Raw genomic sequence first — 112,812 nt, 5'->3', positions numbered from 1 at the left:
GACCTCCGAACCGTCCATCAGGTGATCATCCTCCCCGATCCCGCCCGGGAATGTCATGTTCATTCTCCCTGCGGGAGCATCCTGCCGTGGTCGCGGCCCTGCCTGAGCTGGAATCGCGTTGCCCGGCACGAAGTCCTGCGTGGTGGGCCGGCCGGGTTGTGCACCACCACCGCAGCGAGTACAGCGAAGGTATGAGTCGGTGGTGGCCGTTGGCGGCCGCGGCGGTACTGGTCGTCGTGCTCGCGCTGGGCAGGGTGGTTCCCGTGTGGCCGGGACTGTTGCATCTCGTCGCGTTGCCGCCGCTCGATCAGTTCGCGGACCTGAGACTTCTGCTGGTACGCACCGATTCGTGGCCGCAGTTCCTGGTGTTGCTTGCCGTCGTGTCGGCCGTGCGGATTCTGCTGATGGCCTGGATGCTCGGTGGCCTCGACTCGAGGCGTATCCGTTTCGCGACGGCGTTCTATGCGACTGCGTTCGGTCCGGTCCTCCTGGCGTCGTGCGCCGATGCGACCGCCTACGCGATGCTGTACTCGCGGGCGTTCTGGCCGGCGGTGGCGCTCGTCGCGGTGGTGGTGTGGATACTCGGGCCGGTGCCGTGGCAGGGCGGTGCCGGCCTGCGCGCGGCGATGGGGCGGGCGTGGCGCAGGGGCCTGCGAATCGAGGTGATGGTGCCGTACTGCGCGGCGATCCTCGCACTGGGCGCCCTGGCGGACCGCGTCCCCGCCCTGACCGTGCTACTCGTGCCGGTATCTGCAGCGGCGACGGGACTGACGGTGTGGGCGATGGACCGTGCGCCGCTGCGGCGGCCCGTAGCGGCACTCGCCGCCGTGCTCGTCGCGTCGACGGTCGTGTCGGTGGCCTTCGTTCCGACCCGCGCATACGACTATCCGGAACCCGGACCACGACAGGCTGGTTCGCTGCTCGTCATGTCCGGCATCGACTCGCGTTCGGGGGAGGGGACGATGTACCGGGCCGACGTGCAGCGGCTGGGGTACGAATGCGAACAGGTGTACTACTTTTCCTACGCCGGAACCGGTGGCGGGCAGCCCCGGCGAAACGCCGGCTGCCCGATCCGGACAGGCGCCCCGTACGAACCGGCCGACACCCAGCGGCCCGTCGGGGAACAGGTCGCCCTGTTCGCGGAGCAGGCGGCGAACCTGCAGCGGCCGTTGACCGTTGCCGCACATTCGCATGCCGGCTGGATTGCGTGGGAAGCGGTCGCCGCGGGTCGGGCACGGGTGGACGTGCTGATCCTGGTGGGTGTGTTCCCGGAGACCCCGCTCGGGTTTCCGCCGCCGGACGTCGAACGACCGGGCAGGGTGTTCGGCGACCTGTTGCGCTGGGCGGTGCCCGCGATCGAGGTCGCCTTCTTCCCCTTCGACCCCGACACGCCCGCGGCGCGGCAACTGCTCGGGGAGGCGGGCAGCGCACAGGCCGTTCTCGGCGAGACCCTGCCCGAAGAAGTGCGTGTTCTGAGTGTCGCGTCGGTTGCCGATCTTCCACTGATGCCGCACGGCTGGCGGCTGGACGTCGAACGCAACGGCTGCCCGGTCCGCGCCGCGCACTCGTCTCTGCCCGTCTCCGCCGCCTTCGACGACGAGGTGATCCGGTTCCTCAACCACCGGGACCCGTTGCCCTGCCCGGCATGGCGGGACTGGGGCGCGGTCGTGATGCGCGCCTTGGGGGTGCCTCCGAGTGGACGGTGACAGACCCTCCGGGCGTGCCCACGAAAATGTGTGGGGACGATTTCACGGACGCCGGAGCATCCGCCGGAGTTAAATGGAATGACGCAGGCGTAAAGGATTTCGGCACAGGGTAAGCCCAACTCAAGGTCCGTCGCCGCCCGCTCCGGTCTCGTTCCACGGCGCGGGCGGCAGAGCGTCGGGGTGCGCGATGATCGAAGCGATGACAGGGCTCCTCACGAGGAGAAACGAACCCGCCGATGCTCGATCCGAACCGCCCGAACACCCCCATCCTGCCGCCCCTGTCAACGGTGTCGCACTCTCAAGACTCCTCGCGGCGGCGATACTGTCACCGGCACAGGCGTCGCTGCTCGTTGCCGATGCGCTGGATCAGCTCGAACCGGCGCGGAGCGAAGGGCCGGACCGCATCCGTTTTCATAACGTGACAGTGTCTGACAGCGGGCATCTCATGATCGAGTACGGACGCGGTGCGGTGTCCGGGCAGGACGTGAACGAGGCGGTTGCCGGGCTGTTCCGAAGCATCGCGTCGAACTGTCGCGGTTCGGCCCTGCCCGACCGGTTGCACGAATCGCTCGTCGAAACAACAGATCTCGATGCGTTGCTGCAATCTGTTCGTCTGGCGATCGCACCCGACCTCGATCCCGCCGAGGAGGAGCGGAAACGCTGCCAACTCGCCAGGCTGGTCGCGGCGACCAAGGGACGGCCACGCCCTGACGGCCCGACCGTGGAGGAGCGGGCGGCCGGTGAGAAGCCGCCGCCTGTGGCCGCTGGTTCCACTCTCGCATCACCGGGCTGGTTCCCGCCGGTCCGGAATCCGTGGCATCGCAGGAGGAGACGGCCGTCGCGCCGGCAGGGCGCTCTCGGTGTCGTGGCGATCCTGATCCTGTTCGCGGCGGTGGTGGCGGCGCCGCGGGCGTGGTCGGAGCTGCGCCGAGGCTGGGATGCCGTCCTGAATCCGGTGAATGCCGAGGAGCAGAATCAGATTCGGCCCGTGTCGCCGCCGCCACCGGAACCTCCGGTCGGCCTGCCCACGCCGGCCATGTCCGACGCGGGACGTGTGCCGCCACCGGTCGACGTCGGCGCTCCCGGCAGCGCCGGGCCGATCACGCTCGTCACGGCCACCCGCGCCAACGGTGAGTGCGGTCCCGGGCAGGCGTGCGCGATCCGCGTGGACGTCCATCTCGATCCGGCGGCGACTGTCGATGCCGTGACCTGGAGGGTGAACGTGTACGACCGCTGTTCGGGTGAGGTGCGGGCGGGCGGAGACGTGTCGGAGCGTGTTCAGCCCGGGTCGCAGCAGGTGTACGGCGTCGTCCGGACCGATCTGCCGGCCGGGGCCGCGCTGGCCGTCGCGGCGATCACGAGCGCCCCGGCGACGGCCGCGTCCGAGCCGCTGTTGATGCCCGCCGAGAACGCACGCTGCTGAGTGCCGGGGGCGGGCCATGCAGGACGGCAAGCACGAATCCGATCCGTGGATCGTCGGGGCGGCGATCGTCCTCGTCGTGCTCGGTCTCCTGAATCTGACGGCGACTGGGATGACGGGGCACGCCGTTCGCCATCTGCTCTTCGCGGCGGCCGGGCTCGCGATCATGTGGGTGGTGTCCCGCCTGCGGGTGAGTGACCTCCGGACCTTCGGCTGGGCGGTGTTCGGGGTGGCGACGCTGTTGCTCGCGGCCGTTCCCCTCGCGGGGGTCGCGACGAAGGGCGCGCAGCGCTGGCTGAACTTCGGGGTGTTCACCGTTCAGCCGTCCGAGTTGGCCAAACTCGCGCTGATCCTGGTGCCCGCGAGCATGCTCGCGGGTGGGTTCACCCTCGCGCGTTTTCTCGCGACCCTGGGGATTGCAGCGGTGCCGGTGACGCTCGTCGCGGTCCAACCCGACCTGTCGACGGCCGTCGTGCTCGTCGCGACGGCGGGATTCATGCTCATCCTCGCGCGGGTTCCGCTGCTCCCGCTGGTCCCGTTGTTCGTGGTGGGGATCGCGTCGCTGCCGCTCGCGGTGTTGTTCCTCCGGCCGTATCAGCTCGAACGGGTGCACGTGTTCCTGTCGAGCAACGCCGACCCGGCAGGCGCGGGGTGGGCCGAGTTGCAGGCGAACATCGCGATCGGCAGCGGCGGCCTGTGGGGTTTGGCGCGTGACCCGCTGTACGACGTGCGGGCGCAGTTTCTTCCCGAATCGGAGCATGATCTGGCGTTTGCCAGCCTGGTGTACGGGTGGGGTCTGATCGCCGGCCTGGCGGTGGTGGTGGCGACGTCGGTGATCGTGTGGCGGGCCGCACTCGCTGCGCGCACGGCACGAACCCGGGAGGCGGCACTCGTCGCGGCCGGAATAGGTGGGCTGTTCGGCATCCACGCGCTGGTGTCGATCGGACAGAGTCTGTCGCTGCTGCCCCACACCGGGATGCCGATTCCCCTCTTCAGCTACGGCGGGACGGCCGCGATCGTCGGATTCGCCGCCATCGGTCTGGTGCTCGCGGTGCGCCGAGACGGCGTCGCGCGGCCGCTGTGGGCCCCCGACCCGGGGCGGCGGCGTCGACCACGCGGAATGTCGGCGGGGACGATGACGATGATCGCCGCGCTCGTCGCGATGTCGGTGTTCGCCTGGCAGGTGCAGCACGACCGGGGCGCGGAGTATCGGGCGATGAGCGATGCGCAGATGATGCGGTGCATCCGCCTGCCTGCCGAACGCGGACTGATCGTCGACCGCAACGGTGTCCCCCTCGTGGTGAACGTGGCCGAGTACGCCGTTGCCGTGGTCGCCCGGATGTTCGAGGACAGCGACGACGACGCCCGCAACCGGCTCGCCGCGCTGCTCGTGAAGTCACCCAACGAGCTGTCGGACCTGATCGACGCCGGCGGCGAGGGCGAAACCCAGGTGGCCGTGGGCAGGGTCGCGCCCGACCAGGCGCGGCGCATCGTGGACGCGCGGATTCCCGGTGTCCTCGTGGTGCCGTCCGGTCGTAGGCAGTACCCGTACGGCGCCGTACTCGCGTCCATCCTCGGTCACGTCGGAGTCGCCGACGCCGACGACATGGAACGGTGGCCACACCTTGCACTCGGGTCACGCGTCGGCAAGGCGGGACTCGAGAAGCAATACGACGCTCTGCTCCGCGGCAGTGACGGCAAACAGTGCATGTACGTCGATCCGTCCGGCAATCCGGTGGCCACCGGCGAGCGTGTCGACCCGGTACGGGGCCACGATCTGCGCCTGCACCTCGACATCGGCGTGCAGACCCTGGCCACCGACGCACTCACGGAAGCGATGCGAACCAGCAAGGGCGACCTCGGCGCCGCCGTCGTGATGGACGCGCGAACCGGAGCAGTACTGGCGCTCGCGAGCGTCCCGGGCGCCGACAACAATGTCTACGGACCCCCGGCCGATCTCGTCGCCCTCACGGCGCAGAGCCAGACCCCGGGTCCGAGTCCGTTGGTCAACCACGCCACCCAGACCGCGGTGCCGCCCGGTTCGACATTCAAGATCGTGGTCGCGTCGGCGGACATGCAGTACCCGGTGCTCTCGCCGGACGCGGTCATCGAGACCGGCGCGGCGTACACGTACGGCGGCCACACCTTCCGCAACTGGCAGCCGATGGGCCCGAACAATCTGCTCGGGGCGATCCAGTGGTCCGACAACGTCTACTTCTACAAGCTCGGTGAGCTTCTGGGGCCGGAGAAGATGGCCGACGTCGCGAGCCAACTCGGCGCGGGACGGCGGTCCGGGATCGACCTGCCCGGTGAGTCGGAGGGATTTCTCGGCACCCCGGAGAACGTCGGAAGCATCGGGGCCACGTGGTATCCCGGGTCGACGCTGTTGATGGGTATCGGGCAGGGCACGGTCAGCGCGACCCCGATCCAGGTGGCGCGCTGGACGTCGGGGATCGCCACCGGCGCGATGGTGACACCTCAGCTGGCCGCGGCATACGGGCCGGAACTGATCTCCATCCCCACCGCGGCACCGCAGCGGCTCGCGTTCGCGGACCGTCTCGATCCCGTCCGGGCAGGGATGCGCGCCTCCGCCGCCGCCGGGACCGCCGGGCAACTCGCGAACCTGCCGGTACCGGCAGGCGCGAAGACCGGAACCGCGGAGGATCCGTCGGCGCCGGGGGAGGGGCTCAACGCCTGGTTCTCCGCGGTGGCGCCGTTCGACGCCCCCGAAATCGTGGTGTCGGTGCTGGTCCGTGGAGGTGGTTTCGGGTCGGCGACTTCCGGCCCCGTGGTCAAGAAGATCCTCGAGCACTACTTCCCGCGACCACCGGCACCGGCGCCGGCGCCGGGGCGGTGATCAGCTGCTGTAGGCGGCGACCACCTCGGGATGCACGAGACACGCGGTGGCACCTTCCGCGACACACGTGAGTGGGCGTTCGGCCGTCTTCACCGGGAATCCGAACGCCTCCTCGAGCAGCTGCGAGAGGCCACGCAGCAACGCCCCGCCGCCGATGACGAGCAACCCCTCCGACATCACGTCGCCGATCGCCTGGGGCGGAAGGTCTTCGAGGCACTCGGTCAGGGTGTGAACGATTCCGGTTGTGGTCGGCCGCAACGCATCCACGATCTCCTCGGTTTCGAGGGTGACGAAGCGTGCTCGGCCGGTGACGGCGTCGCGGCCCTCGACGACGAGTGACTGACCTTCGTCGGTGTCCGGCGCGCCCAGCTTCGCCCGTTCGGCGGTGAGTTCGCCGACGACGATGTTGTGCTCCGCCCGCAGGTACTGGTACAGCGCGTTGGTCAGTTCGTCGCCCGCGAGTCGGCAACTGCGGTGGGAGAGAATGCCGCCGAAACATATGGCGGTGATTTCCGAAGTGCCGCCGCCGATGTCGACGACGAGATGGGCGCGGGGTTCGAGCGGGTTGATTCCGCAGCCGAGGGCGCCCGCGACCGGCTCGGGCACCAGCCCCACCTTCCGCAGGCCGGCCTCGTGACCGACCTCGAGCAGGGCCCTGCGCTCGAGCGGAGTGGCGCCGGCAGGCACCGAGATGACGGCCTTGGGCCGCACCCCGTAACGCCGGGCCGGCGACACCCGTTTGACGATCGCCGTCACGAAGGCCCGCGCCGACTCGAGGTCCACGATCACCCCGTCCCGCAGCGGCCGCACCGGAGTTATTCCGATGGGCGTCCGGCCGACGAGACTGCGCGCCTCGCTGCCGATGGCGAGAGCGCGGTGCGGTTCCTTCGTCCGAACCAGCATGAAGGAAGGCTCGTTCAGTACGATGCCGTCGTCGGGGGTTCCGACGACAGTGTTGGCAGTTCCGAGATCGATACCAAGTCCACCCACGTCGGCCTCCAGAGGGATTCCAGCGAGATGTGCTTGATGTTACGCAGCGGCAGCGTCATTCGGAAGGTATCGCGCTCATTGGAAGAATCCCGGTAATCGGTCGCGGCCCGCGGTCGTCAGGTGAAGTCGAATATCGGCGGAAGTACACCGACCATCAACGCCGCCCACACACCGAAGACGGGGAGGTAACGGGTCTGCCAATTTTCGGTGGACCCGAATTCGCGGCGGCCCCGGAGGAACCCGAGGATGAGAACCGCCGACCAGGTCAGGTTGACGAGCAGGACCAGGTTCATTCCGAGTGCGGCCACCTTGTTCGGGGTGAAGCCGAATTCCGCGATTCGAGTGAGCATGGCGAACAGCATCAGCAGGTCGACCGCGAGGGCGCTGACGACGAGGACGAATTGGAGGCGGTCGAAAAGGTCGGGCGGCAGGTAGGGGTCGCGGGCGGAAATCGCGTACAACAGCAGGCCCAGGACGACGACCAGGATGAGGTCCATCAGGATCAGCAGGTTCCGGTCGACGTCGACCACGCTGCCGGTCGTCGCGAATGCGATCAGCAGCACCAGCAGCATGAGAGTCGTCAGTGGTGTGAACACACGCGTGAGGACGGGGGCGATGTTCTCCACGACGTTCTGTTTCGCCTCGACGAGCCATGCGGCGACGATGACCGCACCGGCCGCTCCGAACGGCAGCACCCAGTCCTCGACGACCCACTCGACGCTCAGGCCGAGGGCGTCGAAAGCATTGACCGTCAGGCCGATGAGCACGCCGCCGCCGAGGGCGAGGAGGGTCAGGTAGACCACCCACTCTCCGGTGAATCGAATGAAGTCCATTCGCCGCCGGTCCGACCGCCACTGGCCGCCGATATACGCGACACCGACGGCGAACCACAACGCGATGGGTGCATGGATCGCCGCGATCACCTCGGTGGAGCCGTTCGAGACGAACGGGAAGACGTTCAACAGCACCGCCGCCAGGACGAACGGCACCACCAGCGCCGCGGCCAGTCGAAGCGTCACCTTCCGTTTCCACGCGAAGTATCCGGCGAGGAAGGGAAGAATGAACAGGCTGAGGTTGCGGGCGAGGTCCTGCTCGTCGAGTGTCGCCAACCCTGCCTCGAGGGCGAGTGCTGCGCCGACCGCGAACCCGAGAACGACGAACAGTTCACGGGTGGGACGAGTGCGATCGCCGTCCGGCGCGGCCGGTATCAGCACGAGTTGCTTCCACAGCCGATCGGAGTGCTCCCGCGCGAACTCGCGGGAGATGTCGTCCACGTTGCCCATCCGTTTTACCGCGACGAGAAAAGCCTCGTCGGTCTCCAGGCCGGCCGCGGACAGATCCGAAATCTGATCGCGCAGATGGTCTTCCATCTCATCAGTGTCGGCAGCGGATATCGCGTGACGGCGCTCGACGTACCCTCGCCACTGACCGATCTGCGATTCCAGTTCCTTGTCGGTATCCATCACGACCATCCTTCCGCGGGCGCCGGGGGCAATTGGACGGAGCGCCACACCTGGCTCAGGGCGTCCGCGACCACGTCCCACTGGGCGCGCCGTTCCGCCAGCATTTCCCGGCCCTTGGCGGTGATCGTGTAGTGCTTGCGCCGGCGCCCGCTGTCGGAGGCGCCCCACGACGCCGACACCAGTCCGAGCCGTTCGAGTCGGTGCAGCAGCGGGTACAACATGCCGTCGGTCCACTGGATCCGCCCGCCGGACAGGTCGTTGACTCGCTTCAGGATGGCGTACCCGTAGGACTCGCCCTCGGCGAGAATTCCGAGCACCAGGGGAGTGGCGGACGCGGCCACCAGGTCTTTCTCGATATGCATAGAACACCTATCCCTAGATCTGCTAGCCATCAAGGTAGCAGACTGCCCGCCGCGCAGTGCCTCTCTCCGCGGATCGACGCGACAACCTTCGGTCGACAACCCAGGGTTGACGCTGGATGATCGTCAACTTAGAGTTGACGCATGGAGAATTCAACGCCCGTCACCCCGCCCATCCGCCTCGACGATCTCATCGAAGCGATCAAGAAGGGGCATGCTGAGGCGCCGCTCGAGCAACTCACCGACGCGGTTCTCGCCGCCGAACACCTCGGCGACCTCGCAGACCACCTCATCGGCCACTTCGTCGACCAGGCCCGCCGCTCGGGGGCGTCGTGGACCGAGATCGGTAAGAGCATGGGAGTCACCAAGCAGGCCGCACAGAAGCGGTTCGTCCCCAAGGACCCCGGGCAGGCCTCCGACCTCGATCCGAATCAGGGATTCAGCCGATTCACTCCCCGCGCACGACAGGTTGTGGTCGTCGCGCAGAACGAAGCCAGGGCCGCAAGCAACTCCGAGATCCTGCCCCAGCATCTCGTCCTCGGACTCCTGACCGACCCCGACGGACTCGGTGCCCGCGCCATCGCAGCACAGGGCGTGGATCTGGACACGGTCCGGCACGCGGCGACCGCGACGCTGCCGCCCGCCGTCGAGGAGATCCCCGCTCTCATCCCCTTCGACGCTCAGTCGCGCAAAGCGCTCGAACTCACGTTCCGTGAAGCACTTCGGCTGGGACACAACTACATCGGAACCGAGCACATTCTGCTTGCCCTGCTCGAGGTCGAGGACGGCGTCGGTGTGCTCGCCGGACTGGGTGTCGACAAAGCCGCGGTCGAGGAGAACATTGCCGCCAACCTCGCCGCTATCGTCGCCGCACGCACCGAGGAGTGAGCTCGCACCGTGTGCGGTCGCACACCGGACGCGGTGCTCACGTGAACGGAATACCCCCGGTGACGCCGAGCACTTCTCCGGTGACGTAACTGGATTCGTTCGACGCGAGGAAAACGTACGCGGGAGCCAGTTCGGCCGGCTGGCCAGGCCGGCCCAGGGGCACGTCCTCTCCGAACTTCCGGTAGCCGTCGGCGGGCATGGTCGCCGGAATCAGCGGCGTCCAGATGGGCCCCGGCGCCACCGCGTTCACTCGTATTCCCCGCTTCGCCACATCGGCCGCCAGTCCCTTGGTGAAGTTGATGATCGCCGCCTTGGTGGTGGCGTAGTCGAGCAGCCCGGGGGAGGGATTCATGCCCTGGATCGACGACGTGTTCACGATGGTCGATCCGGGTTCCATGACCGCGACGGACTTCTTGCACAGCCAGAACAGCGCATAGAGGTTCGTCCGCAGGACGCGGTCGAACTGCTCGGTGGTGATGTCGGCGATGCCACCCGTCTGCACCATCTGAAACGCCGCGTTGTTCACGAGTATGTCGAGACCGCCGAATTCGCGGACCGTCAGGTCCACCAGAGTCTGGCAGTGGTCCTCCGACGTGATGTCCCCGGTCGCGACGACGGCTCGCCGTCCGGCGCCGTTCACCAGTCGCACGGTCTCCCGGGCGTCAGGCTCCTCGGCGTCGAGGCAGCTGACCACCACGTCCGCGCCCTCGCGGGCGAACGCGACCGCCACTGCTCGTCCGATGCCCGAATCCGCCCCGGTGATCAGGGCGCGACGGCCGTCGAGGCGGCCGCTGCCCCGATAGGTCTTCTCGCCGTGGTCCGGGGTGGTCACCATGTCGGCGGTCAGTCCCGGGTGCGGTATCTCCGGTTGGTGCTCACGGTCGGGATCGGGGTACTGCGTGGTGGGATCCTGACAGGCGTACTGGTCGGCCATCCTGGTGTCCCTTCCGTCATTGCCGCTCGAATGACCAAGTAAGGGTGCGTAATCCGTCGCAACAGCGAACGCGTCCCATCACGCTTACCCTTTCACGGGCCCACGGAAACCGGCGGAGTAGACAGCCGTAGACATCGCCCGCTACCGGCGAGCCGGCACGAAGCGCCGAACCGCGCGGATCGTGGCGGCCGGTCGCGCCGGATGCCACACCTCGCGATCGGTGTACGACCAGGCATAGGTGGGGCTGCCGTCGCGGATGCAGCCGAGCAGCCGCGGTTCGTCGAGTTCGGCGGCCGACCATTCGTACAGCTGCTGCAGGCGCGGTCCGATCAGGCCGTAGTCCAGCAGCTCGCCGAGGTTGTGCTCGGCGGCGACGTACGCCGCGACGTCGTCTCCGAGTGGATATCGATCGGGGAGTACGCGCGAGAGCGAGAGGAAGATGCCCGTCATCGACAGTCGCGGATCGCCGAGTAGGGGGCCAGCCGGCGCGAGCCGCCCGAGCGCCAGACGTGGCGCTGCGACCAAGGCGTGTGCGAAGAGGACGCGGAGCAGCACGACGTTGAGAAAGAACCGCTCGGGACGGCTCTCGGATTCGGCGAGGCCGCGATGGTCGAGGTAGGCGGAGACAATGCTCGCATTGTGAGCCCGGTACCAGGTGCGTGCGGTCGGATCGGCAACGAACAGCATCCACAGGTCGACCGCCTGCGATGACGGCGTCCCGCCCATCCCGCCGCTCCGGGCGACCGCCTCGCACCCGTCGCGCAGCAGGCGCTCGTTGACTGCCCGCCACCACGGACTCCCGGGCGGCGACGCGTCGAGCGCGGCCAGCACACCGCGGCCGACCTGCCAGCGCATGAACGACAGCGCCGCCCGGCGAAACGGCAGGTGCCGCGGTGCGTTGCCCACCGGACCGTGATACGTGCGGGCGCTCAGCTCGAGGCGGGCATCAGGATCGTCACGCACGGCGTGGACCTGGCCGGACGCCCACTCTGCGGCGGAACCTCGGGAACTCACCGTCCCATTGTCGAACCCGGGCGGGACGGCAGGAAAGGGCAGACGAGCAAAACGCGTCACCGGAAGGTCCTCGAGGCGCCGCTGAAGTTCCGCGCACCTGGCGTGACGGTGCCCCTCGGACTGGGGATCGGGGATCGGCCGGCTCGTATTCCGGGCGCTCAATGTCGCCGAGATGGTGTGGGCGGCGCTGCTCGTCGCCGTACTCCTCATCGAGGGGCCGCCTGCCCGGGTTGTGGTCGCGGGGGCGACCGCGGTCGGCGTGCTCGTGGTCCAGTTGGCCGGGGTCCGGCCCCGGTTGACGCGTCGGTCCGACCGCGTCCTCGCCGGCGAGGACGTCCCGCGTTCTCACGCGCACTACGTCTACATCGGCCTGGAAGTGGCGAAGGTCGTTGCTCTGCTCGTGACGGGAGTTCTGCTACTCGGTGTTTGACGGGGTGCGTCCCGTCTCGGTCCGGCGACCACCCCCTTCGGTGCACACTGGACTCAGCCATGCCGCCCGGATCGGTGCTCCACCGGAACCGCGGGGGCGGTGCAGGAGGGCCGGATGTTCCACCGCGGCGATCACGTCGCCATAGAAACCCCGACGCTCGACGAGGGCCTGCTCGTCGAGCCCGAAGGCCGCCGACCGTGGGTCGAATTCCTCACGTCGACGCCCGGACGGCTGACCGTGCTGGGGGTCGCGCTCATCGCCGTCGTCATCGCCGCCGGCGTGATCACCTCGGCGGCGGTCGGCGCGCGGCAACAGCGGGTCGAGGTATTGCGGACCCACACCGAGCCACTGGCGAATGCCGCCCAGGCCCTCTACAGCTCGCTGTCGATCGCCGATGCCGCCGCGACTACGTCCTTCATCTCCGGTGGCGGGGCGAGTACCGGCGCGGAGCAGTTCACCCAGGCGGTGGGGGACGCGTCGAACGCCCTGGTCACGGCGACCAACGGGGTGTCCTCACAGGATGCCGAATCGCTGGCACTGTTGTCGGACGTCGTGCGCAACCTCGCCGAGTACTTCAACCTCGTCGCCACTGCTCAGGCGAACGATCGGGCCGGAAACCCGGTCGGGGTGGCATATCTGTCCGATGCCTCCGCGCTCATGCAGGACACCATCCTCCCGCTGGCGGAGCAGCTCTACGTCCGTCAGGCCGAGGCGGTCGCCGAGACCCAGACGCACACGGCCCAACTGCCCGCGGCCGCGTTCACGGTGACCGCAGCCGCCCTCGTCGCGCTCGTTCTCGCCCAGTTGTATCTCGTCCGGAAGAGCAAGCGCCGGTTCAACCCCGGCCTCGCGGTAGCGTCGCTCCTCATGGCGGGACTCCTGATCTGGCTGATCGCCGGAAGCCTGGTGTCGACGTCGGCGAGCGAACACGCGAGAACCGAAGGAACGCAACCCATCAACACTGTTGCCCGTGCTCGTATCCTGGCGCAGCAGGCCCGCGCCGACGAGACCCTCGCCCTGCTGCAACGTGGGGCCGACACCCAATCGGAGGTCGACTACACGCGGCACTCCCAGGCGTTGTCCGACGAGCTGACCCGGCAGCTCGACAGCGCACACGGTGACGTGGCCGCGGACGACCTCCGGGACGCCGAGACGGCGCGCGAGGGCTGGCTGGCCGCGCACCGGGACATCGAGATCGCCCTCGAGCGCGGTGACTACCCGACCGCCGCGGCGATCGCCGCCGGGTCCGGCTCCGGTACGTCGGCGGCGAAGTTCGCGGTCATGGACGCGGCCCTCCGGGACGCGATCGACCGACTACGCGACGACGAGGCAGCCGCTGTGACCGACGCCTACCGGTCGATGTCGTCCCTGGCGATCGGTAGCATGATTATTGGCGTGTCCTGCGGATTCGCCGTCGGCGGGGGTATCTGGCCGCGACTGAACGAGTACCACTGATGACACAAGTGCGGAAATCGAGACAGGGGGCGAGGCCCTGGATTCGGTACCTCGTCGGGATTGTCGCTGTCGTCGTCCTCGCCGGCTGCGCGGCACCCGACCCTCTCACCCCGACGGTCTCAGGCACCTACACCACCCGGCCGATGACGAACGGCGCACAGATCATTCCGCCCACGAACAATCCGCCGCCTGAAGGACCGTCCCCCGAGTCGTGCGGAGCGCTTGCGAGCCTACGGCCCGGCCCGCAGCCGCCGCCGGGGCAGATGCCACCCGGTGGGGCACTTGCCGAGATCGCGTCGCGCGGACGGTTGATCGTCGGTGTCGACCAGAACACGAACCCGTTCAGCTTCCGCGACCCGACCACGGGCACCCTGCAGGGCTTCGACATCGACGTGGCGAAGGAGATCACCAAGGACATCTTCGGCGACCCGGCAAAAGTCGAATTCCGGCTGCTCACCTCGGCCGGCCGGTTCTCGGCACTCGAGCAGAACGACGTCGACGTCGTCGTTCACGCCACGGCGATCACGTGCGAACGCGCCCGACGCGTCGGCTTCTCCACCGAGTACTTTCGCGCATTTCAGCGAATTCTGGTCCCGCGGGGTTCCGACATCACGGGGCCGGCGGACCTGGCCGGAAAGCGGGTCTGCACCTTCGTCGACACCACGTCTCTCCCCACGGTCCAACGAGTCGCGCCGGAGGCCACGATCGTCGCCGTCCCCGATTGGGACGACTGCCTCGTCACCATGCAGAAACGGCAGGCCGACGCGACCAGCACCTCCGACGCGCTCCTGGCCGGCCTCGTGTCCCAGGACCCGCATTTTCAGATCGTGGGACCACCGATGGAGGGCGAGGAGCACTGGGGGCTCGCCGTCAACAAGTACAAGGACGACCTGATCAGGTTCGTCAACGGCACTCTCGACCGCATGCGGTCGGACGGAACGTGGATGCGCCTCTACGACCGGTGGATCGCCGGTTCGCTCGGGCCGATCGCAGGCCCACCTCCGGCTACCTATCGAGATTGACGGGACGGTTCCGCTCGCACACCCAACCGAAACAGCTGGATTCCCGTAGTTGCGGGCGGAGTGGGGACGTGCGGAGCGCTACCCTGCATGTGTGGCCGACGCTAGTCTTCGAATCACACGCCTGCGAACTCTGATCGAGCATCCGCGTACCGGTGACACCGAACGGGCAGCGGCGCAGCGAATGCTCGACCGGATCCTGAGTAAGTCGCGTAGCCGGTACGACACAAGTGACCGTACGTACGGCGCGAGGCACGACCGTGTCGGTCGCCATGCGGGTCTGTCGCGCATCGCGGACGAGATCCGCGACGACATCGCGCTCGCGCGGGTGGTGTTCTCGACACCCACTCTGCCCGGGCAGCTCGCGGCGCCCGATCCGATCGGCGATGCCCCTCCGGGAATCACCTATACCGTCGAGACACCGCACGATGCCGGGATCGTCATCACAATCAACGACGTCCCGGCGGATTGGGGATGGATATCGGCAGGCGGCGTCGAGGCCGTCAGCCCGGCACTTCGAGCCCTGGCCGGCGAGCTGGCGAAACTCATGGACGGATACAACCACTACGGCGCACATATCGGACGACGGTTCTTCGGACGCATCCGCGTGGGCGGCGAAACGTTGATCTGGTGAGGTAATTTCAAGCACCTCCTACGAGCAGTGGCCGGCGAAGTCATCGGGGAGTGGGGCCGTTCGCGTCATCCGGCGTGCCGGTTCGGTCAGGTCAGCACAGCGGCGGGTGCGCCGTCCAGTGCGCCGGTGACTGCATACATCGCGCCGTCGTTGTAGTCGGTGACGTACAGCGTGTCGCTCGAGATCGACACCGTCCGCAACGGACCGTAGGGCCCGGTGACCGCGCCCTCCCCGTCGGTTACGAACGTCCCGACGACGGTGTTCGTGGCGGTGTCGATCACCGCAATGGTGCGCCCGTCACCGGCGGTGACGAACGCCCGGCCGCCGTCGGGGCTCAGCGCCAGGTCCTGCGCGTCACCGGTCAGTCGCACGGTATCCAACGTGCTGCCGTAGGTGGCACTCGCCGGATCGATGTCGATCACGCTGACGAGTCCGTATCCGCCCGTCACGCGCCACAGGCGGCCCTGGCTGTCGGTGATGAACTGTCCGTTGGAGAAGCTGCCGGTGGCGCGTTCCACGGTGCTGACGTGGTGGGTGACGTACAGCCGGTTCCCGTTCACGACGGTGACGCTGTGCGAAACGTCGGCGAATTCGCTGCTCGTCCTGGTGAGGTCCCATTCGGGACCGACGGTGATCTCCGCGGTCCTGGTCAGGGAGGCGGTGTCGATGACACTGACGGTGGCGCCGCTCGTGCCGTACAGGTAGCGGCCGTCCGCACTGACTTCCAGGCTGCTGTAGGAGCCGAGCAGCTGGGAGGCGATCACGGTGTTCGTGGCGGTGTCGATGACCGACACCGTGCCGTCCTCACCGCTGGCGTAGAGGCGTGTCCCGTCGGGACTGACGGCCAACTCCTGAGCCAGGGAATAGCCCTGGTAATCGGGGGCGGGGTCAACCCAGATCGTGTCGACGACGGTGCCGGTGCTCGTGTCGATCACCGAGATGGCGCCGGTATAGGGGCTGTTGACGTACACCGACGTCGAGGTGGCCGCGATGTTCGACGACGCCCAGTCGACCTCGATCGGCGCACCGACGACCGTGTTGGTCTCGGGATCGATCACCCGGACGAAGCCCTCGTCGCTGACGACGTAGATGCGGTCCTCGGCCGTCACCACGCCGGTCGGACCGCTTCCGACCGCAATGGTGGTCGACTCGACCTCGAGGATATCCGGGACCTCGGTCGGCGAGATGGCAACGGTGACAACGATGTTCGTCACGGCCTGGCCGTCGGCAAGGGCGATGGTGAAATGGTCGGCGTCCTCTCCCGGTGTTTGCAAGGCGAGGTCGCGGGCGGCGGCGGTCGGGGTGTAGGTGAATGTCATGCCGTCGGAGACGACCGATCCGGACCCGGGTGCGGTGTTCGTGAAGGTCAGCGGGTCCCCGTCGGGGTCTCTGGGGTCGACGAGGGTGACGACGACGGCGCCGTCGGACGGCCGAGGTGCGTCGGCTGTCCAGCTCATTGTGGGTTCGGAGTTCACGTGGGTGAGCGTCACGGCCCGCACCCGCCCGTCCGTCGCATCGGTGACGAGCATTCGGGAACCATCGGCACTCAGCGCGATGGAGTGGTCGCCGGACTCGGTAGGCGAGTCGATGGAGAGTGTGGACACAACGGTGTTGGTGCGTGCGTCGATGACGGTCAGCCTGTCCGGATTGGAGACGACATAGGCCGCGCTTCCGTCGGGGGAGACGCGTACGGCGGTCGGCTGGGAACCGACGGCGACGGTGGTTACGACGCTGTTGGTGGCAGTGTCGATGACCGAGACGGTGTTGTTGGCGCGGTTGGTGACGTACGCGCGGGTGCCGGTGGGGTTGACCGCGACGGCGTTGGGTGTGGTGCCGGTTCTGATGGTGGCGACGACGGTGTTGGTGGCGGTGTTGATCACCGACACCGTGTTGCTGCTGCGGTTGGTGACATATACACGGGTGCCGTCGGGGCTCACGGCGACAGCATTCGGTGTGATGCCGACCTTGATGGGGGATCCGACGACGGTGTTGGTGGCGGTGTTGATCACCGACACGGTGCCGCTGCCGCTGTTGGTGACATACGCGCGGGTGCCGGCGGGATTGACGGCGACGGCGCTGGGTGTGGTGCCGGTCTTGACGGTGGCGACGACGGTGTTGGTGGCGGTGTCGATCACCGACACGTTTCCGCTGCCGCTGTTGGTCACATACACCCGGGTCCCGGCCGGGTTGGCCGCGACGCCGGTCGGCGAGGTGCCGACGGTCACCGTGCCGACGACGGTGTCGTTTGTGTCGAGCACGGAGACGCTCTTCGAACCCTGGTTTGCCACATAGGTTCTGGTGCCGGTGAACACCGCACCGGACGGGTTGGACCCGACGGTGGTGGACTGCGCGACCTGCATCCGGGCCGCCGACACCGGCACCTGCACGGTCACCGGGGTGCTGGTCTGCCCGGAGGTCGGGGTGACGGTGAACGAGTCGAACGAGGTGTAATCGGCGCTCGGGTCCAGGGCGGCCACCTGGCGCGCTGCCTGGGTGGGGGTGTACCTGAAGCCGCCGGTCTCGTCGACGGTGACCGTTCCGCGGCTCGGCTGTCCGGTGACCGTGTAGCCGAGTTGGTCTCCGGACGTGTTGATCGAGCCGAGAACCACGCCGGTACTGCGGTCGGGCGCACCGACGGTCGGCCCAGCAGTCGATGTGGAGCTGGTGCCGGTGGATGCGGTGCTCGTGAGTGTGGATGCGGTGCTTGTGACGGCGACCGATTCGATCGGCTCGCTGGTCGTAACGGGGGCGGCAGCCAGCGTCGGGTTCGCGTCGGCGGTGAACACCTTCTCCTGTCGACGGCACCATGCCGCGGCCAGCGCCCAGAACGTCGGCGACTCGATCGGTACCTGTGGGTCATTCGACAGGAACGGACGCAGCCCGAGGGCGCCGAGCACCTTCGACACGACACTCGATGCGACGTCCACCGCCGCAGTGGGGAGGGACGGGGCCAATGCCTGCGTCACGACCTGCGACGCATCGGCTTTGGTGTCGGACGCTATGCCTGTCAGGGCCGTCGCCCCGTCGATCGTGGTGATTTCGGGAGCCGACGCCGTCGCTGGAACTGCGTCCTGAATCGCTGCCGGCGCGTTCGGGACGGGTCCGCGGGCTGCCGGGTCCTCCGCCATGATGGGGTCGAGTGCCGCGCCGGAGCTGCCCGTTACCGGGGTGGTCGGGGGGGTCGGCGCAGGGTCGCTGCCCTGGGGTGCGCTGTCGTGACCCTGGACGGGGGCCGGTGACGCGGGCGAATCCGACAGTTCGGTGTCCGCTCGTTCCTGGGGCCGGTCGGCCGGCGCGATCGCGGCACCGGACGCGTCGATCGCTGTCGGTGCCGTGGCATCAGAACTCGATCCGGCCTGCTCGGACTCGCCTGCTGTCGTGCCCGAGTCCGGCATGCTTCCGTCGTTCACAGTCGACGAGATGTCGGGTGTCGTCGCGCCGGACCCGTTCACGTCGTCGCTCGAGGTGGCTGATGTGGATTCGGTGTCCGTTGTGGATTGGGTATCGGTGCCGGACGTGGATTGCGAATCCGTGCCGGACGTGGATTGCGAATCCGTGGTCGAGTCGCCGGTCGTCGACGACCGCGATCCGTCGCTCGACGAATCCGAGTCCGTACGCGATGTGCCGGATGACGTCCTGTCCGAAGAGGCCCCGTCCGTGGATCGATCCGCGGCTCTCCCGTCGGACGATGTTTGGTCGGAGGAGTCGGAACTCGACGACGTGGACGAGTCGCCGACGGACGGTGCTGCTACCGCCGTGCCGGCAGGCGCGACCGCAAGCCCTATGCCCACTGCCACCGCCAGCTCGCCGAGGTGCTTGAGGTGCTTGTCGCTGTTCATGGTTACTCCTCCATGAGGACGCTTCGAACTGCAGTCCGGACGCACCATCCGGGGGCTGGGCCGGCCCATCGCCTCGAAGCGCTTCTCGAGTTGCATGGGACAGCGATCATCATCACGCTCAGTAGCGGATCTGAACCGCGTAGTCGACTACGCGATTTTTCTGGTTGCTGCGGCGACGCGCGATCAGCGCAGTCTGGCGTGGTAACGGTGGCCTTCGACTGTGCGGATGGAGACTCCGAGGCGTTCGGCGATCTCTTTGTTGGTGAAGCCCTGGGAGACGAGGGCGACGACTTCGCGTTGCCGCCTCGTGAGTGGTTTGGTTTCTGTCGCCCGGCGCAGTGCGGGAGTGTCGAGTCCGCGGTGGGTGCCTGCCAGCGTCCTGGCACGTTCGATGGCTGTCAATGCGGAACCGTGATGTTGCTGTTCGCGGAAGAGAGTTCCGGCTTGGGCGGAGGCATCGGTCGCTGCGACGAGGTCACCGATTTCTTCGTACCGTCGTGACGCTTCGGCGAGCGTTTCGCCGTTGACGCTGTTCAGGCCGTTGGCATGCAGTGCAGCGGCGTGGACACGTGGTCCGTCGACGAGGGCGGTGAGCTCGTTCAGCCGGTGCGCTGTGGTGCGATCGCCGAATTGCGATCCGGCTTGCAGGCACATGAGTTCTTGGCCGAAGTGGCCGCGATCGGCCGCGATCGCGGCCGCCTTCCGGGCGAGGCGGATTGCATCGGCGATCATGTCCTGGGCCGCCGCCGCCCATGCTTTGGCGAGGGTGCACGCTGATCGGAGGAAGCCGTAAGGATTCAGCGTGTCGAGATCGCGCACCAGCTCCGCTGCGCGTTTTCCGTCCCCGCGATGCGACAACGCGAGAATCAGGTAGATCCGGCAGCTGACGACAGCCGATCTGTCGTACGTGGTGGTACGGAATTCGCGATCCGCCCTGTTCAGAACCTCCAGCGCAGCGCTCAGGCGACCTCGGGACAGGTCGACGTAGCTGTGGAGCAATGAGACAAACAATCCGATTGTGCCGGGAGTGTTCGCGGCATACTCGACAAACTGGGTCATGACTTGTTCCGCGGCCTGAAGGTACCCCGCGATGAACATCGCTTCGATGTGGAAGTAGACGATCCCGTACTCCAGCGCGGAAGCATCACTGGATGTGGCGACCAAAGCGGAGGCCCGCTCGGTCAACGGAAAAACGTTGGCTGCATTTCCCGAGTAACCGTGGGCAATGACCAGGGCGCAGGAGGTGAGCACGAACGCCATATCGCTCGGTGCAGCCTGATACAGCACGTTTCCTGCGGCGATCGCGTGTTCGGGTCGGCCTTGCACCGACTCGAGGAGTACTTCGAACGCGGCTAGCTCGGGTGACTCGTGGCTCTCGGGCGCTTGCTTGGCGATTGCCAGTTCTCGCCTCGCCTGTTCGGGATCGCCGAGGCTCCAGCAGAGAGTGCCGACTCGCATGACGGACAGTCGCTGTCGCTCCTCGATCGTCAGCGTGTTCTGATCGAGCGCCTCGAGCAGGGCAAATGCATCCTGGGCCCGACCGACATTGGTGAGCACCCAGTAGTGCAGCATCGCGGCTTGAAAGCCGCTGTCGGATATATGTCCGGCGTCCGCGAAACGAAGGGCGAGGGGAGCATCGTGGAGCCGTAGTGCGGTGGCAGTGGCGACGAGGTAAAGCTCCAGGTCGGACGGCAGTTCGGATTCGAGCGTCAGCGATGCCCGTCGCAACAATGCTGCTGGGGTCGGATCAGCGCGGGTGGAAAGAGCGGTTGCGAGACGACCGCGCAGGCGGCGAAGTTGTAGGAGGTTGCCAGTGCTGCGACGGACTTCACCGTAGAGGGGGTGGCTGAGGCGGACGGCGATATCGCCGTTGTCGCTGGTCATGTCGATGAGGCCGCGGGAATGCACTTCCTTGACGGCATGCGGGCTGGTGAGCATCTCCAACACCGTGCCGTCAACGGGTTCGCCGATCGCGAGGTAGTCGAGAACTTCTGCCGTGTCATCGGTCAGTGAACCAAGCTGGCCGGTAATGAGTTTGGCGAGGGTGGGTGAGACGACGGGTTCACCGCTCCACCGCCAGGTGCCGACGTCACTCACGAGCCGTCCTGCGTCTCGTTCCTGACAAACGAGATGCCGCAGGAACAGCACATTGCCCCGGGTCAGGTTCCACAGTTCCGCCGCCGTTGCGGGGGCGACGGGCCCAGCGAGAACTGTCGAAAGCAAGCGTTCAGTGTCGTTCTCGCGCAAGGGATCCAAATCGAGCCGATTGAGGAACCCGTCTTTCCAGAGGGTGGTGATCGTGTCGGGGGCAGGTTCTGTGCTGCGGAGAGTGAGCACGACCCTGGCGAGGCCGCGCTGCACGAGTTGCTGGATGACGACGACCGACAGGTCGTCGAGCAGGTGAACGTCGTCGACGGCCACGACTACGGGTTTGTCGCCGGCAGTGAGCGCCTCGATGACCGTATGGAGGACTTTCATCGGGTCGGCCTGCGAGATCGGTGCCCATTGCGCAAACGCTCCCAAGGGAAGTGTTCGGGTCGAGGCCGTGGCGGTGACCCACCGGACGGCGTGCCGTTTGGCAAGTATGGCGACGGCGGCACTTGCCAAGCGAGTCTTGCCGACACCGACCCCGCCCGCCACAAGAACCCCGGAGTCATCACCGGAGCCTTCGATCGTCGCCCAGATGCGCCGCAGTTCCTGATCCCTGCCAATAAGTGGCCAGACACTGTCCACGGTGCAATCTTACTGGTTGGTTTCATGAGTGCGGCTCGGCACGGAACGACTACGGGCTCGGGCGCGGTACCCCTGGCATGACACGTCGGGCACGCGCTCACCGATCGACATTCGGTACTCCCATTGGTCGGGCACGCGACGGATCTCCGCTCCGGTCGACGTGATAGCTGGCGGGAGTGCATCATCGACAGACGTGGCCGTGGCCGCTGAGCGCGCTGGTGTGCGGCCGTCATCGGCTCGGGCTCATTTCGGCTGGTTTGCAATGTCATTCACGCAGCTGACAGTGAACCGGGGAAGGTTGCCGTCCCGCCGACGCCGTGGGTGTCCGCGGCGACATGATGTTTGCCAGGTGGTGTCCGTGGGCGAAACGAACCGATTAGTATGCGCAGTTGATGCGACGGACATCGGTTGTCGGCACGGGTGGTGTCCGGCCGACAGGTCGTTGCGGTTCCGGATCGAACGAAGGTGGTTCTGGTGGAGTTTCCGATGCTGTCCAAGGGGCAGAACCTGTCCCTGCCTGCTGATGTGGAGCAGATCGACGTGGTGCTGGGGTGGACCGAGTCGGACGTCGAGGTCGACGCGTCGGCATTGCTGCTGAACGTGGACGGGAAGGTACGCTCCGACGCCGATTTCGTGTTCTACAACCAGCCGGAGTCGACCGACGGATCGGTTCGGTTCCTGGGTGCGAGCGGCACCGAGGAGGGTGCGCAGGCGAGGATCGCGATCGACCTGTCCACCGTGCCGGAGGATGTGCACACCGTTGCCCTGGGAGGCAGTGTCGCTGCCGGCGGGTTCGGTGACCTCGGAAAACTCGCCCTCCGAGTCGTCGACGGTGCCGGGCACACGCTGGCGGAGTACGTCACCGCCGACGCCACCACCGAGTCGGCGTTCGTATTCGGCGAGGTGTACCGCCGCAACGGCGACTGGAAGGTCCGGGCGGTCGGGCAGGGCTGGGAGTCCGGGTTGGCGGGGTTGGCCACGGACTTCGGAGTCGACATCGCCGACGACCCGGACCCCGAACTCACCGAGTCCGCCGACGCCCCGTCCGATCGTGAGAATTCCGACGGAGCGGTGCCGACCGGCTCCACCGGCGACGCCCCGCAATTGGTGCCCGAATTGCCCACCACACCGGCCGCACCACGGAAAACGGCGACCCGGGGTGTTCGCACCACCAAGCGCGTGGTGAAGAAGTCGAAGCCGCTCGTATTCGGCCTCGCCGAACAGGACACCTGGCAGCCGGCCCGGTTGTTCTCGGTCATCGGCGTCGGCGCGGGTGAGGAGCAGGAGCGGCGTGCCACGTCCGCGCTGATCGCGACGATGCAGGCGGTGCGTCCGTTCGCCCGTGCGGTGTGTGCCCGAGTGGGGGCTCCCGCGGGCACCTTCGAGGGGTACGTGGAGGTGGCGTACGCGCGGGGCGAGACGAAGGTCATTCCCGACGCCGTGTTGAAGGTCGCCCGCGGCAGCAGGGTGTGGACCGGTCTGCTCGAGGTCAAGACCGGCAGCGGCAAGCTGAAGAAGGAGCAACTCGAGAACTATCTCGACGTGGCTCGGAAGAAGAAGTACGACGTGGTGGTCAGTCTGTCGAACGACGTTCCGGCCAGCGCGGGGGAATTGCCGGTGGAGGTCGATCGGCGCAAGCTCGCCAAGGTCGCCCTACGGCACCTGTCGTGGGCGGAGGTGGCGCACGAGGCGCGGATGTTGCTGTCCCATGGCGGAATCGACGATGATCTCCAGTCGTGGGTCCTTGCCGAGTTCCTGCGTTATCTCGACCATCCGCGTTCCGGGGCGGTCGAGTTCGTCGACATGGGAAGGCACTGGGTCACGGTCCGCGACGCGGTCACCGCCGGCACTCTGCGCGCCGGCGACGAGAAGGCCCTCACCGTGGCCGACACCTGGGTGTCCCTGTCCCGGCATCTCGCGCTGCGCCTGACCGCCGAGTTGGGGGTCACCGTCAAACACGTCCTGCCGCGCCGGCACAGCACCGATCCGGCGGCCCGCAACGCCGCCGTCGCCGAGCGGTTGGCGGGCGACGGCGTATTCGAGGCCGTCCTGCGGATCCCGGAGACTGCCGGGGACCTGGTGGTGATCGCGGATGTGCGGACCAACAAGATCCGCTGCCGGACCACCGTGGAGGCACCGAACGAGGGGACCTCCGGTCGCCGGGTGTCGTGGCTGCTCAAGCAGCTCAGGGACGTTCCGGGCGACGTCCAGGTCGAAGCCGTGTTCTCCGAGCGGGGGAACGAGGCTTGCGAGCACATCGAGGCGGTGCGGGTCGATCCGAAGGTGCTCACCGTCGGCCGGTCCGGGGACATTGTGTCCTTCTGCCTCGAACAGTCGTTCCCGATGGGCGGCCGGAGGTCGGGAACGGCGGCGAGTTTCATCAGCAGCGTGACGTCCTCGGCGGACGGTTTCTACGGAACAGTGGTGCAGCAACTGCGGGAATGGGTGCCTGCTGCTCCCAAGCAGACCGAGCAGCCGAGGGCTGCGGCACCCGAAGGCGAATAGTGGTCGGCCGACGTGCGGTGGGCCTCGACCTCACAGCGTCGGCCGGTCCAGCGGTCGTGCGAGCGGTGCGAGCGCACCCGCGTCCCGCAGCCGCTCGTACACGCGAACCACCGTGTCGATCTCACCCGACGCGGCGATGTGCAGAAGCACGCCGCCGTCCGGAACAGCCGGACCGCTCGCCTCCAGGCCGTCGGGTATCAACACTGCGCGGGCAGAGCACAGGTAGCCGAACCGGCCGACGACCGGATCGCCGACGACGAATCCGGCATCGTCTTCGAGAGCGTCGAGGATGTCGTCGTCGGTCACGTCGCCGAAGTCCGGTTCCCACACCGCCGCGAGCATCGCGAGCAGTTCGGATTCGGGGACGACGGCATCTTCGGGCGCCTCGACCGTCATCACCAGTGACTGCAGCAGAAATTGCGGGGTGCCTCCGGCCACGCCGGAGAGTTCGACCGCCCACCCGGCCTCACCGGTACACACCAACCGCAACCCGGTCCCCGTCCGATCCGACCACGCCTCGGTATCCTGCGCGACCAGAAGAACCGCCGTCAGCTCATCCGGCGCACATGCGGTATCCGGTTCCGACGCGTGCACCTGCCGCCACTCGCCTCCTACCGGTAGCAGCTGCGAGACTCGTTCCAACGTAAGCCGCCATCGCCCCGCCAGCGCTTCGACCGGTTCCGGCCGCGGCCCCCAGAAGGCCCGCACGACGCGTCGCATCCGAATGCGTCCTCCTTCTCCCGCGAGTATCCGCCGAGATCGGCGGGTGGCCATGCGAGCACAGTCTATTCGCGCCCGGTTGTCGCACGGCCGAGCGCCGATTCCGAGGCGTGTCTACTCAGCGTGCACCGAAGTTCGGTCTCGCCGTTGGTCCTGCGCTGATGGCTGCGAGCAGAGAGTCGGCTCGTCTCACCTGACGATGCATCCCGAACGCACCGACGAGTGACAAGGCGGCCGACCCCACGAACACCCACGTCAGGAGTGTGCCGCCCTCGCCGACGGCATGGGCGAGTGTGACGAATGACATGAGGAGACCGGCGGCAAGCATCACCCAGCGACCGCGGGCGACCGTCTGTCGGCTCTCCACCAGCCGTGGTCGCCATGACCAGATGTCTGCGTCCGGTGGCAGCGCGCCGGTGTCGATCGCCGTCGACACCTCTCGTTTCGCGGCCAGCCGCGGACCGCGGCCGCTTCTGATCAGCCAGAGCGGCAGGACGTATGCGGTGAGGGCGCCTGTCGCGCCACCGACGATCACGAAGGTCGGATCCATGCATGCCTCGTTGGGTAGACGTTGTGTGCAAGAACAGGATCCGCCGGACCTCCCGCGGTCGAAACACACCCTGGGGCTCGAAACTCGCCCCCCAGCGGCTGAGCCGAATCCTGTGGACCCTCAGAAGTCGCTGGGAGCAGCCGCGTCGAGGACGCCATTGGTGAGGGCGAGAGTGACGAGTCGCGAACGTTTCTGATTCTGAGGGAGGTCCTCGATGTGGAATGTGCTGAAGAGAGCACGGAGATGGGTCTTGACGGTTTCAGTACTCAAATGCAGGGCATCGGCAATCTGGCGATTCGAGGCCGGGATGGGGTGGTCGGTGCCGTCGTGGAACGGCCGGCACAGCTCCGTGAGGACGGTGTGCTGGGCAGGTGTGAGAACGATGTCCGGATCCACGGTGTCCCCGATGTGGGTGATGCCGCAGTCCGTGCCCGGCTCCCCGTGGTAGGTGAGGAGGCTCTCGCCGACCTGGATGACGTCTCCGGGGTGAAGGGTCTGACGCCCTTGCAGGCGGGTGCCGTTCACGAAGGTGCCGTTGCGGGAGAGGCCGTCGTCGGTGATGGTCCAGTGGATGCCGATGCGTTCGATGGTGGCGTGCAGGCGCGAGATGTCCGGGTCGGTGGGCAGTGACAGGTCGGCGTAAGCGGAGCGGCCGATGACGATCGGGGAGCGGTCCGGGATGAGGGTCATCTCGTCGGTCCGCCCGTGGTCGGTGTACGACAGGACGGAGTCCGTCACCGGGAGTTCCCCTTTCAGAGCGTCGGCGGGACCGGTGCGATGCCGAGATCCGTCGTTCGGCGGGGCGCTGTAGTTGCTCGACGTCATGGTGTGCTTTCTGGCGGTCGGTGCGGATGTTGTCGATTCCGGTTCCTCCATCGTGGCGCGCAGGGGCCGGTCCTGTTAGACCCCCTGGGGTGGTTTCCGGCCACCCCGCCGGTTCCGGGTCGGCGAGCGGTGGGGCCTCGACCGATCGCGGCGTCGGCCGGAGGTCTTGCGCTCGAGGCATTCGCGTGCCACGCTCAGACACTATGACTATCGGAAAGGCGAACTCCGCCACAAACGCGTGAGCGCCACGCCACGTCGCTCGAAGGCTCGACACCGAGCGACATTCATCGATAACACCGATCACTCCGCCGAATACATGTTCGGTGTCGGAGCTGTGCGTGACGCATGGCTCGGGCACGGATTGTGTGCACGCCCGTCAGACCGCGCCGCGGCCGAATCGGCCGTCGAAACACTCTATCGGCGAGCAGGATTCCGAGATCCGGAGTTCGTGTGGGTGCCGTCGCCCCCGGCCGGATCGGACCTGATCGCCGCCGAGGGGTTGGCGACGACGCTGTCGTTCGCCGGCGACGGAGCCGACTGCGTATCCGCCCGAATGGCAACCATGCTCTCGGAATCGCGCAAACGTATGGATGCCCTGATCGCCCGGGGGAGATCCGACTGGCCGAACGAACGCCGGGCGATCGAAATCGCACGTGCCCAGCCGCCCGACCACTCTGCCCGCGTCGGCATCAGCCCCAACGCCATCATCCGAGCCGCTGTCTGGGACTCTTTGCGCACGACCCTTTTCGACGGCGTCGCGGCTGCGATACGAACGCTGATGCCCGCCGCCGTCGGCGGCGTGAGCTGGTACGGACAGCAAGAAGCGCATCGGGTCGCGTACTACGACACGTACCGTCGGTTCGGGCTCGCCAGGTTCCACTCCGTCGATGCCGAGCTGCTCGACGTCCATACGGCGCTGACCGGCGCGACCGGGTGGTGGTGGGCGTTCGACAGCACCTGCGTCATGGCGGAGCGTCCCATCGCCCTTCATGCCGAGCCCATACCGGGCCGTGTCCACAACGAGCACCGGTTGCATCACCTGGATGCGCCTGCGCTCGAATTCGGGGACGGTCGATCGCTTTTCGTGCAGAACGGGACGATCGTCCCCGACTGGGTCGTCCTCGAGCCGACCGTCGAACGCATCGCCGGCGAACGTAACGTGGAGGTCCGCCGATGCGCGATCGAGCGCATCGGATGGGACACCTACATCGACTCGGCCGGACTCGCGTTGATCGGCCGCGTCGACGATCCCGGCAACATCGGTCACACGCTGCAGCTGTACGCAACTTCGGACGGCCGGGGCCGCATCGAGCATATCCTGCTCGCCGTCAACGGTTCTCCCGAACGCGACGGCCGTCGGCGACGATACGGAATCTATGTGCCCACGCGGATTTCGTCCGCGTTGGACGCCGCAGCGTGGACCTACGGCCTCGACGGCGCCGACTACGCCCGTCTCGTTCGCCGAACCTGAAATCCCGAAACCCGGACTCCAGAGGTGATTCGCATGAACTCGATCATGACCCTGTCCGATCTCACGGCCCTCACCGGCCTCGACGTCTTCGACTATCTCGACCAGGAGGTGTTGGTACCCGTCGTCGACGGTATGCAGGCCCAGGGTGATCTCATCGTGATCCCGTATTCGATTGTCGCCGAGCTCGTCACGCCCAATCACTGGACGCGGTCGGAGAACGTACCGCTGTCGGGAGTGGAGCTGCTGCGCAGCGCGGCCGGTGGAAATCCGCACAGTCTCGTCGCCGACGAGGGGATGTGCACGTGGTCGACACCCGTCGACGACCCGCGGCGCCTCGCGCTCGGCATCCTCGACACCCGCGTTACCGCCTACCTCATTCACCCCGAGCACGGAGCCACCGGCATCGCCCCCGGTCGATACGTCGTCGGACGACAGCGGGAACGGAGCGTGGGGCGGTCCTTCGAGCGGACACAGTTCGTCGTCGATTGACGTTCGGGATGTCGCCTGATTCGGCTCCGCTGACAGAAGTTGCACTCGTCGTCGACCGGTAACAGCCGACAGCATGAGACTCCGTACGGAAGCGTCGCGGATGGTGAGCACTTAGGGTGATGAGATGGGAACCGGTGGGCGGGCGGCACGGGTCGAGGACGTGCACGAATCGGCTCTCGGCATGCCTCACGTCACCGTCACCTACGGCCCCGCCGACAACCCCGTCTACCAGGTCGGCGGTAAGTCGTTCGTATTCTTCCGCACGCCCCGGCCCGATGCGACGGACCCCGACACCGGGGAACGCTATGACGACGTGATCGTGTTCTGGGTGCCGTCCGATGCCGACAAGCAGGCTCTCGTTCGAGATCACACGACACCGTTCTTCACCACCTCGCACTTCGACGGCCACCTGTCGGTGCTGTTGCGGGGGAGCCGCGTCGGCGAGTTGTCCCGGCACGAATTGGTGGAACTCGTTCAGGACGCGTGGCTCTCTCGCGCATCCGCGCGTAGAGCAGCGACCTGGCTCAGCGCGCACCCACCAGCCTGACCCGGAATCCGGTGTCGATCGGACTCGGCAAGTGGTTCCGCCGCGTGGGTCGGGCGCAATAGTGTGGAATCCGGAGCGATGGGCCGTTCAGGCACCCGAAGCCGTGTTCGGAACAGGTGAGAGGCTGACCATGACGGGTCGGACTGCGAATGCCAGACGGATGTCGTTGCGGACATTGCTGTGGCTGGCGATCGGGATCCTCGTGGCCCTGTTCGCTGTTTCCGCCGCGTTCTCCGTGTACGGGAGGCTGGTGGTTCGGGCATCCGAGGACGTGCTCTCCGAGCGTCTCCTGCCCGCGCAGCGTGCCGTGTCGGATCTGACGACCGCCTATGTGGACCAGGAGACCGGGCAGCGTGGATACGTGCTGACCGGTGATCCGAGGTTCCTCGAACCGTACGACGCAGGCCGGTCCGCTGCTGCCGCGTCCCTGTCGGACCTGACCGCGCTGCTCGGCGGCGACGCCGAGGCTTCCGCGACGCTGGACGCGGTCGTCGAGGCGGCGAACACGTGGACCAGTCAGGCCAGCGAGCCGGAGATCACCGCTCGTCGGAACGACGCGATAGCGCAAGATCAGGTCGTGGCGATGACCGCCACGGGCAAGGAACTGTTCGACGGGCTGCGCTCGGAGCTCCAGGAACTCAACTCCCTGACGGATGAACGGGTGACCGAACAGGTGGATCGGGTCCGCTCGGCGCAGATCCTGGCGAACGTCGCGACCGCCGTCGCGTTCGTTCTCGCCGTCGGCACGGCGATTATTTCCGGGTACCTGACGCGACGGTTGCTGACCCAGCCGATCGAACGCCTCGTCGCCGATATCAGTGCGGTGGCCGAAGGCGACTACGAACGAAAGATCGGCACCGACGGGCCGAGGGAAGTGTCGATGATCGGCGGGGCCGTCGACACGATGAGGAACAGTCTGCTGACCCAGAATCGGCTACTCGTGCAGGCCGAACACGAACGAACCCGCCACGACGAACAGACCCGGATGGCGGCAGATCTGCATGACCTGACGATTCAGCGCGTGTTCGGGCTCGGCCTGGCATTGACCTCCGTGGCCCGACGGCATCCCCGTCTCACCGCGGATCTCGATCCGCTGATCGACGAAACCGACAGCATCGTTCGCGGTTTGCGGGCGGTCATCTTCGACCTTCAGATGGGCTCTGCCTCGTTGACGAACGGCACCGCGAGTTTGAGTGCGGCGGTCGGTGAGATCGTCGAGAGCAGCACCGCCGCGCTCGGTTTCACTCCCGACGTGTGCCTGGACGGGCCGGTCGACCTGTTCTCCGGACACGACGCCGGCCCGGAACTTCAGGCAGTGCTCCGCGAGGCACTGAGCAACGTCGCCCGGCACGCCCACGCGACATCGTGCCGCGTCATGGTTGCCGCTGATGACGACCGTCTGACGCTGAGCGTGACCGACGACGGTACCGGTATCGGCGAGGACGCCGTCCGAGGGCACGGGCTGGCAAATATCTGCAACCGGGCCGCGCAACTCGGCGGTCGTGCCGTCATCCGGGACGGCGCTCCGGGGACGGTCGTCGAGTGGGAAGTGCCCGCGTCCTGATCCGTCCGCATTGTCGATCGCGCTCGGTGCAGCGATGGGACGGGCAGCGGGAAGCCGGGCCGATTGGGTTGGCTAGGCAGACCACTCGACCAACGGCGGACGCACCGCAGCGCACAGGGGATTGCCCCGGGCATCGGTGAGTCCGAGTCGCGCGGTGATGCGCCCGGCCGACGCCGCCGCATTCGCGGTGGCCGGATCCACCGCGTCCCACATCAACTTCGCCCGGCGGAACATGTCGAATCCACCGTCTCCGTCGACTGTTCCCCACGACAGGTAGACGAACCGCGCACCGGGACGGCCCTGGATGTACGGCCCGGTGATGTCGAGACCCGTCGGCGTCGGGGTCGTCCCGCATTCGAGAACCCAGCGGGCGGTGGTCGCGTCGCCCGGATGCAGGTCGAGCAGATCGCCGGGAGTGCCGCGGCGCTGCACAGCCACATGGATGTTGTCGTAGCCGGGGAAATTGGCTCCTGGCGGGCACGACGATCCGGGAAGGTCGGTCGCTTCGATCACGAGCTTCACCAGCCCATCCAACCACCTGCCGAGACTTTCGCGCGGGCGGTCGAAGAGCGCGTTGCCATCACGTTCAGCGCGCCGCGGTGAGTTTTCCCGTCGCCTCCGGTCTGTACTGGTGTGAGGACCCACGAAGCGTGCTGGAGCGGACGATGTGCGCTCTCCACCGATGGCAGATGTGTCAGGCCGGCGGTGCCCAGCTTCCTGAACGACAAGGAGAAGTCCCATGACCTCGACACCTCCCGCCACCGGCGCATTCGACGCGACACCCGCGCCCACGGACGGAACGACGAAGAAGGCCCGAGTCGCAGGGCTCGTCGTCAGCGCACTCGCGGTGCTGTTTCTCCTGTTCGACTCGCTCATCCACATCGCGAACACCCAGATGGTGCGTGAAGCGATGGCCGAACTGGGCTTCGCCGAGAACCTCAACCGCGTCATCGGGGTGGTACTGCTGGTGTGCCTGATTCTCTACATCGTGCCCGCCACCTCGATCCTGGGTGCGGTGCTGCTCACCGGATACCTCGGTGGAGCGGTCGCCACCAACCTGCTCACCGAGCAGCCGATTGTCAGCACCACACTGTTCCCGATCTACGTCGGCGTCTTCGTGTGGGGTGGGCTGTACCTCCGCGACCCGATGGTGCGCTCGATCATGCCCGTTCGACGCACCTGAAGCATCCGCGCGCCGACTCGTGACGACGGATTGCCGCCCCTATCCTGATCCTGGTGCGACGTCGTACGTTCGAAGCGAAAGGACGCCCCATGGGTGGTGTGCGGTTCCGGTCCCCGTCGACGGGACGCAGTATTCGTGCCGTGTTGTTCGATACATTCGGCACCGTCGTCGACTGGCGGACCGGTATCGCCTCCGCTGTGGCAGGCTACGCGGAAAGGCATTCGCTCACGCTGGACGCAGCCGCGTTCGCCGATCGGTGGCGGGATCGCTATCAGCCGTCCATGGAACCCATCCGGTCCGGTGCCCGTGAGTTCGTCACTCTCGATATCCTGCACCGCGAAAACCTCGACGTCGCGCTCCGCGAGTTGGGTGTCGACCCCACGGAACACGACTCCGGAGAGTTGGACGAACTCTCGCGCGCATGGCACGAGCTCACTCCGTGGCCCGACAGCGTGCCCGGTCTCACCGCGCTCCGGTCCGATTACATCATCGGTCCGCTGTCGAACGGCAACACCTCGCTGCTGCTCGACATGGCCAAGAATGCCGGAATTCCGTGGGATGTCATCATCGGCTCCGATATCAACCGGATCTACAAGCCGCATCCCCGGGCCTACCTGCACACCGCACGACTTCTCGGCCTCGACCCGGGCGAAGTCATGCTTGCGGCTGCGCACAACGACGACCTCGATGCCGCACGCGCGGCGGGACTGGCGACAGCGTTCATTCTCCGGCCCCTCGAACACGGATCCCACCAAACCAGCGATCTCGCGCCCACCGGCAGCTGGGACATCTCGGCGACCGATATCCCTGACCTCGCCGCGCAGCTCCGCGCGGCTTCGCGCGGGTAGGTCGGCGCGTGTCAGGTAAACCTTGACGCCAACCTCGCCTTCTGTCAGGCTGGTCCTGACAGAAACGGAGGTTGTCATGGAACTTGTCGAACGTGCCGTCAGTGCCGACATCGACGCCGCTGCGCGCGCGGTGATCACGGCCGCGGCAGCCGAAGCGAGCCGTCATGCCGACGAAATCATCGGCACCGGGCCGCTTCCCGGCACTGCGGAATGGGATGCCGAGCAGGGCACGGACATTCCTAACCAGCGCACCCTGGCCTGGCATCTGCTGAGCCTTCGCATCCAGCTGGCCGCCGGCCTGGACGGTATCGAAACCGTTCTCGGGCTGCGCTTTCAGGGCGCCACCTGGGCAACGATCGGAAAGGCCGCCGGAATGACCCGGCAGTCGGCGCACGAGCGGTGGGGTGCCCGCACGACCGCCCTGCTCGACCCGATGGGGACCGGCCTTCCGCAGACCGTTGCCGACGATGATCCCGAGGTCGCCCGGTAATTGCGGCGACTCGAGGTGATCAGTCCCGGTAGTCCGGGGACGGCGGCGCGGGTGCCGGGCCGAGCGGCGACAGCCAGCGATCGTAGAGGGCAGTCCAGGTTCCGTCGGTGCGCAGTCGCTCCAAGGTGCCGTTGACGAAACGGACGAGGTCGTCACGGCCGGGCGCGAGGGCGATGGCGTACCGGGCGGAATCGGAGTCGGGACCGACGATGTCGAGATTCGGATCCTGGGCGACGAGTCCGGCGAGGAGAGCCGCACCCACGACCGCGTCGACCTGCCGTTGCTGGATGGCCATGAGGCAATCGTCCCAGTCGGGTACCGCAACGATCGTGGCTTTCGGGGCGATGCGCGACAGCGCCGACACCGACGCCGGATCGTCGTGCGTGCAGACCCGTCGCCGCGCCAGGTCCGCGGGCTCGGATATGCCGGACCCGACTCGCACGACGAGCCGACGGGGTGTCTCGAGATACACCGTGGAGAAGGCCACATCCTGCGGACTCTCGCAGGGCAGTGCCACCGGTCGCACGATCATGTCCGCGTCCCGGTGCGCGAGCATCTCGGCGCCGTCGCCGGAACCGAGTGGCCGGAATTCGACCTTGGCGGGGTCGCCGAGCAGGTCGCGGGCGACCTCCCTCGCGAGGTCGACGCCGAAGCCGGTGAGGGTGCCGGTGGTCGGATCGCGGAAGCTGAACAGGTTGGTGTTCTGATCGACTGCGACGACCAGGCTTCCGCGGGCCCGGATCTCGCCGAGAGCGCCGCCGGCGCCGGCGATCCCCGGACGGAGGCTCACCGTGGGTGCGCAGGACGACGGCTGCCCGTCGGGCGGCGGCGATTCGGACGGTTCGATGATGCGCGCGCCGACCGACGCGGGAAACTCCGTGAAGTCTCCGGAGAACATCGGGGTGGGTGCGTCGGGTGACCCGCAGCCGGCGATCAGCACAGTTCCGAACGCGAGGCCGCCGAGCAGCCGAGTGATCCCCGGTCGCCGTGCGCGGAAAGGTCGCACCATCAGTGATACTCACTCACTCTGGGTTCGATACCCGCGATCACGGCCAGCGCCGCGGAAACGGCGAGCACGACGGCGCCCACGGCGAGCGCCGCCATCGTCCGGTACGACTCACGCATCGCGTCGAGTTCGTCGGCACGCAGCGCGATGATGGCGTCTTCGAGCGATTCGTCGAGAGTCCGGAACTGGGCCGTCGACGCCGTCGATCCCGGGCCGACCGCGATGTCCGCCGCGCCCTGGAAGTCGCCGTCGGCAAGCCTGCGCTGCAGTTCCCGATGCGCACTCCGCCATCCCTCGAAGGCAGCGGAAGCATCGTCGATGGCCGGCACGTCGACGGCGTCCGGTGATGCGTCCGAGTTCAGAATCGCGGCAAGGGCGTCCGTGTGCCGGGTGTAGTCGCTGCCCGTCGGATCGAAACCCGGCCGGAGCAGGCCGAGCGTCTCGTCAGCGCGCGCCTGCTGCGCAAGGATCCGCGCCTTCGTAACCGCCGCGAGAGGTTCGGCGCCGTCGAGGCGCGCGCGTTCGCTCGCCGACGTCGACAACAGTCCCGCGACCACGATCCACACGACCAGCGCAGCGAGCAGGACCGTCGCGCACGCCAGGCCCGGATTCACCCGACGGCGACTCCGATGCGCCACATACGCGTGCGCGACCGCGAGGACGACTACCCCTGCCGAGGCAACCACGATGGCGGTGACGGGCAGTCGCGCGGTGTGGGACTGGGTGTCGGCGACCGCGCCGGCCTGATCACTGTAGAGCCGTTCGGCCAGCGGCAGGATGGTGTCCTGCATCAGGGCCGACGCGGTTCCCAGGTACGCCACCCCGACCGGATTTCCCGCGGAGTCGTTGGACCGTGCGGTTGCCACCAGGTCCGTGTAGACGGCGAGGTGCCGCGACATCTCGGTGAGCAGGCGCAGCGATCCCACGTCACCGGAGGTGACCCCGTACGACGCGGTGACGAGCGCGTTCGATGCGTCGCCGATCGCCTGGTTGTACCGGTCGCGGACCGCGAGCGGTTCGATGGCGCCCGCGATGAACGACGACGTCGCGGCGGCGTCGGCGATCGACAGTGAACTGAACAGGTTCTGCGCGGCGTCCGCCAGCGGTTCGGTATGGGCGCGAAGGGTTTCCATCCGCTGCTGCCGCGCGCCGATCACCGCGGATGTCACGACACCGGCCGTCAGCGCCACCGCGACGAGAACGACAGCAAGGACGGACAGGCGCCCGGGCGTCGACTCCAGGAATTCGCGCCACGGACGTCGGCGGATCTCCGGTTCGACGAGCAGGGATTCTTTCAGGAGATGCTCGTCCGCCGGCGAAGTGTCACGCTCTCCGCTGGATACGGTGCCGCGGTCCTGGTCGAACACCCTCTCCTCCTCCATCCCTGCACTCAGTGTGCGCCGATCGGTGCCGGAAAACACCGAAAGCATCGACGAGCACGCGTAGCCGTCCACGCCCGTGGGTATGCCCACACCAGGCACGAGAGGCCTGGAGGTCCTCGACTCATGAAGACGAACCCGTGAACGCAAGGATGCGCGCATTCGGTGTCGCGGTCACGGTCGCCGCCACCGTGCTCGGGGCGTGCGCGGCCCCGCCGCCAGGCGACGACGCGGCGAAGAAGGTCTACTTCTTCCTGCCGAACACCACGACGACCCGCTTCGTCGAGCGAGACGAACCCTTGTTCACGGACTTCCTCGAACTGTTCGCGCCCAAGGCCACCGTGACGGTCCGCAACGCCGAGGGTGATCCCGCCCGGCAGCAGAGCCAGGTCGAGTCGGCGATCGCGGACGGCGCGGCTGTGCTCGTCCTGATCTCCGCCGACGCGAGATTCTCGGGGGGAGCGCTGACCGCCGCCGCCGACGCGAACGTTCCGGTGGTGCTCTACGACCACGACGCGGTCGGCGGACCCGCGGAGGTTCAGGTGATCTTCGATCCGCTCGAGGTCGGCCGACGGCAGGGAAGTCGCGCCGCGGATCTGATCGCGGCGATGCCCGGCGACGGTCTGAAGATCGCCCGGGTAGAGGGAAATCTCGGTGAATACGGGACCCGCCAATTTCAGCTCGGGCAGAACGAGTATCTGCAGCCGCTCATCGGCAGCCGCAAGATCCGTGTGGTCTGCGAGACCGCGATCGACGACTGGGACCCGGCCGAGGGCCAGGCGTTCGCAGAGGAATGCCTGACCCGGGAGAACAACGACGTCGATCTGTTCGTCACCATGAACGACGATCTGGCGGGCGGAATTGTCGCCGCCCTGGCCGGCCGCGGGCTGGCCGGACGGATACCCGTGACCGGGGGACAGGACGCCAATCTCGCTGCGCTGCAACTCATCGCCCAGGGCACCCTCGACAACACGATCTTCAAGAATCTATCCGACCAGGCGAAGGTCGCTGCGCAGCTGACCACGTCGATCCTGCACGGCGCCGACCTACCCGAGAACATGATCAACGGCACGATCGACAACCAGTACATGGCGGTGCCGACGGTTTTTCTGCCCGTCCAGAACATCACGCAGGACAACCTCCACGTGGTGGTCAACTCCGGCTTCTACACCTGGCAGCAGATCTGCGCACCGGATCCGGACTCCGCGGTGTGCCGGGAACACGACTGAGCCGTGCGACCGGTCATCGGGGCGCGATGACACTCCGGTCGCCGATTTCGGCGCGAACATCGATCACGCGCCCCGACAGCAACCAGCCCGACGGGCCGCGCCGCCACTGGTCCCGGTATTCGCCGAGGCATTCGTACGACGCGCCGGCTCGGTCGCCGAGGCCGAGGTGAAATGCCCGGAAGTAGGACGTCGTGCGGGCCGTGTCGCCGTCGAGGTCGATGCGGATGTTGCCCAGCAGGTGCTGGGTGGTGCCGCAGACGTCGAGGTGGGATCGCACGCGCGCGACCACGGCCGCAGGCCCCGTGCGGCCGTAGGCCACGACGTCCTCGGTGAGGGTTGCGGCGAACCCCGGCCAGTCCCTCGTGTCGAGCAGGTTTGCCACGACGTGCAGGCGATCGGTGATCTGGACACGGTCGGGAGGAGACTCGGGCATGGCTCGATACTCCCCGTAGGCCGCGCCGGGTGGGCCTCGGCTCCCGCTGATCGAGACTTTTCGCGCGCACCGGGTTCGCTACGGTGGCACTGGCTCGAGCGGGCCTGATCGAGGAGGAATCGACAATGAGCGAACGAACCCCCAGTGGACGCACTCCCAGCCGGTGGGAGGAGATCACCGCGGCCGATCCGGGGCATTCGGCGTGGTATGTCGAACGGTTCCGGGCGATGGAGGCGAAGGGCCAGGACATCGTGGGCGAGGCCCGGCTGGTCGATGCGATGCTGGGCCGTGGCGGCCGGGTTCTCGATGCGGGCTGCGGACTGGGCCGGCTCGGTGGCTATCTGCACGATGCGGGTCATGTCGTGGTCGGGGTCGATGTCGACCCGGTGCTGATCGGGGTCGCGGAGGAGGATCACCCCGGCCCGACGTGGCTGGTCGGTGACCTCGCGGAATTGGACCTGCCCTCTCGCGGTGTCGCGGCCGATTTCGACGTGATCGTGTGCGCGGGCAACGTGATGACCTTCCTGGCACCGTCGACCCGGGAGTCGGTGCTGGCGGGATTCGCTGCTCATCTCGCCCCGACCGGCCGGCTGATCGTCGGGTTCGGCGCCGACCGGGGCTACGAGTTCCCGCAATTCATGGCGGATGCCGGAGCCAACGGTCTGACGGTGGACCTGCTGCTCTCGACGTGGGATCTGCGCCCGTTCACCGACGACTCCGATTTTCTGGTTGCGGTGCTGTCGCGCGCGGACTGACCCCGGACGGCGGCAGCAGCCCGGCGAGCGCCGCGGTTGCGTCGACCAGGGCCCTGGAGCGGCCCGTGAGGGTCTCGTCACGGACGGCGAGTGCGACGCCGATGTCGCCCGATCCGGCCGGGCGCCGCAGTTGTGCCATCACGGCGCGAAGGGGTGCGATGCGGTATCCGGCTTTGCGTAGCTGATGCACGATGCGGGCGTCGCGGACCTGGGACGGGGAGTATCGGCGTTCTCGCGTGGGTGCCTTTCGGTCGGGGATGACGAGTTCTTCTGTATCCCAGTGTCGCAACGTGGAGGTGCGGACACCGAGCGCGGCGGCGAGTTCGGCCACGCTCATCCAGTCGGATGCTCGCACGTCCTCGATCTGCTCGGCGGAGATCACCGCGGCGGCATCCTTTGCCAGCGCGAGCTCGGCGCGTTCGGTGTGGAGCCGGGCGTGTGCGGCGTCGAGGAGAGCGACCGTCGCCGCGGCCGGGCACGTGTGCACGCTGCGAACGATCCGTTTGGCTTCGACCGGCCCGACCGCCACGGCGAGTTCTCGATAGGCCAGCGCGGACTGCAGCTGCACCTCGGTGTAGACGCGGAACCCGGTGGCCGTGCGGGTCGCGGGAGGCAGCACACCGGCGCGTTCGAGGTTGCGGATCTGCTGGACGGAGTACCCGGCACGGCGGGCCACGTCCACGGTTCGGAACTTCGGCATGTGGAGACTCGACCCCCTGTTTCTCCTGCACATTCTGTACCAGGTCTCCACCAGCGCTTCAATGAAACGCTGGAAGCATGACGATAGACGACATCATCGACTTCGTGGAAGGTCTCGACGACGTCCTCACCCTCAGGCCGGTCCCGGGTGACGGCTCGCCGGAGATCAGCTGGGGCGACACCTTCTTCTACTACTCGCCGGATGGGGTCGTTCCGACGACGACCCAGCCGTTCGCCACGATCGTCACGAAGAACTATCCGGGCGACGAAGATTCGCGGCTCGACCGTGCGGGTGCCTTCCGAGTGAATATCCACGCCGGGAAGGAGGCGTTCCTCGCGACGCTCGGCCGCGCACCGCGAGAGCCCGGACCAGCCCACACCGACGCCGGCGCATCCGACACGGTCATCGCTCACCCCGTGTATGGCTCCGCGGCGTGGCTGGCAATCGTGAATCCCGGCCCACGCACCGGTCGACTCACCCGCGAGTTACTGTGCACGGCACACGCCCTGGCCCGATCGAGGTACGAGCGAAGAGCAGATGCCGTGCGTCGTCAGAACTGATGAATCTGGCTGCTGTTCCACCCGACGAGGAGTTCGTCGAGCGTCATGCCCTGATCCCTGCGCTCCTGCCGTTGGTCGCGTTGGCGATCATGGCGGGGGCCGTCACCGTTGTCGCCGCGGTCGCCGGGAATCGTCGGCGCGGAGACTGTCGTCGCCGGGAGTTCGGGGGCCGCCGCGACGGCGGTGGCCGACCCGACAGGGACGACGGCGAGAGCGGCGGCGGCCACGACAGTGACGAACCGGTTACGCAGCGGAACCCGACGGAGAGTGTTCACTGCGCCCGAACGATTCGACGCGTGGGAAGCCTCGTGGTGAAGTGAGGTGTGCATTTCTAGTGTCCTGTCCGAATGCGTGGACCCGACGTCCACAACTACTCGAATGGTGTCCGTGAGGGCCCGGAACGTTACACCGGGCGGTCCAGGAATCCAGCAGGCGTAGCGTCTACATAGATCTCATACTTCCCCCCACTGACGTGGCTGGCGTGGGAGATGTATGTACTTCACGGCTACCCGTATCACCGTGAGGTGGTGTGGGTTGGACCGTGTCCCACACCGACGCTTCGAGTGCAGGAACATATCTGTTCGGAGTCACCCCCAACCCCGGTGTTGTGGTGGGCAGGCTGTGGCGGACCCGGCGGTGCCGCGGCGGACGCGGTGTCGGACCGGTCTTGTCCCGGGACCGGCGGACCGGCGCGTGCTCGGTGACCCGGACCGTGGGCATCTGCCCCCGCCGCCGGGTCACCTTGCCTTTGCCGAGGAGTGCGCGTTTGGCCAGGTTCACTCCGGCGATGTGGTCGCGGTTGCCGCCGACCCGGCAACCTGAACACCACGCGGCGTGATAGCCGCCGGGGCGTGCGAGGGGTGCGTCGCAACCCGGACACCGCGCGGAGGATCCGCGGGCCCCACCGACACCACCGCGATGCCGACACCCGCGGCGGTATGAGCGAGCGCAGTGACCGCCTTTCGGCGGGCGGACTGCGCGGCCCGATTGTTGTTGACCCGGCCGTGCCCGCGGGCCTCGAGGGTGGTCAGGTCCAACACCGCGATCACCGTCGCGCCCGCCGCGGCGGCATAGTCGGCGGTCTGGCGGGCGAAGTGGAAGGCCAGTTCTCGGTTGATTTTTCCCCGTTTGAGGCCCACCGCGGTGCGGTGCTCGTCGAGGACGGCGATTTTCGCGTCGAGTTGTGCGCGGACCTCGGGTTCGGCGGAGGCGGCGAGTTGCGCCAACCGATCTCGCCACCACTGGCACCACCGCGAACCGGCCGGTGGCTGCGTCGTGACGCATCCGGATTCACGCCCGCTCGAGTCTCTCCCGTAAACCGGAACAACGATCCCGGCAGGCCCGGCCGGTGGCACGCACACTCAACATCGTTTCCTGATCGGAGAGTGAGGGTTCCTGGCCGGTCGAGCCGGACACCCGGCAAGACAACGCTTCCGCCCGTCGGCCCGAACACAGGTCGACCCAATTGATAGCGCGATCCTGCCGATCGAAGACTCGTCGACCGGAACCTGAACGCCGAGAAGGTAACCGGACCCCGATGCGGCCTGCCGGACCCCACCACGGACATGCCCATGTTGTTGCCGCCTCACCGATCCGCATGAACCGACAGTAATAGGAAGGATCAGGTAGTAGTAGAAATTACGTCAACAGTTGAGAGCCCACCCACACCGTCGCGCTGAACTCCACACCGGAGTCCGTATGCAGTGGAGAAGTTCTCCATGGCTTGCTCGCTCGCGTTGCACTACCGTCGCAGTGACGCAGGAGGCACAGTGCCGCCTGGCAGGAATTCGAGGGCGGGGGAAACGGGTGCCATTCATCGAATCCGGAGGGGATCGAATCGACTACACCGTGCACGGTGACGGCCGGTCGTCGAACGTGATCTTGCTGGCAGGGTTCAAGGCGCCCGCAACCTCGTGGCGCTATCAGATCCCGTCGCTGATCGGGGCCGGCCACCGCGTCGTCGCCGTCGATCTGCCGGGTCACGGGACCGCTCCGGCCATGCCGCACGGAACGACGATGCAGACACGGGCCGATCAGGTGCACGCGCTCCTCGAGGAACTCGACCTGCAGGATGCGGCGATGATCGGTGGCTCGATGGGCGGGAACACGATCTGGTCGTATGTCGACACCTACGGCACTGGGCGGCTTCGCGCCGCCGTCGTGGTCGACCAGACACCCAGGATGCTCAACACACCGGATTGGGAGTACGGGTTCTACGGTTACGGCGGGGACGAGGCGGACACGTTCTTCGCGGACGGGATTCCCTCGACCGGGCACGGCACCCCGATCTGGCGGCGCGGGATGCGGTTGGTCCGCTTCATCGCCGCGATGGGCCGCGTCGACTGGAAACTGTCGCAACCGGAACTCGCACTGTTGAACGATCACGCACAACGCGATTGGCGTCCGGCCATCCGCTCGAGCGGCCTTCCGGTGCTTTTCGTCGCGGGTTCCGAGAGCGAGCTCTGGCCACCGGCGCACGCGGAGGTGGCTGCGGCGTTGGCGGCGAAGGGGGCGTCGACCGTCATCCCGCGGGCGGGCCACGCGACGAACATGGAGCGACCGGAATCGTTCAACACGGCTGTCGCCGAGTTCCTCGACTCGGCACGCTGAGCGGGGCGCCGCCGGTCAGTCGGCGGGTGCGACGACGACCGTGCGGCCGGTCTCGGCGGCCTCACGTGCCGCCGCCAGCACCGCGATGGTGCCGAGTGCGGTGCGAGCCGGAACCGGCTGCGGGGCTGCGCCGGCCACCGCGGCCGCGAACTCCCTGTAATAGTCCTGATACGCACCCCGCTGCGACGGGATCGTCTCCGGTCCCTCCGCCGTGTGCAGGACACCCCACCGTTCCGGTCGTTCGAGACCCCACCCGGTAGGGTCGTCGACCGGCCGCGTCCCCGCGAAGAGGGCCTGCGCCTGGACGTCCGTACCGTCCGCAACATAGCTGCCGGCACTGCCGAACGCGCGCAGCCGTCGCCCCTCGAAATGGTTGACCTTGGTCGACGAGACCGTCGAATAGACGCCACTGCGGTGAGTGATGTTGACGACGAAGCCGGCGTCGGTGCGTCCCTCCGGTCGGTCGACGTAATCGAGATGTGCGTCCACCCGCTCGGCCGGACCGAGCAACCACAGCACCTGGTCGACGACGTGTGCGCCGATGTCCCGCAACAGTCCACCGGTCGGGCCCGCTTCGAGCGTGTCGGCGCCGTCCAGGTCGAAATGCGACTCGACCCGCCAGATGTCGCCGAGTCGCGGCAGCACCGACTTCAGCGTGCGGATATCGGCGTCGTATCGACGGTTGTGAAAGACGCTGAGCAGCACCCCGGCTTCGTCGCCGGCCGCGACCAACTCGCGGGCCATCGCGACATCCGGCGCGAACGGCTTGTCCGCGACCACGTGCACACCCCGCCCGACCGCCTCGAGTACGAGTTCGCGTCGCGTCTGCGGTGGCGTGGTGATGGTGACGGCGTCGACGCCGGAGTCGATGAGCTCGCCGAGGCTCGCGAACACGGGCACTCCGGGGAAGTCGGCGGCAGCCTGGGCGGCCCGGTCGGCGGATCGGGTCACGATGCCGCCCAGGGTGATTCCCTCTGCCGCCTCGATGAACGGCGCGTGGAAATACCGGCCACCGAGCCCGTACCCGACAATTCCGATTCTTACGGTCATGGCGCGAGTATATGTTAAGACATTCGAACAACCTAGAGGCGGGCGTAGCGCCGCGGGCGCGCCACGATGCCGCCGTTTCCGAACCGGCCGTCCGGGTACCCGGTCGAAGGACGAGGAGGTCTGAGGAAATGCCTGTTTGGGGATGGATCTTGATCGCGGTGCTCGTCGTGATCGCGGTGCTGGCGATCATCGCTTCCCGCTCGATCAGTAGTCGCAAGAGGACGGAACGACTGAAAGGACGGTTCGGCCCCGAATACGAGCGGACGGTAGGTGAGGTAGGCGACCAGGGCGCAGCCGAGAAGGAGCTCGCGGCCCGCGAGCGAAAGCGGGAGAAGCTCGACATCGTCCCGTTGCCACCCGAGGCGCGAGCGAAATACGCCGATTCCTGGCGGACGGTGCAGATCGAGTTCGTCGACAACCCGTCGAGCGCGGTAGCCGCTGCGGACCGGCTCGTGATCCACGTCATGCGCGAACGTGGTTACCCGATCGACGACTTCGATCAGCGCGCGGCCGACATTTCGGTGGACCACCCGAAGGTCGTCGAGAACTACCGCACGGCGCACGGCATCTATCTCGCACAGGAACAGGGCGACATCGGTACGGAGGACCAGCGCGAAGCGTTCGTGCACTACCGCGAACTCTTCGAGAAGTTGCTCGAGACGGATGAGAACAACGACGAGCCGAACAAGGACGAGCCGAAGGAGACACGCGCATGACAACCTCAGACCGGCAACCCGAGGGCACCAGCCCGGCCGGGAACGTCGAAACGCCCGCCGAGGCCCCCGCCTCGGCGGTCGAGGGAACCGAATCACCCGCCGGAACAACCGAATCTGCCCCCGGGGCTGCCACCCCACCGGCCGCGGAAGCGCCACCGTCCGCCCAGGACGCCGACACGTCGGTCGGGCAGACGCTGTTCGCCGAGGACGAACTGTCGGTACTCCGCCTGCGCTGGGACGAGGTCCAGTCGGGCTTCGTCGACGATCCCCGAGAATGCGTGCAGAAGGCGGACGGCCTCGTGTCCGACGTCGTCGACCGGATCACGACGGGGTTCTCGGAGGCGCGTTCGCGGTTGGAGGAGCAATGGGCCCGAGGAGAAGAGGGCTCGACGGAGGACCTTCGACTCGCTCTGAAGCGCTATCGCGAGTTCTTCCAGCGACTGCTCGAACTCTGAGCGAAGAACTCGAGGACAACGATGTCGGGCCCGCTCGGCCCAGGTAGGCGGGGAGCGGGATCCGACTATTGCGCAGACGAGGGAGGCGGGTGCGGCAGATTCGCCGTCGTCGGGCACCGTCCCCGGTGAGTGCGGCATCGGCACGGCGCGAGCCGCCAATCTGTGCGGCTCGAAAACAGTTGCGTCGACGTCATATTCGCTGCTGCGCGCAGAGTCCGCCGCCCACGCGAAGCCGGAGAGCGAGTCCGGCAGTGCTTCACGCTTCGCCGCGGTGTGATGGATCGGCACTGTCACTCGGCGTTGCCGGTCGGGAAGTATACCGACCCGTCACTACCCACGCAGCCGCCCTGGACCGGACCGGGTCCGAAATACGCGCCGTTGACCGAACCGGCGCCACCGGAGGAATTCGATCCGACTCCGGCGCCCGCGACGCCGACCGCCCCGCAGGTGTAGCTGTTCGAGTCGCCCGGCTCGCTCTCCACCTGAACCTGGGTGCCGGGGGTGTTCGGATCCCCGTGCAGGTTCGGTGCGGCGGCCGCGATACCGGGTGCGGAAAAGGCGGCGAGGGCAGCGGCTGCTGCGATCGCCGAGCGCACTGCGACTGTGTTCATGGCAAAGTCACTCTCGATTCGGTCGGCGCCGCGATTCGGCTCGCGGGCATCCAGGCGGGTCGTGGCACGTGGCGCATTCGTCTCACGGTAGGAATTCATTATCGTCCGTTCCGCCCGGGAATCCCACCCCTCGGTGCGGGCGCCCCAGAGGAACCGGCACGGCAGCACACCGCCCCTTGACATCAAGTGGACTTCAGGTTTCAGGATGGTGCCAGATGTCACTGGAGGCAAGGAGTCTGCGATGAACGGCACCAGAACGGCGCTGATCACTGGGGGATCGACAGGATTGGGACGAGCGAGCGCACTTGCGCTCGCGGAGCGCGGCTGGGAGGTGATCGTCACCGGACGGCGGGTCGAACCGCTCGATCGGGTCGCCGCACGGGGGAGCGCCATCACTGCCGTCCTCGGTGACGTGACGGATCCGTGGCACCGCGAGCGCATCACCGAGGCGATCGCGGAGCGGAGGCGACTGGACCTGCTCCTCAACAACGCCAGCGCTCTCGGCCCCAGCCCGATGCCCGCCCTGACCCGGTACCCGGAGGACGCGCTGGCCCAGGTCTTCGCGACGAACGTGCTGGCCCCGATCGCGTTGATCGCCGCACTGATCGGTCCCGTACGGGCCGCGGAGGGGACAGTGATCAACATTTCCTCGGACGCCGCGGTCGAGGCCTACGCGGGCTGGGGCGGCTACGGGGCGGCGAAGGCGGCGCTCGACCACGCGACCGCGGTGCTCGCGGTCGAGGAGCCGGATCTCGCGATCTACGCATTCGATCCCGGCGACATGCGCACCGCGATGCACCAGGCGGCATTCCCCGGTGAGGACATCTCGGATCGGCCCGAGCCGGAGACCGTGGTCCCGGCTCTGCTGAGACTGCTCGACACAAGACCGCCGAGCGGCCGCTACCGTGCATCCGACTTCGCGGTCGCGAACACCGGAGTGTCGTCGTGACCCGGGCGGGCAGCGACTCCGTGACCGAGTTCCGGTTCGTCCTGCCGCAGCGATTGGAGGCCAGCGGCCCGCCGGAGGAGCGGGGCCTGCTGCGCGACTCCGTGAAGCTGCTCGTGTCCGACCGGGGCAATCTGGTGCACAGCACATTTCACGACCTGCCCCACTTCCTCCGCTCGGGTGACGTCGTGGTGGTGAATGCGTCGGCGACGTTGGCCGCGGCAGTGGACGGCACCGTCGACACGGTGGGCCCGGTGGTCGTGCACTTCTCCACCGAACTCGAGGGCGGCGAATGGGCGCTCGAGGTGCGAGCGCCGGGCCTGGTGTCGGGAGCCCTCGACTCGGTCGGGGCGGGAGTGCGGATCAGGCTGTCGCGCGGCGCCGTCGCGACACTCCATGAGCCGTGGCCCCGGGGTTCGACCCGGCTGTGGCGGGCCTCGATCGACGGTGTCGCGGACGTAGCCGCGGAACTGCTCGCCACCGCGGGCCGTCCGATCACGTACGCGTACATCCACGATCGCTGGCCACTGGGCTACTACCAGACGATCTTCGGCCGCACCGGTGGGAGTGCCGAGATGGCTAGTGCCGCTCGGCCGTTCACGCATCCGATCGTCACCGAGCTCGCGACCTCGGGGGTGGTGACAGCGCCGATCCTGTTGCACACCGGTGTCTCCTCGCCCGAGCGTGGGGAGCCGCCGATCCCCGAGCGGTACGACGTGCCGGAGCACACGGCACGGCTGATCAACGATCGACGCGCTGAGGGCGGTCGCGTCATCGCGGTCGGCACCACGGTGACCAGGGCGCTCGAGACCCGGGCAACGCCGGACGGGCTGGCGGTGGCGGGTGGGGGCTGGACGAACCTGGTGCTGAGTGCGCGGAGACCGGCCCGGGTGGTGGACGGGCTGATCACGGGTTGGCACGCGCCCGGGGCATCCCATCTGATGTTGCTCGAATCAGTGGTGGGAGCGGCGGCCGTCCGACGCGCCTACGACGAGGCGCTCGCGCGCGGATACCTGTGGCACGAATTCGGGGACAGCGCGCTGTTGCTGCGGCGGTGACCACACGACCGGATGCGACGCCGCACGCGGCGTGATTTGAATCCGGTGATGCAGGGCAATCGGGAGGGACCGCAGAGGACAGGACAGCGTCATGAACATGGGAAAGAAGATCCGGCACCGGGTCGAAACCGCCGAGGGCGCCGCCAAGAAGGCCGTCGGCAGAGCCACCGGCAACGCCCACCTCGAAGCAGAGGGAAGCAAAGAACAGGCCCGTGGCAACGCCAAGCAGATGGGCGACAAGGTCAAGGACGCGGGGAAGAAGATCAAGAACGCCCTCAAACACTGATAACGGCGGCGCTCGGTCAGCCGGTCCTATTCGTTCGACAGCAGCGGACCGAGCGGTCCGAGGTCGATGTTCAGGTCCTCGGGTGTGAGATCGAAATGATCACGCAACTCTGCCATGCGTTCCTCGAGCAGCATGAGCGTCGTGCCGATGCGTTCGATCTGGTCGTCGGTGAGGTCGCCGTGCTCGACTCGGCGCAGCGCCTGCCGTTCCATCAGCTGCCGCAGTAGCTCGACGATCGTCAGTACGAGGGTGACCAGGCCCTTCTCGACGGATTCGGGGTCCGCGTCGATCCGCTGTGGAAGAACCCGGCGGCCGATCTCGCTCGGGGCGTCCGAATCGGCGGGCTCGGACTCAGCCATCGGCGGAATCCTGCTCGGCCGGATCCGGAACGAGTGCGCTCACCGACGCGATGAGCGTGCGCAGCGAGATGCGGACCATGTCGACGTCGGCGAGCGACAGCGTGATCTCACCGGTGATGACGACACCACCGCCCAGCACCCGGTCGAGTAGATCGACGAGCGCGATGCGGCGGGTGTCCTCCGTGGGGACCATCTCGCTCATGGCTCACCCGTCGATCCCGGCGAACGAATACGGCGGCCACGGTCCGGTCAATTCCAATGTGATGCCCGGACGTTCGGTGTCGAGTGCAGTGACGAGTGCAGCGAAACCCTCGATCCGATCGTTGTCGACGAGGTAGGTGCCGTTGAAGATCATCCACGCCCGTTTGCCGGTCAGCACCGGATCGGTGACTTGCCGGCGCAACCCGTCGACGGCCTGCTCCAGGAGCGCAGCGTGAATTTCTCCCGCATGGTCTGCGGCCTTGCGTTCGACGTCCTGCTGCGCGCTCAACTCCGCGCGGCGGCGCAGGAGATACGCGGTTCCCTTCCCTGCCGCACCGGTCGGGGACGGCTCCTCCTTCACATCCTGCGACAGGATCTTCGCGTCTCCGTATCCCTTGACGCCCCATTCGCTGCGACCGGTCACCCGGCGCAGCGTCGCACCGAACTCCTCCCGTCGTTCCGTGAGGAGGACGCGGACGCGGTCGTCGTCGAGGTAGAGGGTCGCCAACCGCAACGGAACGGTGGGTCCACGGCGCGTTACGGCCGCCACCACGGCGTCGTGTGCTCTCGCGGTTGCGGCCAGCCAGTCGAGGTCCTCGAGTTTGCGTTGCAGGGGTTCCTGCCCGAATTCGCTGAGACTCACCGTCCCCACCACAGCGACGAGACCCGCCGACGCCACAGCCCGCACCGGCTCGCCCGCCACACCGGTGACCTCGGCGAGTTGCGCGTCGTCGACGCTGTCGGTGGTGATGCTGTAGAGCCAGACCCCGTCATCTGCGGTCATCGTCCCGCTCCTGACGGCTCGCCTCCACCTCGACCGTGTCGGCGTCCTCGACGGCGGGGCGAACCGACCTGTCGGACTCGAGTTCGGCGATCCGCTCCCGCAACTTCCGATTCTCCAGTTCGACGTCGCTGTTCTTGCCGGTCAGCCAGGGGTCGTGCTCCCACCAGTCGATGCCCACTTCCTTCGCGGTTTCCAGCGACGCGATCACCAGGCGCACCTTGATGGTCAGCAATTCGATGTCGAGCAGGTTGACCTGGATGTCGCCCGCGATCACGAGACCCTTGTCGAGCACCCGCTCGAGAATCTCGCCGAGATTCGTCGACTGGTGCCCGCCGCCGAATCCGCCGCCCGAACTCTGCGGGAGGTTGCTCGCACCGCCGCCGACGACGGTCATGACTGCGCACTCCCACTGTCACCGACACCGCGGATGTAACGGCGGGTTCTGCGATAGGACAACAGTTCTCCATCCAGATCCAACACCACCTCGTACAACGCGAGCATGTCCGTCGACGACGGGATCCGACGATCCTCGACCACCTCCACTTCCACCGTCCAGCCGTCGTCGGTGGGCATGACCGATGTGGCACCGAGGGGTTTCTTGCCGGTCAACTTCGCGACGTCACGCGTCGCGATCTCGGCGATCTCCGGTGCAGGCAACGGAGGTGGCTCCTCTTCTGCCATCTCCCATCACTCCTTCTCCGGACTGTTGGGCCGTGCCGTTCCGGTCATGCGGTCGAGGATGGCCTGCTGTGCCTGTTCCTCCTCCTCGGCGGAGATCTCACCCGACGCGCGAGCGTCCTCCAACTCCTCGAGAGCGCGACGCGCGCTTGCAGGATTATGGAGTTCCTCCTCGACCTGCCGCTGGATCAACTCGGCCAACGAGATCACCCCACGCACGGGGGCGAGCGGCAGCGTGACGATGAACGACATCAGGCCCATCGGTCAGCCCTCCGGCTTCTGCGTCACCACGAAGTCGTAGGCGGCGAGAGGCCCGAGCAGGCGCATCTCGACGCGGCCGTCCCACCGTTCGGCCAGTTCGCCCACCGCCTTTTCGAGGTCTTCCTGCCGGGCGACCTCGACGAGGACGGCGACCTGCGCGGCCTCCTCCTCATGAGTCGGTTCCCGGACGTTCACCGAGTCGGACAGCGATTCGAGCGCCTCGACGACCGTGCGCGTGTCTTCGTCCCGTTTGGCCTCGATGCCGTTGCTGATGATCTCACCCAGAGCCATCCGCGCGTCGCGGGTGGTCTCCTCGGGCTGATCACGGATCGCGTCGACCAGTTCACCCGCTTGTTGGTTCTCCTCGATGATTTCGCGGAGGATCGCCTCCTCGACGTATCGCCCCTTCACGACGTACTGCGCTCGGCCCTCGAGTTCCTTCAACGCGGCAGCGAACTCGTCGGCGTGTGCTTCGAGCAACTCCTTCTCGACGGCGTCCTCGTCGGTCATGACCGCCCCGAAACGAAGCGGGAGTACCGGCGCCACACCCGACGTACCGTCCAGCAGATGCGCATGCGCCTGGAGATCCTCGGGTTTTCCGAGTGGCCGGTCCACCGAGATCTCGCTGACGAGTGCCGCGATGTCGCCGTGCGTGACGATGGCGACCGGCCCGTCACACACGCCGACCGCGTCCTCTTCGGCTTCCACGTCCGCAGGCACGATGCCGTACACATAGACACCGCTGGTCCGCGGCTCGTCGGGTGCGTCGTTGGACTTTTCTGACGTAGACATCACTTGTCCCCTCGACTGGACTTGCGCGAAACCCGTTCGCGCTCAGGTTCTTCCTGTCCGCCGCCGAGGATGTCGCCGAGTTTGTCACCCGCGGCCTCGAGCGCGCCCTTGGTCTTCGATTTGGCACCGCCCTCGGTGACCGATCCGACCAGGTCCGTCAGGCCCTTCGGCTCCCCACTGCCGATCTCCAGCCGGTTCACTGCCTCCGCGAACCGCAGGTAGGTGTCGACACTGGCGACGACGACGCGCGCGTCGATCGTCAGCAGTTCGATACCGACCAATGACACCCGCACGTAGGCATCGATGACGAGGCCTTTGTCGAGGATGGTGTCGATGACGTCGGCGAGGCTACTGGAGCTTGGGCCGCCGCTGACTCCACCGCCGCCGCCCGCGGGTTGTATTGCCGTCATTGCCGGGCTCCTTGCCGCGAGCCGGCGGCTTTCTTGGCCGCGGTCTTGCGCGGGCGACCCCGCCGCTTCGGGGCTGCTCTCTCCTCGGAACTTGCCGCGGTCTTGCGTGGGCGACCTCGGCGCGCCGGCGGGGGCGTTTCCTCGTCCTCGTCGGTGTCCTCGGACTCGTCTTCGTCGGTCTCCTCGGATTCCTCCTGCTCGGGTTCCTCTTCCTCTTCCTCGCTCTCCTCGTCTTCGTTGTCGTCGGTTTCTTCGAGTTCCCCGGACTCGTCCGGCTGCGTCTCGTCCTCGTCCTGCTGTGTCTCGTCCTCGTCGGGCTCGACAACCTCGCCGTCACGGATCTCCCCGCGCCAGCCGACCACCTCGTCGGGATGGAGAACCGACTGCGTCATGACGTGGCGCCCGAAGTGCTTCAACTCGAGCCGCGCTCGTCGTCCCGGCGCCCGCCATATGTTGCCCGTCTTCTCGAACAGACCCTTCGGGTGATACTCGAGGATGAGTACGATGCGGGTGAGATCGGGGGTTACCTCGTGGAACGTCACGGCGCCGTCGACATAACCCTTGGCACCCTTCGAGTGCCACACGATCCGCTCATCGGGCACCTGCTCGATGATCGACGCTTCCCAGGTTCGGTGGGACAAGAACACCTGTGCCTTCCACTCGAGCTTCTCGTCCGATTCCTGCTCTACCCGCTCGACCTTCTTCATGAAGGAGGGGAAGTCGGCGAACTGGGTCCACTGGTTGTAGGCGAGCTGGACCGGGACTCCGACATCGAGCGTCTCGACGATGTTGGTCAACTTGAGCTTCTTGCCTTTGCTGCCACCACCACCCGTGACGGCCTCCTTGACGTCGGAGGCGGTGTCCTTGGCCATCTGCTTGGCGCTCTCCCAGCCACCGCTCACCGCGGATTTGATCGGTGATTCACCCTCGGCGAGCTTCTCGGAACCGGTCACAGCGGCGAGCAGTCCTCCGCCGCCGCCCTCGGCGTAGTCGGTGAGCCTGCCGGATGCGTTCTGCACCTTGTCGGTGACCGACGAGAGCGCTTTCTCCGTCACCGTGCCGACCAGCTTCTGCAGTGCATCCTGCAGCACGCCCGACGATCCGTTGCCGTCTCCCGGTGCGGCTTCTCGCAGTTTCTTCGCGGCGTTCGTCATCGTGCTCACCGTCCGCCGCGCCGGACGGGCGCGGAATCAGTCGTGGCTTTGGCGCGTGTCCGACGGCCGCGGGCCGGGGCTTCCTCGTCGTCCTCGTCGGATTTCGCGCTGCGCGACCTGCTCGTCGGCCGGGAGCTGCCGTTGCTGGACGCGCGCCGACGCGCTGCCGGTCGTTTGCGCCGAGGGGGTTCGTCCTCGTCGTCGGAGGGTTCTTCCTCTTCCGGCTCCTCGTAGTCCTCGTCTTCTTCGGCGTACTGTTCGTCCGGCTCTTCGTCGACTTCGGATTCGTCGTACTCCTCGTCCTTGGACCGACCACGTCGCTTGCGACCGAGTTTCCCGAGACTGCTGAGTTTGCCTACCGAGTTTCCGACACCGCCCACAGTGTCGTCGACGGTGTCGCCGACGTCGCTGACGGCTTCGCCTCCGCCGGACAGAAGCCGGTTGTTCAGCTTGTTGATGCGTTGGCTTGCGGCGGTGACCGCTGCGGCCTTCGCCGCGCTGACCAGCTCTTCCCGAACCGAGTCGCTGATCTTGGCGAACTCGGGAGAATTCGCGAGCACCTTCGTGCCGCGTTCCAGTAAATCGCGTGGCCCGCCGGGGAAGCGTCCGGTCGCACCCGCAGCCGCGAGCATCAGTGCCATTTTCATCCTGTGTGTACGGCCCAGCATGTACCCCGCGCCGACGGCCAATGCCACCTGACCTTTGGTTTTCATCGTCGAACCCCTTTACCGAGTAGTCGCCGGCGCACCTCTCGCCAACTTCGGCAATGTGTCGCAGGACCGTCCTCGGTAATGTGTCGCAATACCGTCCGCGGTAAGGGGTCGCCGTCTCCCGACTACCCCAGTCGCGGGACGCTCAACCAATGGCAGGAAACTGGGTTCGGCCCACACACCGCCGGGTACGCCGTCCGCGCATCCGCACGAACGGCGACGAGATCGACGCATCGCGGGTGTAAATCGAGAAGTGTTGAGCAACAACGCCTTTCCTGGGATCGGCGGAAATGTCACTGGGTGGCGGCTCGCACCGCTGCGACGATCACTGCGACAAGAAGAACCAGCAGAAGAATTACGAGTAATACGGGCCCGAGCAGGAGCGCGACGACGAGAAGCAGGATGAGGCCGAACTTGGCTTTGCCGCTCAAACCGGAGACCAGCGCCTTGATCGCGGCCCACACCGGATTCTTGCCCGTCAGGGCGGCGCGAATGCCTTCGAGTCCGGCTCCGACCCCGGCGTTGCTGTGTACCACCTCGTGGACGAGGGCAGCCAACCATTCCTTGAATTTCTGCCGAAGATTCTGCGCCTCCATCTCGCCGCGGTCCCGCAGTGCGTCCACGAGGCGGCGAACCTGGTCCTTCAGCCACTCGGTGACGTCCCCGAAGTCCGGAGCAACCGGATCGGGCAGGCGCGTGCGACCGGAGCCGGAGGATCCGGAAGGGGCTGGTGCTCGGGACCCCGTGTCTCGGGGACGCTTCCGGGCCGTCGACTTCGTGGCGGATCCGATGCCGGCGTCCGTTCGCGACGGCCGGGACCCCGTCGGCTTCGTCCGTCGAGGAAGGCCGTGCCGTGTCGCGGCCGAAGTCGATATCGAGGCTGCCGGCCGCCTGGGCGGGAGCGGTCGCCTCCGTGGCAGCCGTCCCGGGGGTGCGTCGGCGAGCGCCGTCGACCCTGTCGTCGTCCTCTCTGGTGCGCCCATATACCCCAATTACCCTCGGGAAATTTCTTGAAACCGAAGCGGGATCGGCGGTAGTGAGGGCGCGGACGGTCAGCGGTCGTCGAGCGGGTTGTTGCGGGTGACGATGAGCGGATCGGCGGGGGTGAACGGAAAGTTCGGCAGGTCGCCGATGTGGGTGTCGAACGTCGCGGCGAGGACTTCGCGGGAGTACGCGCTGACCGACGCGCGGTATCCGATGTCACCGGGTGTCGGTTGGTCGAAAAAGATCAGGAAATGGATGTCGTCGGAGCCCACGACCTCGATGTGATGCGGGTACGCGCGGGGAATGAAATACACGTCTCCCTGCTCGAGATACCAGGTGTCGAGTGTGCCGTCCGGGTCCATGACCGTCATCCGCGCCGATCCCCGCCGCACGTAACCCATTTCGGCAGTGATCGGATGCCAGTGCGGTTCCCGCATTCCGTCCTCGCGGATCCGCAGAGAGTACATCGACAGATCTTTCAACGCGGGCCAGAACTGGACGCGTGCGAGGTGGGCGGAGCCGACAGCGAGGCTGAGGACCGGATTCTGCTCCTCGACGGCGAACTTGTGAGCGTCGGAGAATTTCGCCGCCGGCGGCACCACGGGATCGCCGATTCGTGCCGCCAGGGCACGGTCGGCGGTGTTGCGCCGGAGAGCCGCGAAGTCCGAGGCGTCGAGATCGTAGGTGTTGCCGAGGACGGCATCGGTCATCGCGCCGAACGCCGCTCCGAGCCCGAAGTCCTCGGGGCGCTCGCTCCGGAAGGCGATGACGAATTCCGCGACCTCGTCGCCGATGTTCTCGATATGGTGCAGCGATCCCGAATCGATGTGGAACATCTCGCCGGCGCCGACCGTGAAGGTGGAGAACGCGCTGCCGGTGTCGAGCACGGAGACAAGTGACGTTCCGGACAGGCAGTAGGTGAGTTCGTTGGCATTGGCGTGCCAGTGCGGGGTGCGCATCGCTCCGGGATTGATCAGCACCCGCTTGATCGACAGACCCTGCAGGATCGGGAAGGTGTCCGCTGTCACCCGGGTGATCGAGCCGAGGTCGGATTGCTCGACGATCTCGCCGTCGGTCAACGAGGTGTTGTGAATGCTGCGTCGCGTGCTCATGGATGTGCCTTCCGTGTCGGACGGTTGCCTGGGGACGGCCTCGGCGGTGGGAAGCAGTTCGCGCATACAGGTAGAAGTATGTCTTTCCGCAGTGAAATGTTCCGGTGATCGCGACGGAGCGGATGGGCTCCCGGGCTAGGATTCGAAAGAGGTCTGCCAGCTGGTGCCGCCCGTCGGCGCGGTGCTCGAACCATGGCGCCGAGGCGGTGATGGCGACGATGAGGGATTCCCCGGCGGAGTACGTGCGGGACCGGAGAACCGGAGTGGATCGGTTCCGCACACTGCGCGCCACCCGCATTGCTGTGCTCGCGGCATGCGGCGCCCTCGTGATCGCGGGGTGCTCACCCACGTCCGAGCCGACAACCTCGGAGAACGGTTCACTGCCCGCCGCGACATCGGCGACGGGGACCGCGGCTTCGGGTTCGGCGCTCAATTCCATCGATCCGGCCGCGTTCCAGGCGGCGGTCGATGCTGCCGCCGAGGAGTTGATGATGCCCGGCGCGGTGGTACAGCTCCGCACCCCTCAGGGAAACGTCGACGCGGTGGTCGGCACACCACGGAACTGGGAGCGGACACACCGCCGGATGCGCAGACCCGTTTCCGGATCGCGTCGAACACCAAAACCTTGACGGCGGCGCTGACGGTACTGCTGGCACAGGACGGCAAGCTCCGGTTCAGCGATCCGGTGTCCACCTACGTCGCCGACGTGCCGGGCGGCGAGAACATCACCATCGCACAGCTGTTGACGATGCGCAGCGGGCTGTACAACTACACGAGTGCGCCCGAGTTGGCGGCGGGTTTGGACAGCGACCCGGCGAAGGCATGGACGCCTCAGGAGGTCCTGACCATCGCGTTCAGCCGGCCGCCGGAGTTCCCGCCCGGGACGTCGTACGAATACAGCAACACCAACTATGCGTTGCTGGGTCTGATCGCCGAGAAGGCCGGCGGTCGCCCGCTGGCCGAGCAATTCCGGGAACGGTTGCTCGGGCCACTGGGGCTGAACCAGACCTCGCTTCCCGCCGCCGACGACACGGCCGTCCCGGATCCGTATTCGCACGGTTACATGTACGGCGAATCGGCCTATGCCCTGGTCGACGAGCCGTATCCCGCCGACATGCAGGCCGCCGCGCGGGCAGGGACACTTCAACCCCTCGACTACACCAACCAGAATCCGTCCTACGCCACCGCCGCCGGGGGCGCCATCTCCACGGCGGACAACCTGGCCACGTGGATCCGGGCGCTGGTCTCGGGCGAGGTGCTGAATCCGGAATACCAGCAGCAATGGCGGGACAGTCTGCAACCCGAGGACCCGGACGCACCGGATGGGCAGCAGTACGGCTACGGGATCAGCTACCAGCGTTTCGGGCCGGACGCGTCGATGTACTACCACGGCGGTGAGCTGCCGGGCTTCAACTCGTTCATCGGGTACGACCCGGACAACGACGTGACGCTGGTGATCTGGGCGAATCTGACCCTGTCGCCCGAGGGCGAGACCACCGCGAACGCGTTGCTGCCCACCGTTCTCGACGAGATCTATGCCGGGATGTCGCTGGCGCCCACACCGGCCCCTTCCCCCACCAGGTGATGCGCGGTGCACGAGCCGCCGGTGGGGCAGAATCGTCGGTTGTGAGCGACAACTCCGTTCGAACACCCCACGCGTCGGCAGATGCCGAGGACGACGACCTGGCCCGAGCCCGGGACGGAGACGACGCCGCGTTCACTCGGCTGGTCGGGCCGTTGCGCCGCGAATTGCACGCCCACTGCTATCGCATGCTCGGCTCCAGTCACGATGCCGACGACGCCCTGCAGGACGCCCTGCTGCGAGCGTGGCGCGGTGTCGCGAAGTTCGAAGGCCGCAGCACACTGCGCTCCTGGCTGTACACCGTTGCGACGCGCACGTGCCTGGACGCCGTCGAATCGCGCGGGAGGCGAGCCCTGCCCGTCGACCTCGGTCCGTCCAGTGACCGCGCCGTCGTCGGCGACGTCCCGCTCACCGAGGTGGCGTGGCTGGGTCCCTACGCCGATGCGGGACTGGTCGCCGGTGTGGCGGGGCCGGCCGCCCGCTACGAGCAGCGCGAGGCCGTCGAGCTGGCATTCGTTGCGGCATTACAACATCTGCCGGGCAATCAGCGAGCGGCCCTGCTGCTCTTCGAGGTCCTGGGGTTCTCCGCCGCCGAGATCGCCGCGGTCATGGAGACGACGACGGCGTCGGTGAACAGCGCGTTGCAGCGGGCCCGGGCGATCGTCGCGAACAAGATTCCGTCGGTCACCCAGTCGCGAACGCTGCGCGAGATCGACGACGCCCATCTGCGTGCCCTGGTCGCCGGGTACTCGACCGCGTTGGAACGCGGTGACGCCGATGCTCTGGTTGCTCTGCTGACGGAGGACGTCACCTGGTCGATGCCTCCGATGGGGCACTGGTATCGCGGTCTGGCCGCGGTCACCGATTTCGCGGTCCGGGTGCCGCTCACGGGATGCGGTTCGTGGCGCCACCTGCCGGTTGGTGCCAACGGCCAGCCCGCCGTGGCCTTCTATCTGTGGGACGAGGACGCCGGAACCCACCTCCGCTGGTCGATCACGGTGCTGACCCTGCGCGGCACCAAGATCGCGGAGCTGACCTCGTTCATCGGACCGGAACACTTCGAGCCGTTCGATCTGCCCCAATCGATGCCGTGACCTGCGCTCGTGGTCACCGATTGCGTCGCCGCGAGTTCACGGTGGCACCTTCACCTCAGGAACACCCTTGCAGTGGTGCCATAATGGTGCCATGATGGCACCATGGATCTCACACCCTATGTCGCGTCCCTCCGTCACGAATTGGCCGTAGCCGCCGCGGCCGGGGGAGAGGACGCCCGCGCCCTCGCCGAGCGACTCACCGCGCCACTGGAGTCCGGGGTCCGGCTCGCGCTACTCGACGCGCTGTCCGCGGCCGCCGGCGAAATCACCCGCGACCTCGCACCGGGTTCGGTGGACCTCCGCCTCCGCGGCCGTGAGCCCACGTTCGTCGTCACTCCCGCGCCCGTCGAGCAGTCGTTCGAGGAGCCGGCCGCGTCCGGTCCTGGCACGTCGTCGCCGCGGATTCCGGAGGTGGAAGACGGCGCCATGACCCGGATCAATCTTCGTCTCTCGCAAGACCTCAAGGACCGCGTCGAGGAGGCCGCTCGGGAGGCGGGACTGTCGGTGAACGCCTGGCTCGTCCGGTCCGCGGCCGCAGGGCTGGAATCCGACGGGGGCAGTGGTCGTTCCGAACGGCGGGCCCCACGCAGCAACGACCGATTCACGGGCTGGGTGCGCTGACCCGACCCGCCCGCACCGACATTCGCCCACCACATTCCGGAGGACAACCATGCCCACATTCAGCACCCCGGCGCCGATCTCGGCCACGGTCGAACTCGTCGTCGGCGACGCGCGGATCACGGCGACCGACCGCGACGACACAGTCGTGGACGTGCACCCCAGCGACGGCTCGCGGGAATCGGACGTTCGCGCCGCCGAGCAGACCCGCGTCGAGTATTCCGCGGGAAGACTGCTGGTCAAAGCGCCGAAGCAGCGCGGTCTCGGCCTGTTCGGCAAGGCCGGCTCCGTCGACGTCACCATCGCGCTGCCGACCGGCTCCGAGTTCGAGGGCGAGGCGTCGGTGGCGACATTCCACGGTGCCGGACGGCTCGGTGCATGCCGGGTCAAGACGTCGGCGGGCGACGTCCACCTCGGCGACACGGGCCCGCTCGACGTGCACACCGGTGCCGGCGCCGTCACCGTGGACCACGTCGCGGGAGATGCGGACCTGAGCACGGGGTCGGGAAAACTCCGCGCCGGTGCGATCGACGGCAGCGCCGTGATCAAGAATTCCAACGGCGACAACTGGATCGGCACGATCGCCGGCGGTCTGCGGGTGAAGACGGCGAACGGGGACATCTCCGTCGACGACGCCCGCGCCGACCTCGCCGCCGCAACAGCGAACGGCGACATCCGAATCGGTCAGGTGACGCGGGGCGCGGCGTCGGTCGAGACCGGCCACGGCCGAATCGAGATCGGCATCCGCTCCGGTACCGCCGCACGTCTCGACGCGCACACGTCCTTCGGGAAGGTGCACAACCACATGGACTCCGTCGACCGGCCCGAATCGACGGACGACAAGGTCGACGTGCGCGCCCGTACCGGCTTCGGCGACATCGTGATTCGCCGCGTTGATACCCAGGAATCGACCAGTCGAAAGGCACAGTGATGACAGCATCGATCACCACCCGGTCCGCGATCACCACCACCGGGCTGCGAAAGTCCTACGGCGACAAGCTCGTCCTCGACGGCATCGACCTCGACATCGGGGAGGGAACGATCTTTTCGCTCCTCGGGCCGAACGGCGCCGGCAAGACCACCATGGTCCAGATTCTGTCCACCCTCGTCGCGCCAGACGGTGGCGACGTCCGGATCGCGGGTCACGATCTGACGCGCGAGCCCGATGCGGTTCGTTCCACCATCGGCGTGACCGGCCAGTTCTCCGCGGTGGACAATCTCCTCACAGGTCGCGAGAACCTGATGCTGATGGCTGATCTGCACCACCTGCGCCGCGACGCGGGCCGTGCCCGGGCGACGGAACTGCTTGCCCGGTTCGATCTCGTCGAGGCGGGAGCGAAGCCGGCCGGAAGCTACTCCGGTGGCATGCGCCGCAGGCTCGACCTCGCGATGACCCTCGTCGGCGATCCCCGGATCATCTTCCTCGACGAGCCGACGACCGGCCTCGATCCGCGAAGCCGCCGCGCCATGTGGCAGATCATCCGCGAACTCGTCGCCGACGGGGTCACGATCTTCCTCACCACCCAGTACCTGGAGGAAGCAGATCGGCTTGCCGACCGGATCGCGCTCCTCGACGGCGGCCGGCTGGTCGCGGAGGGAACACCCGAACAGCTGAAGAGGCTCGTTCCCGGTGGCCACATCACCCTGCAGCTGCCCGGGGTGCGTGAACTCGACGCGGCCTCGCGACTCCTCGGCGACGCGCCCCGGGACGAGGAATCGCTCACCCTGCAGGTTCCCGGCGACGGCAGCGTGCACTCGTTGCGCGCGCTGCTCGACCGCCTCGACCACGCGTCGATCGAGGTCGAGAACCTGACCGTCCACACACCCGATCTCGACGACGTCTTCCTCGCGCTCACCGAGCGCGCCACAACCAGGAAAGAGAGCGTGCGATGACGACCATGGGTTACGCGCTGAGCGACTCGGCGACGATGCTGCGACGCAACCTCCGGCACATGATTCGGTACCCGTCGGTGACGGTGCTCCTCGTCGGGATGCCGATAGTTCTCCTCCTGCTCTTCGTGTACGTCTTCGGTGGCACGCTGGGCGCGGGTCTCGGTGATCCCGCCGGCGGCCGCGGCGCCTATATCGACTACGTGGCACCCGGAATTCTGTTGATGACCGTGGCCAGTGCGGCCCAGGGAACCGCGATTTCGGTCGCCACCGACATGACCGAGGGCATCATCGCCCGGTTCCGGACGATGGCGATCGCACGGGTGTCCGTGCTGACCGGGCACGTCATCGGCAGCATGATCCAGACACTGATCAGCCTCGTGCTGGTCGTCGGTGTCGCCGTGCTCATCGGGTTCCGGCCCACCGCCGGGATCGGGGAGTGGGTGGCGGCGACGGCGGTGCTCGCGATGTTCGCGTTCGCACTCACCTGGCTGTCCGTCGCGTTCGGGCTGGTGTCCAAGAGCGTCGAGACGGCGAGCAACCTCCCGATGGTGTTGATACTGCTGCCGTTCCTCGGCAGCGGATTCGTTCCCACCGACTCGATGCCGGCCGGTCTCCGGTGGTTCGCCGAGTACCAGCCGTTCAGCCCTGTCATCGAGACCGTCCGCGCACTGCTGCTGGGCGGTCCCGTCGGCAGTAGCGCAGTACTCGCGGTCGGGTGGAGCGCCGGCATCGCGCTGTTCGGTTACCTCTGGGCGAAAAGACTGTTCAACCGGCGCGTGAATTGAACGCTTTCGCCCGTGCCGATGGGCGCTCACCGCGGTACTCTTCCGATGCCGCGGTTTCGCCACCGATGATGCAGCCGCAGGTTACAGTCGGAACCGGTTTTTCCTTCTTCAGCAGGGTGGGATCGCGATGAACTTGATCAAGAAATCGGCAGCATCGGTCCTCGTCGCAGCGACGGTGACACTCGGAGCGGGTACGGCGCACGCCGACCCCGTCGTACCGAACCCGGGAATGCCGGCACTGGCGATCCCCGGCCGGCACGAGGTCGACAAGCAGAAGGCCCTCGAGAACATGCTCAACGAACTCGGCGTCGGCTGGGCCAACGGGGGAGCGGCCGGCACGGCGATAGGCGCGCTCATGGGTCTCGGCGTCGGATGTGTCTCGATGTTCCCCGGCAGTCTCGCCGGCTGCATCATCGGCACGCCGATCGGTGCGATCACCGGTGCGATCGTCGGTATGGGACAGGGCAATCCCAGGGCGGCGCAGGCCATCCAGGAGTACATCAACACGCCGTGAGTCGTTGTCCGTCAATTTTGTTCGCGGAGTCGGCGGATCACGGGGGCGAACACCTCCAGATACGGCTCGTGGACGGTGATGTACGAGAAACCGTAACGCTCCCGATGGCTCCGGAGTTGCCCGGCCATCTCCTCCACGGTTCCCACGAGGACGTACGGGGTGCCGAGGACGTCGTCCACCGACATGGTGCCGCCGAGCCGCTCGGCGATCTCGTTCGCCGCGGCCCGGCGGTCGTCCGTCTCGACGACCAACTGGACCAGTAGATGCCATTCGATCCTCTCGGCTCTCGCACCGGCGTGTGTCCGTACGAACCGAATTCGCTCGGCGGCCTCGTCCGCGGTGGCGAGACGGAATGTGCCCGGGGGCCGGCCCGGAATCTGAAACGTCCCCGCGACACCGACGATGTCGGCGTGGGCGGCCGCGATCCGCAGCACCCTGTCGCCGGTACCGCCGATGATCAGGGGTGGACCCGAGCCGCCGAATCCTCGACGCTGCAACGGTCGTGGCACGGTGCGGTCCTCCGGTAGCTCGGCGAAGTCCGTCGTGAAGCACGTGCGCAGCCCGTCGACCAACTCCGACAACTGCTCGACCCGGCCGCCGAAAGCCTTCCATTCGACACCGGCGGCGTCGAACTCCCACTTCATGTGCCCCGCACCGAGACCGACCTCGAGTCTTCCGTCGGTGAGGACGTCCGTCGTCGCGATCTCGCGAGCGAGCAGGGCGGCGTTCCAGAACGGTGCGTTGAGCACCAGAGTTCCGACCCGCAGTCCGGTGGCGCCGGCGACCGCCACCAACAGGGGGAACGGAGCCGGGGCGCCGAGATGGTCGGCGGCGAACACGGTGTCGTAGCCGGCGCTCTCACCGAGCCGGCATCGATCGAGAAGGGCATCGCGGGAGTCGAAGCCGAAGATGTTGAACGAGAATCGGAAATCGCGCATGGACAACACGATGCACCCGAAGTGGCTCTGCCGGTGCCGAATGCGACGGGTGAACGCCGCGACTTCAGCGTCACGAGTGTGATGCTTGCCACACTTGGCCGAGTTTTCCCACGTGGCCGGGCTCAAACGCCCCGCAGGTGCAACGCTTAGGGCAGGCATGCCTTATCTTCTGCGATGTGACAAACAAGAGGATCTCACGCCTTCGCGGCGCCAGTGTCGACTATGCCATCGCGGCGTTTCGCGTGGTTATCGGCTTCCTATTCTTCTGCCATGGAACTTCGACGTTGTTCGCGTGGCCGACCGCGCCTCACAGCGGGCACACCGCAGCGGTAGGTGCCTGGCCGAGCTGGTGGGGTGCCGTGATCCAACTCGTCTGCGGCGCCGCGCTGTTCCTCGGTCTCGGGACGCGAATCGCGGCGTTCCTCGCCTCGGGTTCGATGGCGTACGCCTACTTCTGGAGCCATCAGCCGGACGGTGCTCTCCCCATCCAGAACAACGGTGAACTCTCTGCCATCTTCTGCTGGGCCCTGTTCCTGATGATCTTCCTCGGCGGCGGTGCACTCTCGCTCGATCGCCTCATTGCTCATGGCGTGCGCACCGCACGGGTCGACGACGAAGCTGCCGCCGGCGAGCCCGGATCCACGGACGAGTTGCGGGAAGTGAACGCCTGAAGGACGTCTCGTGAGCCCGGGCGATGACTGCCATCTCCCGGATCGCGCCGAACGAGCGAACAGTGCCCAGCGTCGCGAAGACTGCTGGGCACTGCTCTCGCGATCGGTATCGACCGAGGTGGGTGTCGGTACGGCTACCGTGTTCGGTACGTCGACGAAAAGGGCGGCCGCGCCAGCCGGAGCAGTTCCAGCGCCAGCAGCGAACCCCGGGGGCCCAATTCGTCCTGATAGCGGCGGATCACGTCGGTCTCCCCGCCGAGCGCGACCATCGGTGCACCGGACTCGACGCGGGTTCGAGCGGCGAGCTGTGCGAGAACGAGGCGGCGATTGACCGCGTCCAGAATCTCCGCATCGAGCCGGGCGATCTCGGCGTGAACGCGAATTAGATCCGTGCCGTCGGAGACTGCGCCTGTGGCGTCCTCGGTGACTGCCCCGGAATCACTGTCCGTCATCGTTGCTCCTCGACTGGGTGACCGTGTACGACCATCGTCGGACGGGAGCGGCCGCAGCGACAGGCACCCTGGGGTGAGGATCGGCGACCCCTGCCCGGGCCGGCCTCCCGGGGGAGTGCCACGAACCACCTGCGCGCTACCGCAGTGCGATGAACCGCTGCAGTTTCCCGCTCGCCTGATGACGCTGTAGGTGGTCGACGACCTCGATCCGGACTTGCGGATCGGACAATCCCTGCCGGCGCAGCGCCGCGGCGACAGCAGAGGTCAGCCGGGCGACGTCGGGGTCGCCGACCGCGAAGATCTCCGCACCGTCGACGGTCTGCCTGACCTGGTACTCCGAGACACGCGGATCTGCGCCGAGGACGTAACGAAATGTGCTCGCGGGCACAGTTTTCGTCCCGTATCGGAAATCGTCGTCGCGCCGCCCACCGATGTCGGCGACGCGCACGAAGGCACTTCCGCACGGGCAGGTGCCGGGCAGCAACGTGACCTGATCGCCGAGGTCGTAACGGATGAAGGGAAACGTCCGGTTGGCGAGGCCGGTGGCGAGCGTTCGGACTGCGGGCGCATCGGCGGCGACCGGGGCGCCACCGGCGTCGACACGTTCGAGCACCACCTCGTCCTCGCACACGTGCAGACCTTCGCCTTGCCCGCAACCGACTGCTTGCACGCCGATCTCGGTCGACCCCCAGAGGTTGTGGATCGGCACGGACCAGGCTTCGTCGATGGCCTGCCGATCCTCGTCCAGCAGTGGCTCGGAGTTGGTGCTCACCCGGACGGGGCGGACCTGCAGATCCCCGGACAGGGCGGCCCGGGCGAGCCGTCCGATCACCGACGCATAACCGACCAGGTGCGTGGGGTGGGCGGCGGCCACCGCGGCGAGGATCTCGTCGAACGGTGCACCTGCCGGGATGACGACGGTCTCCATCCCCGGTGCCGTCGGCACATCGAACAGTGGGGTGCTCGCGTGCGGGGGAACGCCGGCGGCCAGCACGGCGAGACGCGACGAAGGCCGCATCGGTACCATCCGTTCCTCCCGCGCCTGTACCCGCCAGGCCAGGCACGCGGCCGACACGTAGAACTGCCAATCCCACACGTAGACGCCGCGGACACCACTCGATCCACCCGAGCTGAAAATCTGTTCGTCGTTCGGGGTGTACGAAAACCATTGCTGCTCGGCCAGAATTCGTTCGGCCCGCGCGCGATCGAGGTCACCGGTGGTGACGATCGCATCCCACTCGTCCTGCGCGTCCTGCTTGGTCATCATCGGCAGCGACGCCAGGTCGGCGACCGTGGCCGTCGACGGATCGAGACCGCGGAGTCGCCGGGCGTGGAACGGCGACCGTTCACGGGCGTGCGAGAGCAGGGCCCGTAGCCGCGCGGTCCGGTAGTGCTCGATCTGTTCTCGTGGCCATTCCAGGCGTCCCGTGTGGTCCCCGAGGGCCGCCTGAACCGCATTCACCTGGCCGGCGCGCACACGCGCGTACGCCATGTGCCCCGGGTCGTCCGACCCGTCTCCGGGTACCGATCGGGACATGACGGCCTCCGCTCAGGTCGGTCCGGCGTACCACTGTCGTCCCTGCGTATTCGAGTCTCGCACAGCGGGGTCCCGATCGTCATGGCTGTACGCGGGCCCGTGGTGTTGCGGCCGGTACGGGTTCAGCGTCCGGCAGGCGCGCGGCCGTCGGTGTGCACCTTCCGCAGGAGACGCTTCAGCGTTCGGGCGTCCCGCCACCCGAACGACGTGCGGTCCACGGCGCGGCGTTCGAGCATGTCGACGATGCGGGCGGGAACCGCGACCCGGTGCTGCACCGCGCTGTCGAGGACCTCGAGGACCGCGCGGTGGGGCCGGTCGTCCTCGAGTGCGAAGCCCGCATCGTGCAGCGCCTCCGCAGGCAGTGCCGGCCGCAACGCCGAGACCACCTCGTATGCGAACGCGTGGAAGTCCTCCCGGCCGAAGGCGCTGCTGAACGTGACCGTGGCGGTCGACCCGAGAAGTTCGCTCTCGCGGGCCAGGCGGGGGAGTTGTCGCTGCCAGTCGGGTGCGGCCGTGATACCTGCCCCGGCGATCACGCCGACCGCGCCGAGCATGCGAACGTGTTCGAGCCACCCGTGCGGAGGCACGACGACACCCTCGAAGAGGACGTCCGTGCCGTCCTCGATCAACAGGGTGCGTCCATCGGCCGAGTGCAGCGACAGCACAGCCGACGGCAGGTCGTCGACGCCGTCGAAGGCGGGGCTCGGGTTCCGCCACCCGCGCCCAGCCAGGTTCTGCAGCAACGTATGCCGCGATCCGGGCTCGACGTCGTAGTCCAGCGCCACCCAGGGCGTGCCCCGTCGGTTCGCTGCGGTTGCGTGGTAGATGGCGACGGCGTCGACTGCTGTGTCCCCCATGGATCGTTACGATGCCACAGAAAAAGTCCGACCGGAAGGTTTCGTACCGTCCGATCGTGATTGCGGTGCGGCGGCGGCTTTGGAAACCTCGGAGTATGGGAGGCATCGGGCAGCAGGCCGCCGCCGTCACCAGCCTGGCCTTCGTGGTTGCCGGCCTCGCCGTCGTCGCGGGTCGCCGGCGTGACGCGCCGACCGTCACCTACGGCTTGCTCGTCGTCGCGGTCGGTGTCGGGTCGCTGATCCAGCACGGGCCCGACCCGCCGTGGCAGGGCTACGCGCACGACATCCCGATCGCGACGGTGCTCGCCTACATCGCCGTCGACGCCGCATCCGATCGGTTCGGCCGCCGGATGTCGCCGGGGTGGTGGCTCGTAGTTCCGCTCCTGATGATTCCTGTCGTGGCCGCCGGCCCGACGGCGTCGACGATCGTGCAGGCACTGCTCGCCGCCGTCGCGGTCGGACTCTGCCTGGAACGCGCCCGCGTGCGACCGGAGTTGCGGCGCACGACGATCGTCGCGGCAGTGCTTGTCGCGTCCGGCGCGCTGCTCGGCGCCGTGGGCGACCGGACATCGATCTGCCGCCCGGATTGTCTCCTGCCCGGCCACGCACTGTGGCACGTGCTCGCCGCCGCCGGATTGTGGCGGCTCGCACCCACGATCGGTCGTCCGAGGGCACGGCAGCGAGACGGCGGGACTCGCAGTCCGGGAGAGACGGGGAGGTGACGCCCGGGTCCGTCGGGCTACGCTCAGCGCGGCGCGCCGGCGAGCGTCGCGGCGCCGTGAGCGGGCGGCGCGGTCTTCGACGGGGCCGGGTAGAACAGGGCTCGGCGGATCGTCAGCCCGACGCGGTCGCCGACAGCCGGCCGGGTTCCGCGGACCGCGCACCGGAATTTCGCCCCGCGGCAGGACACCACGACGTCGCTTGCGTCGCGCCCGAACAGTGACGACATCACGATCCCCCGGGCGGTACCCGCGCTCTCCGTCGACGTGACCTCGATGTCGGAGGGCAGCACGGCGAGGATACCGGTTCCGGATGATCTGTCCGCCAGCCGGTCCCGGCTCACGTGCACGCCGCCGTCGGTGCTCGAGAAGCCATGCTCGGACACGGTGCCGGGCAGCAGACTCGCGTCCGAGAGGAACTTCGCGACGAAGGCTGAACGCGGCCGCTGCACGAGTTCCTCCGGTGTGCCGACCTGTTGAATTCGCCCGCTGTCGAGCACGACGACCCGGTCGGCGAGGGCGAGGGCCTCGGCACGATCGTGCGTGACGTGCACGACCGTCAGGTTCTGCGCGCGGGTGAGGGTGCGCAGTTCGAGACGCAACCGATCGCGCAGCGGTTCGTCCAGTGCGGACAGTGCCTCGTCGAGCAGCAGCGCGCGGGGTTGCGCCACCAGCGCCCGGGCGAGAGCGACGCGCTGGCGCTGCCCACCGGACAGCGTCGCCGGATCACGTTTGGCCAACCCGGGTAGCCCCACCAGGTCGAGCACGTCGGCGACCCGCTCGGCGCGGCGGGCGCGCGGCACCTTGGCGACCTCGAGGGGATAGGCGACGTTGCGCCCGACGCTGCGGTGCGGCCAGATCGCATGCTGCTGGAACACCATTCCCAGTCCGCGCTTGTCGGGCGGCACGGCACGGGTGCCGTCGGCAACGACCTCGTCACCCAGCCGCACGAGTCCCGCGGTGGGGGCGAGGAACCCGGCGACTGTGCGGAGCAGGGTGGTCTTACCGGAACCCGACGGTCCGACCAGCGCGACGAACTCGCCGTCGCGTACGTCCAGGTCGACGCCGGACAGTCCCGTGGTGCCGTCGGGGTAGTGGAGGTCGACACCGGTGAGGGTGATCGCGGACATGAAGAGGATTCCGATCTGTGGAGTGGGTCAGCGCCCGGCGCGGGTGCCGGCGAACAGGCCGAGACCGGCGATGCCGACGATCGTGACGAGCAGGGACAGGGCGGATGCGGCGTTGTAGTCGCCGGCCTGCTGCAGGTTGAAGATGGAGACCCCGAGCGTCTGGGTTCCGGGTGCGACGAGCAGCACCGACATGGTCAGCTCGCGTACCGCGGTCAACGCCACCAGCACACCGCCGGTCGCCGCGGCGGGCACCGTCATCGCCACCGGCACGTCCCGCAATGTCCGCAGGCGCGACGCGCCGGATGCGCGTGCTGCCTCCTCCAGCGACGCGGGGGTGGTGGACAACGGCGCACGCACCGCCTGCACGACGATCGCCAGGAACGCGGTGACGTAGGCGCACAGGATCACCCAACGGGTGTCGAACAGACCCGTATAGCGGCCGACGATCAGCCAGCCCACCGCGATGACCAGCCCGGGTACGGCCTGCGGCAGCATCGCCAGCAGATCGAGGCTCGCGTTGTCCCGCGACCGGGTGCGGGTGGTGAGCACCCCGAGCACGAGGCCCGCGACAGCGCACACGATTCCCGCGCCGACGGCGAGCAGGAGCGAGTTCTGCACGCCGACTACGGTGCCCGGTGCGGTCACGGCTGCCGCGATGCTTTCGAGCGTCAGGTTGTCCCAGGCCAGCGGGACGCCCGGGGCGGGCAGCAGCGCCTGGGAGGCGAGCGCGAAGATCGGAAGCCCCGTCAGCGCGAGACCGACGGTCCAGGCGAGCGTGCCGACCGGGATGCGGCCACCGCCGAGCGGCAACGGCTGCGGGGCGGTGACCGGACCGTCGAGTTGCCTGCTGCGCCGCGACAGTCGCCGATCGACGAACACCGCGAGGACGGCGAGCAACAGCAGCACGACCCCGATGGTGGAGACCACTTCGAGCGGCCGGTCCACCGTGCCGGACTGGATGTAGCGGTACACCATCGTCGACAACGTGACGTAACGCTCCGGCAGGCCGATCAGTGCGGGAATCCCGAAGTCGGCCAGATTCGACACCGCGGTGAGGGTGAACGCGGCGAGCAGTGCGGGACGCAACAGCGGCAGCGTCACGGTGCGCATCGCGCGCCACGGGGAGGCGCCCCCGATCCGAGCGATCTGCTCGAGGTCACCCGGCACCTTCCGCAGCGCCGCCGCGATGATCAGGTACGCCAGCGGGTACGAATGCACCGTGAGCAGGAAGACGACGCCGTCACCGCCGTAGATGTTCCACAGCGGACCACCGAACCGCTCCGCCCAGAATCGGTTCACGAGGCCGCTCGGGCCGAGAAGTCCGGTCCACGCGATAGCCCCGACGAACGGTGGGATCAGCAACGGCGACAACAGGATCAGGCGCAGAATGCCGCGGCCGGGCAGATCCGTGCGGTCGAGCAGTAACGCCATCACGGTAGCGAGGGCGACCGCGAACACCGCCGACAGGCCGGCCGAGACCGCGCTGTGGGTCGCGGCGCCTGCGATGCCGCCGTCGATCAGTTGCGCAATGTGGTTGCCGCCGAACCCGAGTGACACGACGGTGGCGAGCGGCGCGACTATCACCGCGGCGGCGAACAACCACAGCGCCACCCGCACGGCACCGACGGGATCGAACCGCTGCCCGGGCAGGGCCCGGGCAGCGTTGGAGGAAACGGTCCTAACCGACGAGACCATTGAACTTCCGGACCGCGTCGTCCTGGATCTTCGTGATCTCCTGCAGATCCGGGGTGAGCAACGCCAGGTCGGACAGTGCCGGTGCCCCGTCCGGGGTACCGACGTCGCCGCGCACCGGCAGGTACTGCTGCTCGACGGCGAGTTCCTGCCCCTGCTTGCTCACGAGGAAGTCGACGAACTTGCGGGCAGCCTCGGCATCGTCCGAATCGGTGAAGATGCCGGCCGGCTGCGAGATGTACGGAATGCCGTCCGTGGGATACGTGAGCGCGATCGGCGATCCCTTCGCCGCCAGTTCCCGCACCAGGTAGTCGACGACGATGCCCACCGGCTGCGTTCCGGCCGCGACGGCCTGCCCGACCGGTCCGTTGCTCTCGGCGACCACCGGATCGTTGGCGGCCAGGGCCTCGAGCCAGCCCTCGCCGAGTTCGGGCGTGCTGAGCCACACCGCGGTGTTGAAGGCGGCGGCACCGGACACGTCCGGATTCGGCAGCGTGATCTTGCCGCGGTACTTCGGGTCGGCCAGATCCTTCCACGCCGTGGGAGGCGCGTCGACTGCCGCGGTGTTGTAGGCGATCACGGTCGGGATGATGCGGGTGCCGACGTAGTAGCCGTCGGGATCGACGACGTCCGGGTTCAGTGCGTTCACGTCGGCGGGGGTGTATTGCTGCAGCATCCCCGCGGTCTTGTAGCCCTCGAAGGTCGGGGCGTCGGCCGCGAGCAGCACGTCGGCGCCGATCGTGCCGGTGGTGCGTTCGGCCTCGATGCGGGCGGTCAAGTCGCCGGTGCCGGCGCGGAACACCTCGACGTCGATACCCGTCTCTGCGGTGAATGCGGCGACGAGCGCGTCGATCTTGGCCTGCGGTTCGGAGGTGTACACCGTCAGCGTTCCGGCGCCGGCCTGTTCGGAATCGGCTGCGGCGGGCTCGGAGCACGCGGCGAGGGCGAGCACGGCGACCGTGCCGAGCGCGGCGGCCGAAACGAGGCGGGACAGGGGCGTCACGAATTCTCCTGAGGGAAGGGGGGTGCGGGGATGAAGAGTCGGGTCCGGGTGCGGCGGCGTGTTCCGTCGGCGACATCGTGTGTGGCGGGTTTGAACGGGTGGGACCGCGAACCGAAACAACCGGTGGCTGGAACGCGAACAGTCGTGCATGTTCCGGACGCCACAGTCGTTCGTGTGCAAGGGGTCCATTGTCGCACGGGCCAGTTCGAGCCGAAGATGTTGGAATCCGCGGAAACCCGGTCGCCGGCACCCACGCATCACTGTCGCCGTCGATCACTCGACCTCGCCCGCCGGCGGAAGGGAGCGTCCGTTCGCCGCACCGTCATCGAGCATTTGCATGCTCGCTCAACAGGTGTCGAATTTGTCACGACATGGCCTCGAAATGGTATCGAAACCTCAGAACTGCACAATTTTCACTCGCGTTTCTCAATAGTCGAACATCCGTACCTTGTTCATGCCGTGTGAATTTCGGGAGGAGGCCACGTTCGGGGGCCCGCCGCTGCAAATCTGCCGACGCGGGTTCGTGATCCCGACACCTTCGAGGCGCGGGACGAGGCACCCAAAGGGTTGGCCGGCAATCGACGAGTCGTCGCCGGCATGCCGCGTCCGCAAGCGCGGAGAGGATTGAGCCAGATGACCACTCGCAACATGGAGAAACGCACCTTCGGCTGGATCGCCCTGATCGGCGCGGCCGCCACCGTTCTACTGGGGCTGGGCGCGGGAACCGCACTCGGCGCGCCGCACGACTGGGACGAAGTCGCGGAGTGTGAAAGCGGCGGCGACTGGACCACCGACACCGGAAACGGGTTCTATGGCGGTCTGCAGTTCACGCCGGAGACCTGGAAGGCGAACGGCGGGAAGGGTGACCCCTCGGAAGCCAGTGAGGCCGAGCAGATCCGGGTCGCCGAAAACGTCCTGAAGACTCAAGGCCCCGGCGCATGGCCGGTGTGCGGCCAATATCTGAAGAAGGGCGGCACAGCGCCCGTCGAGGTACCCCCCGTCACCCCGGCACCTGCACCGGACGTCGTGGAGACGCCGGAGGTCGTGGAGACGCCGGATGCTGTCGAGACACCGGAGGTCGTGGAGACGCCGGATGCTGTCGAGACACCGGATGTCGTGGAGACGCCCGATCTCGCGGAGGCTCCCGACGCTGTCGAGACGCCCGCGCCGGTCGAAACGCCCACGACAGCCGAGGATCCCGCCACGGTGAAGGCGGCCGCCCAGGAGGCCCTGGACAGCGCTCGCGCGCTCGCCGCGCAGAACGGGTCGAGCGAGGTGTTCGAGGAGAGGGCCGCGGCACCGCGGTAACGTCCGACGCTTCTTGTGCGAACTAACCACACAGAACTGTCGTGTCGTCGCCTACGAAGGAGCTCTCGTGCAGAAGAAGTCCGCCCGGCGTGCCGCAGCATTGGCCGGGATACTGTCCGCACCCCTCGTTCTCGGAGCCACCGTCGGCGCCGGTACCGCAAGTGCCGATCCGTGGCACGTCGGACCCGTCTACCGTGCCGAGACGTCGGGCGAAGGCGCGGAGTACTTCTGCGGGAAGGCCGCGGCGCTCGAACAGACGTCGGGCGTCGTGATCGTGCCGTGCACGTTCGATTCGGCCACCGCCGTCTGGTACCGCGTCGTCTTCAACCCGGCCTCCTGGGGCTTCGACTTCTGAGGCGGACCGCACGGGGCGGCGCCGCACCTGACGAAGCGGTGCCCGGACACGTCCGCCGCACTCCGCTTCGGCGAGTGCGCCGTCCGGCGGTGACGCGCAGACTCCTCGGTATGGCCGAGGAGAGAACAGCATGAGCATCGTGACAGCGCAGCGCAGCGAGATCGTCGTCGCGATGGCGAGAAGCTGGCTTCTGGTCCCCGCGGTCGGGAACGAGGTTCTCGCCGCGGCGGCGGCCTCCGGCGCCGATGCGCTGGTCATCGACCTCGAGGACGGCCTGCCGTTCGCCGCGAAGGACGACGGTCGCGGTTGCGCCGCGGGGTGGCTCGAACGGAATCCGGGCTGGGTGCGGATCAACGACGCAACCACCCCGCACTGGCAGCGCGACCTCGACGCGATCCGCGGCCTGCCCGGGCTGCGCGGGCTGATGCTCTCGAAAACCGAAGCGCCCGAGCAGGTGCGGGACTCGGCCGCCGACATCCCAGGTGTCCCGGTGGTTGCTCTCATCGAATCGGCCGAGGCCGTCGTGGCCGTGGACGACATCGCTCGCACCGCTCCCGTCGCGAGGCTCGCGTTCGGGATCGGCGACTATTGCCGCGACACCGGCGCCGGACGAACCCCGATGGCGTTGGCATACGCCCGGTCCCGGCTCGTCAATGCCAGCCGGGCGGCCCGGATCGCGGCCCCGATCGACGGGCCGACGCTGGCGCACGGCGCCGAGAGCGTGCGGGACGACGCTCGGCTTGCCCGCGAGATGGGGATGACCGGGAAGCTGACCCTGGCGAACGAGCAGGTACCCGTGATCAACACCGCGTTGGCACCCGACTCGGACGACATCTCCTGGGCCGAGTCGACGATCGAGCGACTGGGGTCGGACGGTAGCCGCGTCACGCACGGCGGGCATCCGCCGCAGCTCGCCCGTGCCCACGACATTCTCCGTCGCGCGGACCACTTCGCGTCGCGGGCCTAGCGCCGACCGGCGGGCTCCCGGGTCGCGCGATACGCGGTGAACACGCCGACCGTTGCGATGACGCCGAGACCGAGGAAGAGCAGTCTCGCGGAGGCGAGGGTCGAGGGTGCGCCGAGATTGACCAGCACACCGGCGACCGCGGACCCGACAGCCATCGCGATCAACTCGACCGTGTTGAGCCCGGCCGCCGCCTTGGCGCCCTCCTGCGCGTCGTCGGTGCTCTGCATGGCGGCGACCATCAGGTGCGGGAAGGCGAGTCCGATGCCCGCACCTGCGGCGGCCAGCACGCCGGCCCACAGAATCACCACGGCGAGTCCGGCGTCGTCGCGCCAGAGCGCCGCCGTGAGGAGCAAGCCGGCGGCGAGGACGAGCGGTCCGGTGAGCATGGCCGCCGTCTTTGCCCGCGGTCGGGAGATGTCGGAACTGAAGATCATGGTCACCGACCAGCCGACCGACATCATGGCGCCGAGGAACCCCGCGGCGAACGGCGCCAATCCGGCGAGCCGTTGACCGAACAGCGGTGTGAAGGCCTCGGACACGGTTCCGGACGCGAGGACCGCGATGGTGAGGTAGATCCACTTCAGGGACGACCCCCGGCGGTACGTCGACCGCGGCAGCACCCGGCGCGGTGATCGCCGCTCCCAGGCCAGGAACAGAACGACGAAGACGACTCCCACTGCGATCAGGATCAGCATGTGGGTGCGGTTGCCGAGGATCCCCGCCACACTGATCGCGATCGTCGCCAGGGTGAGCAGAGCGAGTGACGTGGCCGGGACGGGTTCGCCCCCCGCGCACACGCCCAGTGCGCGGCAACGCGCGGGGCGCGATCACCGCAATGGCGGCGGCGACCACCGCCAGCGCGACGAACGCGAGTCGCCACTGGCCGAGTTGGGCGAACAGGCCGCCGATCGCCGGTCCGGCGAGAGTTCCCACGCCCCACATCGCCGAGACCAATGCGGTCGCCCGAGCCCACAGGTGTTCCGGCAGCGCTTCACGCAGTACGGCGTAATTCAGGCCGGCGAGCAGGCCCCCGCCGAGTCCCTGAACAGCACGTCCGACGAGGAGGACCTCCATCGACGGGCCGATCGCGCAGATCATCGCGCCGGCGAAGAACGGCGCCAGGGCGAACAGCTACGCGCCGAGCGCCCCGCGGTGCGCGAGGAGACGGCTCACGGTCATCGACGAGATCACCGACGCCACAATGAAGACGGTCGCGCTCCACGCGTACAGCGATTCGCGACCGAGTTCGCCGATGGCGTTGGGCAGCAGTCTGTCTCGGCGCTTCACTATTACGAGCAGCTCGGGCTGATCTCGTCGACGCGGAGGTCCGGGAATCAACGCCGGTACGAATGCCACATGCTCCGGCGGATCTCGCTGATCGTGGTCGCCAAACGGCTCGGCATACCCCTGGCCGACGTCGGAATTGTGTTCGAGACACTCCCGGCCGACCGGATGCCGTCGATCCGCGACTGGCAGCGCGTGTCGAAGCTGTGGCGAGTGCAGCTCGAAGATCAGCGCAAGCGAATCGATCGGCTCGAACACGAACTCACCGGATGCATCGGGTGAGGGTGCCTGTCGATGAAGGCGTGCTTTCTGCTCAACCCCGAAGACCAACTCGCCCGTAAAAGGTCCGGGTCCGAACCGGCTCTGAACGTTTTCAGGCTCAGCCCGGACTCTTGCGCGTAAGCAGGGCATGAACCCGCTGGGTTGAACGCTCCGACGAGCATTGGCGGACGGGGGAAGTGACGCGAAGCCCGCATGAGCGTCCTTGATCCGTGAGTCTTTCGGCGCAATCCCGGTCCTTGTGGTCCGGGATGGTCGATCGGGTGTTGTCGGACCGTGGGGTTAGTGTCTTCGGTCATGGCGGGGAAGGTGGTGAAGCGGGCGTTCAAGTACCGTTTCTATCCGACTGAGGTGCGGGCGGATCAGCTAGCTCGAACTTTCGGCTGCACTCGATATGTCTACAATCGGGCGTTGGCGGAACGCTCGCGTGCCTGGTCGAAGGAGGGACGGCGGGTGAGCTACGCGGACAACTCGACGATGCTCACCCGACGGAAGCGGGAGGCGGAGACCGCGTGGTTGGCGGAGCCGTCGAAGGGACCGTTGCAGGAGTCGCTGCGACAGTTGCAGGGCGCGTTCGACAAGTTCTGGCGCATACAGGCCCGCTACCCGCAATTCAAGAGGAAGGGGCGGTCGAAGGATTCGGCGACCTACTTCTCGAACTGCCTCACCTTCCGCGGCGGGCAGATCCGGTTGGCGAAGCAGTCCGAACCGCTGGACATTCGGTGGTCGAGGCCGCTGCCGGAGGGGGCGACACCGTCGCAGGTGACGGTGTCCCGTAACGCTCGCGGCGAGTATCACATCTCGATCCTCGTCGAGGACACGATTCCCGAACTCGATCGGACTGATCGGGTGGTCGGGCTCGACGCCGGGATCACGAGCCTCTACACCCTGTCGACGGGGGAGAAGATTCCCAACCCGCGTCACGAGCGCAGGGACCGTGAGCGGTTGGCGAAGGCGCAGCGGGTGCTCGCCAGGAAGCAGAAGGGATCCCGTAACCGGGCCAAGGCCCGGCTGAAGGTCGCGAAGATTCATGGTCGGATCGCGGATCGGCGCCGCGATTATCTGCACACACTTTCCACTCGGCTGGTGCGCGAAAATCAAGTGATCGCCATCGAGGATCTGAGTGTGCGGAACATGGTGAAGAATCGGTCGTTGTCTCGGGCGATCTCGGATGCGGGGTGGTCCGAGTTCCGGTCGATGCTCGAGTACAAGGCCGACTGGTACGGGCGGGTGGTGGCGATCGACCGGTTTCATCCGTCGTCGAAGACCTGCTCGGTGTGCGGGGAGGTCGTCTCGGCGATGCCGCTGAAGGTGCGGGAGTGGACGTGCCGGTGCGGCGTCGTCCATGACCGCGATGTGAATGCGGCGAGGAATATTTTGGCCGTCGGACTGGCGGTGGCAGCCTGCGGAGATGGTGTGAGACCGCCCCGCACCTAAGGTGTGGGGAGGCAACTGTCGGTGAAACAGGAACCTCGAGACGCGAGTCCCGGGGGGGAATCTCGGTCGTTCACGGCCGAGAGGACGTCAATTCGTATCCGATCGGTGTGCACCTGACCGGAGTGCAGATTCTGGAAAGGAAAGGCAATCGCATTATCACCAGTACAGACTATTAAGAGGGTGTCTCATGTGGATGAAGTGACCTGTGGGACATAATGTGACGCGTGGTAGATGAGTTGTCACTGAGGTTGGTTCCGGATGCGTTGTGGGAGATAGTCGAACCGTTGATTCCTCCTTTTGTCGCCCGGCCGCAGGGAGGTGGCAGTGCGCCGGCCGATGACCGGGCGGTGTTCACCGCGATCGTGTACGTGCTCACCAGCGGATGTGCGTGGCGGCACCTGCCGCCCTCGTTCGGGGTAACCGTGCCGACCGCGCATCGACGGTTCAGTGCCTGGGTGCGGGATGGGGTGTTCGAGAAACTCCATCGCGAGGTGCTCGATCGACTCGGTAGCGCGGGCGAACTCGACTGGACGGCAGCGATCCTGGACGCGGCAAGCGTGCGGGCGAAAAGGGGGGCTCACTGACGGGTCCCAGCCCGGTCGACCGCGGTAAGAAGGGCTCGAAGATCCACGTCCTGTCCGAAACGAATGGAATCCCACTGGTCGTGGGCGTGACCGGGGCGAACACCCATGACAGCACGATGCTGCAACCATTGGTGGCAGCGATTCCGGGCGTGAAGTCTCGGCGCGGACCACGCCGACGCAAGCCGCGAAAGCTTCGCGCCGACAAGGGCTACGACTACGACATTCACCGACGGTGGCTGCGCGAACGAGGCATCGTCCCGCGGATCGCCCGCCGCGGCATCGAGCGAAACGATCGCCTCGGCCGGTACCGATGGAAGATCGAACGCACCATCGCCTGGCTCACCGGCTACCGGCGCATGACCATCCGCTACGAGCGCCACGGCGAACACTTCGCCGGCTTCCTTCACCTCGCCGCCGCACTCACCTGCTTCAAGAAGCTCCCCACATGAGACACGCTCTAAGACAGTTGTGCCCTTCATCGCCAGCTGAGCAAGCCGTAGGTCAGGTGCCGCGCCCCGATCTGAGCAGGGCCGACCTTCGGAGTAGTCTGCCCTGAACCATCAACGTGACTTCAGCCCTTCCTCTTTCGGATGATTTCCGTCGAAGCCTGGGCTTTCGCCCGCTTCTCCGCCCGGCGCTCTTTCAGGGCGCGTGCGGACTGTTTCGAACTCTTGGCGGCGGATCTGTCAGCCATTGTCGCTCCATCTTCGAGAGTGGCAACCACGAACTGATCCCGACCATACCCACGAAAACGGATAAGTCCACTTCGGTATCGACGGGGTGGCATTTCGTGAGATCCCAAGAACCGCAGTAATGCTCACGAACTTGCTTATTCCCTGCCGATGGCTATGGTGCATGCAGGCATCAACGCCATCTACCGGAGGACTGAAATGTGAATGCAGCTACCGATCGTCAATGGGCGGTTCGTGACGCTGTTCTGCGTTGGCTTCTCGCGAAGGTCACGGAAGGATATCGGAGTCCGATTCTGGACGCCGACGCCATCGGTGAGACCGTCGGCTGGGCGCCGTCGCCCTTGACCCGCGACGAAGTGGCCGATGCGTCGAATTACCTCTACCGAGAGGGACATGTGACAGGCGTGCCGGTGATGGGCATCGGAATTCCGCGTCCGATGCTGACCGTGGCCGGACGGCGCGTCGCGAAGGCGGGAAGGTCTCTGCGCCCGGCGAATTGCCGTCATGAGGTCGACGGGGGCCATTCGGTCCTGGAAACCGGCCTCCTTCAGTAACCGCAGGTGAGTGGCACGGTGTGCATCAGCACACCGTGCCACTCACCTGCGGAGATGGCACACTTCGGGTGTGGAGCTTTCGCGGACCTTCGAATGGCGCGGCAGGTCGGTGGCGTGGGACAGGTTCGGGAACGGCCCCGCGGTGGTGATGTGCCACGGGACGCCGTGGTCTTCGCAGCTGTGGTGGCCGTTCGCGCATGCACTCGCCGCCGAGTTCTCGGTCTACCTGTGGGACATGCCCGGGTACGGACAGTCGTCGAAAGACGGCGCCCACGACGTCGACCTCGGCGTCCAGGGCGAACTGCTCGCCGACCTCCTCCGGCATTGGAACCTCGACGCACCCCATGTCGTCGCGCACGACTACGGGGGCGCGGTCTCGCTCCGCGCCCATCTCGTGCACGACGCGCGGTATGCCTCGCTGGCCCTGGTCGACGTGGTGGCGCTGCGGCCTTGGGGATCCGACTACTTCCGGCTCGTCGCGGGCAACGCCGACGTCTTCGCGGCGCAACCGACATCCGTGCATCGTGGCGCCCTCGAGGCGTACATCGCGGGCGCGTCCCATCGCGGCCTGACTCCGGCTCAGATGGCCGTGCTGACCGCGCCGTGGCTGTCGGAGCAGGGGCAGGTCGCGTTCTACCGGCAGATCGCCCAGGCCGACGAGCGGTACACCGACGAGATCCAGGACCGGTACACGTCGATCGACCTTCCCGTCGCGGTCGTGTGGGGCAGGGACGATGCCTGGATCCCCGTCGACCGGGGCGAGGAACTGGCGCGCCTCATCCCCGGTGCGACACTCGAGGTCATCGACGGTGCCGGGCACCTGATCCAGTTCGACGCTCCCGTCGTACTGGCGGTGTCGCTGCACCGTTGGCTCACGGCGCAGTCAAACCCGCGATGACGGCGGTGGTGGTGTCGGCGATCGCCTGGCTGTTTCCCTGCGCGTCTTCCTGATTCGTGAGGCTGTCGGTGAGGACGGCGAGGACGATGGGGGAGCCGTCCGGGCTCCAGGCGACGCCGGCGTCGTTGGCGGTCCCGAAGCCGCCGCCACCGGTCTTGTCCGCGGCGGTCCATCCGGGCGGCAGCCCGGCGCGCATCCGCTTGTCCGAGGTCTTGCTCGCCCGCATCCAGTCGAGAAGCTGACCGCGGCTCGCCGCGTCGAGAGCATCGCCGAGGAGCAGCGCCCGGAAGCCATGGGCCAGGCCGGTCGGTGTCGTCGTGTCCCGGGGATCGCCGCGGAAGGCGGTGTTGAGTTCGGTCTCCCACCGGTCCAGTCGGGTGCTCGCGTCGCCGACGTCGCGGGCGAGTGCGGTGATCGCCTGCGGCCCCCCGATCTCGCGGAGCAGGTAGTTTCCGGCGGTGTTGTCGCTCTGTGTCAGCGCCGCTTCGGCGATCTGCCCCAATGTCATCGGGGTGCCCACCGCTGCGGCGGTGACCGGCGAGTTCTCGACGAGGTCGGCGGGTTCGATCATCACCGTCTTGTCGAGGGACGTCGACCCGTCCTCGATCTTGCGCAGGACCGCGGCGGACGCGTAGGCCTTGAACGTCGAGCACATGGCAAATCGTTCGTCGCCCCGGTGGCTGTAGACCGCGCCGGTCTGGGGATCGACGGCCGTCACGCCGATCCGCGTGGCGTACTGCGCCTCCAGCGCCTCGATCTTCGCGTCGAGCGACTCGTGATCTGGCGCCGTCGACTCCGAGGTCGCGGGCAGGGTTTGCTCCGCCGTGGCCGTGCACGCACCGGCCAGCAACGGCAGAGCCAGTGCGAGTGCAACGACACCGCGGCGACCGGTACGCCTGGGCTTCGGGTGATTTCGATGTGTGAGCATGGATCCCAATGTGGGGTGCCCCTGCCCATAGCGCAAAGACGACTCGGCCGCCGTGGCGAGTCGGGTGTGCTATAGCCCCAGGTCGGCGCGATGTTTTGTGGGTGCGAACTGACGGCCTCGGCCGAGGTGGGCGCTCGGAACTGGTTCAATGGTCGGCATGGATCTGCTGCGCCACCTGAGTTTCTTTGTCGCCGTTGCGGAAGAGGGACACTTCGGCAATGCCGCGTCGAGACTCGGCATGACGCAGCCGCCGCTGTCGCAGGGCGTTCGGCGGCTCGAACAGCGACTCGGCACCGAGCTGATTCAGCGCAGCGCCCGCGGCGTGGGACTCACCGACGCCGGACGCCAATTGCTCCCGCGTGCGCGGCTTCTCGTCGCCGATGCGGCGAGATTCGAGGACGAGGCGCAGCGCATCGCGGGCGGTCGGGATGCGGTGGTGCGCTGGGGTGTCCCGCACTCGGTGGCCGACGGGGTAGTGGTGCGGTGTGTCCGCGCGTTGAGGGACGCGGACGAGGCGCACGAGACCCGGGTGGTGACCACGACGGCGTCCACCACCGAACTCGTGGACGCGGTCCGCGCGGGCAGTCTAGACGTCGCCGTGGTCGAGCATCCGGCACTGCTGACCGGTCTCGGCAGCGGACCGGTGATCAAGCTCCGGCGGTGGGTGGTGGTGCCCGACGACCATCCGGTGTCAGCCGCGAAGAAGGCGCAGGTCCGGATGCTGCGCGGGCTGACGCTGGCCACCGGCCCGCGCTCGGACAATCCGCCGGCCCACGACCTGTTCGTCGACCTGTGGCGGGTGCGGGGTCTGGACCCGGACATTGTGATCGCCTCGGGGCAGCGGGAACTCCTCACGCGTGTGTCGGCCGGCGGGCATTTCGGAGTGACGGCGACGCCGCCCACGGTGATGCCCGGTGTGGCGTGGGTCGATCTGCTGCGCGAAGACCTGTCTCTGCGCGTGCGCATCGTCTGGCGATCCGGGGCAGACGTCGCATCGTCTGCCGCTGCCCTCGACCGGGTGCTGATCAGGGCCGATCGATGACATCGGCGGAGAAGCGGATCCGTGACGTCTTCGCCGACGCCGGGTGCACCGGATGGTTGCACGCCCGCCGCGTCGGAACCCCGGCCGGCGAGGTCGGGGTCGGCGCGGACGACCTCGTCGTGCTCGCGTCCGTCTACAAGCTTCCGCTGCTCGTAGCTCTGTGCCGCGCTTTCGAATCCGGCGAGCTGTCGCCGACCGCCACCGTCCGGGTCAATCCGGCCGACTGCACTCCGGGGCCGACCGGAGTGTCGACGTTCCGTGACCCGGTGGTGCTGAGCTGGCGGGACCTGGCGCTGTCGATGATGACCGTATCCGACAACGCGGCCGCCGATTTGGTTCTCGGGCAGGTGGGACTCGAGAGCGTCGAGCGGGCACTGTCGGATCTGGGCCTGACGAACACGCGGATCATCGGCGGCACAGCGGATGCGCACCACAGACTGGTCATCGACGCCCATGCGCACACCACCGCCGAAGCATTCGCGGCGCTGGCCGACAACGACGAGGCGTGGACGGTGTCCGCGTACGACCCGTCGTATGCGAGCGCGACGACCCCGCGGGAGATGACGTCGCTTCTCGACGCGATCTGGGCCGGACGGGCGGTGCCCGGGGCGCAGGGCGGGTTCGTCCGGCAGGTTATGTCCGCGCAGATCTGGCAGCACCGCATCCGTTCCGGGTTTCCGCACTCGGGGGTGGATGTCGCCGGGAAGACCGGCACCATCGGCGCCATCCGTAACGAGGTGGCCGTGGTGACGTTTCCCGGTGAGATTCCCGTTGCCGTCGCGGTCTTCACCCGCGCCGCGCGGACGGACCCGGTGCTCCCGGTGGTCGATGCCGCGATCGGCCACGCCGCCCGGATCGCGGTGACCGAACTCCGCTCCGGCAGCGTGGACTGAGGGCTGCCCCGGGTGCTCAGCCCGGATAGCGCCGGGGTGTGAAGACCCTGGTCCCGTGTTCGTTCTCGACGACGGTCGTCATGGAGGAGCCCACGATGAGCAGGCAGCGCATGTCGATCTCGGCCGGGTCGAGGTCCGCGAGCCGCACGACCCGCACCGACTCCTGCGGGCCCGCCACATCCCGGCCGATGATCACCGGGGTGTCGGGGGAGCGGTGCTCGAGAACGAGGTCGCGCATCGCGGCGACCTGCCAGGTGCGCGACTTCGACGCCGGGTTGTAGACGGCGAAGGCCATGTCGGCGCTCGCGACCGCCGAAATACGCTGCGCCACAACGTCCCACGGCTTGAGCCGATCGGACAGCGACAGCACGGCGTAGTCGTGCCCGAGGGGTGCCCCGACCCGGCTCGCCACGGCGTTCGCGGCGGTCATGCCGGGCAGTACGCGGACGGGCACGCCCCGCCACTGCTCCTCGGCGGCCACTTCCAGCACGGCGGCGGCCATCGCGAACACGCCCGGGTCGCCCGAGGACACGACGGCGACGCGGGCCCCGTTCTTCGCGAGGTCGAGCGCCATCGCGGCCCGTTCGGCCTCGACCCGGTTGTCGCTGGAGTGCCGACGCTGGCCCGGACGCTCGGGGACCCGGTCGATGTACGGCCCGTAGCCGACGAGGTCGGTGGCGAGAGACAGTTCGTGCTGTACTTCCGGGGTCGTCCAGGACTGATCGCCGGGGCCGAGGCCGACGACGACGAGTTCGCCCTGCGGCGGCGCGTCCTCGCGCCGGGCGTTCGACGGACTGGGCACGATGGCGATCGAGAAGTAGGGGACGTCGCTGTCCGACACGTCGTCCGCGTGGTCGATCTTCTGCCGGGTCGTGCTGGCCCGCTCGACGTACCACGTCTCGTCGATGCGACCGGAATCCTTCAACGCCTGCCGCACGGCCGGGTAGGTGCGTCCGAGTTTCAGGATGGCGGCGGCGTCGGTCTCGCGCAGGCGCCGCGTCAGCTCACCGCGCGGCAGGGTTCCGGGCAGGACGGTGAGGATTTCCTCGCCCTCGACGAGCGGCATCGCCAGCGCGGCCGAGGCGGCGCTGATCGACGTCACCCCGGGAATGACCTCCGCCTCGAAGCGCTGCGCCAGCCGCTTGTGCATGTGCATGTAGGAGCTGTAAAACAGCGGATCGCCGGCCGCGAGGAGCGCCACCGAGCGCCCGGCCTCGAGGTGCGCGGCGAGCCGCTGCGACGCTTCCTCGTAGAACTCGTCCATCGCCCCCTGGTATCCGCCCGGGTGGTCGACGGTCTCGGTGGTGACCGGGTAGACGAGGTGCTCCTCGATCTGGCCGTCACGCAGGTACGGCGCCGCGACCGCGCGGGAGATGCTCTTGCCGTGCCGGGCGCTGTGGAACGCCACCACGTCGGCCTCGGTGATGATCCGCGCGGCCTTGACCGTCACCAGTTCCGGGTCGCCCGGACCGATGCCGACGCCCCACAGCTTGCCGGTCGACCGCTCTTCGGAACTCATTCGACTTCGCTCGCAATCGCATTCAGCGCCGCAGCCGTGATGGCACTGCCACCGCGGCGGCCGCGGACCACCAGATAGTCGAGTCCGCTCGGGTGCTCGATCAACGCTTCCTTCGACTCCGCCGCACCGATGAACCCGACCGGGCCGCCCACGATCGCGGCAGGCCGGGGTGCACCGGATTCGATCATGTCCAGCAGGTAGAACAGGGCGGTCGGGGCGTTGCCGATCGCGACGACGGCGCCCTCCAGTTTGCCGCCCCACAATTCGAGCGCGGCCGCCGAGCGGGTGTTCCCGATCTGCTCCGCCAGCACCGGAACCCGGGGGTCACGCAGGGTGCAGATCACCTCGTTGTCCGCCGGAAGACGCTTGCGGGTCACGCCGGCAGCGACCATCTGCGCGTCGCACAGGATCGGGGCGCCGTCCGCCAGCGCCGCGCGGGCGGCCTTCACGACGCCGGGGGTGAACGCGACGTCGTCCACGAGATCGACCTGACCGCTCGCGTGGATCATGCGGACCACGGCCTGTGAGACGTCCTCGGGAAAGGCACTGAGATCCGCCTCGGCGCGGATCGTGGCGAAGGACTGGCGGTAGATCTCCGCGCCGTCTCGGATGTACTCGATCATCCGCTCACGATAGAGGCTCCGGGTTCACCGCTCCTCCACCCGGTAACCCGTCTCGGTGGCGACGACGTCCGTGACCTCGCCCTTGGGGCGGCCGCAGCACCGCTCGCAGCCCGACCAGTGTTGTCGACCCTCCACCGGGAGTTCGCCGCTCGCGACGGCGTCCCGCGCATCGGTCCGCACATCGGCGAGCGCCTTCTCGCACCCGGGTTGCCCGGTGCAGGCGCTGACGTTCAGCCACGGGGAGTTCTCGTCGAAGATCAGGCCCATCGGAGCGAGGACCCGAACCACCTGCTCGGCGGACCACTCGTCCAGATCGCACAGCAGCACCGATTTCCACGGCGTGACGATCACCGGCTTCTCGACCGCGGCGAGGAACTCCGCCAGCCGGGCGTCGAGGACGCCGAACGCGAGACCGCCGCCGAGGGTCACGTTGCCGTCCGGCTGGTCGAGCCACCCGATCGGCGGCCGGTGCTCGTCGAACCCACGGACCGGGTCGGCGGTCGGTGCGAGCGTCAACGCCGACAGTGTCCGCTCGACCCCGTCCGCGATCTCGGACAGTCGCCAGTGCCGATCGCGCAACTCCAGGAAGGCCCGGGCGGCGCCCACGAGCACATGCGCCGAGTCGGACGTCGGGATCCGTACGCCGCTGTCGCGACCGGCGAGGATCAGCGCGACCTCGGACTCGCTCACCGCGTGGACCCCGAAATCGCCGCCGAGCGCCGAGACGTCGCCGCGCCCGTCGTCGAGGGTGAACAGGGTGCGGCCGGGCAGGTCCGCCAACGCGGCGTCGCCGCACAACGACCGGTCGAGGACACCGACCAGATCGCGCAGGTCGGTGAGACCGCCGATCCGGCCGGTCAGCGGCGAGACGAGGATGTTGCGCACCCGCTCGTGCGTCTCGGACGGCAACAGGCCCGCGCCGGCGAGGCGCCGGGCGAACTCCAGCGGGTCGCGGACCGCCCGCAGTTGCGCATTGCCGCGGGACGTGAGTTCGATCTCGCCGTTCCCGAGGTCGCGTGCCGACTCCGCGAGGGTCTGCAGCTGGGTGGAGGTCAGCACCCCGCCGGGGAGGCGCACCCGGGCGAGCGCCCCGTCGGCCGCCTGGTGGACCTGCAACGCGCCGGGGCATGCATCGGGGCGGGAACGGGAGTCGACCATGGTCCCAGGTTACGTCCGGCCCCGGGTAGCATCACCAGCACTTGCGACAGCAGGAGGGGAAGCCGGTGAGAATCCGGCGCGGTCGCGCCACTGTGAGCTCGCCGAACCCGGTGGGCGAGCCAGACCCTCACCTGCCGTCCTCCGACCTCCGGTTCCGCACAGAACCACCGCCACGGGGCGCGACACCCCCAGGAAGGCTCCACACGTGATCCTGCTGCTCTCCACCTCCGACACCGACCTGCTCAGCGCACGCGCCAGCGGGGCGGACTACCGCTGGGCAAACCCGGCACGGCTGCTGGTCGAGGAGGATCTGCCGGGACTGCTGGACGGCGCCGACCTGGTGGTGGTGCGCATCCTCGGCGGCAAGCGGGCCTGGGAAGAGGGACTCGACGCGGTCCTGGCCAGCGGACTGCCCGTGGTGGTTCTCGGCGGTGAGCACGCCCCGGACGCCGAGCTGATGGAGTGCTCGACGGTTGCGGCCGGTGTGTCGGCGGAGGCGCACAACTATCTCGCCGAGGGCGGCGCCGACAACCTCGCCCAGCTGCACCACTTCCTGTCGGACACCGTGCTGCTGACCGGTCACGGGTTCGAGGCGCCGGTCCACCTGCCGAGCTGGGGTGTCGCGCCGTTCGCACCCGACGCCGACGCGGGCCGCCCCACGATCGCCGTTCTCTACTACCGCGCCCAGCACCTGGCCGGGAACACCCGCTACATCGAGGCCCTGTGCGACGCCGTCGAGGCGGCGGGCGGCACTCCGCTGCCGATCTTCTGCGCGTCGCTGCGTACCGCCGAGCCGGAGTTGCTGACGACGCTGCGCCGCGCGGACGCGATGGTGGTCACCGTGCTCGCCGCCGGCGGCACCAAGCCGGCCGGCGTCTCGGCCGGGGGCGACGACGAGGCGTGGGACGTCGCCGCGCTGGCCGCGCTGGACGTGCCGATCCTGCAGGGGCTCTGCCTGACCAGCAGCCGGGAGTCGTGGGAGGCCAACGACGACGGGCTGTCCCCCCTCGACGTCGCCACCCAGGTCGCGGTCCCCGAGTTCGACGGCCGGCTGATCACGGTGCCGTTCTCGTTCAAGGAGATCGACGCCGACGGGCTGTCCACCTACGTTCCGGACGCCGAGCGCGCCTCCCGGGTCGCGGGCATCGCCGTCCGGCACGCCCGGCTCCGGCACATCCCCGCGGCCGAGCGCAGGATCGCCCTCATGCTGTCGGCGTACCCGACGAAGCACGCCCGCATCGGCAACGCCGTCGGCCTCGACACCCCGGCCAGCGCCATCCGGTTGCTCACCGAGATGCGGGCCGCCGGCTACGACCTGGGCCCCGCGGACGGGCCGGATTCCGTGCCCGGCCTCGCAGCCCGGGACGGCGACGCCTTGATCCATGCCCTCATCGCTGCCGGCGGCCAGGACCCGGACTGGCTGACCGCGGAGCAACTCGAGGGGAACCCGATCCGGATCTCCGCCGCCCGCTACCGCGAGTGGTTCTCCGCGCTGCCCGCGGAACTGCGCGAGGGCGTCGAGGAACACTGGGGACCCGCGCCGGGCGAACTGTACGTCGACCGCTCGCAGGACCCTGCGGGTGAAATCGTCATCGCCGCAATGCAGTTCGGTAACCTCGTCCTGATGGTGCAGCCGCCGCGCGGATTCGGGGAGAAGCCGGTCGCGATCTACCACGACCCGGACCTGCCGCCGAGTCACCACTACCTCGCCGCGTACCGATGGATTGCGGCGGACGCCGCGGCAGGCGGTTTCGGTGCCGACGCCGTCGTCCATCTCGGCAAGCACGGCAACCTCGAGTGGCTGCCCGGTAAGACGCTCGGCATGTCCGCGTCGTGCGGCACCGACGCCGCGCTCGGCGACCTGCCGCTGATCTACCCGTTCCTCGTCAACGACCCGGGGGAGGGCACACAGGCCAAGCGCCGCGCCCACGCGACGCTCGTCGATCACCTGATCCCGCCGATGGCCCGCGCCGAGAGCTACGGCGACATCTCGCGACTCGAGCAACTCCTCGACGAGCACTCGAACATCTCCGCACTGGACCCGTCCAAGCTGCCCGCGATTCGCCAGCAGATCTGGACGCTGATGCGTGCCGCCAAGATGGACCACGACCTCGGACTCGAGGAACGTCCCGAGGAGGACGTGTTCGACGACATGCTGCTGCACGTCGACGGCTGGCTGTGCGAGATCAAGGACGTCCAGATCCGCGACGGCCTCCACGTTCTCGGCGAGGCGCCGCGGGACGACGCCGAGGTCGAATTGGTGCTCGCCATGCTGCGCGCCCGGCAGATGTGGGGCGGCGAGCAGAACGTCCCCGGACTCCGCGAGGCCCTCGGCCTCAGCGAGGACGGCGACGAATCCCGCACCCGCGTGGACGAGATCGAGCAGCAGGCGCACGCGCTGGTGCAGGGCATGCACGACGCCGACTGGAACCCGGACGCCGCCGACACCCTCACGGCCGACGCCACGGTCGCGAAGATCCTGCGCTTCGCCGCCACCGAGGTGGTGCCCCGGCTGCGGGAGACGGACAACGAGATCGCACAGGTGCTGCACGCGCTGGACGGCGGTTTCATCGCCGCGGGGCCGAGCGGGTCGCCGCTGCGCGGCCTGATCAACGTGCTCCCCACGGGCCGGAACTTCTACTCCGTCGACCCGAAGGCTGTGCCGTCGCGGCTCGCCTGGGAGACCGGTCAGGCGATGGCTGAATCGTTGCTGGACCGCTACAAGTCCGATCACGGCGAGTGGCCGCGGTCGGTGGGCCTGTCCGTGTGGGGCACGTCCGCGATGCGCACCTCGGGCGACGACATCGCCGAGGTGTTCGCGCTCCTCGGCGTGCGCCCGGTGTGGGACGAGGCGAGCCGGCGCGTAGTGAACCTCGAGGTGATCGACCTCGAGGAACTGGGCCGGCCGCGCATCGACGTCACGGTCCGGATCAGCGGCTTCTTTCGTGATGCGTTCCCGCACGTCCTGGCACTGCTCGACGACGCCGTCCGGCTCGTCGCCGCGGTGGACGAACCCGCCGAAAGCAACTTCGTGCGCGCACATGCGCAGGCGGATCTCGCCGAGCACGGCGACGAACGGCGCGCGACCACCCGCATCTTCGGGTCGAAGCCGGGCACCTACGGGGCCGGGCTGCTGCAGCTCATCGACTCCAAGAGCTGGCGCGGCGACGCCGACCTCGCCGACGTGTACACCACGTGGGGTGGTTTCGCGTACGGCCGCGGACTCGACGGCGCCCCCGCCGCCGACGACATGCGGACCGCCTATCGTCGAATCACCGTGGCGGCCAAGAACACCGACACCCGCGAACACGACATCGCCGACGCCGACGACTACTTCCAGTACCACGGCGGCATGGTCGCGACCGTGCGGGCGCTCACCGGGAAGTCGCCCGAGGCGTACATCGGCGACAGCACCCGGCCCGAGTCGGTGCGCACCCGAACCCTGTCGGAGGAGACGTCCCGGGTGTTCCGCGCCCGCGTCGTGAACCCGCGGTGGCTCGAGGCGATGCGCCGCCACGGCTACAAGGGTGCGTTCGAGATGGCGGCCACCGTCGACTACCTGTTCGGATACGACGCCACCACCAACGTCGTCGCCGACTGGATGTACGAGAAGCTCGCGGAGTCGTACGTGCTGGACGAGCAGAACCGCAAGTTCATGGAGCAGTCCAATCCGTGGGCCCTGCACGGCATCGCCGAGCGACTCCTCGAGGCGGCCGAGCGGGACATGTGGGAGCACCCCGAGCAGCAGACCCTCGACGGCCTGCGGCAGGTGTACCTCGAAACCGAAGGCGAACTCGAAGGGGACTGACCTGCTTCGGGTCTAGCATGGGCCGGGTGACCACAGAATTCGATCGGGTGTCGTCCGCGAAGTATGTCCTGCTCACCACGTTTCGGAAGGACGGCACCCCGGTGGCGACGCCGCTGTGGGCCGCCGCCGACGGTGACCGTCTGCTGATGTGGACGGTCACCGACTCCTACAAGGTCAAACGCATCCGCCGCAATCCGGAGGTGACGGTGGCGGCGTGCGATGCGCGCGGCAAGCCGAAGGGGCCCGAAGTTCCCGCCCGGGCCGTCATCCTCGACGTCGCGGACACCGATCACACGCGGGACGTGATCGCCCGCAAGTACGGCATCCTCGGCTGGCTCACGATGAAAGGCAGCCTCCTGCGGCGCGGGAAGACCGGCACCATCGGTCTCGCCGTCACGGCCGACGATCGGTAGCCCCGGGAATCCGGGCCGGATCGAGCACCTAGGGGGCCGATGTGCGCACCCTCGGGTGCGGGAAGGTCACCCCAGGGGGCCTGGTGGGGTGCGAGCGCGGGGATCACGGTGGGTATGTCCCGTAGACGGGAGTATCACCGTGAACCACCACATCGCCCTGCGTCGCCGCGTTGACCGATCATCGCGATCGCGGCGCGTGAATGTTCCACGCCGGGACGCACACGCCGTCGTCATCGGCGGCAGCATCGCCGGCCTGCTCGCGTCCCGCGTCCTGGCGGACTACTTCGATACGGTCACGATATTCGAGAAGGATCACCTGGTCGACAGCGCCGAGCCTCGCATGGGAGTTCCCCAGGGTCGTCACGTCCACAGCATCTGGAAACGCGGCCTGAGCCTGATGGAGGAGTCCTTCCCCGGTCTCACCTCCGAACTTATCGAGGGAGGATCGGCAGAAGTCGAAATGACGAAAGACTTCGCCTGGTACCACCGCGGCGTGTGGAAGCTGCGGGTACCGAGCGGGATCTTCATCACCTGCCAGACCCGACCGTTCCTCGAATGGCAGATCCGTCGGCGGGTGTGCCAGATCTCCAACATCGATCTCGTCGATCATTGCCACGTCAAGAGATTCGTCACCGACGCCACGGCGCAGCGGATCACCGGGGTGGCGGTCCAGTCGCGCCGAGCCGGCGCCACCGAGGAGACTGTGTCCGCCGACCTGGTGGTCGATGCGAGCGGTCGCGGCTCCCGGACGCCGCGCTGGCTCGAGGAGTTGGGGTACGGCCGACCCGACATGTCGGTCATCGACGTCGACGTCGGCTACGCGACACGGTTCTATGCCCGACCGCCGCAAGAGGACTGCCCATGGAAGGCGCTGATCGTCGCGCCCACACCGCCGGACGGAACACGGTTGGGTGTCATCTTCCCGGTGGAGGGTCAGCGCTGGATCGTGATGCTCGGCGGCTGGAACGGTGATCACCCGCCGCGCGACGAGGACGGCCTTCTCGAGTTCGCGCGCAACCTCGAGGCGCCCGACATCTACACGTTCATGCGCGAGGCGGAGCCCCTGACACCGATCGCGGGGTACAAGTTCCGCGCCAACGTCCGCAGGCACTATGAACGGATGCGCCGTTTCCCGGGCGGTCTGATCGTGCTCGGCGACAGCCTGTGCAGCTTCAACCCGATCTACGGCCAGGGAATGACGACCAGCGCCCTCGATGCGATGACGTTGCGGGAATGTCTCGACCGGGCTGTCCACAGGGGTGAGAGTCTCGATGCGATGGCCCACCATTTCCTGAAGAGGGTGCCGAGAAGGCTCGACGCGCCGTGGAGGTTGGCCGCTGGGGAGGACATGAACTGGCCTGGAACACAGGGTGATGCGCCGTTCGGAACCCCCTTCATGAACTGGTACTTCGGACGGGTGCATGCGCTCGCCGCTCGTGATCCGCAGGTGCTGGTCCGATTCGTGCGTGTGGCGAACATGATCGATTCGCCGGTCCGGATCTTCCACCCCAGAGTCCTGGCGCCGGTCCTCACGCGATCGACGCGGGTCGCGCCGAGTCCGTGACCCCAACGCCCTCTGGGAGCGGCATCTCTCGCACGAAGGAGGTGAGCCATACCTAAGTTGTTGGTACGGTTCGCGCGTGCCCACTGAACATGACCTCTCGGCAGTCCGTGGTTTCATCCGCATTCGGCGTGAGCGGTCTGCAGCCGTCACCTTCGTCGCCCTGCTCCTCGGAGTGTGGCTGCTGGCCGCCTGCGGATCGGCGACCGGCGAACGCGACTCCGGCGCTGCCCCCGGCGACACTTACACCGTCGAGCACGTCTACGGCACCACCGAGGTCCCCCGAGACTACGAACGGGTCGTCTCGGTCGGCTACACCGACGATCAGACGATGCTTGCGGTCGGCGTCAAGCCCGTGGGCATGGTCGACCAGTATCCGGCCGGTGGCAGCCCGGACCGCAACATCTCCTGGCCGTGGGTCGAAGACCTGTGGGCGGGAACGGTGCCCGAGGTGGTCATGACCAACGGCGAATCGTTGAACTTCGAGAAAGTCGCTGCGCTGCAGCCGGATCTGATCGTCGGTGTGTACTCCGACATCACCGAAGGCGACTACCAGCGGCTGAGCGCGATCGCCCCCACCGTCGCGTGGGCGCCGGATGTCGCCGACCCTTTCGTGGCCCCCTGGCAGGACACCGCCCGCCAGATCGCGAAGGCCCTCGGCAAGGAAGACGAAGCCGAGGCGGCGATCACCGAGATCACCGATGGCATGGCCCAGGCCGTGGCCGATCATCCCGAGTTCGGGGGCCGGCGAGCTGTCGCGTTCAGTTGGTACGACGCTTCCCTCGCCCCGTTCGCGTCGACCGACGTGCGCGGGAAGCTGCTCACCGACCTCGGCTACCGGCCGGTTGCCGAAATCGACCAGGCGGCCGGCGACAAGTTCTAGACCACTTTGTCGCCGGAGCAGGCCCACCTGATTGACGTTGACCGGGCCTTCTTCATCGGGGACGCCGCCGACCGCGCCGCGCTGGAGGCCGATCCGATGTTCACCTCGCTGCCGATCTACCGCGACGGCCGCGTCACGTTCTTCGCCGATTCCGAAGACCCACCAGTCGGCGCTGCGCTGTCGCAGAGCACAATCCTGTCCCTGCCCTACGCCATCGATCAGGTTTTGTGACCGGCTGAACGAGCCGACAACGTTACCGTCACGAGTATGCCGTCAGAGACACGCCATTCGGAGGGGCGTCCCTATGTCGTCGCTCATGTTGCGGTCGCCCTGGACGGGGCCACGACGGGCTTTGAGCCGGATGTGGGCCGGTTCTACGAACTCGCCGCGACCTGGAGAGAAGACGTGACCCTGGTGGGGGCGGACACGATTGTGGCGCAGGAGCAGGCCTTGGCTGCCGCTCCCCGCCCCGGCCCGGTCGGAGACGGGCCGCTGCTGGCCGTTGTCGACAGCCGGGGACGCGTCGGAGACTGGGTGTGGGATGCGCTGCGGGACGCCGGACACTGGTCGGAGGTGCTCGCATTGCACGCCGAGGCCACACCGCCGCGCGGAGATGGCCGATCGGTGCACGAGTTGGTGACAGGTACCGAGCGTGTGGATCTGGCTGCTGCGCTGAAGATTCTCGGCAGGCGCGCCGGTGTGGAGGTCGTGCGGGTGGACAGTGGGGGTGCGCTGCTCGGCGCCCTGCTCGGCGCGGGGTTGCTGGATGAGGTGAGTTTGCTCGTCCACCCCTGTCTTCCCGGCGTGCGGAACAATCGTCTGTGGCACGGAACTGCACCAGCGGCGATCCGGTTCGACCTCATCGCGAGCCGTGCCTTCGACGACGGCGTCGTCTGGCTCCGCTATCAGCCCGTGCGATAAGGCAGCGTGGTCGGATCTTCGTGGAATGGTATGTGGTACTGCATCTTCGGTGAACGGTCAGGCGAGTGCGCGGAGGTGCTCGGCGATCATGCGCTGGGCGGTCTCCGGGGTGTCGGTGTCGCCGAGCAGGACGTGCATCGCCGCGCCGTCGACGAGTGCGTGCAGGCGCATCGCCTCGGTGTCGACGTCGATGTCGGGTGCGAGCAGGCCCCGCTTAGCGAGGCCGGTCAGGATCGCGGCGCATGCACCACGGAGCTGCCGTTGGGCGTCGAGGGCGATGTCTTTCAGTAGGGGATGGGCGGGGCTTTCCGCGACGAGGGCCAAGTTCACTTCCATCTCGCAGCGTCGGCGATCGTCGAGCGGGAGGACCTCGTCCAGCACCGCGAGGGCGCGCTGCCACGGGTCGGTGATCGAGGCGTGAGCCTGCGCTCGCTCGCGGACACGCGTCGCGACGAGTCGCATCGAATAGGCGAGGAGTTCGGCCTTGCTGGCGAACACGTGTCGAAGCGATCCGCTCGAGATTCCGGCCTCGGCGGCCACATCGCGTACGGATACCGCACCGATGCCCTCGCGTTGGATCACCCGCCACACGGCCTCGGCGATCTCCTGCTGCCTTCGGTCGTGGTCGATGAGCTTCGGCACCCCAACATGGTAACACGGTCGTGCTAGCATGAGCGTTTGTTGGCACGATCGTACTAACATGTACCGGAGGGCGGAAGGCATGACGTCGCAACTGTCGAGTTCCCACCGCTACGCCGCGCTCGACGTCATGCGCGGTGCAGCCATCTTGGGCACTCTCGCCACCAACATCTGGATCTTCACCAACGTCGAGGGTCTGGTGGGGTACGTCAACGGCACCGGAAAGGCCACCGGCGGATGGGCCCCGGTGCAGGTGGTTCTGCAGCAGTTCGCGCAAGGCAAGTTCCTCGGCCTGCTCACCGTCATGTTCGGCATCGGGCTGGTCATCCAGCAGCGTTCCGCCGAGCGGCGCGGTCAGCGGTGGCCCGGTGGATACCCGTGGCGCGCAGCGCTGCTGATGCTCGACGGCGCACTGCACTTCCTGCTGTTCACCGAGTTCGACGTCCTGACCGGGTACGCGCTCACCGGACTGATCGTCGCCTTCATCCTGACCGCGGGCATCCGCGCGCAACGAACGTGGATCGTGTGCGCGGTGGCCGTTCACGCGGCGATGCTCGCCCTCCTCGTCGCCGCCCTGTACTCGGCGCCGGCACGGGAGCCGCAGCCGCTGTCGCCGAATCCCTATGCGGACGGCAGCTTCTGGGATCTCATCGTCTTCCGCGCCGACAACGTGTTGCTGTTCCGGCTCGAGGTGCTGTTCATCCTGCCGCTGTCGATCGCACTGTTCCTCGTCGGCGCGCGCCTCTACGGTGCGCGCGTCCTCGACCCGGACCGTGGCGTCCTGCGTCGCCGCCTGATGGTCGCGGGCCTGGCGATCGCCCTGCCGCTCGACCTCGCGCTCGGACTGTTCGGTGGAGACGCGGGTCTGATCCTCGGCAGGTACGGGACTGCGCCGATAGTGGCGTTGGGGCTACTCGCAGCGATCGCGCACCGCTACGCCGACGGCCGCGCACCCGGCGCGCCCGGCCGGGCACTCTCGGGCGTCGGCCGCGCCGCGCTCAGTTGCTATGTGCTGCAGAATATTCTGTGTTCGATCGTCTGCTACGGCTGGGGATTCGGCCTGGCGGCCCGATTGGACGGCACCACCGTGGTTCCGGCGACGATCGCGTTGTTCGGTGCCGTCTCCGCGACGCTGATCGTCGTGTCGCGCCTGTGGTTGCGCCGATTCGATCGTGGGCCGCTCGAATGGCTCACGCATCGGGCCTACCAGCGTCTCACCCGGGCGGACCGGGACGGCGTCACCGCGCCAGCAGCGTCGTCCATTCCGTGAACTCGAGAGCGTACGACGGTGCCGGTGTCGTCACGGATGGGCACGTCTGACGCCGAGTCGCCAATTCCACCAACGACTTCGCCGCCCGCAACACGCTGACGTGGTGATGGCGCGAGACGTCGAGCAGCTCATCGAATGCCTCGGCGTCGCCGTACCCACGGGTGGCGATGAGGATGCCTTTCGCGGTGGCGAGCACCTCGCGTCCGTCGGGGTGGCGGTGCGGAATCGAATGTGCAGGCGGTGCTGCCTCGAGTACGTCGTTCGACACTGTGATCTCCTGGATTGTGGTACTTCGCTGAGTGCTCGGCGCGGTCATACCGCCGCCACCATCAGCGCCGTGGCCAGGACGACGATCAGTCCCCCTGTCGCGGCGGCGAGAACTGAACCGGTGATGATGCCTATGCCGGTGGCGCAGACGAGGCAGACGAACGTCGTCAGTGCCACATCGGCGAGCGCGAACCGTCCCGTGACCTTGGTGTGGCCGTGGAGTGTTTCGCGGATGCGGGTATCGGAGTGCATGAAACCTCCTGTTCGGACGTGCACGGGGCGGACTCGGCGCATGCGCCGTCCACGCGGCGATGCGATGAGTTTCGGCCCCGCTCTCTGGAGACCTGAATATGACATCCGCGGCGAAACGTCTCTGGAGTGAGAAATCTCATATGCGTGATGTCTGCAGCATTTATAACGGAAACCTCACGGGCTGTCACCTAGACGAGCGTCCGCATAGAAACCGCGCCCTCAGAGCGCCTTGCTGACCGAAGACATGTGGAAGTCCGGCACCCGCACCGACGGCATCGCGGTCCGGGTGAACCAGTCCTTCCACTCGCGGGGCAGGGTCCGTTCGGTGGCGCCGGCCTGCGTGACCCTCCGCAGCAGGTCGAGCGGGCTCTCGTTGAATCGGAAGTTGTTCACGGCACCCGTGACCTTCCCGTTTTCGACGAGGTAGACGCCGTCCCGCGTCAATCCCGTGAGCAGCAGCGTGGCGGGGTCGACCTCCCGGATGTACCAGAGGGTGGTCAGCAGTAGTCCGCGTTCGGTCTCGGCCACCATCTGGTCGAGCGACACCGAACCGCCGGCGTCGAGGATCAGGTTGTCGCCGGGCACGGTCGCCTCCGCGCCGAACTCCTTCGCCGCCGACCGCGGGTACGCGAGCGCACCGACGGTGCCGTCCCGGATCCAGTCGACCCGGCCCGCGTCCATCCCGTTGTCGAAGACGGACACCGATTCGGACGACGCCCCGGCGATCACGAACGGCGCGTACTCCAGGCCGAGCGCGGCGGGATCGGAATAGAGGCTGAGGGGTAGCGCGCTGAGCTTTTCCCCGATGCGGGTCCCGCCGGGTGCCGACAGGGCGGAATGTCCCTCTTCCGCGGCCCTGCCCTCCATGGTCCACATGAGGTAGATCATGAGGTCCGCGACCGCGGACGGCGGCAGGATCGTCTCGTACCGGCCCGCGGGCAACTCCACGCGGTTACCGGCCCAGTCCAGGCGCGTCGACAGGTCCTGCAGCAACTTCACGCCTGCCACATCGGTGAAGTCCTTGGTGCTGGTGCCCACCCAGGCGCTGGCGTCGCCGCGTTTGCCGTTGATCTCGACCGACCCGGTCGGCTGGACGAATCGGCGCCGGATCCCCGTCGACGTGCCCAGCCACGTGGTGTGCAGCTGATGGTGGGCAAAGCCGTAGAGCTGGTCGTCGCCGTCGAAACCCATGCTCAGATCCTGGGCGAGTTGTTCGAACGCGCCGATCTCGGTGCGCTGCGCCGAATCCTCCCAGCGTTCGTCGGTGCCGGTTCCGGTGAGCAGCGGCATCGCGTCGGAGGCGGGTGTGGCTGCGCGGGCCGAGATTTCGGCCGAACGGACCACCCCGTCGATGTCGGCGGCGTCGACACTCGCCGACGTCACGATGCCGACCTTCGCGTCCTGCCCGGACCGGACGATCGAGATCACCGTCCAACTGCGCGAGGTGGACACGCCGTTGGTGGTCATCGAGTTGCCCGCCCACCGCAGCGACGCCTCGCTGGCATCGGTGACGATCACGATGGTCTCGTCCACGGTGGCCCGGGCGAGGACCTGCTCGACGAGTTGCTGCGGTGCGATCATCGGCCGCCTTCCGTCCGAGTGTTCAGTACGTTGACGCCGCGGAAGAGCGCCGACGGGCAACCGTGGCTGACGGCCGCGACCTGGCCGGGCTGCGCCTTGCCGCAGTTGAACGCGCCGCCCAGCTGCCAGGTGGACCGGCCGCCGACGGCGTCCATCGAACCCCAGAAGTCGGTAGTGGTCGCCTGATAGGCGACGTCGCGGAGTTGCCCGTCGAGTCTGCCGCCGCGGATGCGGTAGAACCGCTGACCGGTGAACTGGAAGTTGTAGCGCTGCATGTCGATCGACCAGGACTTGTCGCCGACCACGTAGATGCCGTCCTCCACGCCGGAGATCAGGTCGTCGGTGCTGCGATCGGTGTCGGGATCGGGCTGCAACGACACGTTGGCCATCCGCTGGATGGGGACGTGGTGCGGCGAGTCGGCGTACGAGCAGCCGTTGGAACGCGCCAGCCCGAGCCGGGGCGCGAACGCCCGGTCGAGTTGATACCCGACGAGAATCCCGTCGGCCACCAGATCCCAGGACTGTGTTTCGACGCCATCGTCGTCGTACCCGACCGTCGCGAGGCCGTGCCGCTCGGTCCGGTCGGCGGTCACACGCATGATCGGTGTCCCGTACCGCAGTGTGCCGAGCTTGTCGGGCGTGGCGAACGACGTGCCGGCGTAGGCGGCCTCGTAGCCGATCGCGCGGTCGTACTCAGTGGCGTGCCCGATGGATTCGTGGATCGTCAGCCATAGGTTGGTCGGGTCGATCACCAGATCGGTGGGGCCGGCCACCACGCTGGGGGCCTTCACCTTCTCGGCGAGCAGGTCCGGGATGCGGGTGAGTTCGTCGGTCCAGTTCCAGACCCCGTCTCCGGCGACGTATTCCCATCCCCGGCCGACCGGGGGAGCGAGGGTGCGCATCGTCTCGAACACGCCGGCCGACTGGTCGACGGTGGTCGCTTCGAGTTGCGGATGCAACCGCACCCGCTGCTGCACGATGGACGACCCGGCGAGATCGGCATAGAACGTCTGTTCCTTCACCTGCAGGCATCCGGCGGTGACGTGGTCGACGCCGTCGGACGCGAGGAGGCGGCGGGAGTATTCGCCGAGCAGCGAGATCTTCTCAGAGGCGGCGACTTCGAACGGATCGAGATCGTAGTCGGACACCCAGTGCACGTCCGAGTACACCGGTTCGTCCGCGAGTTCGACGTGTTCCCGGTTCAGCCCGCGCAGCGCGCGGGCGACGGCGACGGCCTGTTCCGCAGTGGCGGCGGCCGTGGCGGGGGTCAGTTCGGCGTGCGAGGCGAAACCCCACGTGCCGTCGACGACGACCCGCACCGCGAAGCCGAGTTCGTCCGTGTCCACCGCCGATTGCACTTCGCCGTCGCGGAGCCGCAGCGATTGGCTGGCCAGTCGGTGTACCCGCAGGTCGGCGTGCGACGCACCCGCCGCTCGGGCGGCGGTGAGCGCCGCGTCCGCCAGCGAACGCAGCGGAAGGGCAAGGAATTCCGGATCAACCTGTCGTGGAGCCGTCACCTGCACCACCGTAGTCGGTCGATCACCCGAATTGCTGCCAACCCAACCGGATCACCATCGCGATCACCACGATCAGCAGGGTGATCCGGACGAAACCGGCACCCTTGCTCAGGGCCATCCGCGAACCGGTGACCGCTCCGATCACGTTGCAGACCGCCATGCTCAGGCCGAGCGCCCACAGCACGTGTCCGGTGGCGGCGAAGAACACCAGGGCACCGAGATTCGATCCGAGATTGATCACCTTCGCCATCGCGGCGCTGCGCACGAATTCCGTACCGAGGAACGTGGCGAAGCTGATGATGAGGAAGGTTCCGGTGCCCGGCCCGAACAAGCCGTCGTAGAAACCGAGGAGCCCGGCGGAGAGCAGGACGACGGCGACGACCTTCCGCCGGGTCGGCGGATCCTTCGCCAGCGTGGTCCCGAGTTGCGGACGGATGGTCACGAACACGGCGACCCCGACGAGCACCGCCATGATGAGCGGGATGAACACGTCCTTGTCGATGCGCGACACCGTCGCGGCGCCGAGCGCGGACGCCACCGCGGCGAGCAGGCCTGCGGGAACCAGCAACCGCCAGTTCATGGGGATGCGGCGCGCGAACGTGACGACGGCAGCGGACGTGCCGGTGAACGCGGTGAGCTTGTTCGTGGCCAGCGCCGCCTGCGGCGTCAGCTGCGGTGCGACGAGAAACAGTGCGGGAATGAGGATCAGCCCGCCACCGCCGACGACGGCGTCCACCCAGCCGGCGGCCGTCGCGGCGGTCAGAAGTAGCGCCCAGTCACCCGCATTCATGGTGCCGACTCAACCACACCGGCCGCGAGGTACTTACGCTGTGCACATGAGGAGGTTCAGTCTGTGGCTGCGGGGTAAGCCGACGGTTGCGGACTCGATGTTGGCGGCGATCCTGTTCACCCTCGAGGTGTTCGTGTTCACCGCGTCGGGAGATCGCTCGCCGTGGGTGCAGCTGGTCCTGGGTTTCCTCCTGTGCCTGCCGATCGCGTGGCGCCGCAAGTATCCACGGGCGGCGGCAGGCGCCGTGCTGGTGATGTCGATCACGATCACCTTCATCAGCTATTCCATCGGCGACCTCGACGCCGAGCACCCCGGTCTGCTGGCGCTCGCCGTCTCCCTCTACACGCTCGTCGCCTACGTCGACCGCCGCACCGCCGCGGTGTACGCGGTGGGCCTCGTCGTCGATTCGGCCCTGTCGATCTGGCTGCTGGAGCAGGAACTGCTGGCGGCCGGATTGTTCTCGGTGCTCGTCTTCGCGCTGTCCTGGATCACCGCGGAGTTCCTCGGAGCCCGCCGCGCCTACGACGAGGAGGTCGCGGCTCGGCTCGTCGTCGCCGACTACGACCGGGATCGCCGCGCCGAGGACGCGGTGGCCGCCGAGCGGACCCGGATCGCCCGGGAACTGCACGACGTGGTCGCGCACGCGGTGAGCGTGATGATCGTGCAGGCCGACGGTGCGTCCTACGCCCTGACGAGCAACCCCGACATCGCAAAACAGGCACTGACCAACATCGCGAGCACCGGGCGGGAGGCGCTGGCGGAACTGCGGCGCACCGTGTCGCTGCTCCGCACCGAACCGGCGACCGACGACATGCCCCAGCACGGCACGGCCGGGCTCGCCCGGGTGGTCGACATGATGCGCAGCGCCGGCCTGCCCGTGGAACTGGAGTTGACGGGCGAGTTGGACGACATCAGCCCGGCCGTCAGCCTCGGCGTACACCGGCTGGTTCAGGAATCGCTGACGAACGTGCTCCGGCACGCCGGAGAACGCCCGCGCGCCAAGGTGCGGGTGCGGCGCCGCGAGACGGACGTCCTCGTCGAGATCACCGACAACGGCAACTCCTCCGGACAATTCTCGCTCGGCTCCGGCAACGGGCTGCTGGGGATGCGGGAGCGGGTCGCCGTCCTGCACGGCACGCTCGAGGCGGGACGGCAGACCGACGGGAGTTGGCGGGTCACCGCCGAGTTGCCGCTCGAGTTGGAGGACTGAGCGGGCGGAATAGGACGTCTGATCAGGTACGCGCGCCTGTCGCCGCGTGAGGCCCAACGACGTTGCGTCTCAGGGCGTGACGGTGTCACATCGGATGGACGGTCGAAGGATCCGTGGCCAGGCGATGTAGGCAGCACGCGCAGCCGATATCGGCACAACCGGCAGAAACAAACTGGATTCCTTGGATCCGTCCGCGGCGCCTGCGGTGAAAGTTACGCATGGTGCGCCTGCTGTCATGGATACTGCACCGGTGATGCTGACCAAACGAACCTGCTTTTCGGCCATATCGATGGTGATCCTCGCTGTCGCGGGCCTGCTGGTCGCGACCCCGGGGAACAGCGCCGCCGCACCGCCCGCCTGGCGATACACGATGGTGGCGTTCAGCAACACCAGCGACCGCGACATGGATGTATACGAGTCGGGGGACGGCACGGGGTTCCAACCCGTCGGACTGTCGGCGTTTCGGCCCCCGTCAGGGCTTGTGCGTGACCCGAGCATCTTCCGGAACGCAGACGGGTTGTATTACCTCACCTACACCACAGGCGGTGGGGCGAACATCGGCTTCGCACGCAGTAGTGACCGCATCAACTGGACACCCCTGGGGAACTATCCGGTCCCGTTTTGCTGCGCCTTGATGCCGGGCACGGGGGATGGCACAGGTTCTGCGAGCCCGCCGGGCTTCTCGGGGTCGGCCGGGTTCCGGGACGGACCGTCGCTGTCGCCATTCGTCACCAAAGCCTGGGCGCCCGAATGGTTCGTGGACGGCGACCGCGTCAACGTCATCCTGTCGCTGTCGACCGGTGGAGGATTCGTGCCGTATCTGATGACGGCGCTGGAACCCTCGCTCAGGTTGTGGAGCCCGCCTGTTCCGCTCGCCGGGATCGGCGCGGACCACATCGACACCACCGTGGTCAAGGTGGGAGCGACCTATCATGCGTTTACCAAGAACGAGACGAAGAAGGTCGTCGAGCATGCGGTCGCGTCGTCGGTGACGGGACCCTATTCATTCGTCCCCGCTGGAAATTGGGGCTCGCTGGTGGAGGGCCCAGCCCTGGCTCAGTTGCCGAACGGCGCCTGGCGGATATATCTCGACGCCTACACCGAAGGAAAGTATCTCTATTCCGACAGCACGGACGGTCTGCGCACCTGGTCGCCCGTGCAGGAGCTTCCGGGCCTTTCCGGGACGGCGCGCCATTTCGGCGTGATGACAGAGCCGGCGTAACGCACCTACCTCGTCGTGCGGGTCCAGGTGATAGGGAGTAATCGCTCAGCGGCGCCAACCGCGACCAACAACGGCGAGAACCACCACAACGTCCTGGATTCAAGACCATGTATTCAGGACGCAGATCAGTGCGGGCGAGATTCCGGCAAGTGCAATAGCGCTATCCCACCATGGGTTTCGGCAAGAGCGGCCGCTCGAGCAGCTCAGTCTGGCGGCGGATCGACACACGTGGGTAGCGCGCACGCGCGTCAGCCGATCTGCTCGAACAGGGACACGATGATCCCTTCGGGCCCGCGCACGTAGGCCATCCGCACGCTGTTCTCGTACTCGCCGATGCCGCCGATGAGCCCGTACCCGTCCGCAGCCACCGCGTCGACGGCCGCCTGGAGGTCGCGGACCTCGAAGGACACGTTGCGCAGCCCGAGCTCGTTGGCCATCGCGGTTGGCGATCCAGGCACGTGGTCGGGGGTGACGAAGGCCGAGAGCTCCAGCCGGGACCCTCCGCCGGGCGGCCGCAGCATTGCGATCTCGCAGTGCGCGCCGGGGATACCGCAGACGGTCTCCACGAACTCGCCCTCCACGGATCCGGTGCCCTCGACCTCGAGGCCCAGCCCGACGAAGAACGCCGTTGCCGAGTCGAGGTCGGCGACGGTGATACCGATGTGGTCGAAACGTTGTACGTGTGCCATGGGTTCGATCCTCCAGTTGTTGTCTTGCCGATTCGATGCTGGGACGGAGCCAGGGCTGGGATCTCGACATGTTTTGGCTGAACGGAGCCGACTGTATCCGAGACACTGTCCCGGGAATGCGGTCAACGAGGTCTTTGCGGCCGACGAGAACGTCTCTTCCGCAAGCGAATCCAAGTGTTAGCCGGTGCCGAGCGCCATCAGACGGCTGTGGCAGACCCATTCTTCGAAGTTGTCTTCGGCACACCGACTGGCCGAGCTGAGCAGCCCCAACCAGTGAGCGGCACCGCATGCGTCGTGGCTCCAGCGGGGCTCACGGCGGTGTCAGGGAGTATCGGGCGATCACGTCGGGCAACCAGTCGGGTTCGCCGAATTGCAGACCGTAGCGCTCGGCAACTGCGGCGATCTGGGTGACATCCGGTCCGCCGGCGGCGATCAGTTCGGACATCTCCAGGAAGCAATGTTCGAAGCCGGCCGGACTGATGATCTCGATCATCCGCGCCGGGACGGTGCCGGCGTTCCACATGGCGTGCATCTCACCCCGGGGCTTTGTGATGTATCCGCCGGATTCGAGAACCGCCTCCCGGTCGCCGGAGCGGAATCCGATCGCACCCTGAGTAACTATCGAGAATTCGTCCTCCCGCGTATGCAGATGCGGTGGCACCAGCGCACCGACCGGGAACGGGTGTTCGACGACCGACAACACCCCACCGGTATCACGACCCCAGAGCTTGAATTCGACCCCGATCGGGCCCAGGTCACCGGTGTGCCCGGACCCCGGCGGCACGACGACCAACGGTGGGGGATCGGTGCCGCTCACGCTTCTCACCTACTCACCGACGTCGACAGATCGGGTCACACGTTCTCTGCCCAACTTTCCGCCGACGGCGCAGGTATTGTCAACGATTTCGGGGCACAGCCCGATCGACGATCCTGGTCCGCGATCGATGCGCAAACGATGCAGTAACCGAGGGTGGCCGTGGCGACCAGGACCGACACTGTTCGGAAGGTCGGGCAGTGGTACCGAGGAGCTCGTGACTCTGATTCGTGCCCGTGATGCCGGTTAGAAGTCACTCCGTTTCCCGGGGCGTCGACTCCTCCTGCTGGTCGAGGACGCTGACGGTGACGCCGTAGGGGAGGAACCGCACCGAACGGTGAGGGTCGATGTTGTGCTTGTGCGCGCGGAGGGCATCGAGTTCGGTGGCGTACACCTGCTCGACGCGGGCGACGCCGTCGCCGTCTACGGTGTAGATCGCCCACACCCCGTCGCCCGTCTCGCCGGTCGTCTCCGGCTTCGGTGCGGCGCGCGGCGGCCGGGCGAAGTCCGCGAACACGCCTGTCCACGGGATCTGTGAATCCGCCTGTTCCAGGAACCTGACGATCCGGTCCTTGACGCCCTGCAATTCCTCGCCGGCCTCACGGATCACGCGGTCGAGATCGTCGGGGTCGAACCCGAACGGCCTGTTGTCGCCCATCACTGTCTCCTGACTTCGGCGGGACACCTCCAGTGTGGTCGCGGATGCCGATCGGCGCCACGAGGGTCGCCGACCGGCATCCGAGCCGCACGGTGTTGCCGCCCGACGAGAGACGTCGGGCCCGACGCTAGGCGATCGCTCCAGCGACAGCGGCCGCGTCGACAGTCGGGTAGATGGGGTACTCCACGCCCGAGAGGTACTGGACGGTGCGAACCACCTGGCAGGAGTAGCCGAACTCGTTGTCGTACCAGACGTACAGGATGGCGGTGTCGCCGTCGACGATCGCGGCGTTCGCGTCGACGATGCAGGCCGCACGCGAGCCGATGAAGTCACTCGACACGGCGTCGGTTGCCGCGGTGTAGTCGAGGTTCCGGCTCAACGCTCCGGTGAGTGATTCCTGGCGAAGGTGCTCCAACACTTCATCTTTGGTGGCCTCGCGATGGAGCTGAAGGTTGAGGATCGCGACGGACACGTCCGGCGTGGGCACGCGGATCGAATTGCCGGTGATCTTGGCCTTCAGGTCGGGAAGCGCCTTCGCAATCGCGGAGGCCGCACCCGTCTCGGTGAGGACGAGGTTGAACGGCGCCGATCGGCCACGCCGGTCGGCCTTGTGGAAGTTGTCCAGCAGGTTCTGGTCGTTGGTGAACGAGTGCACAGTCTCGACGTGGCCCCGCACGACGCCGAACTCGTCGTCCATGGTCTTCAGCGGCGGGACGATGGCGTTCGTGGTGCAGGACGCGCACGACACGATGCGTTCGTTCGGATCGATGTCGCGGTGATTGACGCCGTGCACGATGTTGGGGACGTCACCCTTGCCGGGCGCGGTCAACACCACCTTCGCCACACCAGGGCGGAGGTGCTGCGACAGCCCGTCGCGGTCACGCCAGATGCCGGTGTTGTCGATCAGGATCGCATTGTCGATGCCGTACTCGGTGTAATCGACAGTCGTCGGATCGTTGCTGTAGATGAACTTGATGACGTTGCCGTTGGCGATGAGCGCGTTGTTCTCGTCGTCGACCTTGATCGTGCCGTTGAACTGACCGTGGACGGAGTCGCGGCGCAGCAGTGACGCACGCTTGACCAGGTCGTCCTTGCCGCCCTTCCTGACGACCACGGCACGCAGGTTCAGGCCGTTACCCGAACCGGACTTCTCGATGAGCAGTCGCGCGACGAGTCGACCGATACGCCCGAATCCGTAGAGGACGACATCCTGGGGCTGCGCGGGACTCGTGTGGGCACCACCGACCAGGTCGGCGAGGCTCTCCGCGACGAACTCGGGGATCGGCGCTCCGCCGCCGTGGGCGTGGTAAGCGGTCACCAACAGGCCGAGGTCGATCTTCGACGGCCGCAGATCGAGGCTGGTCAACGCCTCGAGGAAGGGGAACGTCTCCTCGACGGAGAGCTCGTCGCCGCGGATCTGTCGGGCGAAGCGATGGGTCCGCAGGATCTTGATGACCGATTTGTTCACCAGCGAGCGACTGTGCAGCAGAATCGTCACCGAATGCCTGCGGTGCAGACCGCCGATAATCGGGATCATCGCTTCCGCGAGAGCTTCCTCGGAGTTCCACTGCGTCAGTTCCGCTGTGCTCACTGCGTTCCTCTAGCTTTCTGGCTCATTGGCGTGCTCCGTGGGTCGGACGCCGGGCGGGATGAGACGCACGTCATACACCCATGTTGCGGAGAACGGCGTGCGCAGCACCCAGCATATGGAAGCGCCTCCTCGCGGCGACAGGCACCATGCACGCAACGGTTGCTTCGGCTACGGGTATCCCGGTTCGGGGGGACGGCGACCCGGGCTCGGCGGGCTCGGGGACGTGGACCGGTACCCCCGAGGATGGGCTCCACATGCTCCGCGGCTGCATCGAACGAGATCCGGTGGTGGTGCCTGTGAATCTGATCAGCGGGGTGGGAGTATGGACGGTACTGGCTATGTGATTTACCCTGTGATCAGGAGGTGGATGCAATGACGACCGCACACCCACGACCCGACCTCGCCGCCTACAACGACGCGGCGCGGATGACGCAATCGCAGCTGGTCACAGAGCTGCGTGCGCTGCTCGGCGCCAAGCTCGTCGCGTACCTCGGGAAGGTCAAGGAAACCCGGGCCGTCCGACAGTGGGCCGACGGCACCCGCACCATCAATAACGACACCGACGTCGAACGACTCCGTATCGCCTACCGTGCCGCCCGGCTCATCGCCGAACGTGACACCTCGGCCGTGGCGCAGACCTGGTTCCAGGGTCTGAACCCGATCCTCGACGACCAACCACCGGCGCTGCTGCTGCGCGAAGGCGACCTCAACGACGTCGGACCGAAGGTCCTCGCAGCGGCACGTCAGTTCGCGGCGGTCGGATGAGCGAACACACCCACGAGCTGACCCCCACCCCCCGCGGCCCGGTTTGCTGTGTCCACGTCCACGGCGCTGCCGCCTACCGGGTCGGCTACCCACCGACATCTTGGGAGTGGACCCCGTGGGAGTTCGCCACCGACGGCCGGTTCACCGGCCGCTGGGACGACCCGGCCGGAGTGTGGCGGACCCTGTACGTCGGCGCCACCCGTCTTTCCTGCTACCTCGAAGTCCTCGCCTACGCACGCAAGAGTGACGAGCTCAGCACGGCACTCGATGAGATCGTCGACAACGACGGTGACGACGAGTGGCCCACCATCGCGCCGGGACGCGTTCCGCGGTCGTGGATGGCGGCCCGCATCACCGGCAGTGGAGTGATCAGCGGGTGGTTCGTCGTGCCGGGTGATGCCGAAACGATGGCGACTTTGCGGATCGGGTTCCGCGCGCTCGCGATCCGACTCGGGCTCGCCGACCTCGATACCGCCGCGATCCGTGACGGGCGCCCCCGTGTCCTTACCCAGGCGATCTCTCAGTGGATCAACACCCTTACGGGACCGGACGGTGAGCCGGTAGCCGGAGTCCAGTTCGACTCCCGGCACGGTGACGGTCTGGTGCTGTGGGCGCTGTACGAACGTCCCGGCGACCGGCGTGTCAGCAGCAGGGTCACTCCACTCGAGTACGGTCCTGTGCGCGAGAACGATCCCGACCTGATCGAAGCGATGCGACTGCACAACCTGGTCTGGGAAGACTGAATCCTCGGGCGACATCGCAGCGAGCGCCCAACCGGTGCCACCGACAAGCAGCGTGGCCACGATGTTCACACTGTCTCGGTGAAGCCGAAGGCGGCGCGCGGCCAGGGGGTTCAGCCGGCGAGCGGCACCAGGGTGAAGTGGCCGACTCCGCGCGCCGCGGAGAACACCTCCCACGACATCGGGCCGCCGGGGCCGCGGCCCTCCCCGTACCGGAGGTCGAAGGCGGGGTTCACCGGTGCCAGCCGGTAGTCGAAGAAGGCGTAGTTGGCGCGGAGCAATGTTCGCGCGGGCTCGGAGGCCTCGGCGAGCCGCGGCACCAACCGGTCCTCGACCACCAACCCGCGGTCGGAGAACTCGTCGACGATGACACATTCACAGAAGTACGCGAGGGTGCCGATCTCACCGGGGGACCGGACCGGTGCGTCCCCGACGAGTGTCCCGACCGCGCGGCCGACCCGCTCGTAGTCCTGCGCACTGGCCCAGTTACCGAAAATGGGTGGCGCCTCCCACGGAAGTCCGCCCTCGACGTCGAAATACACTGCGCCGGCGCCCAGCACGGCGAGAAGGCCGGCCAGCGCACCGACGGCGGCGCGGTCCGTGGTGTTGCGAGCGGCGGTCCAGTGGATGCCGGCGGCGAGGACGGCGAACATCGCCAGTGTCGTCGCGGGCGCCACGTAGTACCAGTGGTACGGCACGGTGTCGAGGACGACGTAGGCGACGTAGTAGAGGGCGCCGGACAGCCCGAGCGCGAGCACCGCCCCGGGCACGGACAGCGGTCGCGTCCGGTAGCGGGCGTAGGAGAACAGTGCGAGGAGAAGCAGGACGAGTCCGAGCGCTGCGGGCCCGAATGCCGCGACCGTCCGCCACGGGTTGGACTCGAAGTACATGATCGGGCCGGTGAGGTAGTTGTAACCCCCCACGTCGGAGGCCTGGCCCTGCTTGATCAGGAAGGTATCGGGCAGGGCCGAACCGAGGACGAGCCAGCTGAACAGGTACCACGGCCCGGCGATCGCGGCGAAGCCCCCGAGAGCCCGGCGCACCTGGCCGCGAATCGCCGGCGACAGGGCCGCGATGACGAGCACGAACACCAGCAGGTCCAGTCGCACCAGCGCCGCCATACCCGCGGCCGCACCGAACCACGCGGCCCGGCCGTCGAGCGCGAACCACACCATCACCGCGACGGCCGCCGGGATCAGGAGCACCTCGAGACCGACCGCGGACAACACGAACGGGTTGAACACCACCAGCGCACCGGCGAGTGCCGCCCAGAACGTTCCGAGGCCGAGTCGTCGACCGATCCGGGCCAGCACCCACCCCAGTAGCGCGGTGACCGCGACGTTGAGCATGCCGAGTGCGAGCAGCGGGTCGCCCGGGCCCCACAACCGGGTCAGGAACGTCAGCGCTCCGAGCACCAGCACGTTCAGCGGGGAAGTCGACGTGTTCGCGGTCAGTCCGTGCACGATCGCCCACTCGCCGTGGACGGCCAGGTTCCGGGCGGCCGACAGACTGATGTAGGCATCGTCGGTGAGGCTGCCGGACACGACCCAGAACAGCACGGCCGCCACCACCGCGCCGGATGCGGCGAGAATCGCCGGTGCACGGTACGGGTTCTCGACCGGTGGCGGGGTGGACCGATCGAGCGGCGGGTTCAGCAATCCTGTAGACACCGCGACATCGTAGAGGGCGGGCGGGGGCGCCGCGCAGCCACCGAACCCGAAGACCACGAGGTCGTGCGCGCGGTGAGTGTTTAGCGGCGCACATTGGCGGGAAATCGTCGGCGCAGGGTCGGGGGCGCAACCGGTGGCACACCCGGTCCAGGTTCCGCGGGTTGAGTCCCTAGGCCGCGGGACCGCCCGCCACACTTGGTTTCCCGAGGCCGTCGCTGTCCGGCGGCCGGCGTTCTACTCGCTGAACTCGCCCATCGCGGGCGCCCATTCGCGAATCTGCACGTTCGCGACCAGCTTCTCCTCGGCGAACGGATCGTGCGCGAACAGGCGCGCGACCGCGTCCTCGTCCTCGGCGTCGACGATGAACAGCGCACCGTGGCCGCTCGCGAGAGGTCCGCTCGAGCGCATGATCTTGCGGCGGAGAAGTTCGGTGAGCCACGCACGGTGCTGAGTTCGGTGATCGTCGCGCAGGGCCGACGTCTCGGGGCTGTACGTGTACTCCACGACGAACAGGGGCATGGGGTCCTCGCTCAGCCGTGGTCGATGTAGGACTCGAGCTGGTCGCGTTCGGTCTGCAATTCGCCGATCCGGCTCTTCACCACGTCGCCGATGCTGACGATGCCGACCAACTGGCCGTCCACGATCACCGGCAGGTGCCGGATCCGGCGTTCAGTCATGGTTTCGGCGAGACTGTCCACGGTGTCGGTCGGCAGGCACGCGAACACCGACGTGGTCATGATGTCCACGACCCGCGCATTCAGGATGTCGGGGCCGCGTTCGTGGATGCGGCGCACGACGTCGCGTTCGGTGACGATCCCGACGACGGCGTCGTTCTCCGTGACCACCAGGGCTCCGACGTTGTGCCGGGCGAGTTCGCCGATCAGCGTGCTGACCGACATTTCCGGATCCACCGTCACCACGGCGGGACCCTTGTTCCGCAACACATCCGAGATTCGCATCTGGACACCCCGATCCCTGGGCTCTCCCACTGTCCGCCGACTCGATCATAGGCAGACTTCGAGCGTATGCCAGGGCTAATGGAGGTCTTGGTTTGGTTATCCACTCGTGACCGCCCCGTCCCGCGGGCCGGTGTGCGGGCCGCGCACGCACCCGGAGCGCGGTGTTAGGTTGGCGCTGTGCCGATCACCGTGCTACTCGTCGACGACCAGGAACTGATGCGGATGGGCCTCAACATGGTGCTCGACGCTCAGGACGACATCACTGTCGTCGGCGAGGCGAGCGACGGCGCGGCCGCCGTCGCCGCGGTCCGCAAACTCGAACCCGACGTGGTGCTGATGGACGTCCGCATGCCGGTGGTGGACGGGGTGAGCGCGACCGCCCAGATCCTGGAGTCCGGGGTCGCGAGCCGCGTGCTGGTGATGACCACGTTCGACCTCGACGAGCACGCCATGGGTGCGTTGCGGGCGGGGGCCAGCGGCTTCCTGCTCAAGGACACCCCGTCGGAAGACCTGGTGTCCGCTATCCGCAGTGTGGCCGCGGGGGATGCCGTGGTGTCGCCGAAGGTGACCCGACGGCTGCTGTCGAGGTTCCTCGACGACGGTCCGGCGCCGCTGCGCGACCCGGAGGTCCTCGATGTACTGACCGAGCGCGAGCGGGAGGTTCTGCAGTTGGTGGCCACCGGGCTGTCGAACACGGAGATCGCCGCTCAGCTGTTCCTCTCGGAGTCGACCATCAAATCGCACGTGGGCCGGATCCTCACCAAGCTGAACGTTCGCGACCGGGTGCAGGCAGTGGTGCTGGCCTACGAGACGGGCCTGGTTCGACCCGGCTCGTAGGCCGGCGGGTGGGGAAGCGTACTGCGGTCAGACGGTGAAGGTGCCGACGGTCGGGACCACCGTGCACGTGACGGCGTCGGCGTACCCGACCGTGCCGAACATCGTCGCGAGAACCGTGCCCTTGCCGGTGTCGACGATCTTCGACAGCAGCGGGGTGTTGATGATCGGCAGTTTGTCGTCGAGTTTCACGATGCCGCCCTGGAATGTGGTGAGGTTGATCCAGGCGACGCTGAGTTCGGACGACTGCGGGATCGCGACGTAGGCGGGGATCGCCTGGAAGCGAAGTTGGGTCGCGCTGATCTGGGGGAACAGGTTCGGTCCGCCCTGAGCGCTGGCCAGTGTGACCGTCGCGGGCTTGTCGGCGACGCCGCACCCGAGGGTGGGGGACGGGTACATGAAGTCCTGCGGCGTGGTGAGTCCGACCTCGAGCACGTCCTTCGGGATGAACACGCTGGCGCCGAGAAGGGCGTCGACGGCGGCGGTCGCGGCGGGGGAGACCTCGGTGGCCAACGCCTGCAGTTCGGCGGCGCCCTTCGCGAAGTCGGCGACCGGCGCTGCCGATGCCGGTCCCGAGGACAGCATGCCCAAAGCGGCTGCGGACGCGAGAACGATTGCCGCTCGGCGGAAGACGGTGGAACGAGTCATATCGGCTCCTCGTTGTGCGCGGGATCGGAAGACCCCCATCGCAGTGAACTGCACCATGGCCAGAGTCTCAATGTCAACTTGAGGTTTAGCATCGTGCTCGCTTCGATATCTACGGCCGGGAGAAAATCGGCACCGTCGAACGTTGAACGATCAGACGGTCGACCCAGACCCTCGATGAACCCGGCCGTCCGAAAGGGGGCGTCATGTACGCCGCACTGTTCCTGCTGTACGTAGTGGTGGAGATCGCCGCCCTCGTTCTGGTCGGTCACGCGATCGGCGCGGTGTGGACCGTGCTCCTCCTGCTCGGGGGAACGCTGATCGGACTGCTGCTGATGCGGTCGCAGTGGCGTCGCGTGATGGACGGCCTGCGGCGGGCGGCGGGCGGCGACGGATCCCCGGGCGCCGCGGTCGCGGACGGCGCACTCGTCGCTCTGGGCTCCGCCCTGATGTTCGTTCCCGGCCTGGTCACCTCGGTGCTCGGACTGCTCTTCCTCATTCCGCCCACCCGGTGGGCCCTCCGCCCCGTCGTCGTCCTGCTGGCGGGCCGGCGCGCCGCGACCGTCGCGGCCGGGGCCGAGGCGTTCGCGCGGGCGCCCCGGCGCGGTCGCGGCGAGGTGATCGAGGGAGAGGTGGTCGACGAATTCTTCGAGGGCGAAGTGATCGACGAGGAGCATCGAACCCCGACCCGTGATCCCCGCGTTCTGCCCTAGCAGGCAGACTGGTTGCCTGTGACTACACAACTGCTGGTCGGCGGCCGAATCTACAGTTCCTTTGCTCCAGACGCCACGTCGATGGCAGTGACCGACGGCCTCGTGTCGTGGGTCGGCGACGACCGCGCGGCCCGCGCGTTGCACCCCGGCGCCGAGGTGGTCGACCTCGGCGGGGCGTTCGTCACCCCGGCGTTCGTCGACACCCACGTGCACGTCACGGCGCTCGGCCTGAACATCGTCGGACTCGACCTGGTGGGTGTCGGTTCGCTCCGCGAGTGCCTCGACCGGCTCGCATCCTTCGCCCGCACCCATTCCGACGCCGTCATCTGGGGACACGGCTGGGACGAATCGGCCTGGCCGGAAGGCACCGGCCCCACCACGGCGCAACTCGACGAGGCCGCCCCCGGACGCACGGTGTACCTGTCGCGGATCGACGTCCACTCGGCGGTGTGCTCGACGGCCCTGCGCCGGTCGGTGCCGGGTCTGAGCGAGGCGTCGGGGTTCTCGTCCGAGGGGCCGCTCACCTTCGAGGCGCACCACGCCGCCCGCACCGTCGCCCGCTCACTGCTGACGGCCGAGCAACGTTCCGCCGCCCGCGTCGCCGCCCTCGACGCCATCGCCTCACGCGGCATCGTCGCGGTCCACGAGTGCGGCGGACCCGACATCGCCGGACTCGACGATTTCCGTGAACTCCTCGCCACCGCGCACGGCGTGGAGGTGCGCGGCTACTGGGGTGAAGCGGTCACCGACGCCGACGAGGCCAGGAAGCTGCTCGACACCGCCGGCGCACACGCCCTGGGTGGCGACCTGTTCATCGACGGCTCCCTCGGCTCGCACACGGCGTGGCTGAGCGCACCCTATGCGGATCTGGACGGCGGCACCGGCAAGAGCTACCTCGGCGTCGACGAGATCGCCGCGCACGTGCGGGCCTGCACGATCGCCGGAATCCAGGCCGGGTTCCACGTCATCGGCGACGCCGCCGTCCGGGCCGCGGTCGACGCATTCGCCGTCGTCGCCGACGAGCTGGGCGGACCCGCGGTCGCGGCTGCCGGGCACCGACTCGAGCACGCCGAGATGATGACCGGTGACGACGCTGCCCGGCTGGCGCAGTGGGGTGTGATCGCCAGCGTCCAGCCCGCCTTCGACGCCCTGTGGGGTGGAACCGACGGCCTGTACGCGCAGCGCCTCGGAACCGAGCGGGCCCTCACTCTCAATCCGTTCGCCGCCGCCGCCTCCGCCGGGGTGTCGCTCGCGCTGAGCTCCGACGCGCCCGTCACCCCGGTCGAACCCTGGGCGATGCTGCGCGCGGCCGTCCACCACCGCACACCCGGCAGCGGTATCTCCCCGCGCGCCGCGTTCTCGGCGGCCACCCGCGGTGCGTGGCGGGCGGGCGGTGTCCGCGACGGTCTCGCCGGGACGCTCGCTCCGGGTGCGCCGGCGTCGTACGCCGTGTGGGATGCCGGCGAACTGGTGGTCAGTGCCCCCAAGGATTCGGTGCAGCGATGGTCGACCGACCCCCGGTCCCGGGTGCCCGCCCTTCCGCGTCTCGAGGACGACGCGCCCACGCCGGTCCTGCTGCGTTCGGTTCACCGGGGGAGCGTCGTCCATGAGCGGTAGCGCGACGGCGCGCTGGACCACCGGAAAGCGGGGCGTGCTCCTGCGCTCCGTCCTGTCGGTGGCCGCCGGATTCCTCGTCTTCGCCGGATTTCCGCCCCGCCCCCTGTGGTTTCTCGCGCCCCTCGGCATCGCCCTGCTGACGCTGATCCTCACCGGTGCCGGCGGTGCGGCCCCGCGGCTGCGTGCGGGCTTCGGCTACGCCTACCTCGCGGGTCTCGGTCTTCTGGTGCCGCTGCTCCCGTGGATCGGGGTGTTCGTCGGCGCTCTCCCGTGGCTCGCGCTCGCAGCGGTCGAGTCGCTGTTCATCGGACTGTTCGGGACCCTCGCCGTGCTGGTCTCCCGGCTGCGCTGGGCGCCGCTGTGGATCGCGGCGTGCTGGTCGCTGACGGAATGGCTGCGGGCGAGCGTGCCGTTCGGCGGCTTCCCCTGGGGGCGGTTGGCGTTCGGCCAGTCGGAGGGCTGGTTCCTGCCGCTCGCGAGCATCGGCGGGTCCCCGCTGCTCAGCTTCGCCGTGGCGCTGACCGGCGCCGGACTCGCGTCCGTCGCGGTGACGGTGCGGGCCCGGGCGAGTGGGGCCGCGAACTGGGCGCGTCCGCTCGCGGGCG

At 67.8% G+C, this 112,812-nt stretch carries 112 protein-coding genes, 6 pseudogenes and 1 riboswitch (2 of these 119 cut by a window edge); of the genes and pseudogenes, 60 read left to right on the top strand and 58 right to left on the bottom strand.

The features are described from left to right. Positions 1–57, bottom strand: partial view of a DUF1931 family protein gene (locus ROP_RS01790; RefSeq protein ID WP_012687636.1) — the 5' end (the start) only. It extends 465 nt beyond the left edge of the window; only the first 57 of its 522 coding nucleotides appear in the window; its start codon is at positions 55–57; its stop codon lies off the left edge, out of view. A gap of 134 nt (positions 58–191) precedes the next feature. On the opposite strand from ROP_RS01790, the gene ROP_RS01785 reads away from it, so the two are divergent. The 3 genes from ROP_RS01785 to ROP_RS01775 all read left to right on the top strand — a co-directional run bounded on the left by ROP_RS01785 (position 192) and on the right by ROP_RS01775 (position 5,983). Beyond that, positions 192–1,706, top strand: a complete 1,515-nt coding sequence (locus tag ROP_RS01785) for a membrane protein (protein ID WP_012687635.1) — start codon at positions 192–194, stop codon at positions 1,704–1,706. A 187-nt stretch (positions 1,707–1,893) separates the two neighbouring features. Beyond that, positions 1,894–3,129, top strand: a complete 1,236-nt coding sequence (locus ROP_RS01780) for a hypothetical protein (protein WP_043824051.1) — start codon at positions 1,894–1,896, stop codon at positions 3,127–3,129. A gap of 16 nt (positions 3,130–3,145) precedes the next feature. Then, a complete protein-coding gene (locus ROP_RS01775; RefSeq protein WP_012687633.1) occupies positions 3,146–5,983 on the top strand; it encodes an FtsW/RodA/SpoVE family cell cycle protein in 2,838 nt (945 codons plus the stop codon). On the opposite strand, the gene ROP_RS01770 is transcribed toward ROP_RS01775, so the two are convergent. The 3 genes from ROP_RS01770 to ROP_RS01760 all read right to left on the bottom strand — a co-directional run bounded on the left by ROP_RS01770 (position 5,984) and on the right by ROP_RS01760 (position 8,798). Then, the gene (locus ROP_RS01770) at positions 5,984–6,973 is read right to left on the bottom strand and encodes a rod shape-determining protein (RefSeq protein ID WP_012687632.1); all 990 of its coding nucleotides are present in this window, start codon (positions 6,971–6,973) and stop codon (positions 5,984–5,986) included. 116 nt (positions 6,974–7,089) lie between these two features. Then, entirely contained in the window at positions 7,090–8,436 is a 1,347-nt protein-coding gene (locus ROP_RS01765) for a permease prefix domain 1-containing protein (protein WP_043824049.1), read from the bottom strand. Next, positions 8,436–8,798: a PadR family transcriptional regulator gene (locus ROP_RS01760; protein ID WP_043824047.1), complete on the bottom strand. Its 363-nt coding sequence runs from the start codon at positions 8,796–8,798 to the stop codon at positions 8,436–8,438. The genes ROP_RS01765 and ROP_RS01760 overlap by 1 nt, the downstream gene beginning before the upstream one ends. A 141-nt stretch (positions 8,799–8,939) precedes the next feature. On the opposite strand from ROP_RS01760, the gene ROP_RS01755 reads away from it, so the two are divergent. Next, positions 8,940–9,683 carry a Clp protease N-terminal domain-containing protein gene (locus ROP_RS01755; RefSeq protein ID WP_012687629.1) on the top strand — a complete coding sequence of 248 codons (744 nt, stop codon included), beginning with the start codon at positions 8,940–8,942 and terminating at the stop codon, positions 9,681–9,683. A 37-nt stretch (positions 9,684–9,720) separates the two neighbouring features. Here the strand turns inward: ROP_RS01755 and ROP_RS01750 are convergent, their stop codons facing one another. Together ROP_RS01750 and ROP_RS01745 are read right to left on the bottom strand one after the other, a co-directional pair. Beyond that, positions 9,721–10,617, bottom strand: a complete 897-nt coding sequence (locus ROP_RS01750; protein ID WP_012687628.1) for a glucose 1-dehydrogenase — start codon at positions 10,615–10,617, stop codon at positions 9,721–9,723. 141 nt (positions 10,618–10,758) lie between these two features. Next, positions 10,759–11,631, bottom strand: coding sequence for a hypothetical protein (locus tag ROP_RS01745; RefSeq protein ID WP_012687627.1), 873 nt, complete (start codon positions 11,629–11,631; stop codon positions 10,759–10,761). A gap of 69 nt (positions 11,632–11,700) precedes the next feature. Between ROP_RS01745 and ROP_RS01740 the strand changes: the two are divergent. The 4 genes and pseudogenes from ROP_RS01740 to ROP_RS01725 all read left to right on the top strand — a co-directional run. Then, positions 11,701–12,061: pseudogene (locus ROP_RS01740) on the top strand (hypothetical protein); the annotation flags it as partial. Between the two features lie 40 nt (positions 12,062–12,101). Further along, positions 12,102–13,516, top strand: a pseudogene (locus ROP_RS01735) (hypothetical protein). Then, complete coding sequence (locus tag ROP_RS01730; RefSeq protein ID WP_012687624.1) at positions 13,516–14,538, top strand: glutamate ABC transporter substrate-binding protein; 1,023 nt, start codon at positions 13,516–13,518, stop codon at positions 14,536–14,538. Before ROP_RS01735 ends, ROP_RS01730 begins: the two are co-directional and overlap by 1 nt. Positions 14,539–14,629: 91 nt before the next feature. Further along, positions 14,630–15,169, top strand: coding sequence for a hypothetical protein (locus ROP_RS01725; protein WP_012687623.1), 540 nt, complete (start codon positions 14,630–14,632; stop codon positions 15,167–15,169). An 86-nt stretch (positions 15,170–15,255) separates the two neighbouring features. Here the strand turns inward: ROP_RS01725 and ROP_RS01720 are convergent, their stop codons facing one another. Next, positions 15,256–18,564 (bottom strand): VCBS domain-containing protein, encoded by a 3,309-nt coding sequence (locus ROP_RS01720; protein ID WP_231868845.1) that lies wholly within the window; start codon positions 18,562–18,564, stop codon positions 15,256–15,258. Here ROP_RS01720 and ROP_RS43940 point away from each other — a divergent pair. Continuing rightward, on the top strand, positions 18,548–19,024 hold the full coding sequence (locus ROP_RS43940; RefSeq protein ID WP_231868844.1) for a hypothetical protein: 477 nt from the start codon (positions 18,548–18,550) through the stop codon (positions 19,022–19,024). The two genes, ROP_RS01720 and ROP_RS43940, sit on opposite strands and share 17 nt — an antisense overlap. A 167-nt stretch (positions 19,025–19,191) precedes the next feature. Here ROP_RS43940 and ROP_RS01715 read toward each other — a convergent pair whose 3' ends face one another. Continuing rightward, positions 19,192–21,741 carry a LuxR family transcriptional regulator gene (locus tag ROP_RS01715; RefSeq protein WP_012687621.1) on the bottom strand — a complete coding sequence of 850 codons (2,550 nt, stop codon included), beginning with the start codon at positions 21,739–21,741 and terminating at the stop codon, positions 19,192–19,194. A gap of 474 nt (positions 21,742–22,215) precedes the next feature. Between ROP_RS01715 and ROP_RS01710 the strand changes: the two genes are divergently transcribed. After that, positions 22,216–24,246, top strand: a complete 2,031-nt coding sequence (locus tag ROP_RS01710) for a TerD family protein (RefSeq protein WP_012687620.1) — start codon at positions 22,216–22,218, stop codon at positions 24,244–24,246. Between the two features lie 30 nt (positions 24,247–24,276). On the opposite strand, the gene ROP_RS01705 is transcribed toward ROP_RS01710, so the two are convergent. The 3 genes from ROP_RS01705 to ROP_RS01695 all read right to left on the bottom strand — a co-directional run bounded on the left by ROP_RS01705 (position 24,277) and on the right by ROP_RS01695 (position 26,341). After that, on the bottom strand, positions 24,277–24,966 hold the full coding sequence (locus ROP_RS01705; protein ID WP_012687619.1) for a hypothetical protein: 690 nt from the start codon (positions 24,964–24,966) through the stop codon (positions 24,277–24,279). Between the two features lie 118 nt (positions 24,967–25,084). Next, positions 25,085–25,516, bottom strand: a complete 432-nt coding sequence (locus ROP_RS01700; protein ID WP_012687618.1) for a hypothetical protein — start codon at positions 25,514–25,516, stop codon at positions 25,085–25,087. A 120-nt stretch (positions 25,517–25,636) separates the two neighbouring features. Then, positions 25,637–26,341, bottom strand: a complete 705-nt coding sequence (locus ROP_RS01695; protein WP_012687617.1) for an FHA domain-containing protein — start codon at positions 26,339–26,341, stop codon at positions 25,637–25,639. A 238-nt stretch (positions 26,342–26,579) separates the two neighbouring features. On the opposite strand from ROP_RS01695, the gene ROP_RS01690 reads away from it, so the two are divergent. The 4 genes from ROP_RS01690 to ROP_RS01675 all read left to right on the top strand — a co-directional run bounded on the left by ROP_RS01690 (position 26,580) and on the right by ROP_RS01675 (position 30,412). Next, complete coding sequence (locus tag ROP_RS01690) at positions 26,580–27,812, top strand: DUF6745 domain-containing protein (protein WP_012687616.1); 1,233 nt, start codon at positions 26,580–26,582, stop codon at positions 27,810–27,812. 33 nt (positions 27,813–27,845) lie between these two features. Continuing rightward, positions 27,846–28,301, top strand: coding sequence for a hypothetical protein (locus ROP_RS01685; RefSeq protein WP_012687615.1), 456 nt, complete (start codon positions 27,846–27,848; stop codon positions 28,299–28,301). Positions 28,302–28,425: 124 nt separating this feature from the next. Continuing rightward, the gene (locus tag ROP_RS01680) at positions 28,426–28,848 is read left to right on the top strand and encodes an MmcQ/YjbR family DNA-binding protein (protein ID WP_012687614.1); all 423 of its coding nucleotides are present in this window, start codon (positions 28,426–28,428) and stop codon (positions 28,846–28,848) included. 160 nt (positions 28,849–29,008) lie between these two features. Then, entirely contained in the window at positions 29,009–30,412 is a 1,404-nt protein-coding gene (locus ROP_RS01675) for a sensor histidine kinase (RefSeq protein WP_231868842.1), read from the top strand. A 72-nt stretch (positions 30,413–30,484) separates the two neighbouring features. On the opposite strand, the gene ROP_RS01670 is transcribed toward ROP_RS01675, so the two are convergent. After that, on the bottom strand, positions 30,485–30,934 hold the full coding sequence (locus tag ROP_RS01670) for a DUF5990 family protein (protein WP_043824041.1): 450 nt from the start codon (positions 30,932–30,934) through the stop codon (positions 30,485–30,487). 217 nt (positions 30,935–31,151) lie between these two features. On the opposite strand from ROP_RS01670, the gene ROP_RS01665 reads away from it, so the two are divergent. The 3 genes from ROP_RS01665 to ROP_RS01655 all read left to right on the top strand — a co-directional run bounded on the left by ROP_RS01665 (position 31,152) and on the right by ROP_RS01655 (position 32,933). Beyond that, a complete protein-coding gene (locus ROP_RS01665; RefSeq protein ID WP_012687611.1) occupies positions 31,152–31,595 on the top strand; it encodes a DoxX family protein in 444 nt (147 codons plus the stop codon). Positions 31,596–31,684: 89 nt separating this feature from the next. After that, positions 31,685–32,443, top strand: a complete 759-nt coding sequence (locus tag ROP_RS01660; RefSeq protein WP_012687610.1) for a haloacid dehalogenase type II — start codon at positions 31,685–31,687, stop codon at positions 32,441–32,443. 76 nt (positions 32,444–32,519) lie between these two features. Further along, entirely contained in the window at positions 32,520–32,933 is a 414-nt protein-coding gene (locus tag ROP_RS01655) for a hypothetical protein (protein WP_012687609.1), read from the top strand. 19 nt (positions 32,934–32,952) lie between these two features. On the opposite strand, the gene ROP_RS01650 is transcribed toward ROP_RS01655, so the two are convergent. Together ROP_RS01650 and ROP_RS01645 are read right to left on the bottom strand one after the other, a co-directional pair. Further along, a complete protein-coding gene (locus ROP_RS01650; RefSeq protein WP_012687608.1) occupies positions 32,953–33,942 on the bottom strand; it encodes a glutamate ABC transporter substrate-binding protein in 990 nt (329 codons plus the stop codon). Further along, positions 33,942–35,306, bottom strand: a complete 1,365-nt coding sequence (locus tag ROP_RS01645; RefSeq protein WP_043826162.1) for a hypothetical protein — start codon at positions 35,304–35,306, stop codon at positions 33,942–33,944. The genes ROP_RS01650 and ROP_RS01645 overlap by 1 nt, the downstream gene beginning before the upstream one ends. Before the next feature lie 164 nt (positions 35,307–35,470). Between ROP_RS01645 and ROP_RS01640 the strand changes: the two genes are divergently transcribed. Next, positions 35,471–36,547, top strand: coding sequence for a substrate-binding domain-containing protein (locus tag ROP_RS01640; protein ID WP_043824038.1), 1,077 nt, complete (start codon positions 35,471–35,473; stop codon positions 36,545–36,547). A gap of 13 nt (positions 36,548–36,560) precedes the next feature. Here the strand turns inward: ROP_RS01640 and ROP_RS01635 are convergent, their stop codons facing one another. Then, on the bottom strand, positions 36,561–36,980 hold the full coding sequence (locus ROP_RS01635; protein WP_012687605.1) for a nuclear transport factor 2 family protein: 420 nt from the start codon (positions 36,978–36,980) through the stop codon (positions 36,561–36,563). Between the two features lie 125 nt (positions 36,981–37,105). Between ROP_RS01635 and ROP_RS01630 the strand changes: the two genes are divergently transcribed. Continuing rightward, positions 37,106–37,735 carry a class I SAM-dependent methyltransferase gene (locus ROP_RS01630; protein WP_043826161.1) on the top strand — a complete coding sequence of 210 codons (630 nt, stop codon included), beginning with the start codon at positions 37,106–37,108 and terminating at the stop codon, positions 37,733–37,735. Here the strand turns inward: ROP_RS01630 and ROP_RS01625 are convergent. Continuing rightward, the gene (locus ROP_RS01625; RefSeq protein ID WP_012687603.1) at positions 37,686–38,435 is read right to left on the bottom strand and encodes a MerR family transcriptional regulator; all 750 of its coding nucleotides are present in this window, start codon (positions 38,433–38,435) and stop codon (positions 37,686–37,688) included. The genes ROP_RS01630 and ROP_RS01625 overlap by 50 nt on opposite strands. A gap of 77 nt (positions 38,436–38,512) precedes the next feature. Between ROP_RS01625 and ROP_RS01620 the strand changes: the two genes are divergently transcribed. Then, a complete protein-coding gene (locus ROP_RS01620) occupies positions 38,513–38,995 on the top strand; it encodes a DUF6194 family protein (RefSeq protein ID WP_012687602.1) in 483 nt (160 codons plus the stop codon). Here the strand turns inward: ROP_RS01620 and ROP_RS01615 are convergent. Together ROP_RS01615 and ROP_RS01610 are read right to left on the bottom strand one after the other, a co-directional pair. After that, a complete protein-coding gene (locus ROP_RS01615) occupies positions 38,986–39,270 on the bottom strand; it encodes a hypothetical protein (RefSeq protein ID WP_231868841.1) in 285 nt (94 codons plus the stop codon). The genes ROP_RS01620 and ROP_RS01615 overlap by 10 nt on opposite strands. Positions 39,271–39,436: 166 nt before the next feature. Next, positions 39,437–40,224: pseudogene (locus ROP_RS01610) on the bottom strand (zinc ribbon domain-containing protein); the annotation flags it as partial. Between the two features lie 577 nt (positions 40,225–40,801). Between ROP_RS01610 and ROP_RS01605 the strand changes: the two are divergent. After that, entirely contained in the window at positions 40,802–41,605 is an 804-nt protein-coding gene (locus ROP_RS01605) for an alpha/beta fold hydrolase (RefSeq protein ID WP_012687599.1), read from the top strand. Between the two features lie 15 nt (positions 41,606–41,620). On the opposite strand, the gene ROP_RS01600 is transcribed toward ROP_RS01605, so the two are convergent. Beyond that, positions 41,621–42,655 carry a Gfo/Idh/MocA family oxidoreductase gene (locus tag ROP_RS01600; protein WP_012687598.1) on the bottom strand — a complete coding sequence of 345 codons (1,035 nt, stop codon included), beginning with the start codon at positions 42,653–42,655 and terminating at the stop codon, positions 41,621–41,623. Positions 42,656–42,783: 128 nt separating this feature from the next. On the opposite strand from ROP_RS01600, the gene ROP_RS01595 reads away from it, so the two are divergent. Next, positions 42,784–43,371: a hypothetical protein gene (locus ROP_RS01595; protein ID WP_012687597.1), complete on the top strand. Its 588-nt coding sequence runs from the start codon at positions 42,784–42,786 to the stop codon at positions 43,369–43,371. Continuing rightward, the gene (locus ROP_RS01590; RefSeq protein ID WP_012687596.1) at positions 43,368–43,826 is read left to right on the top strand and encodes a hypothetical protein; all 459 of its coding nucleotides are present in this window, start codon (positions 43,368–43,370) and stop codon (positions 43,824–43,826) included. The genes ROP_RS01595 and ROP_RS01590 overlap by 4 nt, the downstream gene beginning before the upstream one ends. Before the next feature lie 290 nt (positions 43,827–44,116). Here the strand turns inward: ROP_RS01590 and ROP_RS01585 are convergent, their stop codons facing one another. Continuing rightward, positions 44,117–44,437, bottom strand: a complete 321-nt coding sequence (locus ROP_RS01585) for a hypothetical protein (protein WP_043826159.1) — start codon at positions 44,435–44,437, stop codon at positions 44,117–44,119. A 241-nt stretch (positions 44,438–44,678) separates the two neighbouring features. Between ROP_RS01585 and ROP_RS01580 the strand changes: the two genes are divergently transcribed. The 3 genes from ROP_RS01580 to ROP_RS01570 all read left to right on the top strand — a co-directional run bounded on the left by ROP_RS01580 (position 44,679) and on the right by ROP_RS01570 (position 46,727). Next, positions 44,679–45,386 carry an SDR family NAD(P)-dependent oxidoreductase gene (locus ROP_RS01580; protein ID WP_012687594.1) on the top strand — a complete coding sequence of 236 codons (708 nt, stop codon included), beginning with the start codon at positions 44,679–44,681 and terminating at the stop codon, positions 45,384–45,386. Next, positions 45,383–46,441: an S-adenosylmethionine:tRNA ribosyltransferase-isomerase gene (locus ROP_RS01575; RefSeq protein ID WP_012687593.1), complete on the top strand. Its 1,059-nt coding sequence runs from the start codon at positions 45,383–45,385 to the stop codon at positions 46,439–46,441. The genes ROP_RS01580 and ROP_RS01575 overlap by 4 nt, the downstream gene beginning before the upstream one ends. A 91-nt stretch (positions 46,442–46,532) precedes the next feature. Beyond that, positions 46,533–46,727 carry a CsbD family protein gene (locus tag ROP_RS01570; protein WP_012687592.1) on the top strand — a complete coding sequence of 65 codons (195 nt, stop codon included), beginning with the start codon at positions 46,533–46,535 and terminating at the stop codon, positions 46,725–46,727. 26 nt (positions 46,728–46,753) lie between these two features. On the opposite strand, the gene ROP_RS01565 is transcribed toward ROP_RS01570, so the two are convergent. The 12 genes from ROP_RS01565 to ROP_RS01510 all read right to left on the bottom strand — a co-directional run bounded on the left by ROP_RS01565 (position 46,754) and on the right by ROP_RS01510 (position 54,172). Further along, positions 46,754–47,086, bottom strand: a complete 333-nt coding sequence (locus ROP_RS01565) for a gas vesicle protein K (protein WP_012687591.1) — start codon at positions 47,084–47,086, stop codon at positions 46,754–46,756. Further along, entirely contained in the window at positions 47,079–47,288 is a 210-nt protein-coding gene (locus ROP_RS01560; RefSeq protein ID WP_012687590.1) for a gas vesicle protein, read from the bottom strand. Before ROP_RS01560 ends, ROP_RS01565 begins: the two co-directional genes overlap by 8 nt. A 3-nt stretch (positions 47,289–47,291) precedes the next feature. Then, positions 47,292–48,071 carry a GvpL/GvpF family gas vesicle protein gene (locus ROP_RS01555; RefSeq protein ID WP_012687589.1) on the bottom strand — a complete coding sequence of 260 codons (780 nt, stop codon included), beginning with the start codon at positions 48,069–48,071 and terminating at the stop codon, positions 47,292–47,294. Continuing rightward, positions 48,058–48,465 carry a gas vesicle protein gene (locus ROP_RS01550; RefSeq protein WP_012687588.1) on the bottom strand — a complete coding sequence of 136 codons (408 nt, stop codon included), beginning with the start codon at positions 48,463–48,465 and terminating at the stop codon, positions 48,058–48,060. Before ROP_RS01550 ends, ROP_RS01555 begins: the two co-directional genes overlap by 14 nt. Further along, the gene (locus tag ROP_RS01545) at positions 48,462–48,752 is read right to left on the bottom strand and encodes a gas vesicle protein (RefSeq protein ID WP_012687587.1); all 291 of its coding nucleotides are present in this window, start codon (positions 48,750–48,752) and stop codon (positions 48,462–48,464) included. Before ROP_RS01545 ends, ROP_RS01550 begins: the two co-directional genes overlap by 4 nt. A 6-nt stretch (positions 48,753–48,758) precedes the next feature. Continuing rightward, complete coding sequence (locus ROP_RS01540) at positions 48,759–49,010, bottom strand: gas vesicle protein GvpG (RefSeq protein WP_012687586.1); 252 nt, start codon at positions 49,008–49,010, stop codon at positions 48,759–48,761. 3 nt (positions 49,011–49,013) lie between these two features. After that, on the bottom strand, positions 49,014–49,802 hold the full coding sequence (locus ROP_RS01535) for a GvpL/GvpF family gas vesicle protein (RefSeq protein WP_043824031.1): 789 nt from the start codon (positions 49,800–49,802) through the stop codon (positions 49,014–49,016). Next, positions 49,802–50,212 (bottom strand): gas vesicle protein GvpJ, encoded by a 411-nt coding sequence (gene gvpJ, locus ROP_RS01530; protein ID WP_012687584.1) that lies wholly within the window; start codon positions 50,210–50,212, stop codon positions 49,802–49,804. The genes ROP_RS01535 and gvpJ overlap by 1 nt, the downstream gene beginning before the upstream one ends. After that, entirely contained in the window at positions 50,209–51,366 is a 1,158-nt protein-coding gene (locus ROP_RS01525) for an SRPBCC family protein (protein ID WP_043826157.1), read from the bottom strand. The genes gvpJ and ROP_RS01525 overlap by 4 nt, the downstream gene beginning before the upstream one ends. A 5-nt stretch (positions 51,367–51,371) precedes the next feature. Then, entirely contained in the window at positions 51,372–52,079 is a 708-nt protein-coding gene (locus ROP_RS01520; protein WP_012687582.1) for a hypothetical protein, read from the bottom strand. 290 nt (positions 52,080–52,369) lie between these two features. Beyond that, complete coding sequence (locus ROP_RS01515; protein WP_012687581.1) at positions 52,370–52,699, bottom strand: hypothetical protein; 330 nt, start codon at positions 52,697–52,699, stop codon at positions 52,370–52,372. Positions 52,700–53,128: 429 nt separating this feature from the next. Beyond that, the gene (locus tag ROP_RS01510; RefSeq protein WP_043826152.1) at positions 53,129–54,172 is read right to left on the bottom strand and encodes a cupin domain-containing protein; all 1,044 of its coding nucleotides are present in this window, start codon (positions 54,170–54,172) and stop codon (positions 53,129–53,131) included. Between the two features lie 380 nt (positions 54,173–54,552). Here ROP_RS01510 and ROP_RS01505 point away from each other — a divergent pair. From ROP_RS01505 to ROP_RS01475, 7 genes and pseudogenes are all read left to right on the top strand, one after another. After that, positions 54,553–55,757: pseudogene (locus tag ROP_RS01505) on the top strand (serine hydrolase domain-containing protein). Positions 55,758–55,798: 41 nt separating this feature from the next. Next, positions 55,799–56,848, top strand: a complete 1,050-nt coding sequence (locus ROP_RS01500) for a sigma-70 family RNA polymerase sigma factor (RefSeq protein ID WP_012687577.1) — start codon at positions 55,799–55,801, stop codon at positions 56,846–56,848. Between the two features lie 102 nt (positions 56,849–56,950). After that, positions 56,951–57,469, top strand: coding sequence for a toxin-antitoxin system HicB family antitoxin (locus ROP_RS01495; RefSeq protein WP_012687576.1), 519 nt, complete (start codon positions 56,951–56,953; stop codon positions 57,467–57,469). 49 nt (positions 57,470–57,518) lie between these two features. Beyond that, the gene (locus tag ROP_RS01490) at positions 57,519–58,397 is read left to right on the top strand and encodes a DUF4097 family beta strand repeat-containing protein (protein WP_012687575.1); all 879 of its coding nucleotides are present in this window, start codon (positions 57,519–57,521) and stop codon (positions 58,395–58,397) included. Continuing rightward, on the top strand, positions 58,397–59,359 hold the full coding sequence (locus ROP_RS01485) for a daunorubicin resistance protein DrrA family ABC transporter ATP-binding protein (protein WP_043824028.1): 963 nt from the start codon (positions 58,397–58,399) through the stop codon (positions 59,357–59,359). Before ROP_RS01490 ends, ROP_RS01485 begins: the two co-directional genes overlap by 1 nt. Continuing rightward, positions 59,356–60,144, top strand: coding sequence for an ABC transporter permease (locus ROP_RS01480; protein ID WP_012687573.1), 789 nt, complete (start codon positions 59,356–59,358; stop codon positions 60,142–60,144). Before ROP_RS01485 ends, ROP_RS01480 begins: the two co-directional genes overlap by 4 nt. Before the next feature lie 127 nt (positions 60,145–60,271). Next, the gene (locus tag ROP_RS01475; RefSeq protein WP_012687572.1) at positions 60,272–60,658 is read left to right on the top strand and encodes a hypothetical protein; all 387 of its coding nucleotides are present in this window, start codon (positions 60,272–60,274) and stop codon (positions 60,656–60,658) included. An 11-nt stretch (positions 60,659–60,669) separates the two neighbouring features. Here ROP_RS01475 and ROP_RS01470 read toward each other — a convergent pair whose 3' ends face one another. Continuing rightward, positions 60,670–61,596, bottom strand: a complete 927-nt coding sequence (locus tag ROP_RS01470; RefSeq protein WP_043824026.1) for an LLM class F420-dependent oxidoreductase — start codon at positions 61,594–61,596, stop codon at positions 60,670–60,672. A gap of 176 nt (positions 61,597–61,772) precedes the next feature. Between ROP_RS01470 and ROP_RS01465 the strand changes: the two genes are divergently transcribed. Beyond that, the gene (locus ROP_RS01465) at positions 61,773–62,267 is read left to right on the top strand and encodes a DoxX family protein (protein ID WP_012687570.1); all 495 of its coding nucleotides are present in this window, start codon (positions 61,773–61,775) and stop codon (positions 62,265–62,267) included. A gap of 134 nt (positions 62,268–62,401) precedes the next feature. Here the strand turns inward: ROP_RS01465 and ROP_RS01460 are convergent, their stop codons facing one another. The 3 genes from ROP_RS01460 to ROP_RS01450 form a co-directional block, all read right to left on the bottom strand. Continuing rightward, on the bottom strand, positions 62,402–62,719 hold the full coding sequence (locus tag ROP_RS01460) for a chorismate mutase (RefSeq protein WP_012687569.1): 318 nt from the start codon (positions 62,717–62,719) through the stop codon (positions 62,402–62,404). A 136-nt stretch (positions 62,720–62,855) separates the two neighbouring features. After that, entirely contained in the window at positions 62,856–64,256 is a 1,401-nt protein-coding gene (locus ROP_RS01455; protein ID WP_012687568.1) for a phenylacetate--CoA ligase family protein, read from the bottom strand. Between the two features lie 122 nt (positions 64,257–64,378). Beyond that, positions 64,379–65,113: a hypothetical protein gene (locus tag ROP_RS01450; protein ID WP_012687567.1), complete on the bottom strand. Its 735-nt coding sequence runs from the start codon at positions 65,111–65,113 to the stop codon at positions 64,379–64,381. 95 nt (positions 65,114–65,208) lie between these two features. On the opposite strand from ROP_RS01450, the gene ROP_RS01445 reads away from it, so the two are divergent. Continuing rightward, positions 65,209–65,835: a hypothetical protein gene (locus ROP_RS01445; RefSeq protein ID WP_012687566.1), complete on the top strand. Its 627-nt coding sequence runs from the start codon at positions 65,209–65,211 to the stop codon at positions 65,833–65,835. A gap of 23 nt (positions 65,836–65,858) precedes the next feature. Here the strand turns inward: ROP_RS01445 and ROP_RS01440 are convergent, their stop codons facing one another. From ROP_RS01440 to ROP_RS01430, 3 genes are read right to left on the bottom strand one after another with little or no spacing between them, the layout of a single operon-like run. Further along, positions 65,859–66,962, bottom strand: a complete 1,104-nt coding sequence (locus ROP_RS01440; protein WP_012687565.1) for an ABC transporter ATP-binding protein — start codon at positions 66,960–66,962, stop codon at positions 65,859–65,861. A 27-nt stretch (positions 66,963–66,989) separates the two neighbouring features. Next, positions 66,990–68,657, bottom strand: a complete 1,668-nt coding sequence (locus ROP_RS01435) for an ABC transporter permease (protein WP_012687564.1) — start codon at positions 68,655–68,657, stop codon at positions 66,990–66,992. Next, positions 68,641–69,657: an ABC transporter substrate-binding protein gene (locus ROP_RS01430; RefSeq protein WP_012687563.1), complete on the bottom strand. Its 1,017-nt coding sequence runs from the start codon at positions 69,655–69,657 to the stop codon at positions 68,641–68,643. Before ROP_RS01430 ends, ROP_RS01435 begins: the two co-directional genes overlap by 17 nt. Before the next feature lie 633 nt (positions 69,658–70,290). Here ROP_RS01430 and ROP_RS01425 point away from each other — a divergent pair. From ROP_RS01425 to ROP_RS01415, 3 genes are all read left to right on the top strand, one after another. Beyond that, positions 70,291–70,965 (top strand): transglycosylase family protein, encoded by a 675-nt coding sequence (locus tag ROP_RS01425; protein ID WP_043824023.1) that lies wholly within the window; start codon positions 70,291–70,293, stop codon positions 70,963–70,965. A gap of 67 nt (positions 70,966–71,032) precedes the next feature. After that, positions 71,033–71,320: a hypothetical protein gene (locus tag ROP_RS01420; protein ID WP_012687561.1), complete on the top strand. Its 288-nt coding sequence runs from the start codon at positions 71,033–71,035 to the stop codon at positions 71,318–71,320. Between the two features lie 130 nt (positions 71,321–71,450). Beyond that, positions 71,451–72,287: an HpcH/HpaI aldolase/citrate lyase family protein gene (locus ROP_RS01415; protein ID WP_012687560.1), complete on the top strand. Its 837-nt coding sequence runs from the start codon at positions 71,451–71,453 to the stop codon at positions 72,285–72,287. Here ROP_RS01415 and ROP_RS45035 read toward each other — a convergent pair. Continuing rightward, positions 72,284–73,556: pseudogene (locus ROP_RS45035) on the bottom strand (MFS transporter); the annotation flags it as partial. The gene ROP_RS01415 and the pseudogene ROP_RS45035 overlap by 4 nt on opposite strands. Before the next feature lie 36 nt (positions 73,557–73,592). Here ROP_RS45035 and soxR point away from each other — a divergent pair. The 5 genes and pseudogenes from soxR (at position 73,593) to ROP_RS01380 (ending at position 78,015) form a co-directional block, all read left to right on the top strand. After that, positions 73,593–73,938 (top strand): annotated as a pseudogene (soxR, locus tag ROP_RS43920) (redox-sensitive transcriptional activator SoxR). A 209-nt stretch (positions 73,939–74,147) separates the two neighbouring features. Then, complete coding sequence (locus tag ROP_RS01400; protein ID WP_012687556.1) at positions 74,148–75,287, top strand: RNA-guided endonuclease TnpB family protein; 1,140 nt, start codon at positions 74,148–74,150, stop codon at positions 75,285–75,287. Positions 75,288–75,511: 224 nt separating this feature from the next. Beyond that, positions 75,512–76,320 (top strand): IS5 family transposase gene (locus ROP_RS40905; RefSeq protein WP_193384848.1). Its coding sequence is split into 2 segments (ribosomal slippage): positions 75,512–75,854 and positions 75,854–76,320, totalling 810 coding nucleotides; the frame shifts between segments, so codons are not numbered across the junction. Positions 76,321–76,763: 443 nt separating this feature from the next. Next, the gene (locus ROP_RS45030) at positions 76,764–77,117 is read left to right on the top strand and encodes a hypothetical protein (protein WP_012687553.1); all 354 of its coding nucleotides are present in this window, start codon (positions 76,764–76,766) and stop codon (positions 77,115–77,117) included. Positions 77,118–77,187: 70 nt separating this feature from the next. Beyond that, the gene (locus tag ROP_RS01380) at positions 77,188–78,015 is read left to right on the top strand and encodes an alpha/beta fold hydrolase (protein WP_012687552.1); all 828 of its coding nucleotides are present in this window, start codon (positions 77,188–77,190) and stop codon (positions 78,013–78,015) included. Here the strand turns inward: ROP_RS01380 and bla are convergent. Next, positions 77,990–78,943: a class A beta-lactamase gene (gene bla, locus ROP_RS01375; protein WP_012687551.1), complete on the bottom strand. Its 954-nt coding sequence runs from the start codon at positions 78,941–78,943 to the stop codon at positions 77,990–77,992. The two genes, ROP_RS01380 and bla, sit on opposite strands and share 26 nt — an antisense overlap. 148 nt (positions 78,944–79,091) lie before the next feature. On the opposite strand from bla, the gene ROP_RS01370 reads away from it, so the two are divergent. Beyond that, positions 79,092–79,985: a LysR family transcriptional regulator gene (locus ROP_RS01370; protein ID WP_012687550.1), complete on the top strand. Its 894-nt coding sequence runs from the start codon at positions 79,092–79,094 to the stop codon at positions 79,983–79,985. After that, positions 79,982–80,878: a serine hydrolase gene (locus tag ROP_RS01365; RefSeq protein ID WP_012687549.1), complete on the top strand. Its 897-nt coding sequence runs from the start codon at positions 79,982–79,984 to the stop codon at positions 80,876–80,878. The genes ROP_RS01370 and ROP_RS01365 overlap by 4 nt, the downstream gene beginning before the upstream one ends. Positions 80,879–80,894: 16 nt before the next feature. Here the strand turns inward: ROP_RS01365 and ROP_RS01360 are convergent, their stop codons facing one another. The 3 genes from ROP_RS01360 to cobG are packed head-to-tail and all read right to left on the bottom strand — an operon-like array spanning position 80,895 to position 84,178. Further along, on the bottom strand, positions 80,895–82,397 hold the full coding sequence (locus ROP_RS01360; RefSeq protein WP_012687548.1) for a precorrin-2 C(20)-methyltransferase: 1,503 nt from the start codon (positions 82,395–82,397) through the stop codon (positions 80,895–80,897). Beyond that, on the bottom strand, positions 82,394–83,020 hold the full coding sequence (locus ROP_RS01355) for a precorrin-8X methylmutase (RefSeq protein WP_012687547.1): 627 nt from the start codon (positions 83,018–83,020) through the stop codon (positions 82,394–82,396). Before ROP_RS01355 ends, ROP_RS01360 begins: the two co-directional genes overlap by 4 nt. A 24-nt stretch (positions 83,021–83,044) precedes the next feature. Next, entirely contained in the window at positions 83,045–84,178 is a 1,134-nt protein-coding gene (gene cobG, locus ROP_RS01350; RefSeq protein WP_012687546.1) for a precorrin-3B synthase, read from the bottom strand. 54 nt (positions 84,179–84,232) lie between these two features. Continuing rightward, positions 84,233–84,305: riboswitch (cobalamin riboswitch) on the top strand. Between the two features lie 78 nt (positions 84,306–84,383). Between cobG and cobN the strand changes: the two genes are divergently transcribed. The 6 genes from cobN to ROP_RS01325 all read left to right on the top strand — a co-directional run bounded on the left by cobN (position 84,384) and on the right by ROP_RS01325 (position 91,764). Beyond that, a complete protein-coding gene (gene cobN, locus ROP_RS01345; protein ID WP_012687545.1) occupies positions 84,384–87,986 on the top strand; it encodes a cobaltochelatase subunit CobN in 3,603 nt (1,200 codons plus the stop codon). A 17-nt stretch (positions 87,987–88,003) separates the two neighbouring features. Continuing rightward, positions 88,004–88,399, top strand: a complete 396-nt coding sequence (locus tag ROP_RS01340; protein WP_012687544.1) for a PPOX class F420-dependent oxidoreductase — start codon at positions 88,004–88,006, stop codon at positions 88,397–88,399. 196 nt (positions 88,400–88,595) lie between these two features. Beyond that, complete coding sequence (locus ROP_RS01335) at positions 88,596–89,963, top strand: FAD-dependent oxidoreductase (protein WP_012687543.1); 1,368 nt, start codon at positions 88,596–88,598, stop codon at positions 89,961–89,963. A gap of 76 nt (positions 89,964–90,039) precedes the next feature. Then, on the top strand, positions 90,040–90,843 hold the full coding sequence (locus tag ROP_RS01330) for an ABC transporter substrate-binding protein (RefSeq protein WP_012687542.1): 804 nt from the start codon (positions 90,040–90,042) through the stop codon (positions 90,841–90,843). Between the two features lie 6 nt (positions 90,844–90,849). After that, positions 90,850–91,074 carry a hypothetical protein gene (locus ROP_RS43800; RefSeq protein WP_012687541.1) on the top strand — a complete coding sequence of 75 codons (225 nt, stop codon included), beginning with the start codon at positions 90,850–90,852 and terminating at the stop codon, positions 91,072–91,074. A gap of 36 nt (positions 91,075–91,110) precedes the next feature. Further along, on the top strand, positions 91,111–91,764 hold the full coding sequence (locus ROP_RS01325; RefSeq protein ID WP_012687540.1) for a dihydrofolate reductase family protein: 654 nt from the start codon (positions 91,111–91,113) through the stop codon (positions 91,762–91,764). Between the two features lie 57 nt (positions 91,765–91,821). Here ROP_RS01325 and ROP_RS01320 read toward each other — a convergent pair whose 3' ends face one another. Then, complete coding sequence (locus ROP_RS01320; RefSeq protein ID WP_012687539.1) at positions 91,822–92,406, bottom strand: TetR/AcrR family transcriptional regulator; 585 nt, start codon at positions 92,404–92,406, stop codon at positions 91,822–91,824. Between the two features lie 79 nt (positions 92,407–92,485). Here ROP_RS01320 and ROP_RS01315 point away from each other — a divergent pair, with 79 nt between their 5' ends. Next, positions 92,486–93,673: a DUF418 domain-containing protein gene (locus ROP_RS01315; RefSeq protein WP_012687538.1), complete on the top strand. Its 1,188-nt coding sequence runs from the start codon at positions 92,486–92,488 to the stop codon at positions 93,671–93,673. Here the strand turns inward: ROP_RS01315 and ROP_RS01310 are convergent. The 5 genes from ROP_RS01310 to ROP_RS01290 all read right to left on the bottom strand — a co-directional run bounded on the left by ROP_RS01310 (position 93,642) and on the right by ROP_RS01290 (position 98,080). Next, positions 93,642–93,989 carry an ANTAR domain-containing protein gene (locus ROP_RS01310; protein ID WP_012687537.1) on the bottom strand — a complete coding sequence of 116 codons (348 nt, stop codon included), beginning with the start codon at positions 93,987–93,989 and terminating at the stop codon, positions 93,642–93,644. The two genes, ROP_RS01315 and ROP_RS01310, sit on opposite strands and share 32 nt — an antisense overlap. Continuing rightward, complete coding sequence (locus tag ROP_RS01305; protein ID WP_012687536.1) at positions 93,986–94,192, bottom strand: hypothetical protein; 207 nt, start codon at positions 94,190–94,192, stop codon at positions 93,986–93,988. The genes ROP_RS01310 and ROP_RS01305 overlap by 4 nt, the downstream gene beginning before the upstream one ends. 219 nt (positions 94,193–94,411) lie before the next feature. Continuing rightward, on the bottom strand, positions 94,412–95,773 hold the full coding sequence (locus tag ROP_RS01300; protein WP_012687535.1) for a metallopeptidase TldD-related protein: 1,362 nt from the start codon (positions 95,771–95,773) through the stop codon (positions 94,412–94,414). Next, complete coding sequence (locus ROP_RS01295) at positions 95,770–97,290, bottom strand: TldD/PmbA family protein (RefSeq protein WP_012687534.1); 1,521 nt, start codon at positions 97,288–97,290, stop codon at positions 95,770–95,772. The genes ROP_RS01300 and ROP_RS01295 overlap by 4 nt, the downstream gene beginning before the upstream one ends. A 22-nt stretch (positions 97,291–97,312) precedes the next feature. After that, positions 97,313–98,080: a TSUP family transporter gene (locus ROP_RS01290; RefSeq protein WP_012687533.1), complete on the bottom strand. Its 768-nt coding sequence runs from the start codon at positions 98,078–98,080 to the stop codon at positions 97,313–97,315. Between the two features lie 46 nt (positions 98,081–98,126). On the opposite strand from ROP_RS01290, the gene ROP_RS01285 reads away from it, so the two are divergent. Together ROP_RS01285 and ROP_RS01280 are read left to right on the top strand one after the other, a co-directional pair. Further along, positions 98,127–99,290, top strand: coding sequence for a sensor histidine kinase (locus tag ROP_RS01285; protein WP_012687532.1), 1,164 nt, complete (start codon positions 98,127–98,129; stop codon positions 99,288–99,290). Between the two features lie 235 nt (positions 99,291–99,525). Next, positions 99,526–100,512 carry an arabinofuranosidase gene (locus tag ROP_RS01280; RefSeq protein ID WP_043824018.1) on the top strand — a complete coding sequence of 329 codons (987 nt, stop codon included), beginning with the start codon at positions 99,526–99,528 and terminating at the stop codon, positions 100,510–100,512. A 248-nt stretch (positions 100,513–100,760) separates the two neighbouring features. Here the strand turns inward: ROP_RS01280 and ROP_RS01275 are convergent, their stop codons facing one another. The 4 genes from ROP_RS01275 to ROP_RS01260 form a co-directional block, all read right to left on the bottom strand. Beyond that, on the bottom strand, positions 100,761–101,201 hold the full coding sequence (locus ROP_RS01275) for a VOC family protein (protein ID WP_012687530.1): 441 nt from the start codon (positions 101,199–101,201) through the stop codon (positions 100,761–100,763). Positions 101,202–101,511: 310 nt separating this feature from the next. Next, positions 101,512–102,018, bottom strand: coding sequence for a cupin domain-containing protein (locus ROP_RS01270; RefSeq protein ID WP_012687529.1), 507 nt, complete (start codon positions 102,016–102,018; stop codon positions 101,512–101,514). Between the two features lie 250 nt (positions 102,019–102,268). Beyond that, positions 102,269–102,673 carry a hypothetical protein gene (locus tag ROP_RS01265; RefSeq protein ID WP_012687528.1) on the bottom strand — a complete coding sequence of 135 codons (405 nt, stop codon included), beginning with the start codon at positions 102,671–102,673 and terminating at the stop codon, positions 102,269–102,271. 127 nt (positions 102,674–102,800) lie between these two features. Continuing rightward, a complete protein-coding gene (locus tag ROP_RS01260; protein WP_012687527.1) occupies positions 102,801–104,264 on the bottom strand; it encodes a glyceraldehyde-3-phosphate dehydrogenase in 1,464 nt (487 codons plus the stop codon). Positions 104,265–104,636: 372 nt separating this feature from the next. Here ROP_RS01260 and ROP_RS01255 point away from each other — a divergent pair, with 372 nt between their 5' ends. Both ROP_RS01255 and ROP_RS01250 read left to right on the top strand, forming a co-directional pair. After that, positions 104,637–105,029, top strand: coding sequence for a hypothetical protein (locus ROP_RS01255; RefSeq protein WP_012687526.1), 393 nt, complete (start codon positions 104,637–104,639; stop codon positions 105,027–105,029). Beyond that, the gene (locus ROP_RS01250; protein WP_012687525.1) at positions 105,026–105,772 is read left to right on the top strand and encodes an RES domain-containing protein; all 747 of its coding nucleotides are present in this window, start codon (positions 105,026–105,028) and stop codon (positions 105,770–105,772) included. The genes ROP_RS01255 and ROP_RS01250 overlap by 4 nt, the downstream gene beginning before the upstream one ends. 110 nt (positions 105,773–105,882) lie before the next feature. Here the strand turns inward: ROP_RS01250 and ROP_RS01245 are convergent, their stop codons facing one another. From ROP_RS01245 to ROP_RS01235, 3 genes are all read right to left on the bottom strand, one after another. Beyond that, positions 105,883–107,439 carry a membrane protein gene (locus ROP_RS01245; protein WP_043826142.1) on the bottom strand — a complete coding sequence of 519 codons (1,557 nt, stop codon included), beginning with the start codon at positions 107,437–107,439 and terminating at the stop codon, positions 105,883–105,885. 234 nt (positions 107,440–107,673) lie between these two features. Further along, complete coding sequence (locus ROP_RS01240) at positions 107,674–107,958, bottom strand: YciI family protein (RefSeq protein WP_012687523.1); 285 nt, start codon at positions 107,956–107,958, stop codon at positions 107,674–107,676. A gap of 11 nt (positions 107,959–107,969) precedes the next feature. Beyond that, positions 107,970–108,398, bottom strand: a complete 429-nt coding sequence (locus ROP_RS01235; RefSeq protein ID WP_012687522.1) for a CBS domain-containing protein — start codon at positions 108,396–108,398, stop codon at positions 107,970–107,972. Positions 108,399–108,575: 177 nt separating this feature from the next. On the opposite strand from ROP_RS01235, the gene ROP_RS01230 reads away from it, so the two are divergent. Further along, a complete protein-coding gene (locus ROP_RS01230) occupies positions 108,576–109,235 on the top strand; it encodes a response regulator (RefSeq protein ID WP_012687521.1) in 660 nt (219 codons plus the stop codon). Between the two features lie 27 nt (positions 109,236–109,262). Here ROP_RS01230 and ROP_RS01225 read toward each other — a convergent pair whose 3' ends face one another. Continuing rightward, positions 109,263–109,880, bottom strand: coding sequence for a hypothetical protein (locus ROP_RS01225; protein WP_012687520.1), 618 nt, complete (start codon positions 109,878–109,880; stop codon positions 109,263–109,265). A 203-nt stretch (positions 109,881–110,083) separates the two neighbouring features. On the opposite strand from ROP_RS01225, the gene ROP_RS01220 reads away from it, so the two are divergent. The 3 genes in view from ROP_RS01220 to lnt are tightly spaced (at most 12 nt apart) and all read left to right on the top strand, a layout consistent with a single transcriptional unit that may run on beyond the window. Further along, a complete protein-coding gene (locus tag ROP_RS01220; protein ID WP_012687519.1) occupies positions 110,084–110,590 on the top strand; it encodes an FxsA family protein in 507 nt (168 codons plus the stop codon). 12 nt (positions 110,591–110,602) lie between these two features. Then, positions 110,603–112,207 (top strand): amidohydrolase, encoded by a 1,605-nt coding sequence (locus tag ROP_RS01215; protein ID WP_043824015.1) that lies wholly within the window; start codon positions 110,603–110,605, stop codon positions 112,205–112,207. After that, a protein-coding gene (lnt, locus tag ROP_RS01210) for an apolipoprotein N-acyltransferase (protein WP_012687517.1) crosses the window boundary here: on the top strand, positions 112,197–112,812 show its start. 1,088 nt of this gene lie beyond the right edge of the window; only the first 616 of its 1,704 coding nucleotides appear in the window; its start codon is at positions 112,197–112,199; its stop codon lies beyond the right edge, outside the window. The genes ROP_RS01215 and lnt overlap by 11 nt, the downstream gene beginning before the upstream one ends.

This window comes from Rhodococcus opacus B4 (assembly GCF_000010805.1).
GTDB lineage: Bacteria > Actinomycetota > Actinomycetes > Mycobacteriales > Mycobacteriaceae > Rhodococcus_F > Rhodococcus_F opacus_C.
Note: the sequence above shows the minus strand (reverse complement) of the source record. Positions and strands in the feature narration are given on the sequence as shown.

Bases quoted from the DNA above. Each gene is read 5' to 3' on its own strand.
- ROP_RS01435 (WP_012687564.1), bottom strand. From the start codon at position 68,657: ATGGTCTCGTCGGTTAGGACCGTTTCCTCCAACGCTGCCCGGGCCCTG.
- ROP_RS01445 (WP_012687566.1), top strand. From the start codon at position 65,209: ATGGGAGGCATCGGGCAGCAGGCCGCCGCCGTCACCAGCCTGGCCTTC.
- ROP_RS01685 (WP_012687615.1), top strand. From the start codon at position 27,846: ATGAACTCGATCATGACCCTGTCCGATCTCACGGCCCTCACCGGCCTC.
- ROP_RS01635 (WP_012687605.1), bottom strand. From the start codon at position 36,980: ATGCCCGAGTCTCCTCCCGACCGTGTCCAGATCACCGATCGCCTGCAC.
- ROP_RS01550 (WP_012687588.1), bottom strand. From the start codon at position 48,465: ATGACCGTCGTCGGCGGCGGTGCGAGCAACCTCCCGCAGAGTTCGGGC.
- ROP_RS01660 (WP_012687610.1), top strand. From the start codon at position 31,685: ATGGGTGGTGTGCGGTTCCGGTCCCCGTCGACGGGACGCAGTATTCGT.
- ROP_RS01470 (WP_043824026.1), bottom strand. From the start codon at position 61,596: ATGCGCGATTTCCGATTCTCGTTCAACATCTTCGGCTTCGACTCCCGC.
- ROP_RS01765 (WP_043824049.1), bottom strand. From the start codon at position 8,436: ATGGATACCGACAAGGAACTGGAATCGCAGATCGGTCAGTGGCGAGGG.
- ROP_RS01750 (WP_012687628.1), bottom strand. From the start codon at position 10,617: ATGGCCGACCAGTACGCCTGTCAGGATCCCACCACGCAGTACCCCGAT.
- ROP_RS01360 (WP_012687548.1), bottom strand. From the start codon at position 82,397: ATGAGTTCCGAAGAGCGGTCGACCGGCAAGCTGTGGGGCGTCGGCATC.
- ROP_RS01455 (WP_012687568.1), bottom strand. From the start codon at position 64,256: ATGTCCCGATCGGTACCCGGAGACGGGTCGGACGACCCGGGGCACATG.
- ROP_RS01630 (WP_043826161.1), top strand. From the start codon at position 37,106: ATGAGCGAACGAACCCCCAGTGGACGCACTCCCAGCCGGTGGGAGGAG.
- ROP_RS01370 (WP_012687550.1), top strand. From the start codon at position 79,092: ATGGTCGGCATGGATCTGCTGCGCCACCTGAGTTTCTTTGTCGCCGTT.
- ROP_RS01325 (WP_012687540.1), top strand. From the start codon at position 91,111: ATGCCGTCAGAGACACGCCATTCGGAGGGGCGTCCCTATGTCGTCGCT.
- ROP_RS01640 (WP_043824038.1), top strand. From the start codon at position 35,471: ATGCGCGCATTCGGTGTCGCGGTCACGGTCGCCGCCACCGTGCTCGGG.
- ROP_RS01545 (WP_012687587.1), bottom strand. From the start codon at position 48,752: ATGGCAGAAGAGGAGCCACCTCCGTTGCCTGCACCGGAGATCGCCGAG.
- ROP_RS01775 (WP_012687633.1), top strand. From the start codon at position 3,146: ATGCAGGACGGCAAGCACGAATCCGATCCGTGGATCGTCGGGGCGGCG.
- ROP_RS01595 (WP_012687597.1), top strand. From the start codon at position 42,784: ATGCCTGTTTGGGGATGGATCTTGATCGCGGTGCTCGTCGTGATCGCG.
- gvpJ (WP_012687584.1), bottom strand. From the start codon at position 50,212: ATGACGGCAATACAACCCGCGGGCGGCGGCGGTGGAGTCAGCGGCGGC.
- ROP_RS01720 (WP_231868845.1), bottom strand. From the start codon at position 18,564: ATGCCGGACTCGGGCACGACAGCAGGCGAGTCCGAGCAGGCCGGATCG.
- ROP_RS01365 (WP_012687549.1), top strand. From the start codon at position 79,982: ATGACATCGGCGGAGAAGCGGATCCGTGACGTCTTCGCCGACGCCGGG.
- ROP_RS01305 (WP_012687536.1), bottom strand. From the start codon at position 94,192: ATGCACTCCGATACCCGCATCCGCGAAACACTCCACGGCCACACCAAG.
- ROP_RS01415 (WP_012687560.1), top strand. From the start codon at position 71,451: ATGAGCATCGTGACAGCGCAGCGCAGCGAGATCGTCGTCGCGATGGCG.
- ROP_RS01490 (WP_012687575.1), top strand. From the start codon at position 57,519: ATGCCCACATTCAGCACCCCGGCGCCGATCTCGGCCACGGTCGAACTC.
- ROP_RS01565 (WP_012687591.1), bottom strand. From the start codon at position 47,086: ATGGCTGAGTCCGAGCCCGCCGATTCGGACGCCCCGAGCGAGATCGGC.
- ROP_RS01510 (WP_043826152.1), bottom strand. From the start codon at position 54,172: ATGAGCACGCGACGCAGCATTCACAACACCTCGTTGACCGACGGCGAG.
- ROP_RS01755 (WP_012687629.1), top strand. From the start codon at position 8,940: ATGGAGAATTCAACGCCCGTCACCCCGCCCATCCGCCTCGACGATCTC.
- ROP_RS01650 (WP_012687608.1), bottom strand. From the start codon at position 33,942: ATGGTGCGACCTTTCCGCGCACGGCGACCGGGGATCACTCGGCTGCTC.
- ROP_RS01340 (WP_012687544.1), top strand. From the start codon at position 88,004: ATGGGCCGGGTGACCACAGAATTCGATCGGGTGTCGTCCGCGAAGTAT.
- cobG (WP_012687546.1), bottom strand. From the start codon at position 84,178: ATGGTCGACTCCCGTTCCCGCCCCGATGCATGCCCCGGCGCGTTGCAG.
- ROP_RS01440 (WP_012687565.1), bottom strand. From the start codon at position 66,962: ATGTCCGCGATCACCCTCACCGGTGTCGACCTCCACTACCCCGACGGC.
- ROP_RS01695 (WP_012687617.1), bottom strand. From the start codon at position 26,341: ATGACGTCGAGCAACTACAGCGCCCCGCCGAACGACGGATCTCGGCAT.
- ROP_RS01580 (WP_012687594.1), top strand. From the start codon at position 44,679: ATGAACGGCACCAGAACGGCGCTGATCACTGGGGGATCGACAGGATTG.
- ROP_RS01655 (WP_012687609.1), top strand. From the start codon at position 32,520: ATGGAACTTGTCGAACGTGCCGTCAGTGCCGACATCGACGCCGCTGCG.
- bla (WP_012687551.1), bottom strand. From the start codon at position 78,943: ATGCTCACACATCGAAATCACCCGAAGCCCAGGCGTACCGGTCGCCGC.
- ROP_RS01460 (WP_012687569.1), bottom strand. From the start codon at position 62,719: ATGACGGACAGTGATTCCGGGGCAGTCACCGAGGACGCCACAGGCGCA.
- ROP_RS01705 (WP_012687619.1), bottom strand. From the start codon at position 24,966: ATGCGACGCGTCGTGCGGGCCTTCTGGGGGCCGCGGCCGGAACCGGTC.
- ROP_RS01675 (WP_231868842.1), top strand. From the start codon at position 29,009: ATGTCGTTGCGGACATTGCTGTGGCTGGCGATCGGGATCCTCGTGGCC.
- ROP_RS01425 (WP_043824023.1), top strand. From the start codon at position 70,291: ATGACCACTCGCAACATGGAGAAACGCACCTTCGGCTGGATCGCCCTG.
- ROP_RS01600 (WP_012687598.1), bottom strand. From the start codon at position 42,655: ATGACCGTAAGAATCGGAATTGTCGGGTACGGGCTCGGTGGCCGGTAT.
- ROP_RS01235 (WP_012687522.1), bottom strand. From the start codon at position 108,398: ATGCGAATCTCGGATGTGTTGCGGAACAAGGGTCCCGCCGTGGTGACG.
- ROP_RS01665 (WP_012687611.1), top strand. From the start codon at position 31,152: ATGACCTCGACACCTCCCGCCACCGGCGCATTCGACGCGACACCCGCG.
- ROP_RS01480 (WP_012687573.1), top strand. From the start codon at position 59,356: ATGACGACCATGGGTTACGCGCTGAGCGACTCGGCGACGATGCTGCGA.
- ROP_RS01315 (WP_012687538.1), top strand. From the start codon at position 92,486: ATGACGTCGCAACTGTCGAGTTCCCACCGCTACGCCGCGCTCGACGTC.
- ROP_RS01680 (WP_012687614.1), top strand. From the start codon at position 28,426: ATGGGAACCGGTGGGCGGGCGGCACGGGTCGAGGACGTGCACGAATCG.
- ROP_RS01585 (WP_043826159.1), bottom strand. From the start codon at position 44,437: ATGAACACAGTCGCAGTGCGCTCGGCGATCGCAGCAGCCGCTGCCCTC.
- ROP_RS01355 (WP_012687547.1), bottom strand. From the start codon at position 83,020: ATGATCGAGTACATCCGAGACGGCGCGGAGATCTACCGCCAGTCCTTC.
- ROP_RS01730 (WP_012687624.1), top strand. From the start codon at position 13,516: ATGACACAAGTGCGGAAATCGAGACAGGGGGCGAGGCCCTGGATTCGG.
- ROP_RS01255 (WP_012687526.1), top strand. From the start codon at position 104,637: ATGACGACCGCACACCCACGACCCGACCTCGCCGCCTACAACGACGCG.
- ROP_RS01625 (WP_012687603.1), bottom strand. From the start codon at position 38,435: ATGCCGAAGTTCCGAACCGTGGACGTGGCCCGCCGTGCCGGGTACTCC.
- ROP_RS01525 (WP_043826157.1), bottom strand. From the start codon at position 51,366: ATGACGAACGCCGCGAAGAAACTGCGAGAAGCCGCACCGGGAGACGGC.
- ROP_RS01400 (WP_012687556.1), top strand. From the start codon at position 74,148: ATGGCGGGGAAGGTGGTGAAGCGGGCGTTCAAGTACCGTTTCTATCCG.
- ROP_RS01555 (WP_012687589.1), bottom strand. From the start codon at position 48,071: ATGACCGCAGATGACGGGGTCTGGCTCTACAGCATCACCACCGACAGC.
- ROP_RS01700 (WP_012687618.1), bottom strand. From the start codon at position 25,516: ATGGATCCGACCTTCGTGATCGTCGGTGGCGCGACAGGCGCCCTCACC.
- ROP_RS01540 (WP_012687586.1), bottom strand. From the start codon at position 49,010: ATGGGCCTGATGTCGTTCATCGTCACGCTGCCGCTCGCCCCCGTGCGT.
- ROP_RS01560 (WP_012687590.1), bottom strand. From the start codon at position 47,288: ATGAGCGAGATGGTCCCCACGGAGGACACCCGCCGCATCGCGCTCGTC.
- ROP_RS01275 (WP_012687530.1), bottom strand. From the start codon at position 101,201: ATGGCACACGTACAACGTTTCGACCACATCGGTATCACCGTCGCCGAC.
- ROP_RS01485 (WP_043824028.1), top strand. From the start codon at position 58,397: ATGACAGCATCGATCACCACCCGGTCCGCGATCACCACCACCGGGCTG.
- ROP_RS01590 (WP_012687596.1), top strand. From the start codon at position 43,368: ATGACAACCTCAGACCGGCAACCCGAGGGCACCAGCCCGGCCGGGAAC.
- ROP_RS01300 (WP_012687535.1), bottom strand. From the start codon at position 95,773: ATGATCGCACCGCAGCAACTCGTCGAGCAGGTCCTCGCCCGGGCCACC.
- ROP_RS01250 (WP_012687525.1), top strand. From the start codon at position 105,026: ATGAGCGAACACACCCACGAGCTGACCCCCACCCCCCGCGGCCCGGTT.
- ROP_RS01450 (WP_012687567.1), bottom strand. From the start codon at position 65,113: ATGGGGGACACAGCAGTCGACGCCGTCGCCATCTACCACGCAACCGCA.
- ROP_RS01570 (WP_012687592.1), top strand. From the start codon at position 46,533: ATGAACATGGGAAAGAAGATCCGGCACCGGGTCGAAACCGCCGAGGGC.
- ROP_RS01520 (WP_012687582.1), bottom strand. From the start codon at position 52,079: ATGAAAACCAAAGGTCAGGTGGCATTGGCCGTCGGCGCGGGGTACATG.
- ROP_RS01290 (WP_012687533.1), bottom strand. From the start codon at position 98,080: ATGAATGCGGGTGACTGGGCGCTACTTCTGACCGCCGCGACGGCCGCC.
- ROP_RS01310 (WP_012687537.1), bottom strand. From the start codon at position 93,989: ATGACCGCGCCGAGCACTCAGCGAAGTACCACAATCCAGGAGATCACA.
- ROP_RS01475 (WP_012687572.1), top strand. From the start codon at position 60,272: ATGAACTTGATCAAGAAATCGGCAGCATCGGTCCTCGTCGCAGCGACG.
- ROP_RS01535 (WP_043824031.1), bottom strand. From the start codon at position 49,802: ATGTCTACGTCAGAAAAGTCCAACGACGCACCCGACGAGCCGCGGACC.
- ROP_RS01285 (WP_012687532.1), top strand. From the start codon at position 98,127: ATGAGGAGGTTCAGTCTGTGGCTGCGGGGTAAGCCGACGGTTGCGGAC.
- ROP_RS01760 (WP_043824047.1), bottom strand. From the start codon at position 8,798: ATGCATATCGAGAAAGACCTGGTGGCCGCGTCCGCCACTCCCCTGGTG.
- ROP_RS01780 (WP_043824051.1), top strand. From the start codon at position 1,894: ATGATCGAAGCGATGACAGGGCTCCTCACGAGGAGAAACGAACCCGCC.
- ROP_RS01220 (WP_012687519.1), top strand. From the start codon at position 110,084: ATGTACGCCGCACTGTTCCTGCTGTACGTAGTGGTGGAGATCGCCGCC.
- ROP_RS01280 (WP_043824018.1), top strand. From the start codon at position 99,526: ATGGATACTGCACCGGTGATGCTGACCAAACGAACCTGCTTTTCGGCC.
- ROP_RS01240 (WP_012687523.1), bottom strand. From the start codon at position 107,958: ATGCCCCTGTTCGTCGTGGAGTACACGTACAGCCCCGAGACGTCGGCC.
- ROP_RS01785 (WP_012687635.1), top strand. From the start codon at position 192: ATGAGTCGGTGGTGGCCGTTGGCGGCCGCGGCGGTACTGGTCGTCGTG.
- ROP_RS01265 (WP_012687528.1), bottom strand. From the start codon at position 102,673: ATGGGCGACAACAGGCCGTTCGGGTTCGACCCCGACGATCTCGACCGC.
- ROP_RS01495 (WP_012687576.1), top strand. From the start codon at position 56,951: ATGGATCTCACACCCTATGTCGCGTCCCTCCGTCACGAATTGGCCGTA.
- ROP_RS01620 (WP_012687602.1), top strand. From the start codon at position 38,513: ATGACGATAGACGACATCATCGACTTCGTGGAAGGTCTCGACGACGTC.
- ROP_RS01225 (WP_012687520.1), bottom strand. From the start codon at position 109,880: ATGACTCGTTCCACCGTCTTCCGCCGAGCGGCAATCGTTCTCGCGTCC.